At 41.9% G+C, this 115,343-nt stretch carries 85 protein-coding genes and 1 tRNA gene (2 of these 86 running past the window's edge); 43 read left to right on the forward strand and 43 right to left on the reverse strand.

Annotated features, from left to right (window positions below):
- The 3 genes from lpdA to QNI24_RS00855 form a co-directional block, all read left to right on the forward strand.
- Positions 1-114, forward strand: the final stretch of a protein-coding gene (lpdA, locus tag QNI24_RS00845) for a dihydrolipoyl dehydrogenase (protein WP_267176713.1). The gene continues 1,626 nt to the left of window position 1, outside the view; the window shows 114 of its 1,740 coding nt (coding positions 1,627-1,740); its start codon lies off the left edge, out of view; the stop codon is at positions 112-114.
- A 231-nt stretch (positions 115-345) separates the two neighbouring features.
- Positions 346-579 (forward strand): sulfurtransferase TusA family protein, encoded by a 234-nt coding sequence (locus QNI24_RS00850; RefSeq protein WP_267176712.1) that lies wholly within the window; start codon positions 346-348, stop codon positions 577-579.
- A gap of 106 nt (positions 580-685) precedes the next feature.
- Entirely contained in the window at positions 686-1,156 is a 471-nt protein-coding gene (locus QNI24_RS00855; RefSeq protein WP_267176711.1) for a hypothetical protein, read from the forward strand.
- A gap of 161 nt (positions 1,157-1,317) precedes the next feature.
- Here QNI24_RS00855 and QNI24_RS00860 read toward each other — a convergent pair whose 3' ends face one another.
- On the reverse strand, positions 1,318-1,881 hold the full coding sequence (locus tag QNI24_RS00860) for an adenylate kinase (RefSeq protein WP_267176710.1): 564 nt from the start codon (positions 1,879-1,881) through the stop codon (positions 1,318-1,320).
- Between the two features lie 232 nt (positions 1,882-2,113).
- On the opposite strand from QNI24_RS00860, the gene QNI24_RS00865 reads away from it, so the two are divergent.
- The 3 genes from QNI24_RS00865 to dinB are packed head-to-tail and all read left to right on the forward strand — an operon-like array spanning position 2,114 to position 5,715.
- Positions 2,114-3,373, forward strand: coding sequence for a 6-phosphofructokinase (locus QNI24_RS00865; RefSeq protein ID WP_267176709.1), 1,260 nt, complete (start codon positions 2,114-2,116; stop codon positions 3,371-3,373).
- Complete coding sequence (locus QNI24_RS00870; RefSeq protein WP_267176708.1) at positions 3,374-4,636, forward strand: nucleotide sugar dehydrogenase; 1,263 nt, start codon at positions 3,374-3,376, stop codon at positions 4,634-4,636.
- An 11-nt stretch (positions 4,637-4,647) separates the two neighbouring features.
- Positions 4,648-5,715 (forward strand): DNA polymerase IV, encoded by a 1,068-nt coding sequence (dinB, locus tag QNI24_RS00875; RefSeq protein WP_267176707.1) that lies wholly within the window; start codon positions 4,648-4,650, stop codon positions 5,713-5,715.
- Between the two features lie 550 nt (positions 5,716-6,265).
- Here dinB and rpoH read toward each other — a convergent pair.
- Entirely contained in the window at positions 6,266-7,120 is an 855-nt protein-coding gene (gene rpoH / locus QNI24_RS00880) for an RNA polymerase sigma factor RpoH (protein WP_267176706.1), read from the reverse strand.
- Between the two features lie 277 nt (positions 7,121-7,397).
- Positions 7,398-9,266, reverse strand: a complete 1,869-nt coding sequence (gene sppA / locus QNI24_RS00885) for a signal peptide peptidase SppA (RefSeq protein WP_267176705.1) — start codon at positions 9,264-9,266, stop codon at positions 7,398-7,400.
- A gap of 135 nt (positions 9,267-9,401) precedes the next feature.
- On the opposite strand from sppA, the gene QNI24_RS00890 reads away from it, so the two are divergent.
- The 3 genes from QNI24_RS00890 to QNI24_RS00900 are packed head-to-tail and all read left to right on the forward strand — an operon-like array spanning position 9,402 to position 13,900.
- Positions 9,402-12,299 (forward strand): WD40/YVTN/BNR-like repeat-containing protein, encoded by a 2,898-nt coding sequence (locus tag QNI24_RS00890; protein ID WP_267176704.1) that lies wholly within the window; start codon positions 9,402-9,404, stop codon positions 12,297-12,299.
- A gap of 4 nt (positions 12,300-12,303) precedes the next feature.
- On the forward strand, positions 12,304-13,212 hold the full coding sequence (gene lpxL / locus QNI24_RS00895) for an LpxL/LpxP family Kdo(2)-lipid IV(A) lauroyl/palmitoleoyl acyltransferase (RefSeq protein WP_267176703.1): 909 nt from the start codon (positions 12,304-12,306) through the stop codon (positions 13,210-13,212).
- Positions 13,213-13,261: 49 nt separating this feature from the next.
- Complete coding sequence (locus tag QNI24_RS00900; RefSeq protein WP_267176702.1) at positions 13,262-13,900, forward strand: rhomboid family intramembrane serine protease; 639 nt, start codon at positions 13,262-13,264, stop codon at positions 13,898-13,900.
- A gap of 32 nt (positions 13,901-13,932) precedes the next feature.
- Here the strand turns inward: QNI24_RS00900 and QNI24_RS00905 are convergent, their stop codons facing one another.
- Together QNI24_RS00905 and QNI24_RS00910 are read right to left on the reverse strand one after the other, a co-directional pair.
- Entirely contained in the window at positions 13,933-14,268 is a 336-nt protein-coding gene (locus QNI24_RS00905) for a TraR/DksA family transcriptional regulator (RefSeq protein ID WP_267176701.1), read from the reverse strand.
- Positions 14,269-14,473: 205 nt separating this feature from the next.
- Positions 14,474-15,451 carry a hypothetical protein gene (locus tag QNI24_RS00910; RefSeq protein ID WP_267176700.1) on the reverse strand — a complete coding sequence of 326 codons (978 nt, stop codon included), beginning with the start codon at positions 15,449-15,451 and terminating at the stop codon, positions 14,474-14,476.
- Between the two features lie 196 nt (positions 15,452-15,647).
- Between QNI24_RS00910 and QNI24_RS00915 the strand changes: the two genes are divergently transcribed.
- The gene (locus QNI24_RS00915) at positions 15,648-16,427 is read left to right on the forward strand and encodes a TatD family hydrolase (protein ID WP_267176699.1); all 780 of its coding nucleotides are present in this window, start codon (positions 15,648-15,650) and stop codon (positions 16,425-16,427) included.
- Positions 16,428-16,441: 14 nt separating this feature from the next.
- Complete coding sequence (gene pepQ, locus QNI24_RS00920) at positions 16,442-17,719, forward strand: Xaa-Pro dipeptidase (RefSeq protein ID WP_267176698.1); 1,278 nt, start codon at positions 16,442-16,444, stop codon at positions 17,717-17,719.
- A 102-nt stretch (positions 17,720-17,821) separates the two neighbouring features.
- Here the strand turns inward: pepQ and QNI24_RS00925 are convergent, their stop codons facing one another.
- Positions 17,822-20,002 (reverse strand): carboxy terminal-processing peptidase, encoded by a 2,181-nt coding sequence (locus QNI24_RS00925; RefSeq protein ID WP_267176697.1) that lies wholly within the window; start codon positions 20,000-20,002, stop codon positions 17,822-17,824.
- Between the two features lie 306 nt (positions 20,003-20,308).
- Here QNI24_RS00925 and bamJ point away from each other — a divergent pair, with 306 nt between their 5' ends.
- Positions 20,309-21,016 (forward strand): BamJ family beta-barrel-assembly machinery protein, encoded by a 708-nt coding sequence (gene bamJ, locus QNI24_RS00930; protein ID WP_267176696.1) that lies wholly within the window; start codon positions 20,309-20,311, stop codon positions 21,014-21,016.
- 58 nt (positions 21,017-21,074) lie between these two features.
- Here the strand turns inward: bamJ and QNI24_RS00935 are convergent, their stop codons facing one another.
- Positions 21,075-23,264 (reverse strand): primosomal protein N', encoded by a 2,190-nt coding sequence (locus QNI24_RS00935; RefSeq protein WP_267176695.1) that lies wholly within the window; start codon positions 23,262-23,264, stop codon positions 21,075-21,077.
- Between the two features lie 160 nt (positions 23,265-23,424).
- Between QNI24_RS00935 and QNI24_RS00940 the strand changes: the two genes are divergently transcribed.
- From QNI24_RS00940 to QNI24_RS00960, 5 genes are read left to right on the forward strand one after another with little or no spacing between them, the layout of a single operon-like run.
- Positions 23,425-24,288, forward strand: a complete 864-nt coding sequence (locus tag QNI24_RS00940) for a YifB family Mg chelatase-like AAA ATPase (protein WP_283708433.1) — start codon at positions 23,425-23,427, stop codon at positions 24,286-24,288.
- Between the two features lie 45 nt (positions 24,289-24,333).
- Positions 24,334-25,104, forward strand: a complete 771-nt coding sequence (locus QNI24_RS00945) for a TnsA endonuclease N-terminal domain-containing protein (protein WP_283708434.1) — start codon at positions 24,334-24,336, stop codon at positions 25,102-25,104.
- Positions 25,080-26,945, forward strand: a complete 1,866-nt coding sequence (locus tag QNI24_RS00950) for a Mu transposase C-terminal domain-containing protein (RefSeq protein ID WP_283708435.1) — start codon at positions 25,080-25,082, stop codon at positions 26,943-26,945. Before QNI24_RS00945 ends, QNI24_RS00950 begins: the two co-directional genes overlap by 25 nt.
- Complete coding sequence (locus tag QNI24_RS00955) at positions 26,945-27,829, forward strand: TniB family NTP-binding protein (RefSeq protein WP_283708436.1); 885 nt, start codon at positions 26,945-26,947, stop codon at positions 27,827-27,829. Before QNI24_RS00950 ends, QNI24_RS00955 begins: the two co-directional genes overlap by 1 nt.
- Positions 27,830-27,832: 3 nt before the next feature.
- A complete protein-coding gene (locus tag QNI24_RS00960) occupies positions 27,833-28,834 on the forward strand; it encodes a TniQ family protein (RefSeq protein WP_283708437.1) in 1,002 nt (333 codons plus the stop codon).
- Here QNI24_RS00960 and QNI24_RS00965 read toward each other — a convergent pair.
- Positions 28,825-30,762 carry a hypothetical protein gene (locus QNI24_RS00965; protein WP_283708438.1) on the reverse strand — a complete coding sequence of 646 codons (1,938 nt, stop codon included), beginning with the start codon at positions 30,760-30,762 and terminating at the stop codon, positions 28,825-28,827. The genes QNI24_RS00960 and QNI24_RS00965 overlap by 10 nt on opposite strands.
- A gap of 312 nt (positions 30,763-31,074) precedes the next feature.
- Between QNI24_RS00965 and QNI24_RS00970 the strand changes: the two genes are divergently transcribed.
- Positions 31,075-31,965, forward strand: a complete 891-nt coding sequence (locus tag QNI24_RS00970; protein ID WP_283708439.1) for a hypothetical protein — start codon at positions 31,075-31,077, stop codon at positions 31,963-31,965.
- 9 nt (positions 31,966-31,974) lie between these two features.
- On the opposite strand, the gene QNI24_RS00975 is transcribed toward QNI24_RS00970, so the two are convergent.
- From QNI24_RS00975 to QNI24_RS01035, 13 genes are all read right to left on the reverse strand, one after another.
- Entirely contained in the window at positions 31,975-32,892 is a 918-nt protein-coding gene (locus QNI24_RS00975) for a hypothetical protein (RefSeq protein ID WP_283708440.1), read from the reverse strand.
- Entirely contained in the window at positions 32,879-36,748 is a 3,870-nt protein-coding gene (locus tag QNI24_RS00980; protein WP_283708441.1) for a PKD domain-containing protein, read from the reverse strand. Before QNI24_RS00980 ends, QNI24_RS00975 begins: the two co-directional genes overlap by 14 nt.
- Positions 36,738-38,048 carry a vanadium-dependent haloperoxidase gene (locus tag QNI24_RS00985; RefSeq protein WP_283708442.1) on the reverse strand — a complete coding sequence of 437 codons (1,311 nt, stop codon included), beginning with the start codon at positions 38,046-38,048 and terminating at the stop codon, positions 36,738-36,740. Before QNI24_RS00985 ends, QNI24_RS00980 begins: the two co-directional genes overlap by 11 nt.
- Positions 38,045-38,632 (reverse strand): ankyrin repeat domain-containing protein, encoded by a 588-nt coding sequence (locus QNI24_RS00990; protein WP_283708443.1) that lies wholly within the window; start codon positions 38,630-38,632, stop codon positions 38,045-38,047. Before QNI24_RS00990 ends, QNI24_RS00985 begins: the two co-directional genes overlap by 4 nt.
- Positions 38,633-38,661: 29 nt before the next feature.
- Entirely contained in the window at positions 38,662-51,795 is a 13,134-nt protein-coding gene (locus tag QNI24_RS00995) for a carboxypeptidase regulatory-like domain-containing protein (RefSeq protein ID WP_283708444.1), read from the reverse strand.
- A gap of 505 nt (positions 51,796-52,300) precedes the next feature.
- Positions 52,301-53,488, reverse strand: a complete 1,188-nt coding sequence (locus QNI24_RS01000) for a GIY-YIG nuclease family protein (RefSeq protein WP_283708445.1) — start codon at positions 53,486-53,488, stop codon at positions 52,301-52,303.
- The gene (locus tag QNI24_RS01005; RefSeq protein WP_283708446.1) at positions 53,481-55,520 is read right to left on the reverse strand and encodes a DEAD/DEAH box helicase; all 2,040 of its coding nucleotides are present in this window, start codon (positions 55,518-55,520) and stop codon (positions 53,481-53,483) included. The genes QNI24_RS01000 and QNI24_RS01005 overlap by 8 nt, the downstream gene beginning before the upstream one ends.
- A gap of 1 nt (position 55,521) precedes the next feature.
- Positions 55,522-58,299: a class I SAM-dependent DNA methyltransferase gene (locus tag QNI24_RS01010; RefSeq protein WP_283708447.1), complete on the reverse strand. Its 2,778-nt coding sequence runs from the start codon at positions 58,297-58,299 to the stop codon at positions 55,522-55,524.
- A gap of 12 nt (positions 58,300-58,311) precedes the next feature.
- On the reverse strand, positions 58,312-58,971 hold the full coding sequence (locus tag QNI24_RS01015; RefSeq protein WP_283708448.1) for a recombinase family protein: 660 nt from the start codon (positions 58,969-58,971) through the stop codon (positions 58,312-58,314).
- Between the two features lie 145 nt (positions 58,972-59,116).
- Positions 59,117-61,822 (reverse strand): Tn3 family transposase, encoded by a 2,706-nt coding sequence (locus tag QNI24_RS01020; RefSeq protein ID WP_347177850.1) that lies wholly within the window; start codon positions 61,820-61,822, stop codon positions 59,117-59,119.
- A complete protein-coding gene (locus QNI24_RS01025; protein WP_283708449.1) occupies positions 61,765-62,034 on the reverse strand; it encodes a hypothetical protein in 270 nt (89 codons plus the stop codon). Before QNI24_RS01025 ends, QNI24_RS01020 begins: the two co-directional genes overlap by 58 nt.
- A 448-nt stretch (positions 62,035-62,482) precedes the next feature.
- Entirely contained in the window at positions 62,483-64,249 is a 1,767-nt protein-coding gene (locus QNI24_RS01030; RefSeq protein ID WP_283708450.1) for a UvrD-helicase domain-containing protein, read from the reverse strand.
- Positions 64,250-64,252: 3 nt separating this feature from the next.
- Entirely contained in the window at positions 64,253-66,457 is a 2,205-nt protein-coding gene (locus tag QNI24_RS01035) for an ATP-dependent nuclease (RefSeq protein WP_283708451.1), read from the reverse strand.
- 450 nt (positions 66,458-66,907) lie between these two features.
- Between QNI24_RS01035 and QNI24_RS01040 the strand changes: the two genes are divergently transcribed.
- From QNI24_RS01040 to QNI24_RS01070, 7 genes are all read left to right on the forward strand, one after another.
- Positions 66,908-67,126 carry a hypothetical protein gene (locus QNI24_RS01040; RefSeq protein WP_283708452.1) on the forward strand — a complete coding sequence of 73 codons (219 nt, stop codon included), beginning with the start codon at positions 66,908-66,910 and terminating at the stop codon, positions 67,124-67,126.
- A gap of 112 nt (positions 67,127-67,238) precedes the next feature.
- Positions 67,239-68,351, forward strand: coding sequence for an endonuclease/exonuclease/phosphatase family protein (locus QNI24_RS01045; RefSeq protein WP_283708453.1), 1,113 nt, complete (start codon positions 67,239-67,241; stop codon positions 68,349-68,351).
- Positions 68,352-68,401: 50 nt separating this feature from the next.
- The gene (locus tag QNI24_RS01050; RefSeq protein WP_283708454.1) at positions 68,402-71,581 is read left to right on the forward strand and encodes an HD domain-containing protein; all 3,180 of its coding nucleotides are present in this window, start codon (positions 68,402-68,404) and stop codon (positions 71,579-71,581) included.
- 17 nt (positions 71,582-71,598) lie between these two features.
- Positions 71,599-72,648 carry a hypothetical protein gene (locus QNI24_RS01055; RefSeq protein ID WP_283708455.1) on the forward strand — a complete coding sequence of 350 codons (1,050 nt, stop codon included), beginning with the start codon at positions 71,599-71,601 and terminating at the stop codon, positions 72,646-72,648.
- Complete coding sequence (locus QNI24_RS01060; protein WP_283708456.1) at positions 72,645-73,673, forward strand: hypothetical protein; 1,029 nt, start codon at positions 72,645-72,647, stop codon at positions 73,671-73,673. The genes QNI24_RS01055 and QNI24_RS01060 overlap by 4 nt, the downstream gene beginning before the upstream one ends.
- A complete protein-coding gene (locus QNI24_RS01065; RefSeq protein ID WP_283708457.1) occupies positions 73,666-74,142 on the forward strand; it encodes a hypothetical protein in 477 nt (158 codons plus the stop codon). The genes QNI24_RS01060 and QNI24_RS01065 overlap by 8 nt, the downstream gene beginning before the upstream one ends.
- Positions 74,143-74,350: 208 nt before the next feature.
- On the forward strand, positions 74,351-74,998 hold the full coding sequence (locus QNI24_RS01070; RefSeq protein ID WP_458367999.1) for an ATP-binding protein: 648 nt from the start codon (positions 74,351-74,353) through the stop codon (positions 74,996-74,998).
- A gap of 8 nt (positions 74,999-75,006) precedes the next feature.
- Here QNI24_RS01070 and QNI24_RS01075 read toward each other — a convergent pair whose 3' ends face one another.
- From QNI24_RS01075 to QNI24_RS01095, 5 genes are all read right to left on the reverse strand, one after another.
- Positions 75,007-75,702: an outer membrane protein gene (locus QNI24_RS01075; RefSeq protein ID WP_267175565.1), complete on the reverse strand. Its 696-nt coding sequence runs from the start codon at positions 75,700-75,702 to the stop codon at positions 75,007-75,009.
- Between the two features lie 108 nt (positions 75,703-75,810).
- Positions 75,811-75,936 (reverse strand): hypothetical protein, encoded by a 126-nt coding sequence (locus QNI24_RS01080; protein ID WP_267175566.1) that lies wholly within the window; start codon positions 75,934-75,936, stop codon positions 75,811-75,813.
- On the reverse strand, positions 75,936-76,940 hold the full coding sequence (gene cydB / locus QNI24_RS01085; protein ID WP_267175567.1) for a cytochrome d ubiquinol oxidase subunit II: 1,005 nt from the start codon (positions 76,938-76,940) through the stop codon (positions 75,936-75,938). The genes QNI24_RS01080 and cydB overlap by 1 nt, the downstream gene beginning before the upstream one ends.
- A gap of 1 nt (position 76,941) precedes the next feature.
- Positions 76,942-78,396: a cytochrome ubiquinol oxidase subunit I gene (locus tag QNI24_RS01090; protein WP_283708459.1), complete on the reverse strand. Its 1,455-nt coding sequence runs from the start codon at positions 78,394-78,396 to the stop codon at positions 76,942-76,944.
- Positions 78,397-78,519: 123 nt separating this feature from the next.
- The gene (locus QNI24_RS01095) at positions 78,520-80,118 is read right to left on the reverse strand and encodes a hypothetical protein (protein WP_267175568.1); all 1,599 of its coding nucleotides are present in this window, start codon (positions 80,116-80,118) and stop codon (positions 78,520-78,522) included.
- Positions 80,119-80,282: 164 nt separating this feature from the next.
- Between QNI24_RS01095 and ppa the strand changes: the two genes are divergently transcribed.
- Positions 80,283-80,831 carry an inorganic diphosphatase gene (ppa, locus tag QNI24_RS01100; RefSeq protein WP_267175569.1) on the forward strand — a complete coding sequence of 183 codons (549 nt, stop codon included), beginning with the start codon at positions 80,283-80,285 and terminating at the stop codon, positions 80,829-80,831.
- Positions 80,832-80,976: 145 nt separating this feature from the next.
- On the opposite strand, the gene QNI24_RS01105 is transcribed toward ppa, so the two are convergent.
- Positions 80,977-81,315, reverse strand: a complete 339-nt coding sequence (locus QNI24_RS01105) for a P-II family nitrogen regulator (protein WP_267175570.1) — start codon at positions 81,313-81,315, stop codon at positions 80,977-80,979.
- Positions 81,316-81,347: 32 nt separating this feature from the next.
- Positions 81,348-82,010: an SDR family oxidoreductase gene (locus QNI24_RS01110; protein ID WP_267175571.1), complete on the reverse strand. Its 663-nt coding sequence runs from the start codon at positions 82,008-82,010 to the stop codon at positions 81,348-81,350.
- A 70-nt stretch (positions 82,011-82,080) separates the two neighbouring features.
- Here QNI24_RS01110 and QNI24_RS01115 point away from each other — a divergent pair, with 70 nt between their 5' ends.
- Positions 82,081-82,257: a DUF1272 domain-containing protein gene (locus tag QNI24_RS01115; protein WP_267175572.1), complete on the forward strand. Its 177-nt coding sequence runs from the start codon at positions 82,081-82,083 to the stop codon at positions 82,255-82,257.
- Positions 82,258-82,285: 28 nt separating this feature from the next.
- Here the strand turns inward: QNI24_RS01115 and phoU are convergent, their stop codons facing one another.
- The 6 genes from phoU to phoR form a co-directional block, all read right to left on the reverse strand.
- Positions 82,286-82,996: a phosphate signaling complex protein PhoU gene (gene phoU, locus QNI24_RS01120; protein ID WP_267175573.1), complete on the reverse strand. Its 711-nt coding sequence runs from the start codon at positions 82,994-82,996 to the stop codon at positions 82,286-82,288.
- An 11-nt stretch (positions 82,997-83,007) separates the two neighbouring features.
- The gene (gene pstB, locus QNI24_RS01125; RefSeq protein WP_267175574.1) at positions 83,008-83,883 is read right to left on the reverse strand and encodes a phosphate ABC transporter ATP-binding protein PstB; all 876 of its coding nucleotides are present in this window, start codon (positions 83,881-83,883) and stop codon (positions 83,008-83,010) included.
- Positions 83,884-83,907: 24 nt separating this feature from the next.
- The gene (gene pstA, locus QNI24_RS01130) at positions 83,908-85,182 is read right to left on the reverse strand and encodes a phosphate ABC transporter permease PstA (protein ID WP_267175575.1); all 1,275 of its coding nucleotides are present in this window, start codon (positions 85,180-85,182) and stop codon (positions 83,908-83,910) included.
- Positions 85,175-86,557, reverse strand: a complete 1,383-nt coding sequence (gene pstC, locus QNI24_RS01135) for a phosphate ABC transporter permease subunit PstC (protein ID WP_267175576.1) — start codon at positions 86,555-86,557, stop codon at positions 85,175-85,177. Before pstC ends, pstA begins: the two co-directional genes overlap by 8 nt.
- A 119-nt stretch (positions 86,558-86,676) precedes the next feature.
- Positions 86,677-87,714, reverse strand: coding sequence for a PstS family phosphate ABC transporter substrate-binding protein (locus QNI24_RS01140; protein ID WP_267175577.1), 1,038 nt, complete (start codon positions 87,712-87,714; stop codon positions 86,677-86,679).
- Positions 87,715-87,829: 115 nt separating this feature from the next.
- Positions 87,830-89,203: a phosphate regulon sensor histidine kinase PhoR gene (gene phoR / locus QNI24_RS01145; protein WP_267175578.1), complete on the reverse strand. Its 1,374-nt coding sequence runs from the start codon at positions 89,201-89,203 to the stop codon at positions 87,830-87,832.
- Positions 89,204-89,324: 121 nt separating this feature from the next.
- On the opposite strand from phoR, the gene QNI24_RS01150 reads away from it, so the two are divergent.
- Together QNI24_RS01150 and QNI24_RS01155 are read left to right on the forward strand one after the other, a co-directional pair.
- Complete coding sequence (locus QNI24_RS01150; protein ID WP_267175579.1) at positions 89,325-90,578, forward strand: putative porin; 1,254 nt, start codon at positions 89,325-89,327, stop codon at positions 90,576-90,578.
- Between the two features lie 99 nt (positions 90,579-90,677).
- Positions 90,678-91,202, forward strand: coding sequence for a DUF1569 domain-containing protein (locus QNI24_RS01155; protein WP_267175580.1), 525 nt, complete (start codon positions 90,678-90,680; stop codon positions 91,200-91,202).
- A 1-nt stretch (position 91,203) separates the two neighbouring features.
- Here the strand turns inward: QNI24_RS01155 and QNI24_RS01160 are convergent, their stop codons facing one another.
- Positions 91,204-91,374, reverse strand: a complete 171-nt coding sequence (locus QNI24_RS01160; protein WP_267175581.1) for a hypothetical protein — start codon at positions 91,372-91,374, stop codon at positions 91,204-91,206.
- Between the two features lie 152 nt (positions 91,375-91,526).
- Here QNI24_RS01160 and kynU point away from each other — a divergent pair, with 152 nt between their 5' ends.
- The 3 genes from kynU (at position 91,527) to QNI24_RS01175 (ending at position 95,909) form a co-directional block, all read left to right on the forward strand.
- The gene (kynU, locus tag QNI24_RS01165; protein WP_267175582.1) at positions 91,527-92,801 is read left to right on the forward strand and encodes a kynureninase; all 1,275 of its coding nucleotides are present in this window, start codon (positions 91,527-91,529) and stop codon (positions 92,799-92,801) included.
- Positions 92,798-94,162 (forward strand): FAD-dependent oxidoreductase, encoded by a 1,365-nt coding sequence (locus tag QNI24_RS01170; protein ID WP_267175583.1) that lies wholly within the window; start codon positions 92,798-92,800, stop codon positions 94,160-94,162. The genes kynU and QNI24_RS01170 overlap by 4 nt, the downstream gene beginning before the upstream one ends.
- A 160-nt stretch (positions 94,163-94,322) precedes the next feature.
- Positions 94,323-95,909 carry a M64 family metallopeptidase gene (locus QNI24_RS01175; RefSeq protein WP_267175584.1) on the forward strand — a complete coding sequence of 529 codons (1,587 nt, stop codon included), beginning with the start codon at positions 94,323-94,325 and terminating at the stop codon, positions 95,907-95,909.
- A gap of 60 nt (positions 95,910-95,969) precedes the next feature.
- On the opposite strand, the gene QNI24_RS01180 is transcribed toward QNI24_RS01175, so the two are convergent.
- The 6 genes from QNI24_RS01180 to QNI24_RS01205 all read right to left on the reverse strand — a co-directional run bounded on the left by QNI24_RS01180 (position 95,970) and on the right by QNI24_RS01205 (position 99,301).
- Complete coding sequence (locus tag QNI24_RS01180; RefSeq protein WP_267175585.1) at positions 95,970-96,230, reverse strand: GlsB/YeaQ/YmgE family stress response membrane protein; 261 nt, start codon at positions 96,228-96,230, stop codon at positions 95,970-95,972.
- A 174-nt stretch (positions 96,231-96,404) separates the two neighbouring features.
- Positions 96,405-96,965, reverse strand: a complete 561-nt coding sequence (locus QNI24_RS01185; protein WP_283708460.1) for an NUDIX hydrolase — start codon at positions 96,963-96,965, stop codon at positions 96,405-96,407.
- 5 nt (positions 96,966-96,970) lie between these two features.
- The gene (locus QNI24_RS01190) at positions 96,971-97,786 is read right to left on the reverse strand and encodes a class I SAM-dependent methyltransferase (RefSeq protein WP_267175587.1); all 816 of its coding nucleotides are present in this window, start codon (positions 97,784-97,786) and stop codon (positions 96,971-96,973) included.
- 34 nt (positions 97,787-97,820) lie between these two features.
- The gene (locus QNI24_RS01195) at positions 97,821-98,252 is read right to left on the reverse strand and encodes a hypothetical protein (protein ID WP_267175588.1); all 432 of its coding nucleotides are present in this window, start codon (positions 98,250-98,252) and stop codon (positions 97,821-97,823) included.
- Between the two features lie 217 nt (positions 98,253-98,469).
- Positions 98,470-98,781: a hypothetical protein gene (locus QNI24_RS01200; RefSeq protein ID WP_267175589.1), complete on the reverse strand. Its 312-nt coding sequence runs from the start codon at positions 98,779-98,781 to the stop codon at positions 98,470-98,472.
- A gap of 115 nt (positions 98,782-98,896) precedes the next feature.
- On the reverse strand, positions 98,897-99,301 hold the full coding sequence (locus tag QNI24_RS01205) for an Imm41 family immunity protein (RefSeq protein ID WP_267175590.1): 405 nt from the start codon (positions 99,299-99,301) through the stop codon (positions 98,897-98,899).
- A 432-nt stretch (positions 99,302-99,733) separates the two neighbouring features.
- Between QNI24_RS01205 and QNI24_RS01210 the strand changes: the two genes are divergently transcribed.
- Genes QNI24_RS01210 through QNI24_RS01220 form a run of 3 tightly spaced genes read left to right on the forward strand, consistent with a single transcriptional unit; the run spans position 99,734 to position 102,102 of the window.
- On the forward strand, positions 99,734-100,495 hold the full coding sequence (locus QNI24_RS01210; RefSeq protein WP_267175591.1) for a dimethylarginine dimethylaminohydrolase family protein: 762 nt from the start codon (positions 99,734-99,736) through the stop codon (positions 100,493-100,495).
- Between the two features lie 54 nt (positions 100,496-100,549).
- Complete coding sequence (locus tag QNI24_RS01215; RefSeq protein ID WP_267175592.1) at positions 100,550-100,852, forward strand: hypothetical protein; 303 nt, start codon at positions 100,550-100,552, stop codon at positions 100,850-100,852.
- Positions 100,853-100,878: 26 nt separating this feature from the next.
- Complete coding sequence (locus tag QNI24_RS01220) at positions 100,879-102,102, forward strand: dipeptidase (protein WP_267175593.1); 1,224 nt, start codon at positions 100,879-100,881, stop codon at positions 102,100-102,102.
- Between the two features lie 10 nt (positions 102,103-102,112).
- On the opposite strand, the gene QNI24_RS01225 is transcribed toward QNI24_RS01220, so the two are convergent.
- Positions 102,113-105,007: a serine/threonine-protein kinase gene (locus QNI24_RS01225; RefSeq protein ID WP_267175594.1), complete on the reverse strand. Its 2,895-nt coding sequence runs from the start codon at positions 105,005-105,007 to the stop codon at positions 102,113-102,115.
- A 63-nt stretch (positions 105,008-105,070) separates the two neighbouring features.
- On the opposite strand from QNI24_RS01225, the gene QNI24_RS01230 reads away from it, so the two are divergent.
- A complete protein-coding gene (locus QNI24_RS01230) occupies positions 105,071-105,634 on the forward strand; it encodes an ECF-type sigma factor (RefSeq protein ID WP_267175595.1) in 564 nt (187 codons plus the stop codon).
- Between the two features lie 11 nt (positions 105,635-105,645).
- On the opposite strand, the gene QNI24_RS01235 is transcribed toward QNI24_RS01230, so the two are convergent.
- On the reverse strand, positions 105,646-107,844 hold the full coding sequence (locus tag QNI24_RS01235; protein ID WP_267175596.1) for an autotransporter outer membrane beta-barrel domain-containing protein: 2,199 nt from the start codon (positions 107,842-107,844) through the stop codon (positions 105,646-105,648).
- A 160-nt stretch (positions 107,845-108,004) separates the two neighbouring features.
- On the opposite strand from QNI24_RS01235, the gene QNI24_RS01240 reads away from it, so the two are divergent.
- The 7 genes from QNI24_RS01240 to QNI24_RS01270 all read left to right on the forward strand — a co-directional run.
- Entirely contained in the window at positions 108,005-108,841 is an 837-nt protein-coding gene (locus QNI24_RS01240) for an SDR family oxidoreductase (protein ID WP_267175597.1), read from the forward strand.
- A gap of 70 nt (positions 108,842-108,911) precedes the next feature.
- On the forward strand, positions 108,912-109,199 hold the full coding sequence (locus QNI24_RS01245; RefSeq protein WP_267175598.1) for a hypothetical protein: 288 nt from the start codon (positions 108,912-108,914) through the stop codon (positions 109,197-109,199).
- A 151-nt stretch (positions 109,200-109,350) separates the two neighbouring features.
- Positions 109,351-110,700 carry a bifunctional UDP-N-acetylglucosamine diphosphorylase/glucosamine-1-phosphate N-acetyltransferase GlmU gene (glmU, locus tag QNI24_RS01250; protein ID WP_267175599.1) on the forward strand — a complete coding sequence of 450 codons (1,350 nt, stop codon included), beginning with the start codon at positions 109,351-109,353 and terminating at the stop codon, positions 110,698-110,700.
- Between the two features lies 1 nt (position 110,701).
- Positions 110,702-112,534: a glutamine--fructose-6-phosphate transaminase (isomerizing) gene (glmS, locus tag QNI24_RS01255; protein WP_267175600.1), complete on the forward strand. Its 1,833-nt coding sequence runs from the start codon at positions 110,702-110,704 to the stop codon at positions 112,532-112,534.
- A gap of 464 nt (positions 112,535-112,998) precedes the next feature.
- Positions 112,999-113,075 (forward strand) — tRNA-Arg (locus QNI24_RS01260).
- A gap of 167 nt (positions 113,076-113,242) precedes the next feature.
- On the forward strand, positions 113,243-114,475 hold the full coding sequence (locus QNI24_RS01265) for a tyrosine-type recombinase/integrase (RefSeq protein ID WP_267175601.1): 1,233 nt from the start codon (positions 113,243-113,245) through the stop codon (positions 114,473-114,475).
- Positions 114,468-115,343 carry the 5' portion of a DUF6387 family protein gene (locus tag QNI24_RS01270; protein WP_267175602.1) on the forward strand. It continues 12 nt past the right edge of the window, so only the first 876 of its 888 coding nucleotides appear in the window; its start codon is at positions 114,468-114,470; the stop codon falls past the right edge of the window. Before QNI24_RS01265 ends, QNI24_RS01270 begins: the two co-directional genes overlap by 8 nt.

Consider the following 115,343-nt stretch of genomic DNA (forward strand, 5'->3'; position numbering starts at 1 on the left):
GCAGATATCGGTTTAACCATTCATCCACATCCAACCTTGGCTGAATCAGTGGCCATGAGTGCTGAAGCATTTGAGGGCACCATCACCGACTTATACTTACCAAAAAAGAAATAATTGGATAATTTTTTGCTGTATCAATGAAAGTGTGAGAGCGGTCACAAAACCCATGGATGAAAGGCGTAAACTAGATAGCAAGTCAGAGATCAGGTTCACACACACCCTTTTCCCCCTTTCTTGATCTCTTGCCCTAAAAAGACCGCTCACACCAAGCGGTCTTTTGCTTTTCTGCTTATTTAAAATCCTTTCCAACTTGTTTCTTTTCAGCTCAGCCCATATTATGCGCTCATGTCTGATGAAAACACCACACACATTGACGCCACTGGGCTTAACTGTCCCGTGCCTTTGATGTTGCTCAAAAAAGCGGTGAGTGAATTACCCGCTGATGCGGCAGTAATCATTGAGGTCACTGACGTGCATGCTGAATTGGATTTTGAAATCTGGTGTGAACGCTTTGGCCACCAACTAGAACTGTTGGAAACAGCGGCTGAAAAAATGCGATTCAAGGTAACCGTGCGCTGAACACCAAAGATACACCACCACCTTTTTCAATCTAAATATTGCCTGTGCATGTAGGTTTATATTATTTATAATTGATTTTCTATTTAAACTACCAAGGAAATGAATCATGGAAAGAGTCAGTAAAATCGCATGCATACTGTCTGCGGCATTCATCCTAGCCGCCTGTCAAACAACCCAAAACAAGAAAACAACTACTGCACAGTACAGCACTTGGGACATCATTGAAAAAACAGAAGCAATGGCACCCAAGGCATTATCAGGTCGCTTTCTGATGACCATCAAAAACAGTGGCAAACTCGCGAGCAGAAAAGGGACAATCATTTTCCTCAATACAGAAAAAGACTATCGTGACCGCAGAAACATCTCAATCAAGCTGTCCCCTGAGTTTCAAGCTGAGTTCAATGCTCAATATCCCAACACCGATATACGCAACTATTATCAAGGCAAAAACCTGTTGGTACAAGGTGAAGCACGCCGCGTAAAAATATGGTTCAATTCGCAAGGCAAAAGATCAGACAAATATTACTTTCAAACACATGTTTTTGTGAATGAACTGACACAGTTGAAGGTTCAGTAAAGGGTTAGCAACAAACAATTTTCACACCGCATAAATAGACTGCGTTGATGCACTGGGAGGATGTTGGTCTTGCCTCCCATGTATCAGGCCGATTTGTGTGCAAAAAAAAGACATTCATCAAAGCTGTTGATGAAAGCCTTTTCGTGCTGTTTCAAAATGTTTTAAAACCTTAAAATGGCTTGAATTCTGGCTTGTACGTCCTCGATACTGCCTTTGCCCAGTATTTCGGTCACAATGTCTTGTTTTTTGTAGTAATCAGCGACAGGAGCAGTCTGTTCGGCATAGACGTTCAATCGGTTACGAACCACTTCTTCCGTGTCATCGGTGCGGCCTTCAATTTCGGCTCTTTTTGCAATGCGTGCAACCACCTCATCAGGATCAACTTGAATCAACAAAGCATGATCCAAAGCCATATCCAATTCTTTAAAAAGTGTTTCAAGCATTTCAGCTTGTGCCAAGTTACGCGGAAATCCATCAAGAATGAATCCATTGCTGGCGTCAGCTTGGGTGATTCGTTCTTTGAGCATTCCTAAGGTAATTTCATCGGCGACGAGATCACCTCTATCCATCACTTCCTTAGCAGCCAGCCCAAGCGGGGTTTTATTGGCAATCGCTGCTCTGAAAAGGTCTCCCGTAGAAACATGAGGAATATTCAATTTTTCTTCTAACAATTTGGCTTGTGTGCCTTTGCCACTTCCTGGGGCGCCCAATAATACAATTCTCATAGCTTGCTCATGGTTATGCCGAGGTTTGCTCGAGGTTGGCTCTGAGCTGAAACATCTGGCTGTATTTGTTAATGAGACCTTATGCAATCGGACTGATTATCAGTTAAAATCTAACGCTTGAATCAAGTGTAAACTGTTGCTTGAGGTCTGTTTCTGTGAAAACGTGCTACAGTACACGCCCAAAGCATTTTAGTCAATACATAGCCCAAAATTACCAACAAGGATTAAACTTATGTCTAATAAAAACGCCCTATACTGTCAATCTGGAGGGGTTACCGCTGTCATCAATGCCACTGCATGTGGGGTGATTGAAGCCGCCAGGAAAAACCCCAATGTGGGCACTGTTTTTGGTGCGAAAAATGGCATCATTGGTGTATTGCGGGAAGAATTGGTTGATACCTCACAACATTCCGATGAAGACATCGCGGCGCTGCGTCATACCCCTGGCGGGGCTTTTGGCTCATGCCGCTATAAACTGAAAGACATGGAAGCCCAAAAAGCTGAATATGAGCGCTTGATTGATGTGTTTCAAGCCCATGACATTGGATACTTTCTCTACAATGGCGGCGGAGATTCTTCAGATACCGCTTTTAAGGTCTCACAAATGGCCAAATCACGGGGCTTGGATGTGACTTGTATCGGCGTTCCCAAGACCATAGACAATGATTTACCGGTCACAGACACCTGTCCTGGTTTTGGCACCACGGCGAAATACATTGCCACCTCAATCATGGAAGCCTCTTTGGATGTTGAATCTATGGCCGAGAGTTCAACCAAAGTCTTTATTATGGAAGTTATGGGGCGTCATGCTGGCTGGATTGCGGCAGCTGGTGGTCTGGCGGCACAATCACACGATGAACCGCCGCAAATCATTTTATTCCCCGAAATTCCCTTTGACCAACAAGCCTTCTTAGCACGGGTTAAATGGTCGGTAGAGAATCACGGCTATTGTTCGGTGGTGGTTTCTGAAGGCGTCAGGAATCCTGACGGTAAATTTTTGGCCGATGCTGGAACGGTTGATGCCTTCGGTCACGCGCAACTGGGTGGTGTGGCATCAGTGATTGCGCAAATGGTCAAAGATCAACTGGGCTATAAATACCATTATGCCATCAGCGATTACTTACAACGCTCGGCCCGCCACCTGGCCTCAAAAACCGATCTCGAACAAGCCTATGCAGTGGGTGAGAAGGCGATTGAATTGGCGGTGGCTGGTCAAAACTCCGTGATGCCAGTGATTAAACGCCTACAAGATGACCCATACCAATGGGAAATTGCCACGGCTGAACTCAAAGACTTGGCGAATGTAGAAAAAATGCTGCCCAGAGATTACATCACAGATGATGGATTTGGTATTACGGAAAAGTGTCGCACTTACATGCAGCCGCTGATTGTGGGAGAGGCGTACCCCCCTTACAATGACAATGGCCTGCCACATTATGTGCGCTTGAGTCAGGACTTAACCAGCAAGAAACTGCCCCATTTCGAGATATGAATGGATAATGAAGACATAAACATAGCCATCATTGGATTGGGATATGTCGGCTTGCCACTGGCTGTGGCCCTGGCCGAACATTACCCTGTGGTTGGTTATGACATCAACCAACAGCGCATTGATCAACTGAACCAACACCAAGATGTGACCCAAGAAGTCAACAGCGATGATTTGAAGGCCGCTAAACGACTTACGTTCAGTGCCGATTCGCAAGAAATAAAAACCGCCAACCACTACATCATCACGGTACCTACACCCGTCGATGACAACAATACCCCAGACTTATCACCTTTAATCAAAGCATCACAATTGGTGGGTTCGGTACTGACCAAAGGCGACACCGTTGTTTATGAATCCACGGTTTATCCTGGCGCCACTGAATCAGTCTGTGCCAAAATCCTCAGTCAACAAAGTGGCTTGAGACTGAATGAAGATTATTTCTTGGGCTACTCACCTGAGAGAATCAACCCCGGCGATAAGGTCAACACATTATCATCTATTGTTAAGGTGGTAGCAGGCTCAACCCCACAAACCGCCGAAAAGATCAATGCCATCTACCAAAAAATCATCACTGCTGGCACCCATCTTGCACCCACCATTAAAGTGGCCGAGGCTGCCAAAGCGATTGAAAACACCCAACGTGACATCAACATCGCATTCATGAACGAGTTGTCGATGATGTTTCATGAAATGGACATTGATGTGTTGGAAGTGATTGAAGCGGCGGCGACTAAATGGAATTTTCTTAAATTCACCCCAGGATTGGTGGGTGGTCACTGCATTGGTATTGACCCTTATTACTTGATTCATAAATCACAGGAAAAAGGCTATTTCCCACAACTGATCACCACCGCCCGTCGGATCAACGAAAACATGAGTGACTATGTCAGTGAACGGATATTGAAACTGATGGCTCTGCAGCAAAAGCACATTGTTGATGCCAAGGTTTTAATCATGGGCTTGACCTTCAAAGAAAATTGTCCAGATCTACGCAACACCAGGGTGGTAGAAATTGTCGCAAAGTTACAGAAATACCATGCAGACATTGATATTTATGACCCTTGGGTTGATGCGCAAGAGGCGGCTCAACTGAATCAGCCCATGGTTGATCAACCGCAACATGAAAGTTACGACTTGGTGGTGTTGGCTGTGGCCCACGATGAATTCTTAAAGTCCAACCCCAGGGTTTATCTTAAAACCGATGGCGTGCTGTTTGATCTCAAAGGCTTACTGCCAGATGAATGGGTTGATCAGCGGTTATAAAACCGCCTGTAATGACTGAGTCTCAACGCAAAATCATCCATGTTGATATGGATTGTTTCTATGCCGCCATAGAAGCCCGTGACTTTCCTGAATTACAAGGCAAACCCATTGCAGTAGGCGGACAGCCTGATAAACGTGGCGTGGTCGCGACCTGCTCCTATGAGGCCAGGGCTTTCGGCATACATTCAGCGATGGCCATGAGTCAAGCAGTGAAAAAGTGTCCCCAACTGATTATCCAACCAGTGCGTATGGCGGTTTATCAACAAGAATCCGTGGGCATCAAAGCCATATTCAAAAACTACACCGACACCATCCAACCACTTTCACTGGATGAAGCTTTCCTGGATGTCACTGGCTCTGATTTGTGTCATGGCAGTGCCACATTGATTGCCCAACAAATTCGACAAGACATTTGGCAGCAACACCAGTTAGCCGCCTCGGCTGGCATCGCACCAAATAAGTTTCTGGCCAAAATTGCCAGTGATTGGTACAAACCCAACGGTCAGTACGTGATCACCCCAGATCAAATTGATGATTTTGTCAAAGATTTACCGGTGAAGAAAATTTACGGCGTGGGCAAAGTCACCGCGAAAAAAATGCATGACATGAACATCCATACTTGTGCCGACCTGCAGTTGCTCGATCAAAAACAACTACAACAACGTTTTGGTGTGTTCGGGAAAACCCTGTATAACCTGTGTCGTGGCATTGATAACAGACCGGTACAAACCCACAGCGAACGCAAATCGGTCAGTGTAGAGGACACGTTCTTACATGATTTACCCAACCTCACTGCCTGTCAAGCCGAAATCAAACGCCTTTATGATGCGTTAAAAACACGGCATGAAAAAGCCCTCACCAAACAAAACATCGTCATCAAGGCACTGTATGTGAAAATAAAATTTCATGATTTCACCACCACCACAGCCCAAAAAATCCACCAACAACTAGACATCAAAGTCTTCCACGACCTGATAAAAACCGCTTGGCACAGAAAGTCCAAACCGGTGCGTTTGTTGGGTTTGGGTATCCAATACAAACAAGCCGCTGACATTGAACAGATTGGTTTGAATTTCTAGGGTTAATTAAGCAATGCCTCTCTGAAATACCTTGTTTTGTAATCGTGAAGTTTTAGAAAAGCCTCACTACCGTCATCCTCGGGCGGGCTAACAGTTTATGAAGTTCATACAGACCAGATATAAATAAGTAACTGTAAAAACTCATAAACTGAGCTTTAGACCCGGGGATCCATTTTTAATTGATTGTCTATAACTACAATCAAGGCCCAAATTCTTATTCTAAAAACTGATAAGGTGATTGCTATTAACACCTAAAAAACACTATGGCTCCCAGGGTCTCAATCAGTTTGTCTACACCCACAGCTGCCCATAAAACAATACAAATACTAACTCTAACTATCGTTAAGTCCGCCCGAGTACGACGTGGTTATTCAGAATTTTAAGATTAGAAAAGTGCTAACAAACAGTATAAAGCTGGTAGGTATAAAAATATGAATGCTACCAATTTATGGCAAAAAAATATGAATGCGTTTAAGAAAAGCACATGAATAATAAAATCAAAAAAAGGCCGCATTTAGCGGCCTTTTGAAGGGTTTATTAATTAGTGATTTTACGCCACCATTTGAGTTTTCAGTTTCTTCAGAGCAACCGCTTCTAACTGTCGAATGCGTTCGGCTGAAACTTCGTATTTCGCAGCCAGCTCTTGTAAGGTGGCTTTCTTATCGACCAACCAGCGGCTTTGGATGATATCCAGGGAACGCTCATCCAGTTTATCCAAACCTTTGAATAAGGCATGGTGGTTTTTGTTGGCTTCGGTTTCTTTGATGAACTCGGCCTCTGGTGTTGGGCTGGCATTGGTTAACCAAGCCTGTGGCGAGTAGTTGTTGTCCTCATCATCGTCCAATGGCAAATCAAAAGACACGTCTTGGCCATGTAAGCGGGATTCCATCTCAACCACCACTTCTGGGCTGACATCCAGATCCCTGGCCACTCGGTTGACTTCGTCTTGGGTGAACCAACCCAAGCGTTTTTTGTTTTTTCTCAAGTTGAAAAACAGTTTGCGATGGGCTTTGGTGGTGGCCACTTTCAAAATCCGCCAGTTTTTCAAAATGTATTCATGTATTTCTGCACGAATCCAATGTACAGCAAATGATACCAAGCGAACTTTGTGCTTAGAATCAAAACGCTTGATGGCTTTCATTAAGCCAATGTTGCCTTCTTGAATCAAATCGCCCACAGGCAAGCCATAGCCAGAATAGCCTTTGGCCACATAGACCACAAAGCGCAAGTGCGACATGACCAAAGCATGGGCCGCATCCAAATCGTTGTGATCGCGTACTTTATCAGCCAAAGAACGTTCCTCTTCAACTGTCAGCACTGGGATTTGATTGACGCTGCTGATGTATGACTCTAACGAGCCTGTCACCGCAGGTACAGGTAAATTTTTAATGGTTTGTGTTGTCATTTGTTACTCCAATCTGACCTGGCTCTCGAGCCCAGGTGATTAAGATATTTAGATGTTTTTTTAGACCGCAAAACATCCGCAAAGTTCCCGTCCTCCAATGAGCAACGGGGCGGTAATTATAGCATGGGTTTTGACCCTTTCAAAGTGCCGAAATCGGGCTTTGTTTGGCTACAACATTAAATTATAAGTTTATCTGGGTGAGCGTCACGATTTTGTGAAAAAATCCGGCTTTTCAAGAGCCACAGTGAGCGCTGTCAAAACCTCCTTTTTAGTGGCATCAAGGCAGGTAATTTAATTCGCACATGCAGTGCGCCATCTGCAACACTTCACCAGGTCTTGCATCCAGAATCAGGCTCAATTCTGCTGCAAAAGGCTGTAATAATTTTTGTAAGTTTTGGCTGTTTTGGTTGCCCGATAAATCAATGTGCTCACTGGCTGTTGCCATCATATCAACGAACAATTGTTCGGTCAGCGACAGTGATTCTTCGACCCAAGTTACCTCATAATCAGCACCCAAACCACCACGCTCTGCGGCATCGGCTATGGCTTGTTGCATGCCACCCAACTGATCAATTAAGCCCAAATCATAAGCTTGTTTAGCCGTCCAGACACGGCCTCTGGCCACTCGATCAACCATCTCAACATCGAGGTTTCTGGCCGCAGCCACTGAGCCAATGAACTGTTGGTAGCCATATTCAATGTTGCTTTGAATCAAATCTGCAAACTCTGGATCTAAGCCTTTGGTTGGGTTGAACGCACCCACCCATTTGGTGGTTCCCACGCCATCGGTGCTGATGCCCAATTTGTTGAACAGTTCAGGGTAGGTCATTAACAAGCCATAAATACCAATCGAACCGGTAATGGTCGCTTCATCCGCCCAAATACTGTCTGCTGTCATTGATACCCAGTAGCCACCTGAGGCTGCCACATTGCCCATCGAAACCACCACCGGTTTACCTGCTACTTTAAGTGCATCTACTTGTCGGCGAATTTGTTCAGAAGGATAAACACCACCACCAGGGCTGTTGACCCTCAACACCACTGCTTTGACTGAATTGTCCAAGCGGGCTTGCTCCAATAAAGCACTGGTCGATGCACCGCCAATGGTACCTGGTGACTGCTCACCACCCATGATCACGCCCTCAGCCACCACCACAGCGATTCGATTGCTGTTAGGTAGCACCTCTGGCAGATTCATCGCTAAATAATCTTCAAATGCCACCCCCCTAAAATGGTTGTTGGCATCGTCAAAAGAGCTGACCTCAGCAATCCGTTTGTGCATGAAACTTTGTTTCATGACGCGATCGACCAAACCGGCATCAACAGCCATGTCTGCGACCGAACCTTTGTTTTGCATCAAGCGTTGTGCTTGTTGATCAACGATCTCTTGTAGTTCTTCTGTACTTAATCCTCGTCTTTGTGCAATGCCGGTGAGGTAGGTTTCCCACAAATCATTCATGAAGTGTAAGCCAGCCTCTTTCGCTTCCTGCGACATGTCATTTCTTACGTAGGGTTCAGCGGCGGATTTGTATTCGCCCACTTTAAACAAGTGCACATCAACGCCCAGTTTTTCCAAACCGTCTTTGAAGTAGTTACGGTAAGAGCCAAAACCTTGTAAGAACAAGAAGCCCTGTGGGTCCATCAAAACCTCATCTGCCAGGCTGGCAAAGTAATATTGCGCTTGCGATAAGTTGGTTGCCATGGCAATCACTGGTTTGCCTGATTGGTTGCGAAAATCATCGATGGCGTATTCAATTTCGCGCAAATTCGCCAAACCTGCGCCCCACATGTAATCTGGGTTGAGTACCAAAGCAGAAATTTTTTCATCATTGGTGGCTATTTGTATGGCCCTTAAAATATCTCGAACGCGTGTTTCTGGGATGTCGGTGCCACGGATGTTGTCTATGGCTTGGGAGGTGGGGTCGCCACTGAACTGATCGACCACAAAACCTTTTGGCGCCAGAACCAAAGCCGTTTGTTCACTGATGGTCAGGGTTTTACCACCAAAAAAGAAGTACAAAATAGCTAAAAACAGCAGCAACAAAATCAAGTGTCGGGTGAAATTAGCCACCAAAATAAATGGCCTAGTAAAAAAAGCAAATAAGGTCTTCATGGTTGAAGGTGTGTTGTGGGAGGTTGTATTCATAATAGAGTCATTCTAACAAAGCAATTGTCTAAGGCATGTCACTAAAGTCACGTTTTCTATTGATTCAGTTTTGGTGCTTGCCTTGATCCTAGCAAAAGACCATAATTATAGTTTCACTACACTGGATTAAAAAGCATGAATCTGATTAAAACCCTTGGCGTGGGCTTGTTACTGGGCTTTGGCAGCCACCTAATGGCAGAAGTTCCCTCATCTTATAAAAACCAAATAAAAGCTTGGAACCAAAACCAAAACATGCGGGCTGAAACTCCATACAAGGGTATAACATGGCGTAATGTGGGACCGGTGGTTCAAGGTGGACGCGCCGTGGATGTCATCAGGCCAACTGATCAACCGCATGTAATTTATGTCGGCTACGCCTCAGGTGGGGTATGGAAAAGCACCAACAACGGTCTGACTTTTAAACCCCTGACTGATCAGTTACCATCGCAAATTGTTGGCTCATTGGTGGTTGACCCCAATGACTCAGAAACCCTTTGGCTGGGTACTGGTGAAAATAATTCCTCACGTTCTTCCTATGGTGGCATGGGTGTGTATAAATCCACTGATGGTGGCGAGAGCTGGCAATACAAAGGCTTAGGCGACACCGATCGAATTGGTCGAATCCTGGTTGATCCAGATGATTCAAATCGCATTTATGTTGCGGCTTTAGGCAAACTTTACACCCAAGGCGGTCAACGTGGTCTTTACCGCTCTGATGACGGTGGTGAAACTTGGGAAACACTGATAGCAGGTGATGGATGGACCGGCTTCATTGATGTAGCAAAAGCCAAAAATGGTGTGCTGTACGCCTCAGCCTGGGAGCGTTCGCGGCGTGCTTGGAACTTTGTTGAGGGCGGTAAGGGCAGTGCCATTTACCGCAGCACGGATGATGGTGACAACTGGGAACGTTTAAGCGCAGGCTTACCGCAAGGCAAACACACCGGTCGCATGGGTTTGACCGTATCGGTGAGTCAACCAGACACCCTGTATGTGTCATTGGATAATCAAACCCCATTGCCTGAGAGTGAGTGGGACATGGGCGATTCAGCAGTCAATGTCAAACGCCTGAAAAACATGGATAAAGCGACTTTCTTAAGTCAGGACGAAAAAGCCGTTGAAAGTTTTTTACGCAGCAATAATTTTCCGCCCGAAATGACTGCTGAAACAGTCATCGAGGAAATAGAAAAAGATGAATTGACTCCGCAAGCACTGGTTGAACAATTGGCCAGTGGTAACGACAACTTATTCAATGTCGACATCAAATCATTAGAAATTTATCGGTCAGATGATGGCGGGGATACTTTTTACCGCACCCATGATAAAGACATCCAAGGTGTGGTGTTCTCTTACGGCTACTATTTTGGACAGGTCAAAGTTGACCCCACTGATGTCGATACCGTCTACGCCACCGGAGTGCCTTTCATCAAATCAACCGATGGTGGTAAAACATGGGCTTCAGCATGGGATTCCTCGGTCCATGCAGACATCCAAGCCATTTGGATTGATCCGAACCATTCAAACCACATCATGGTGGGCAATGACGGTGGGGTTGATGAAAGTTTCGATGGCGGCCAAAGCTGGCGCAAAATTGATGCCCAACCCGTGGGTCAGTTTTATACCATCGCCGTTGACATGGAAGAGCCTTACAACATATACGGCGGCCTGCAAGACAACGGCACGCTCAAAGGCTCAAGCAGCAATTTGTGGCATAACAACCAATACCGCGGTAATGATTGGCAGCGCATTTTTGGTGGTGACGGCATGCACGTCAACATCGATGATGAGGACAAATTAACCTATGTCGGCTTTCAGTTTGGTAATTCATTCCGCTTGAGTTCAGCTGCACCAAAAAAAATCACGCCACCTAATTATGTGGGAGAAGAATCCTTACGTAAAAACTGGAACACGCCAGTGATGATGTCGACCCACAACAAGGACATCCTTTATTATGCCGGTCATAAAGTGTATCGCAGCATGAACAAAGGCGATGACTGGACCACAATCAGTGAAGATTTAACCGAGTCTGAAAGACGTGGCGATGTGCCATTTGCCACCATCACCAGCTTGTCAGAGTCACCGCTTAAATTTGGTTTGATTTGGGCCGGTACCGATGATGGCTTGGTTTGGGTAACTGCCGATGGTGGTAATAACTGGAAAAGGGTCAACCAACGCCTGACCAAAGGCAAATGGGTCAGTCGTGTGATAGCCTCGCCACACCAAGAAGAACGGGCTTGGTTGGCATTCAATAACTACCGCAACGATGACATCAAACCCTACCTCTATAAAACTGAAAACTTAGGCAAACGCTGGAAAAACATGGCCAAAGGACTGCCTAATGAAACCATCAATGTGGTGAAAGAGGACCCTAAAAACGAAGACATTGTGTATGTCGGCACCGACAAAGGCATTTATGTTTCCACCAATCAAGGTGAGGACTGGCACATGTTGGGTCAAGACTTACCGACCACACCCGTACACGACCTGATTGTTCACCCACGAGAAAATGAACTGATTCTGGGCACCCATGGTCGCAGTGTGTTTGTCGCCGACGTCAACCCTTTACAAAGCATGACAACAGAAATTACTGATGGCGCACTGCATGTTTTTGCGGTGGATGACTTCAAAGAACGCAACAATTGGGACAGCAAACCTTTCCGCTGGGCATACACTGATAACATGGCAGCTCAATTGCCAGTGCATATCTGGAGTGCACAAGGCGGTGCCACACAAGTGAGCATCACTGGTAAAGACGGCGCGGCGTATTACAGCGCCGAAGTGACACTTGATGAAGGACTGAACCAGTGGCACTGGGACTACAAAATAGACATTAATAAAGCCATTGAAATTGAAACCGCTGCCTTAAATGCTGATCAAGAAGAAGATCAAGAAAGCAACAGCATCACCAACAAAGCAGACACGCCATATGCCGAGTCCAAGCGATTGGGTCACCCTGACTTCATTGAGCCTGGCGATTACAAACTGGTGGTAAAACAAGGTGATGATGAGCACAGCGTCGAATTCAAGGTAAAATAAACTGATGGCTGATAATGCCGCCAAGCCAGCTTTTTTTCCCAACTTGCTGGCTTGGCTGACTTATGGGGTTTGTTGGTTGTTAGCGCACTTGCCCTACCGCTTGTTGTTGTTGATTGGTCGCGGCATGGGCTGGCTGTTTAGAGTGCTGTTCAAATCACGTCGTGTTGTGATTGAGAAAAACATCAATGCCTGCTTCCCCACCTTAAGCACTGATGAAAAAGCCAAGCTGATCAATCAGAATTACCGCGAAACGGGCATGATGGTCAGTCAAACATTGCGCACCTTCTTGAACCGCTCTGCAGCGCCTTTTGATCAGCTCAATATCAAGGGTACAAAACACCTCGATGCTGCTTTGGCCAAAAAACAAGGGGTACTGCTGGTTTCAGGTCATTTCACCGCTTTAGACATTGGTGGCCGCGCCATATGTGAGCGTTATCCCGTGGCTGGGGTTTACCGTCCACACAAAAACCCAGTCCAAGAGTACATCGTTAAACAAGCCAGAGAAAAATACGCCACAACCATGTTCAGCCGAGATGAGCTGAAAGGCATCATCAAATACCTCAAAAAAGGTGGGGTGGTTTGGTATGCACCCGACCAAGACTACCGCCGTGGACAGTCTGTGTTTGTGAATTTTTTTGGCACCCCTGCATCCACCATCACCGCTACCCATCAACTGGCCAGAATTTCCGGCTGTCAGGTTTTGTTTTATGCAGTTAAAAGAATTGATCAAGCACCCTTTTATCAACTGGAAATCTCTGCCCCAATGGCTGACTTTCCCAGCAATGACGCCGAGGCAGACACGCAGCGGGTGAACGATGCTATTGAACACATGGTGCGCCAAGCGCCCGAACAATACCTCTGGTTGCATAAACGATTCAAAACCCGACCCGAGGGCGATTTGCCGTTCTATTGAATTTTTGACTGACTAACCCCATCCATAAACTTTATCCATCCAGTCAAGCATGAAAATTCCACACCTAGATCCTTCCTACGCCAAACAGCGACGAGCGCAATGGCCTCGCGCGTTTCGTCTTGGCTTGATTTTTTTGGCGGTGATTTGGGGCTTTTTTTTGTTGGCACAGGTATTGCCTTTGACTCAGTTTGGAACCAAGCCAAGAACCATTGAAGGCTTGTTAGGCATTGTAACCATGCCATTTATTCACAGTGGTTGGCCACATTTGGTTGGTAACTCCTTACCGATGTTTGTGGCCGTGTTGGCATTATTCGGGAACTACCCCAAAGTGGCTAAAATGATAGTGCTATTGAGTATCGTATTAACCGGCACCTTGGTTTGGGTATTTGGACGCGAAGTGAACCACATCGGTTCCAGCGGTTTGTTTTATGCCTTGTTAAGTTATTTGTTTGTCAGTGGTTTTTTGAAAAAGGACATACAGTCCATTGGCATTTCAATTGCCATAGCCTTTATGTATGGCTCGATGATTTGGGGCATCTTCCCTGGTAAACCAGGTGTATCATGGGAATCACACATGTTTGGTTTTCTGGTTGGGGTGTTTTTAGCTTACAACACCAAAGACATTGACCGCCCAGTCCTGAAAGACTGGCAGTTGGATAAAGACCTAGATCAATACTATGAGGAATAGCTCATGGTGCCTTAGCAACCCCTCATTGAACATCACTTGGCACTGGCACAATCAATACAAAACGGTGTGTGCGGAATGGCCTGCAAGCGTTTCCTATTGATTGACTCACCACAAACCACACATTCACCATAACTGCCTTCTTCAATGCGTTGGAGGGCTTTGTTTACTTGTGAGAGCTCTATCTGCGCCCCTTGATCTAGTGCTTGCACCACTTCATCATTTTCAACATCAACAGCCTGCTCGGCGAAATCGGCACTGATTGGCTCATCCTTGTGGATGTGGAGCTTGGTTTTAGCCAATAAATCCAACAAGCGTTTTTGTTCTTTTATTAATTCTTCATGCAGTTCGTCTACATGCTCTGTTTGCATTAAACTTCTCATAACCATCATTCACCTAAACTGCCCTTTACGGTCTTATAAAACCGTTCCGCTCACCTCTTTAAGGGTACGAAACTTCCTAATTGACAGTCTAAGTGTTGTCTGGTCAAGATAAATTGACAAAAGTCAAAATATCCAAAAATGCAAAAGCCAGCGACTGTAAAAGTCGCTGGCTTTGTTATTCATGCTAGGTAGACTATTTCTTTTGCAGTTGTTGTTCCAACCTTTTGATGGTTGTCAGCACGCGATCTTGCGTGGTTTTATCCAATGACGAGGCTGGTGCTGATTTCAACAAAGCATGATTCAACATGCTGTTTAAACCCAGTATTGGTTGCTTTTGTTGCAGTGATTTTGAGGGCCCTACACCCGCATCAACAAATGTTTTACTGGCCGATCTGAACCCTCGCACTGAGAAACCCGACAATGCCAAATTGGGCGAACTTCCAACAGCATAAGAAAAGGCTTCACCATCAAATTGATCGGTTCCAGTTTTCAAATAATAAGCCAAGTAAAAATCGGCATCGTCTCTGACCACTGCAATCAACTCATCATTAACAGTGTCATAGGCGGCTGCCAAGTCGTTGTTATTCAGCGCAAAATTAGTACAGCGATTAAACAGGGTGCTTTCAGAACGACAGCCAGTGGCCAAGTAATCACCATCAAAAGTTTCAGTTTGTTCAAAAATCAGCACATCAGCAAAAAATGGGAAGCCATTGCTGTACTCAGAGACATCGTAAACCACTTGCCATTCACCACGCATCTTTTGTAGCTCGTCACCCAAGTAGAAATTAAAACGTTCGAGGAAAATGCTTTCTCCTTGAATCTCCAAGGTGGCCGTGGTCTCGGTCAAGAAATCAATTCTGGCTTGGCCCAAATTACTGGCAAAAGTATCCACAGGTGTCCATGTGCACAACAAACAAGGGCCATTTTCGCTGATATAAATATCACCTTGAAAAAAGGAGTTACCATCTAAAAAACCTGAGGTGGTATACCAATAGGGAATACCGCCGTCATCATAGACATAAAACACCCCAAATAAGAAGTTGTCTTGAATTTCAATGCTATAACCACTGCCCGGTTCGTCAGCATTCCACCACAAGCCAGATTCAGGGGTGAATGACCAACTGGGCAAGCTCAATAACATCAAAGTACATATTGTGAGTATTTTTTTCATATAATGCTCCGCATAATGGATAATGGTTGTTATATTACCAATCCTGACTGAATTTCAAATGAACATTTTATAAACCGAATATGAACGGGCTGAAAATGGCCGCTCTGATGCCACCACCGAATGCAGCAATAGCTTGCCATGTCGCTTATTTTTTTGGTTTATAACAAATGTAAAAAAGCCCAAAGAGGATGCTTACATGATAGACATAGGTGCAAACCTAACCCACGACAGCTTTGACAAAGACCGCGATGAAGTCATCAAAAATGCCCAAGATGCCGGTGTTGATGCCTTCATCATCACCGGCTCAGACGTTTCATGCTCTCATAAAGCACGGGATTTAGCTCACCAATACTCCGCTTGTTGCTTTGCCACTGCTGGCATCCACCCTCACCACGCCAGTGAGTTTGATGGCGAGGCTGAGGCGGCCATTCAAGCCCTGTTAAAGGATGAAAAAGTGGTTGCTGTTGGCGAAACCGGCTTGGATTATTTTCGTGATTTTTCACCGCGAGAGGCGCAGTTGTTCTCGTTTGAACAACACATCAAAATGGCCCAAGAAAATGACATGCCGATGTTTTTACACCAGCGCGATGCTCACGTTGATTTTCATCCAGTGCTGAAGGAACATCGCGATGATTTATCACGGGTGGTGGTGCATTGTTTCACTGATAATGAGCGGGCATTGTTTGATTATTTAGATTTGGATTGTTACATTGGTATCACTGGTTGGATTTGTGACGAAAGGCGTGGCGCACATTTATTGAACTTGGTACAAAACATACCGCTGAATCGCTTGATGATTGAAACTGATTCACCTTATTTGATGCCACGTAACCTCAAGCCAAAACCGAAAAGCAGACGCAACGAACCGAAATACCTGCCTCATATTGCTGAATTTGTGGCAAAACAGTTGAATTTACCCGTCAGTGAACTCATTAACTACACCAACGACAACAGCAAAACTTTTTTTAACCTCTAACTTTGAAGAAAATCATGGGCCTTTTTAAAAACCACATTGAACACATTTCAGCCATCACCACCGCTGCCTTGGCGCACGCTGGTTACGATGGACTTTTTATTTATTCTGGCCACCCAGTGAATAACTTCATGGATGATATGGCGCCTCCTCACAGCATTAATCCACATTTTAAATGGTGGGTACCCGTACCGGATGTGGTCAGCAGTGTGGTGCATTTCGTGCCCGGTGAAAAACCCACCGTATACCTGAATCAACCAGCCGACTTTTGGCACAAAGTGGTCGATAACAGCCAAGGCAAGTGGGCTGAACATTTTAATGTCAAAGTGGTCGGTCACTATTCTGAATTACCAGATTTTAAACAAGCCAAGAACCACGCATGGATTGGCTCAACTGAGCTACAGCCCTTAGCAGCCGAGCACACCAACCCTGAAAAGCTGATTAACTACCTACACTTCAATCGAATCCAAAAAACCGACTATGAAATTCATTGTATCGGTGAGGCCAATAAATTGGCACTGAAGGGGCACGCAGCTGCTGAGGCCGCTTTTAGAGAGGGCATGAGTGAATATGAAATCCACATGGCATACCTACAGGCCTGTGCCCATAACGAACACCAAATGCCCTATGGCAACATAGTGGCTTTGAATGAAAACCCCTCGGTGCTGCATTACCAGTACCAAAGTCGAGAGCGATACGCAGCGGTTGATCTAAAATCTTTTTTGATTGATGCAGGCGCCAACTACAAAGGCTATGCAGCTGACATCACCAGAACCTATGCCTATAACGATGGTCTTTTTGCTGAAATGATCCAGTCAATGGACGAAAAACAACAGCAACTGTGCCAAGCAGCTGTGGTCGGTCAAGATTACGTGGCCCTGCACCGCCAAGCCCATGTCAATATCTCAGAGGTATTACGCGAAGCAGGGGTGTTTACCTGCTCTGCTGAAGCTGCGGTTGAGTCCGGTTTAAGCCAAACCTTTTTCCCGCATGGCTTGGGCCATTATTTGGGGCTACAAGTACACGATGTTTCAGGCCATGTCATTGATGCCAATGGCACAGTGAAATCTCCACCTAAAGAATACCCGTTTTTGCGCCTGACCGATACCCTGCGTCAGAATGCAGTCATCACCATCGAACCCGGTTTGTACTTCATCCCAATGCTGATGCAAGAAATTGCTGGCCACAATGACGTCAATTGGGACAAAGTAGATGAGCTGATTCCTTATGGCGGCATCCGCATTGAGGACAATGTGGTGGTCAAGGCTGAAGACTCCATTAATTTGAGCCGCTGAAAACCAGTCAGCACTGCTCGTCAGTTCTGCTTTGAGTTAAATTAAAGCACAAAAAAGCCCGAGTTAAAATTCGGGCTTTTTAAGGTTTTGTTTTGGATGCAATTACTTTTTATCGGCTTTGGCAATCAAGTGATTCATTTGTAGGGTGATGAAATCAGCCAAAATCCGTGCGGTCTCATGCAAGCGGTAATCAACCCATTCCTCATCATCATCTTCATCATCGTTGGCTGCAGCCTCTTCACGTGCCGCCTGTTCAGCGGCCAAAGTGTCATCGGATTTCAATGCCTCGGTTGAATCAAACAACATTGAGACTTCTCCCAATATTGGGTTGGGTTCAACGGCTGCCAACATTTCCTCACGTTTGGCTTTTCGGGCTTTCTTTCGCGCCTTGCGTTCTTCAACGCGGCGCTGTCGTTCGGACAAGGATAAGGACACTGTTTTGTCGTTTTTGTCTTGTTCATAAAGCTCAATTTCTTTTTTCAAAAAATCAAACTCAAAATTTACCGCAATGCGGCTGTTGGCACGTTTTTTCAATTCTGAGATTTCATCAGACAAATCGTCAAACATGGTGTAATCACTGCTGGAAATGCTGTTCCATGGCAGCGCATTGTCATAAGCCGATTCACCGTAATTCTCAAAACCCGGTGTGGCTGGGAACATGATGTCCGGAATCACGCCACGGTTTTGGGTGCTGCCACCATTGATTCTAAAGAACTGACCCATGGTCATTTTTAACTGACCCAACTCCTCTTCAGGGTTGTTAACATATTCATTCAAAGGCATGACATTTTGCACCGTGCCCTTGCCATAAGTTTGTCCACCGACAATCACGGCGCGGCCATAGTCTTGCATTGCTGCGGCAAATATTTCTGAAGCAGAGGCCGATAATTTATTCACCATGACCACCATCGGACCTTCCCATGCCATGGTTGGGTTGACATCACGTTTGACGTCTATTTTTCCGTTACTGAATTTGGTTTGTACAATGGGGCCTTTATCCACAAAAAGACCTGATAATTGAATCGCTTCATACAATGAGCCACCGCCATTGTTGCGCAAATCAACGATGACGCCTTGCACCCCTTCGGCTTTGAATTTATCGATGATGTTTTTTACGTCTTTGGTGGTACTGCGGTAATCAGGGTCGTTGTTTTGCATGCCAGCAAAATCTAAATAAAAAGTCGGCAAATCAATCACGCCAATTTTTCGCACATGTTTGCCTTCTTTGACTTTCATGATTTTATGCTGCGCGGCTTGTTGTTCCAGTTTTACTTTGTCGCGGACAATATGCACAACTTTAGGTATCGTATCAGGTGAATCATCCTCACCAATCACCCTCAATCTGACCGTTGAGCCTTTTTCACCACGTATTTTTTTCACTACATCAGTAATGCTCCAACCCACGACGTCATCAAAACTGCCTGATTCGTCTTGGCCTACTGCCAGTACTTTATCACCACTTTTCAAACTGCCTTCTAAATCTGCTGGGCCGCCTTTCACAATGGTCTGGATAGAAGTGTATTCACCGTCATTGCCCAATACTGCGCCGATACCTTCCAGTGACAACTTCATGTTGATTTCAAAGTTTTCCGAGGTGATGGGTTCCATGTAGCCAGTGTGAGGTTCGACCAATGACAGGAAAGAATTGATAAAGAACTGGAACACATCATCACTGTCCATGTCGTTGATGCGCTTGGCCATGACGTTGTATCTTTTGCTTAAGGTCTCTTTGATTTTTTCAGGTTCTTTCTTCAGCAACTTTAAGTTTAAATAGTCGTTTTTAACTTTCTTGCGCCACAAATCGTTGAGTTCTTTTTGATCAATGGCGTAGGGCGCTTTTTCACGGTCCCATTGGTATTCTTCTTCCTTATCAAAGTCCAAATCAGCTTCTAACACACTCAGAGCATATTCTTTTTGTGCCAGCATGCGTTTTTTGAATAAGTTAAAAATTTCATACGCAGGTTCCATGTTGCCTACTTTCAAACCATCATCCAATCGCGTTTCCCAACGATCGAAAGAAATCACATCCTCGCCCAAAAAGTACATCTTGTTGGGGTCCAAAACTGATAAGTATTTGGTCAGGATTTGTTTTGATAAATCATCGTTTAAATCGGTGTCTTTGTAATGCAGCTTGTCTACCAATCGCACCACCATAACACTTTCACTTTGATGCTTTGGGCTGGGCTTGATGGGCTCTATACCCACTTTAGCCACCGTCAAACTGGGGGCTGTGATTGAGCTTATGATCAAGCCCATGCTGATTAATATGTTAGTTATTTTCATTTTTCTCGTTTGTTTTTTATTGGTTTGTGGGTTTTTATCTTCAGTTGTTGAACTTTTCTTTCTTTATACTGCCTGAGGCTTTGATTTAATGATATAGGTCAATCGTCATCAATACAAGCCTCAGCAGGGGGTATGCACCTAAAAAACAGTCGTTTGTGGCTGAGTTTTACGTAACTTCACCGCCCTGAGTAAAACTGAGACCCAGTTATTGAATAATGGTTGCATATTTTTGTTATAATTGCCCGCTTTGATCAACTCACTGGGTTGATTCGGGCACATAACTGCTATTAATTTGGAGAAATTTGAATGAAAAAATTAGCCATCGCCTTTGGTGTATCTGCACTCTTGGTAAGCGCCACATCATGGGCGGACATGGACACTGACAATGGTCAGATCAATTACAAAATCGGTTCTGACGTCGGTAAATACCTGAAAGACTCTGAGTTGGATTTTGATAAAGACTCTTTCATGACCGGTTTGGAAGATGCTTTGTCAGGTCGCGATTTGCGCTTAACGCCTGAAGAATTAACCAAGATTCGCGGCATCATCCAACAAAAACAACAAGAAGTCCAAAAAGCCAAAAGAGAAAAAATGATGGCTGAGTTGGAAGTTCAAAAAGGTGAAAATGCTGAAAAAGGTGCTGCTTTCTTGAAAGCCAAAGCCACAGAAGAAGGTGTCATGAGCACTGAGTCAGGCATGCTTTATGAAGTATTGGAAGCAGGCACAGGTCCTAAACCCGCATCAGCAACTGCTACCGTTGTTGTTCACTATACAGGTACTTTGATTGATGGCACCAAATTCGACAGTTCAGTAGACCGTGGCCAACCAGCTACCTTCGGCTTGAATCAAGTCATTAAAGGTTGGACTGAAGGATTACAGCTGATGAACCAAGGTGCTAAGTACCGTTTTTATATCCCACCTGAGCTGGCCTATGGTTCAGATGCGAGACCTGGTAGCCCCATCGGTCCAAACAGTACTTTGATTTTTGACGTTGAGTTAATTGAAGTGAAATAAATTCAATTCGCAAGATTCAGGAAAAAGCCCCTTTTTGGGGCTTTTTTTATGGCTTTTATTAATCAAAATTTACTGGATCAATATCAACAAACCAAGGAATTTGTTGTTCACCTTGGGCCAATGGTAATTGTTTTAATTGGTATATGGTTTGATGCAGGCTGCGGCGGTCATTGCTGTTAAGGATCAACTGCATGCGATAGAGTTTTTGCCGTTTTTGCATCGGTGCTGGTAAAGGTCCCATGACGCTGATGTCCTCACTTTGTTGCATACCATTGGCCAGTTTTTGTAAAAACTCATCCAGCACTCGCTCGCTGCGGTGCTGGCCACGAATGATGGCCATGTGGGTGTAGGGCGGGAAACGCATTGCATCTCGCTCCAAAAGTTGTTGTTGGGCGAACGTTTGGTAATTGGCTTTGAACAGCATCTGGAAAAACTCATGTTCAGGGAATTGGGTTTGGATGATCACTTCACCTTTGGTTTTGGCACGACCTGCTCTGCCTGAAACCTGAACCAATAACTGCGCCAAATATTCTGTTGCTCTGAAATCGGTAGAGAAAAAACTGTTATCGACATTAACCACCACAACCAAGGACAACAAAGGAAAGTCATGTCCCTTGGACAACATCTGGGTACCGACAATCACACAAGGTTGACCGGAGCGCACAACTTCTAAGTTTTTTTGCCATTGGGCAGGGGTTTTTACCGCATCTCGATCAAAGCGAACCACCGCAAAGTCATGAAAACGTTCAGCCAAACCATCTGCCAATTTTTCAGTACCGACACCCATGGTTTCAACTTCCTGCGAGCCGCACTGGGGACAAAACTCAGGCAAGGAATAACGCCGTTCACAGTGGTGGCATTTTAATAAGTCTAAATGTTTGTGGTAAGTCAGATAAGCATCGCAATCATCACACTCAGCCACCCAGCCACAATCATGGCAGATCAGTTTATGTGACCAGCCACGGCGATTCAAAAACACCAAAACCTGATTGCCAGCGGCTAAATGAACATCGATTGCATCAATGGTTTTAGCCGTCAAGCCTTTAATGAAATGCTTTGATTGGGTATTTTGTAAGGTCAAACTGGGCATGGGATTTTGATTGGTCCGTGTGCGCAGTTTCAACCATTGATATTTGCCACTGATGGCATGATTCAAGGTTTCAAAACTGGGTGTGGCTGATCCCAGAACGACTGGAATTTGTTGGATTTTACCACGCAAAATGGCTAAATCTCGAGCCGAATAACGCACCCCTTCTTGTTGCTTGTAGCTCAAGTCATGTTCTTCATCCACCAGGATGCTGCCCAGATTTTTGAACGGTGTAAAGATTCCTGAACGGGTGGAAACCACCACGTCTACCAAGCCTTTGGCTGCATGTTGCCAGACGCGGGCGCGGGCGCCATCAGATAATCCAGAGTGTAATATAGCCATTTGGCCGTTGATGCGTTGACTGATTTCTTGAAATAACTGGGGCGTCAAACCAATCTCTGGCACCAACACCAAAGCCTGTTTGTTTTGGGCCAATAAATCATTGATCAGACGGATATATATTTCTGTCTTACCAGAGCCAGTGACACCATCCAACAAATGCACTTGAAACTGGTCACTTTGGGCCTGAATCTGGCCCAAAGCAGTGGCTTGATCGGCGGTCAATTGAAAACCCGGGTCTTTGACAGAATCATTTTCTAAAAAACAAACCTCAGCACAATCAACCAGTCCTTTTTGTTGCAACTGCCGACAGATTTGAGCTGCTGATGCGCTGATGTGGCTCATGGTTTTGCTTTGTAATGGGCCGTGTTTATGCAGGTACTCAAATATTTCTTGTTGTTTTTTGGCGTTTTTTAACAGTGTTTTTGCTGGTTCTATTTCACCTTTCGCTCGCCACCAAAACTGATGTGGAATGGGGCGGTTTTCAATGCGACGGTACCAAGCTGGCAACGCGGTAAAAATCATTTCACCTAAATTCACCTGATAATATTTGGCTGCTTGTTGCAACACTTCCAATGTGTGTTTATCCAGCAGTGCCTGCTGATCCAAAACCTCAAGAATCGGTTTCAAGTTTTTATGCTCACTTTGGTCACTGTGACCAATCACCAAACCCACCAAACGTTTATTTTTACCCAAAGGTACCAATACCCGTACGCCAGCCTCAGGTGCTTGCAACCCCTCGGGCAAAAGGTAATCAAGGTAGGGAGCAAATGGCACTTTCAATGCCACTTGCAGCACAGTATTTTTGCTGGGTTTTTGCATCCGTTTATTCTAGCATTGATGTGGTTCAAAACAATCCAGTACTTAGCCATATCATTATCCATCAAATGACCATCTTTTCTTACAAACAGGTCAGAAAAACACCATCTCAATTTACCGCTAAAAAGACTAAACTTTGACCTCTTTTAATGGAGCCATAGGCATGACAAAACTGGCAGTGGTGCTATCACGAGCAGAATTTGGGGTACAGGCACCACAGGTGCGGGTTGAGGTGCACATATCTCGGGGTTTACCTCAACTGAACATAGTGGGGATGCCGGAAACTGCTGTGAAAGAATCAAAAGATCGGGTGCGGGCTGCCATCATGAATTCAGGCTATGAGTTTCCACAACACCGCATCACCATCAACTTATCGCCTGCCGACATACCCAAACAAGGTGGACGTTATGATTTACCCATTGCCATCGGCGTATTGGCGGCCTCAGACCAAATCCATCGCGATAAACTCACCGAAGTTGAATTAATTGGTGAGTTGGCTTTAGGCGGTGACCTCAGACCCATACGCGGCGTGCTGCCTGTGGTCAGCGCTGTAGCCACCACAGGTCGCAGTTTGATTTGTCCCCAGGACAATGGTATTGAAGCTGCGTTGGTGCAATCTTGCGACTGCATGCTGGCTGACAACTTATTACAGGTTTGTGCTTGGTTGGACAATGTAGATGAATTACCGCGGGCTGAAATCAAGCTAAAAACCACACCCAATCCAGTACCGGATTTGGCCGATGTCAAAGGCCAAGAACAAGCCAAAAGGGCTTTGACCATTGCCGCCAGCGGCCAGCATAATTTATTGTTTTATGGCCCTCCTGGCACTGGAAAAACCATGCTGGCGAGCCGTTTACCGGGTATCTTGCCTGATCTGACCGAGGCGCAAGCTTTGGAAACAGCCTCAGTGGCATCTATCAGCGCCCACGGCTTTGATCCAGATACTTGGAGTCAACCACCTTTTCGCAACCCCCACCACACTGCCTCAGCACCTGCATTAGTGGGTGGTGGCTCTGACATTTACTGAAGTTTGTGCGAATATACATATGTTAATGCAAATATAAAACATATAATGACACAAGAAAATGCGAGCGAAGTAAAGCAGAATTCAACACCTGATATGAAAATTAAAAATGTCATACTTAATCAGCAAGATGACAACACACTAAAAGCTGTTAGAAAGATCCCAAGAACATACAGAAGCATTAGAGCAAAAAGTATAAACCCACAAGGCAATCCTATACATTTTGAATCTAAGTTAGAACATGATGCTTACATACTAATATGTTTTGACTTTGAAGTAGCAAATGCTATCGAACAACCTGTGAGGTTTGAATATGAAAATGATGATGGTAAGAAGAGATCATATACACCTGATATATTAATTGAGATTGATCATAAATTAGATAAAAATCAAGATCAACGCCCGATTCTGGTTGAAGTTAAATATCATGAAGAACTCCTAAAAGATCCAAAGCGAATTGCTGAGGAGAAGGAAATCGCTGAAATTTACTGTGAACAAGAAGACTGGAGATTTAAATTAATTACTGATCAAGATGTCAGTCAAATAAAACTGAAAAACGTTAAGTTTTTAAAAAGATTCGATTTGATTGAAGATAAATTAGATTTTGATCATGAAATATCACCAAAACTCCTTAAAGAACTCTCAAAAGGTGAATCCACTCCAAAGACTCTAATTTCAAAAATTACTGATTCGCCTCAAGATTTTTCAAATCATCTTCCTTATCTATGGCACTTAATCAGGTGGAAACACATATTAATTAACGTAGATAAACCTTTAACAATGACATCAAAGATATGGCTAAAAAAGAACAAAAAATAGAAAACGGTCAGGTGATTTCTTACAACTCTATTAATTACAGGGTAACAAATGTAATTGACCAAAATACAATCATTGCCAGAAGATTTGACAATGGCTTGAAAGAAAAGCTGAAGTCTGAAGATGTAATTCTTCTTGACCAAACCCAAAATTTTGATAATGAATTAATTTCGGTATCCAACAGTAGCTGGGACAGAGCTAAAGAGAAGTATGAAATCATTAAACCTCTGATTTCAATGGATGACAGGAAAGAAAAAGATGTCGAGAAATGTGCAGAAAAAAATGGAGTCCATTCTGCAACTCTTTACAGGTGGATTAAGCTTTTTCTAAGCACTGGGAAAATAAGCGCCTTACTACCGTCTCCCAAAACAGGAGGCGTTGGAAAATCAAGATTATCTGATGAGGTTGAAGAAATTCTTAGCGAAACTATTCAAAAATATTACTTTGTTCCAGACCGGCTATCCATCAAAAAAACTTATTTCAAATTACAGACTATCTGTAAAGAAAAAGGCTATAAAACACCTGGCATAAACACAATGCGTGCCAGAATTAAAAAAGCCAGTGAAAAGCACCATGTAACAACAAGGCATGGAAAAAAATTGGCCGATGAAAAACTTGGAGCTCACCCAGGGATATATCAGGATGCCAATGTGCCATTATCTGTTATTCAAATTGACCACACTCAACTTGACATTCAAATTGTTGATGAAAAATATAGACTCACAATCGGTAGGCCTTGGATAACTTTAGCAATTGATGTATTTTCTAGGATGGTTACAGGATTTGTAATATCTCTAGAAAAACCAAGTGCATTATCAGTTGGACTTTGTGTTTCACAAAGCATACTTACAAAGGAAAATAGGATGACAGAACTTGGTCTAAAATGCACCTGGCCAGTTGCCGGCATTCCTGCACTTATTCATGTGGATAATGCAAAAGAATTTGATGGGCATATGTTGGAACGCGCTTGCGGTGAATATCGTATTGACATTCACTTTAGGCCACTTAGCAAACCAAACTATGGCGCTCATATTGAGCGATACTTAGGAACACTCAATACTGAGTTGCATGATTTACCAGGCTCTACTTTTTCAAATGTCGAAAAAAGATCAACATATGAGTCCGAAGAAAAAGCTGCATTTACTTTAAATGAACTGGAAAAATGGTTAACAACGCTGATTTGCGATGTTTATCACAAAGAGATCCATTCAGAAATAAAAACCACACCAGAAGCCAAGTTTCTTGAAGGACTATCGGGTGATGATGAAAACCCAGGGCCTGGCTCTGGCTTAATTCCAAGCAACTCAGATAAACTAAAACTCGATTTCATGCCTTTTGTTGAACGAACCGTTCAGCAAAATGGTGTCACAGTTGAACATATTACATATTATGCCGAAGTTCTAAAATCATGGATTAATTCAAAAGACCCACAAAAAAGCAGATATAAAAGAAAGTTTGTTTTTCGCTATGACCCAAGAGATATTTCCAAGCTTTACTTCTTTGACCCCGAGTTAAAGAGATATTATCAAGTGCCCTACAGCAATTTAAGTGCACCTAAAATGACACTTTGGGAGTTGCGTGAAACTAAAAGATATTTAGAGGAAAAAGGACTGAAGAACTATGATGAAGATGCTGTATTTCAAGCGCGACTTAGATTGGAAAAAATGGAAGAGGATTCCAAAAAAATCACAAAACAAACTCGAAGAAACACATCAAGAAAAACTCAAGCCACAAAAGGAGCAAGCCAATCAAATTTGAACACTGAGCCCATCAAACCTCAAGAAAATGTAGAAGAATTTTCAGAGGAAGAAATTTTACCCTTTGATGATATTGAGGTTTACTGATGAGTGAGGAAAGTTATAAACATGTTGCCGATTACGTTAAGCCAATCATTGATTTGTCTGAGCAAGAAAGAATTCAATGGCTTGATAACCAAAGATGGATTGGATACGGCATGGCTAAAACAATTATCGAAAAGCTAAATTGGAGATTGAACCTAAAACCATCAGATAGAATGCCCAATTTATTGATCTATGGTGATACAAACAACGGTAAAACTACTATTGTTAAACAGTTTGCATTAAGAAACCACTCGAAAGAAAACGAGAGGACAGGTATTTTGGAATATCCGGTTATGTACATGCAAATGCCCCCAAGCCCAGAGGAAAGTAGGTTTTATGATTCGATGCTTAACATTCTAAAAGCACCTTATCGACAACGTGATTCTATCTCTAGAAAACAAAATCAGGCAATCACCATGATGCATAATCTTGGTGTTAAATTACTCATCATTGATGAGTTTCATCACATGCTCATTGGTCACAAAACCAAACAAAGATTATTACTACAATCTATTAAGTACCTGTCTAATGAATTAAGGATACCAATTGTTACAGTAGGTACTGATGATGCACTCAGGGCAATAAGGGTTATTCCTCAAATATCAAACAGGTTTGAACAAATAGAGCTACCTAAATGGCAATCTAATGATGATTTTCGTCGTTTACTTGCAAGCTTTGAAAAGGTATTGCCAATTAAGTTACCATCACAATTGAGTGGGCAAGAAATATCAAGAAAAATATATTCAATGTGTGAGGGTAATATTGGAGAACTGTCAACTTTGCTTAACGAGGTAACGACAGAGGCAATAAAATCTGGTGATGAGAAGATTACTTTAAGTTTACTGGATAAGATAAAGTGGGTTCAGCCAGTAACCAAGATTGGTTAGTCTATGGAAAGTAATGACGATAAGTTTTTATTAACTTTCCCACCTCTACAGGATGAATTACTATCATCATGGATAGTCAGATTGTCAAATGGTCACGGGGCTTTACTACATACTTTTTGCAGACTTTTGTGGCCTGGTCAAAGTATTTGGACCAGAGATATTGACACTCATCCACCTTCAAATGTTATTGACATTCTGGCCTATAAGACGGGAACTTCAATAGACAAAATTATTGAGACAACTATGCTCTCATACGAATCTAAACTCTTTGAAAAGGTAATTAATAGCAATAATCACTGGATATTAGCACAAGGAACATACCACAGAGTCAGGCACAGAAAGGCGCTGCAATTCTGTCCAGAGTGTCTTGAAGAAGATGACTCACCGTACTTCCGCAAACACTGGCGCTTAGGCTGGAATACTATTTGTTTAAAACATTCGAGACCACTCAGATCTGATTGTAGTTTTTGTGGTGAAAAAATAATGGTTCACAAGCTATTATGGGAATCTGGAAAACCTTATTGTCCTAGTTGTAACCAGAGCCTTGCAAGATCTAAACATAGTACTCTCAACATATCGAATGAATTATTTGAACTTAATAAGATGTTTTTCTCCATCATCAAAAATGGATCTGTTCGATATTTTGATGAGGTTATTTCTGCCGTTGAATTTTGCTATGGTTTGAGAATATTCACTTCTGCATTGGTTAGAAATAACAATCTTGGTAGAAAATTACTAAAACTTGGGTTGAAGGAATTGAGTCTCGATCCACATTGGGCAAATGATGATTCTTATAAATTTGGAATATTTGAATTGGTTGATTTAAACGATCGGCATTTGATTATGAGTGTTTTGGCTTTTTTTATTTGTATGGACAAAAAAGATTTTACAAAGTTACTCAGATCCCACAGGATCGGCTCATCAGTTTTTCTTCGAACAGAATATCAAAGTTTTCCTAAATGGCTTAATGAACGCATGGAACTGATTAATTTGAATCATTCTTGATTTTCTGGTTCTTCGTTAATGTGTTTCATAATCGTCTTTGCCAGTGAATTAATTGATTTTTCCTCGGGAACTCTAACAGCTTTCTTTTTACCTTTAGAAGTTTTGAAGTGATTATGGTAATAATGCTTCAAATAATTTTTTTCTATATCCACAGTTTGATCGACATCGGCCCACTTAAACCAGTCTCCATCTTTATTATGACATTTGTATTGAGTAATATAGTTAATCAAAACCTCCCATTCAGTTTCAGCAATTAGACCATTTAAGTCTTTGTTAAATGCAAAGCACGGAAAAGACTCTATGAAACATGCTTTCTTGTCAAACTTTGCCTCAAGCTCTAAAAAATAGAATATTCTTGATTCAACAGTCAATTTCATGATGTATACCATTCTTCTGATTTCTGGATCCAAGCTCATAAATGACCAATTGTGAATGTATTGTCCTGATTTAACGATTGATGCATAAAAATTTCCGTCAGCTGATTGGGTGTTAATAATTTTATCTAGTTGAACATTTTTGAAACCATCCCCTTTAAAACTCTCAACTATCATTAACAGCGCTTTTCTCAAAATAGTAAATTTATCTGGCACTTGTTCTCTTTTCTCAGAGTAACTCATTTCATTACTAGCCAATAATTCCAATCTAGAAACATCGCTATTACCTTTCCCTTTAGAACCGGTTGAATACCTATTTCCTTTAGGATCAGGTGGCAGGAGTTTTTTTCTTTTTTTACCTTCGATTGGAATTCGCTTTACTTGTTGATCTACCTTTTCCATTACTGGTTTTGAAGCTGTAAAAACTTGATCCAGTAAAAGTTCATTTCTAACTGAGGGGTCAGACAAACTGGTTAACATAAGTAACTCATCTTCAAACTCATCACTGTATTTAGAATTTTTTCTTTTCTCATAGGGTCTGGGTGGTCTAGGATCAAACTCTGGGTTTTTATTGGGTGTGGTTTTGAATGTATTGTTGTGTATGTTTAGCCTCTTAAAAGGCAGTTCATAATTTAATTCTAATAGATTAGTCACAAAAAATTTTGGTGCATCAGCACCAGGAACATTTATCCATAGGCCATTAGCATTTATTGAATATGTTCCATCAACAGGAAGCATAACTCTGCTCATTCGATGCCGACTTGGTATCTCTTTGAACCCTCCTAATAAACTTTCGCTGTAAACCATTTCAGATCTGAGTCGATTGGCTCTATTTGTAGTAATTTTACTAAAGGCAAACTGTGCTAAAGTTTTAGCATCCCTAACAAAAACGTTTTTAGTCAAATACAAATCAGCAACACCGTTTTCATCAACAGAACTCATTTCTCGATCAAATAAAAACTTTTCATCATTTGCAAGGTAACCTTTTGCAAACAAAATAGCTGTTCTGGTCGAATCACAATAACAGTTTCTAAGAATTTCATAATGCGGGATTAGTACCTCAGTGCCATCATCCAGCTTAACAGCTAATAATCCAGATGGGCCACCTGCTTGATTAAGGTTTCCACATGAAAGTGACCATACATCATTCGGGATAACTTTTGAGGTGTACACTCTTCCCATGCTATGGTAATCAAAAGATTCATTCGCATGATAATTTTGAAGATTAGAGACACCGTAATTAAATGTAAATTTCTTTTGTACTAACGGAGTATACGATCTGATCAGCAGCCCATTTTTCCATATCGAGCCTAACGGCAAGTAAGGTAAAAGACCAAATAGAGATTCGATCACTACGTTTTGATGTTTAACGTAAAAATCAAACCTATTGTTTCCAGAAGATAGAGATGGCAGTTCATCTGAAGGTCGGTTCAGCTGGGAAAAAATCAACTTAATGCCAAAGTCATCTTCTTTTTTTGAGTGCCTATCAACTTTACCTGGCCATTTCAGGATATATTCTTTGTCATCCTGAGGTAAGAAAGACAGAAAGATCAAACTATAAACCTCTGAGCCAAAACGCTCTGGTCTGATAATTTGTTTTTAAAAAAGAAGTCCACCTTCTCAAATAAGTTCATTTGGATTTTTGTTACCATCTTTTTCATTATAGATAATGCAAGCGCATATTCAAATTTAATAAATAAGTGCAGACTCTTGAAGCATCTCTGAATTTAATGTAGAGTATTACTTGGGGTATGCTGCCCTGTCAGACGCTTAAATGGTGGCTAACCTAGCAATTTCAGTAAATTAATCTTTTTCAATAAATAGAGAAGTCTTGCGTCAACTTTATCTATTTTTATTGGAAAAAAAATGTTGAAATTTACAAGCGATTTATATTCCTTTCAAATCAAATCACGTCAAATACAAACTCTAATCGAGCAAGAGTTTTCATCGACAATTTACGAAAATATTGTTGAATTATTACAGCTTGGCGAACAACCTAATAGTTTCGATCTAATTGAAGAAAGAGCAAAATTGTTTTTTAAAAACATGGTTTCATTTGATGCCACTGCTCCAAGCCTGGGGCAGATTTATCATCATTTATCCATGAGCTTCAATGATTTGCCATATGAAAAATTTAAAGGCACGATTTTCAAAAAGTCTCTTAATGCAAGGGACTTTCTTTGTATACCAGTTAATCTTGGTCATTCAGTATTGCCAAAAGGGAAGAAAGTTATTCACCCATATCCAGAAGAACTCGAAGTTTTCAGTACTCTAAATGATTGGAAGTCAGTTTGGCTTTCAGGGAACATATCAACAAGAAAAAATGCATTTCTTGCTCCACCTTTACCTATGAAATGTTTTGGAGGTAAAAACCTTAAGCTAGAACAATACCAAGATTGGCCAGTTAATAGTTCGCACCCTTATTACAAAACTCACAAAAAATTATTCACAGGAAATGCAGGTGTGATTGTAAGAAATGAATTTAATGATATAGTTGGGTTTATGAAATGGCATTGGTGGAATGAACTTCATGTTAAAGGAAGTGATTTTCATTTTTGCATTCAAAACAGAAATGAATTTATAGACGTTGGTTTTGACCTCAGGCCTTTTGAAGAAAAGCCATCTCTTGGCCCAGATATCGAATACAAAGATAATATTCAGAGTTCAATAATAGATGAAAACTCTTTTACTGTTAGACAGATAAAAAGCTTCCGATTTAGGTATAAACTGGTAAATGGGATATGGGTGGATGAATGACTCTGATTTTCAATGATTTTTTTCTGAAAGATATGGATTTAATGCAGTAATTGACCTTTCACTAATTTGGAGCCTTTCATTTGTTAAAGAAATTACTGTAGCTTTTTCATCCTCAGAGAGGGATCCTAAGCTGGACTGATTATAGTGAAGGCTATTTTCACCCAAACTTGTTAATATTTCTTTTATTGCTTGGTTATTTCTATACAAACCCATTTTTTTAATTAACCAGTTTAAATGAGCCAATTCCATTTTTGAACCTTTATTAATCATTGGAAGCACATCATTAATACTCAAAGCCAGTTCATTCTTAATCTCATCAATAGATGAGTTGTTCAATAAATTAAGCGAGCTTATGAAATGAGCCTTTCTTTTTAGCAATCTCAAAAACAAATCTTTATTTTTAATCTTCGCAGAAACAGATTTCTCTGCTGGAATAACATCATGCCATCCAAACTCACCAATTAAAGCAAGGGTGACCTCGGCCATATCAGTGTCTTTCTGGCTATTTAAAACATTCTTCAAAATATCTTTATCATATACATTCCTCAGAGTAGCTAACCAAACTAATTCTCTTATTCGTTTATTATTATGGTTAGTATGATTTTTAATTGATGATATGTACAAAAGTATTTGATTTGCTTGTTTTTCGCTTGGATTATTTGTTTTAAGAACAACTGAAACAATATCAATAACACGTGTACATAATTTTGAAAAAGAAGTATTTTTTTCCTGGGCCAAGCATTGGGATAAATACTTAATCAAATTTTCATAATCATCCTCTTTCATAGCTAAGTTTTGAGCTCTATAGTTCAAAATATTAACATCTTTAGGTATATTTTCAGTATCTGGTGTATATGAATAAACCACTGAACTACACAGTACGCATACAAAAATTGTAAATGTTATCTTTAAATTAACTGTAATCATCTTCAAACTCCACAGCATCTGTTTCAATTAAATATCTGCATTTATCTACTCTTGTTGATGGGGCCCAAGGGTAAGGGCTTGTATGGTATATATTATCAGGTATTTGTCCACCTGGATTATTATCAATACTATCATCACCAGTAGTTGGAAATACACCGTCTTGAATGGGTGTTGAATCATTAGGTCCAGCATCTGTTCCATCAGCAACAATCTCTGGGCAACCATCATCATCTGAATCTTGTTTTGGAGATGAGCCAGTTGCACCGGCTGGCTCAGAATATAAAATTCTAAATTGCCATGTATGTCGAGACTCATGGAGTACTGTTTCTGTTAATGTCGAATTCGTATTCATTCGGTGTCCATTGTCTCCACTAGGAACACCTACTGTACAAGTTAGTCCAATATAAATTGACCTTGGATTGAATGGTACATAACCACATGCACCCGCTAAAATACCATCAGTTCTTCCAAGATAAACATTTTTAACACCAGCCATAACTTCACCTAAGATACCTCCACCCCCACGCGTACTACGAACTATATCCCATGATTGTTTTTCAAGCCAATCAGGAACTCGAGAGTCATTAGTATCTCCGATATTATCAGAAGTTTCCAAATCACTTTCTTCTACCCATTGATCAACATCTACTGTTTCCAGACTTGATTCATGAATATTATCAAAATCAGATAATTCAATTTTAATTGACGCATCTATAGGACCTTCTAAACTTAAGGTGTTTGATACTGAGTCAATAGAAATATCTCCTTTACCAGACTGAATACTTATCGTTTCAGGCAATGTACTAGCCCCATCATTTCCATCATAATAAGCGGTTCCTGCTTCCTCAGTAATCTCAGCATCACCTGAAAAATCATCTATAACATTTCCAGCTTCTGGATGTTCATCAGGGTATAGCACTTCAATCTCTAAGTTGGTTCTTTCAGCATAGTATTGATTGCTATTTACCCCAATCAATTCAAATGGATCTTCCTCTGCTTCTTTAATTTCAACTTTAGGCAAAAATATATTAACCTCTATGCTGTCACTGATTTTTCCTGGGTTACAACTTTCGCCAGCATTTACACATGTTGCAAATGCAGTTACAAGGTATGTTCCAGGTAATTCAAATTCATGATCAAATGGTGGTGGATCTGTTAGTACAGAAGAACCATCATTGATATACCATTCAAAAGTTCTCTCATCGCATCCATTACCTTCTAATTCAGCATCAAATTCAACAGTAGTTCCATCATTTTCTGCTATTTTCCATAAAACATCAGTTTCATTATCTGCAGATACAACAATAGTACAAATGCAATCGTCCCCAGATCTTCCTATAGAGCACTCATTCTCCCCCTCATTAGTAGGGGGTGGTGGCGGTGGGCCTCCGCCCCAACCAGCTTTGGTAATTCCAGATCCGGGTTCAGTTACAATTTGTGTTCCGTCAGCACTAACTGTTCCCAGGCCCATTGGAATAAATTGAGCTAAGTCATGATCCCATTGCACAATGGTTCTGGTTGTGCCAGGTTTCATACCACTGACATTAGGCATCTTGACTTCTATAGGCGGGTCAAACCGCGTACCTGAAGGTTGGATGGTCCAACCAAAGGGGCTGAAACGTCCAGAACCACCAGGAGGAACCATGGGCAGTCTATCTGCATGAACTGGATTAACAACCAACTCACCTGTTCTTGAACCATCTGGGAATGTCACACTGTTTGATTTGACGATCATTTCAAAACCATCAAAACCTGGGATAAATAAGCTCACATCTTCATCTCCACCAACGACTTGCGCACGATCAGTATGTACAGGAGGCAGGTAAATGATGTGGGGTAGGTGGTTGTCCTGACCTTGAATCACAGTGGCTTCAAAGTGTAAACCAGGGTATTCAACCGTTTCTCCGTTTTGTACCATCGTCACATTTCGACCATCTATAAATAAATCCACTCGACCCACGGGTACATTACCTTCAAACCTAAAAAAACCCTCCTTATCAGTGGTGGTGGTTAAACTGCTACGAGCAAAACTTAAAATCACACCTTCAAGTGGTATACCGCTCATATCCATCACGGTACCAGTAAAGCGAGTTGGGCCATTGTTTCTGGCTTTAACGATTATTTGAAAATCTGTTGAACCAACTAAATTACCTGAGCTATTTATACTTTGAGCCTCTACTAGAACCACTCCTGTGCTTGAACCCAAACTAGGTCTAGCAGCCGCTTGGCCTTTTTTGTCACTGGTTGTGATTACTGACAAGCCACCTGCTGAAACTTGAGCATTTATGGCAGATGAATCATCAAACTTAGCATCACCGCTGCGAATTGAAAACCTCACTTGTGCACCTGGTACTGGATTGCTCATGGCATCAAGCACAACAACTGTTGGAGAATGAAGTGGCGATGAATGAGTCTGCGCATACTGAGTACCTGCACCATCCTCAACAACCACCCGGGCTGGCTCACCTACCAATGATGAAGTTGTGAAATATATCGATTCACTAAGATCATCTGACCAAGCCTTAACCACATGACTGGCAAGACCTGACTCTTGCCCGTGGGTTAACCAAACATGCACCTCACCACTGGCATCGGTGTTAAGGCTTAAGTTCCTTGCTGGATTTACACCATCTATCAAATCAGTGTCGTTTGCTAATGAGCTGATTGTTCCTGAACCTTTGATTACATCAAAATGCACTGTCACATCACTTATAGGAAGCCCCGTTTTATCAAAAGCGGCAATTCGAAGTGGCATGCTAAGTTGGTCACCTACAAGACCACTTTGGTTTGACCCCCCCATATAACTTAATCGATTAGTACCAGCATCAACTCGGGTTATGTTCGTAGTGATTTGTCGAGTATTCCCAAACTGATCACTAGCTGTTATTAACATTGGGTTGTTACCCACAGCCAAGGCAATCTGTGGTGATAGGTAGTTGATACCTTCTACTTGAGCTTCATAGTTTTGGCCTGTTATCAGATTATTGACACTTATCATGGCCTCAGGTGCATTAAAATCACCTTCAACAGCATCATTAATTGTTCCGTTAAGCGTGGTGAAATTAGCCGAAGTGATACGCTCAAAAGTATTAGCAACACTAACGAATGGGGCAGTTTGATCTACATATACGGTAATTGTTGCCGTGGTTTGTCGACCAAATTCATCGGTGGCTGTGGCACTGATTAGGTTTGTTCCTTCATGCAAAAAGTAATCATCGAAACTAAAAGTGTTGTTAGTGAATGAGGCTTGTTGTTGATTGATTTTTAAATCAATTACAGGCGAGGATAGTGTGCCTGTTATGCTTACTGGTCGTTCAACTACACCTGACAAGTTTAAGGCACCACCAGCACCTAATCCAGTTGTATCAACAGGCCCTAAAGTTTGCCAATCTAATGGGCTGGTAAAAGTAATGATGGGTAAATCGTAATAACTGAAGTTAGCCTCAATCACTTCTTCTCTGTCCCCATTTTCATCGCTATAGTTAGCCACTGCCTCAATTAAATTATCTCCTTCATTTAAAGTGACATTCAAGCGATAAATCGCTGCATCTTCATCTTGGGTAACAAAATTAGCAGGTGTTCCATTAATCAACACATCAAATAATGCTCCATCCGCTAAAGTGGCTCGCACTTCCAATACTGCTTCTGCTTGATCAAAAATGGTTTCAGCTTCAGTGACATAACTGATCATTCCTAAATCTATAGCCTCAAATGAATTTTCAAAAATTAAATCATCATTACCTGCTATGGATGAAAATGTAATCAGTATTAGAATTAACATACCTAATATACACTTGCAATTTGTGCTTTTAGGTATTTTTAATGTTGGATCATACTCCATAATATTATTTTGCATATCTTATTTCCAATGAATATTTATCAATAACCAGTTGAGCAATATCTCTACCCAATTTTAATCCTTGGTCATTGTCGAACTTAAAATGAATACCACCTAGCAATCTAGAATGTGCAGCTTCATCACCCATGGCCTTTATCGCATCTGCCTCACTTTTAAAATGATGTGCTAAAACCGTTGAGGCTGCACCACTTATGGCAGCATGACCTGATACATAGGATGGAAATGGTGGAGTTAAAATATAGGGTTTAAAATCCAATCCTTTGATCTTCTTAGCAGCTGTTACTGGTCTGATATACCAATAATGATATTTAGAGTCCCATGCAGCTATAAAAGTATCTGCCATAGCTATATTTAGTTGCATAAATATTTGTGCTATTTGATGATCACTTAATTCAAGCTTAGAAACCAACTTAATGGCGATTTGATTCCAATGCCCAGCTGGAGTCACAGTTCCATGCCCATCAACCCAGAATTTGGCCACTTCTTTTTGTTCATTTGTGAGATTTTTATCAACGTCAACCACTTCATCCAAAGCAGCCATGAATTCTTTGGTTCCATAAACTGGTGGCGGCTCAGGTCTAAATTGATCGGCTGTTTTTAACACCCATGGTTTCCAGTCAGGCGCAAAAGGTTCATCAGGTGGATAATAGTAATAAGGTGGTGTGGGTTCCCATGCACCTGGTCCATAATATCGCCCCTCTCCATACCATTGAAGCCTTTTTCCATTCCAACCTTTTTGGGCGCCATCATTTTCAGCATATTCAATAACCCGGTTACCAATCATTTGACCTAGATTGAAAGCTGAATTCATTTCGTAACTGAAATTTTCAGATGATTTTTTCAGTTCAATTACTTTATGTACTATACGCATAAAAGTATGTTCTTCAGCTGGGAAAAGGTAGCTCAAAACTTTCGCTGCTGCCACAGATACCGTTAGATATGAGTCATATTTCTTGGATTCTGAATGGTTCAACGCATCATACATCGCCACATGTATTAAAGCTAAAGCTCTAGCACCACGGCTGGGCTGCATCTTATGCTTAACAAAATACTCTAAAGTAAGGTTGGTCCATGGGATAGTAACTGCATGTTCATCCCAACCTGAAACAATGTCTTGTGCTCTCACTGAAGCTTTTAGCCATTGATCCTCTCTGAAATCAGGCAATGACCATTTTTCTGTCTTAACACTTATGGCTGTGTAATCAAGGACCGTATTGCCAGAAAAACTGACAGATGGATTCATAACAGAAATTAATAAGCCGATAGTGAAGTATATTTGACCGATAAAACCCCTCACTTTTTATCACCTATGTTGTTTAGGACAGATAGTATTGATTGATCATTTCTCAATGTTGCAGCATCAATTGGAGTCACACCATCTGTACTTGTTACAGAAACGTCCGCTTCGTATTCAAGCAAAGCATTTACAGCTTTTATGTCACCGGATTGAGTCGCAGCAATTAATGCTGTTGGACCTTGTTGGGGTATATGGTTTGGGTTTGCTCCAGCTTTTAATAGAGATATCAAAGGACGAAACTTTCCATTATAAGCTGACCAAATCAATGCGGTTGCACCCTGATAATCTTGTTGCTCAATATTAGCTCCATGACTTATTAACCAATCTACAACATGTACATGTCCTTGAGATGAGGCATTATGCAATGCGGTTGCCAGAAAAACGCGATCTCTTGCATTGATATCGACACCTGATGCCAAGCTGTTCTGAACTGAATTTAAATCGCCCGATGCTGCATACTTTAAAAATTCATAAGTATTTAAATCTGAATCATTATCCGTATTTTGACTATGAACAGTACTACAAAGTAAGCAGAGAGCGATACTAACCATACTCATAATTTTGATCATTACGGATGTTTTCATCTTCCAATTGTATGTGTTAATAGGACTCATCATGGCACCTGAAAATTCACAACATCCATCTGATCACTGCCACTCATACCATCAAACATATCTGATTTTGTGCCATTAAGTAACTCAGTAATAATTCCGTTTACTGTGCTAATGTCATCGGGGTCACTGTAAACCACGTAACTGACAAATATTGCGGTATCCCCAGGCTGAATTGTTTGTATCCAGGACCATGAGAAACTGCCTCTTGCATTCATGAAATCAGTGTTCACTGGAATCATTGGCGAATTACCTGAAAAGACATAGCCTGTAACAGCTGGGTCGGAGTTATCATTGCCATCATATGCATGAATCGCATGTGTATTGCCATTAGTTTGTGGATTAACATTTAATAAAGTATTGGCAGAGGATGTTTCAATATCATTCCCGTCAAAAATAACCTCCAAATTGCCATATGCACCAGATAAATTAACATCAACTGTCACAGGCGTGTTTCCAATGTTAGTCACTTTATCCGCCAGACGAGTAAAGTCACCATTTATACCGGAATAAATTTGACGCTCAAAACTAATGAAATCTGTTGTTGTGGGCCCTACGATGACTTGCTGATTGTCAATTTCATTGAATGCAGCTCTTTGCTCTTTCAATAATCGACCATTCACGCTCAATTTGAGAGGGCGATACAATGGTCTATTATCATAATTCCCAGCAGATTCGTTGTTAACTGGTGTAATCTGCCCAATACCATCAATGCTAACTTGGTAGCCAGTCCCACCATTATTTAAAGCTGTGCTTAACCGCTTCGCATTACCTAGTTCGACATTTTCATCTACAACATCAGAGCTTATCACCTCAGCTTTTTTCAATGCGATTTCACCGTTATTAAAACAGCTTCCATCTATTCCTCTGATGAGCACTTCACCCGGTGCAACCGAAGGGAAAGAATGAATTCCAGGGCCACTGCCATTAAAATCTGGCAATTGGTAGAACACATCATCATAGGCCGCATATCCATGAGTATGCTTTAATTCAACGCAGGCAGATTCAATCGGCCCTTGTGAACTCATCAAGTTTATTGACATTGAACCGGTCTCATCAAACTGCATATCCACCATGATGTTTTCACCATCAAAAGACAGCTCTGCGTTGTTTGTTGTGACATTTTTGGTTGCTGTATCAGCAACAGATAATTCTATCTGACCCAGTGCAACATAAGGCAATTCATAGATACCATTGACATCCGTTCTGTCGCTGGTTTCAAAGTTTTCACTTGTATTTTCAGCATAAACCCTGGCATTGGGTAATGGAGCTCCTGCTGGGTCTGTGACCACTCCGCTGATTGAGCCAGATGCTTGTAACTGTATGTCAAGGACTTGCGGAATGGCAACATCATTCATCATATCAGAAGCTTGTCCTCTCAAACCAGATTGATTATCTGTTGCTGTCAATTCGAAACTACCTGCACGAACACCCAAAAGGCGGTATTGACCCATTTCATCAGCAGCAGCAGAGAATCCGTCATTTGAACTGACTGTTGCATTAGGCACGACGGTGTTATCAAAATAGGTCACTTCACCAGTAATCACGGATAAAACTACTGTTTCATCAATCAATTGATCAGTAATAATTTCCCAGTTACTGCTATAAATGGTATTGAATGTATTCGTTTCGTAAATGATCAATGTAATGTCTTGATTTTCTGCTATTGCCAACAGATAGAACGGGTCATCACAACTTTGATCATCTGAAAATTGTTCAGGAACCCCAGTAAATGCAATGGCGCACTGATCGCCCACGGATAATCCATCACTGGCGCTGAGTTGAATTCGTACAGAAGTTCCTGGAACAATAAAATTCAATTCTTGAGTGATTCCACCATTTGCTAATGTTGTTACATCTGATCCATCAAGATTATCCAACGCTAAAATTTTCTGGTAATAAACTGTAATTTCCTGGCCTACAGGTACACCGATAATTTCATATTCGCCATCGTTGTTGGTGTTTGAGCTGGCGTAAAGAGAACCTGTATTCCCATTAATTGGATCCGTGACATATTGAGCCCACACCTCAAAATCAACACCTGGAACACCTCCGATACCTTCAACCCTGCCAAAAACAGTTCCACGACCTGCCAAAAGTATATTCTGATTGATAGTTGAACCTTGTTCGGTCATCACGCTAACCAACGATTTCACAGAATTGACAGGGTCACGTGCAACGATATTTAATTCCACGCCAATGGGTAAGTTAGATAATGAATACTGTCCCTGATTATCTGTGGTTGTTTGGTTCACATACCGATTATCATGAGCATAGTAAACCTCCACTGTTGAATTAGATACTGGTGTTACGCCATCAAATTCATACACGATTCCTTGTGCTGATGTAACATCAAGGACTAAGTTCACGACTACATCACCACCACTTGCTTCAACTACCTGTGTGGCTATTACTTGAGAGTCAAATGGGCTGGTTACTCTGAAAACCACTGTTCCATCATTTTGATAATTGTAACTGTATTCACCAGATGAGTTAGTAAATGGTCTAAACACACCTTGATTTGGCGCCCTGATTTCAAGTCTGACTGATTGATTAATCGGACTTAAATCAGCATTCAGAACTTTCACATTAAAAAGTGTGGCTGTATTCACTTCCAAATCAATGGTTGTGACATCACCTATGTTGTTCAATGTGCTCATTGCGTTAACCGAAGGCCTTTCGACATAAGTCACTTCAACGTCACCCAAAGGCACACCAACTATTTCATAGAAGCCAGAGGCATCGGTAAGAACTTGATTATTTAAAACTGGCGCGGTACTGAGCGATCTGACATTAATCGTTTTATCAGCTAACGGGATCACACCACCCGTTTCGTAAACATGCCCGTTTACAACACCACCAGTGGTGAATGATTCAACGGGAACAGAATCTCCATCAATAGCAGCACTGATGAATTGATCTCCGGTGGTGCAGAACTGAGTATTCGGTGTGCTTTGAATGGTATAACGGCCAGTATCAATAATTGGAATCAATTTAATGTCACCAGATTGTGAAATTATTGCAGATGGCGTGGCCAAACCATCAGCCAATAGTATGTTATTAGAATCGAATACTCTGATGTCAATGGCACAAGCTGCTCCAGTGACACCAGCTTGCGTTCTGGAGTTGATTGATAAAGTCTGGCCTGAAGTCACTTCAACCTGGTGTAAAAGGCTTTGGCCATTGTACTCAAATGACTGTGTTTGATGATTCGAAGCATTTAAAGTGACATTCTTGGTAATGGTTTGTCCATCCATTGCAGCTGTAATTGGGAGTACAAAACTTGTCTCATCCTGGTCATTAAACTCAACTTCAACTTGATAATCAACTTGTTGTAAATTCGTAAACGTTACCAAACCATTTACATCACTGGTACCAAGCGAATTACCAGAAACACCATTTATTTCTGGATTATCTAAGCGCACAGTTGCGTTAACGATTGGTGAATTGCCTAAGTTTTCGTTTAGGATATAAAACTCAACATTTGCCGATGCAGGCAAAATGAACTCAATGCTTGAAACTTCTCCTTCACTATTGACAACACCTCCTACTGAAACATTTTGATTAGTCAAAGGATTACGAGCACTTAAAGTATAGTTACCCACTGGTATTTCAGCTATCAATATTCCGTTCACATCAGTAGTACCCAAGAAGGTGTTGTTGCTGATAACATCTGAAACAATATAAATATTAATGTTTGCGGCAATCTGTCCGCTTGCAAATACAGTGGTGATGGTGACTTCACCAACGCCAATGATAGTCAAATCCTGAATTGTGGTTTGATTTTCTGTGATGGTTACTTCAGCGCTGGTTTCTGCACCCGTCTCAGAACTAATAACTGTAATCGTGTAATCACCTATGGGTATCGCGCCAAGCGTATATTGCCCTAATCCGTCAGTTGTTGTTTCCCTAAAGAAGTTTGATGACTGTTGCGTTATGAGGATTTCTTGGTTAGGCAACTGTACCCCTGTGCTGGATGTCACTTCACCAGAAACAGCACCATTGGGTTCGAACGAAATATCAACATTACTTTCTGAACCCACAACAACCGATACGGCATTGACAGAACCCGTTAAACGACTATCAAAATTTCCTAGGCCAGCTTCTAAATCGTACATTCCAGCCTCTAAACCAATGATTTCATACTCAAAATCTGAGATCATTTCTGCATTTTTTACAAAACTCCCACCCTGAGTTACCGTGACTCCAGTAAATTCATCACCTGAATAATTAAATGCCCCTAATAAGTTGCCGGTAATACTACCTGTATTGAAAACTAATTGGACATCGATAAAGTCCTGATCTAATGGAAACTGAACATCAAGTGATGTCTGGACCCCGCCTGATCTTGAGGCTGTAATTGTGTATTGATTGCCAACTGGAATAGGTCTTGAAAACTGATCTGAAGATAAAAATCCTTGAATTGAAAAACGACCATCAACACCTGTCTCTAAAGTATCAACTTCAAAATCATCAAAGACATTTGGATATAATAAATTATCATGACGCACGCTAACTGAAACGAATTCGACCGGAGTAATGCCATCGCCCTCAAAAACCTGACCTGTAATCTGTGCATTTAATGCTGGCAAATCGGGCAAAGTACTTATCAAGTCAATTGGAATATCAAAATTTTGAACTTCATTAGCATCACTAAAAGTCAGTCCAGTTAATGCCTCTGGAGGTAATTGAATAAGTCGTTGAACAGAAGCTTCAACTGAATTTTGGCCATTCGTAACATTTTGGCCCTTTTGTCTAACGAAGAAATGCATCAATTGGATTCGACTGTTAGCCGGTATGGTGAGATCATTCCAGCTTAAACTGGATTCGGATGTAGAGATATTAATATAATTATGACTCAAGTCTGGGCTTTTCTCTGAAGCTACTCCATCACTGCCTAAGAAACCATAATGTCTAATCGTATTGTTATCTTGGCTGATGTACCAAAGATCTCTCTCATTTTCACTATTTTGGATAATTTCATCACCAGTGCTGGTCATTTTTACACTACCATCAGCCACTCGATTTAAAACATTAATATCTACAATGACATCAAAATTGTTGTTATTTTCGATGACTTCTTGATACCTAGCAAAGTAACCATTGTTTGGTATAAATGCTTTACGAGTGATGTCTAAACCACTGTAATTGTTTATTGAGTTAATAACAAATTGGCGTCCATCAAGTTGAGTAACTGCCAAATCTTCACCAGAATAAGATACACCGTCTATAAACAAAGATGGTGCATGAGCGCCATTGTTATCAGGGCTAATCAAGTATTGGTTGTTATTGGCATCTCTGATTTGTTGTGGCAACGCAATGACTGTACTTTCTAAATCTAAGTTTACTATTAACTGTTCATCATTATTTGCTTCTATGACTATTCCATTGGTTGATTCTTGCTTTTCTATACCATTAACTGTTGCTGTGACCAAAATGGTAAATTGACCTAACGGTACGTCGGTAATAATCAACTGCCCCAAAGCATCTGTCTGACCGGCATTTCTTGTACCACTGGCATCAGTAATAACCACATCGGCTAGACTCACGGGCATACCACTATTATCTGAATCAATAACTGTCAACAAAACTTCTGAACGAGTTCTTAGCTGAATGGCATGTTGGTTATTTTGCATTGGACTGGTAATTTCATCAGTTATGAACCTGTCAAAATAAGAATTAGCTGGTGTTCTTGGGTCCGTTATACGAAGCTCATAATTACCCAAAGGGATGTTGGGTACTGTAAATGTGCCATCAAATTCAGTTCTACCTGCAACAAATGAGCCACCTGGTGCGACTGTATCAACATATACAACTGAATCTATCAAAGGATTTCCGGATACATCTAAGACAGTAACTGTGGCAGAACCCACTGCTGTTAGCGTTACATTCTGGGTTGTAATTTGATCCTCTGTTACCGATACTGAGTATGTTGTTAAACCGTTTGAAACTGGGTCCGTTATAACCAGTTCATAATCACCTGTAGGAACCGTATTGAAATAATACCTTCCTAAGCTATCTGTAATCACACGACGAGATACAGGGCGCTTACCAGTATTTTGCGGTAATGTTTCCATCACACAACCAACATCACACTGATCATATGTTTGATCTTCACTCAAACCATTGAGAACCAGTTCAGCATCCTCTCTGGCTGCCCCATCAAAATCAACCACCGACCCACGAATTGAGCCAGTAGGCTGTATATTTATATCACTGAAGAGTACTTGACCAACCGTAATTTCAACTGCTTTTTTACTGCCTCTTAATTCATCGGCTTCTAAATATTCATCGGGATGATTAGCATCAAACAGCAAATCATAAGTTCCCGGCAAAACACCAGGGTAAATATACGAACCATCAGAATTTATGGTTGTGTATTGATTTATAGGAAACTCTGTATTATCTATTGATAAATATACCCTTCCTGAAGAAATCGAATAATCTATAGAACCAACAGCATTACCTGTGAATACGCCTGTATCAAAGATCACATCTTGTTGAATAGGTGCTTCAATGTTCAAAACTCTTGAAGGAACATTGGTAAATGGGTGTCCAGCGTACTGCTCATAGCAACCCTGAGCTATTTGCGCAGATAATTTAACATCAACACCTGCAGGGATAGCTATCGAGTCAGTTTCGGTTAACTGCCCTTGTAATTCAAAACTACCGTCAATAGTAGACGAATGTAACGAACTAACTAAGGTGCCACCTCCACCACAAATATCATTGGCTTTCATACCCCAGACACGTGAAAAAAGAGGGTGTTGAGACTGAATTGTAACCCTTGTCAACGGTACATCAGTTGTCAAATTGCCTTCATAAACTATTCCACTTACAGCACCAGTCAAAGGTGGCAGTGGCTCTAAAGGACTTAAACCATCAATCGGAATCTCAAAATTGATAATTGATTCAATATCAAACAGCGTTAAATCAGTCAACAATTCAGGAGGTAGCTGTGACAACCTTTGTGTAGCAGCTTGGATACCCGTATGGTTGATCTGTTGAATCATTACATGCATCAATGATCTACTTTGTCCCGCAGGAATGGTTATTTGCGACCAAGATTGGGACACATTTGGCTGCAGATTATCATAGAAAATCGAAACTGTGGTTGGTCTAAGTTGCGAACTTTCTGTTGCTACTAAATGAGCAACAGGTGGCATTTGCGCATAAATCATCGGATCTTCATCAAAGTCATCATCGATAATAAACCAATCATCCGCTTCAGAAAGGATAATATCTTCAGTTGAAGAGTCTTTTACCTCACCACTGGAAAATGTATGGCTCAATTCAATATCTACTATGATATCTTCGCTTGTCGGGTTATCGAAGACTTCAATGTATCGAGAAAAATATGCACCACGTGGCACGTAAATTTTGCGACTAACTACCAAATCATTGATTGTTGTGGGTTGTGTTATTACAAACTGTCTTTGTCCTGCCTGTAACCTAGCACTGGTGTCTCCAGTAAAAACCTCACCATTAATTGACAAAACTGAAGCCGCATTAGAGAATGAATTAGAACCCTGATTTAGTGAACCATCAAGCTGTACATCGTAAACAAACCGATTTGCATCATACAAGTCAGCAGGTAATGCAATTCGTTCGTCTAGTAATGTCAAATCCAAAACCAACTCTTGACCATCATTATCTATGGTGAAGATGGCATCAGCAAAACGGTCTTGTTCTTCATCATAAGCTGTCAATATATAGTCACCCAATGGTAAACCGTTGTATCGATAAGAACCTGTGTTAGTAGTATTACCTGTTATTCGAGGAATGGCTGTACCCCTGATTTGAGCTATTTCATATGGAAATCCACTGGCTAGAGTGGTTCCATCTGGTCGAACAATTGTGCCTAGAACATCTCCAGCTGGTTTAAGAGGTACTGTGATATCAAATACATCATCACTCTCATTAATCTCTATCGTTGTGATTGTGGTCAATGCATTACCACTTCTGTTAGTGTCGGGATGCTTTACAGACAATGTATAGCTTCCACTTTGAACTAAAAATTGAGCTAGACCATTGCTGTCAGTCCGTCCAGAACGGTTACTGCTACCATCGTTAAAGCTCACTAATGCCTCACTTGCAGAACCTCCACGTTCATACTCAACATTTACATTCAGAAGCACGGACTTAACCAATGTGATGTTCTGAGTTAGATCTTCATCTACATTTAAAGTTAAAAGTGCTTCTCCTGTTGAATTACTAATCGTGTCCACAACCTTAATTTGATAGTCACCCACAGGGGCATCAAAAAACCGATAAAATCCTGAAGTGTCAGTTACTGTGGTACGAGCTGGTCGATAAATGCCATTTTGTAGTAAAAGCAATTCTACTTCAGCATTACTTACTTCAACACCAAGGTCATTGCTTACGACACCGGATATCGTTCCTGTCTCCTCAATAACAATATCCATAATAGTTACATCAGTTGGTGTAACTGTCACACTACCTTGACCATATAACGGTCGCCCGCTTCCTAGTTGTGGTAGTTGCGGGTGAGAGACTATCGCAGCAAGAAAATAATCTCTGGGTGTATTTGCGAGTAATTCATAGCTTCCATCTGCTGAAGTTACAGTTCTGTTGTCAGCATTACTTGCTGAATAACATTGTTCTACCTGATTAACATTACAAAGGTGAACTGTGGCATCAGGCACAGTCGCGCCATAGTGCCTTAAAACCTGGCCCCTGACATCTCCAGCACCAATAAATATAAGATCTTGCGTAGTTTGGGTTTCACCATTATTAAATTCACCAGGAGTAATTGCAGTTGATGCACCACTGAGCACATAATTAGCTGATAGATTAAATCCAAAGGCAGGAATTACGTAATTATTGGCCGATCCATCTAAAGTCGATTCGAATACAAACCCACCTGATTCATCTGTTTTTGTATATCTAATACGTTTAAACAAAGGATGCAAGCTAACAAATTCTACATCAGCATTAGGAACAGTATTTGTTCCACTACCTGACAACACCAACCCAGTTATTCGCCCAGCATTTAAATTAGGTAATGGATCAACTGATGATATTTCAGGTATATCAAAATTGATAACTGCTGCTTTTTCATCTGAAGTCATTTCTACCATCATTTCAGGAGATAAATCTGTAATTCTTTCAGCTGCTGCGCGCGCGCCATCACGCTTAATTTGACCTAACGCAAAATGCATTAAAATTCTTGTTTCACCAGGAGGAATGAGGATGTCATCCCATTGATAGGTCAGCCTGCCTGTTTGTCCTAGTAATTCATAAGATGCAAAATCTGCTTTATCTTCAGCACCAATTCCATCAAATATATGACCACTTGCACCAATAGAAGACGCTACAAATGGATCCACATCTGTTTGATCGTCTATGACAACCCAATTATCTGGGTTAGATTGGTTTGCCAATGACAATACTTGGTCACCATCAGACGTATCAACCACACGAGGATTGGAGTCGTCTGATCGATGATGGGATTTTACTCGCACACCAACATTAATAGGATCATTTGTTGGGTTACTTAATACCTCCAAATAACGACTGAAATATCCAGAACGAGGTGTTCTTATTTTTCTTGTAACAACCAAGCCTGAAGGTGTTACGTCATCTACGATGACTTCTTGTCCATCTGTAGATAATTCTCCAATAGTTCCATCCCCATTGACAAATGGGACAGGTACACCATTGGTGATAATTTCAAGAAGCATGGCACCATTGTCCGGAGCAGCCGATCCATATACATTTCGAGTTCCATTAGCAATGCTACCATCACCATTGATGTCGTACAGGAAGCCATTAGCATCATAGAAACTAAAGGGCATAGTTATTGCATTGTCCACCAGAGTCAAATTAAGCTCAACTTCATCACCATCAAAATTTACCCGATCACTGGCTTCAGCTCGCATGGTTTCATCAGCGGATTCAGCCAATATAGTAAAATTACCAGGTGGTATATCAAGTAATGTATAGTCACCGTTTGCGTCAGTGACAGTATCATAAGTTGTCCTACTCAAGCAGGTTACATTAAGTCCAAAGAACGGGTCTGGATTGGTTAAGGTGATATCAACACCTGCAACAGGATTTTCATTTGTGTCGGTGATCGTTCCATAAACCTCTCCAGAGCCAATCAACTGAAGATCAACCAAAATTTCTTCATCTTGATCAACTAAAGTCACACCGGTGGCACCTGCGCGATTTCTATCTTGAGTTGGGCATTGGTCTATTTCACCAAAGAAACTCATTACGGAAATATTGTATGTACCAGCATTAACTTGAGGAAATTCATATGTTCCATCAGCACCAGTGGTGGTTACATATGCATCTTCAAAAGGTTCTGGTAACATCCTGACTACCCAGCCACTACCTGCTGGTGTGATTCCATCGCTGTCGTACAACACCCCTCGAATACTGCCTACATTGACCGCTTCCATCTCGATTTGTAAACTCAAGGTTTGATCTGGCAACAATGTTCCAACTGCTGAACCTCGTAAAGCACCAAAACCTTCGTCTTTAAACGCACTAATACTGAAGTCTCCAGCATTTACTGCATTGAAAACTGCCATGCCTTCTGAGTCACTGATTAAGCTTTGTGAAACCCTAAATGGCAAAGTATTACTGACTGTGACCTCTGCCCCTACAACTGGATCACCAAGCTCATCAATCAGTTCAATTTCCAATATTCCCTGACCAATCAAACGGATATCAACATTTTTTACCTGATCCTGAAAATCTATTCTAGTTGTAGCAACCCCTTTGTTTCCAGTTGAAATCTCTTCAGCAACTAGAACAACATCACCTACTGGAACACCTGTTATTGAGTATTCAGAACCATTGGCAAAATCGACGTCTACAAATGGAATTCTGTCCACTAATACTTTGACATTCACCCTAGATTGAATCACCCCACCATCAGCATCAACAACCCTGCCTTCTAAATTTCCAGAGGCTGAAAGAATGAAATTAACTTCTACGTTTTCGCCTTCAGCATCCAACCTTTCAGATCTAACTGCCGATTGATTATTTACTGGGTTTTTAGCATTCAGAATAAGATTACCCGCAAACACGCCATCAATAGAATAACTGCCATCAATATCAGTTTGAACGGTTCTTCTTGCTTCAAAAGATCCTTCAGAATAGATTTCTACATCGACACCTTCTTGTAGAACACCACTGGCATCTCTAACCTCTCCGAAAACTCTACCTTTGGCCAATAAAGTCACATCAACAACCAGTGGGTTTACTGGATCTAAATTCACAACAACTGCTTGAGAACGACCTCTGTCTAGACCTGTTTCCGCTTGTATATAAAAATCACCAGCTTCTGTAATTTCAAACCCAAACTGCCCGGATGAATCTGTAGTCGTTGTTACCACATCAGCTATATTTTCATAAGAGTAGTATTCACCATCAGATCTATCAGCCAAGTATACTGTGATACCTGCGCCAACTGGCGATGTACCATCTCTATTAAACACCGTACCTACCAAGGTATTAGATGCCAATGTAATGTCTAAATTAATGACATCATTATCAGCCAGAACTTCACCACTGACACGTCCTGTCTCACCATCGGGAGTAATCGCCGTTAACTCAAATTCACCAACAGGTACTGCTGGCAATACAAATTCACCAGCTTCATTAGTAATTACTGAAAAGTTGAGATTTTCACCCACTAGAGATTGAACCGTAACCTCTGCATTAGCGTAAGTATTGTTTTCTAAATCTAACACTCGCCCTCTAATAACCCCAACTGCGTTTAATGTAATGTTTTGTGTGATTACATCACTGCTGTCATTGAAGACTAAATTAGGTACCCTTCCACGCAATCGACCACCAATAAACGCATCCAAAATAAATGGACCATCTGATTGGGGCAATGTATTAAATGAAAATGAACCTGTCTGATCTGTTAGTTGTTGAGAAATGACCCCTTTTTCACGACTTGAAATACGTACCTGAACACCACCGACTAACGTCTGGCCATCAGTATCAAAAACCACACCAAAAATTTCACCAGTTTGTTGCAGCCTGATGGTCTTCTCTACAATATCATTGACTAAAACAGTATCGAGTGTAGAGCCGAACAAACCAGTGCTTGGGTCTCTTACTGAAACAGTAAAGTCAGCAACCGGTAACTGATTAAACGAAAATATACCGCTTAAATCAGTGATTCCAGTACTGACACTAAATTGATTGCCTAATGAAGTTAGTGTAACTTCAGCACCAGAAACCAATTGATCATCACTATCTAAGACAGTGACTTTGACACCACCTTGGCCTACAAGATTAAGATTAACATTAACAACTTGTCCTTCGCTCTCAATGTTGGCATAGGCAAATGCTTGATCGCCATTATTAGGATCAATTGCCAACACCCTAAACAGCCCAGCATTAACATCTGAAACTACAAACTGCCCATTAGCGTTAGTGATGACTGATGATTCTATTTCATTAGGTTGAAGTCTTTGAACACTCACAATAGCATCAGATATAGGTGATGTGCCATCTGGCCCAAACACTGTACCAGTTAGGCTACCCTTGGGACCTATTGTAAAGGACAATGTCGAAGATGCACTACCTTCTGTAATGGTGCTGGCAACTAATCGAGCTGAAGAAGAGACGTCAAAATCAGCTGTAATTGATACCAATCCATTCTCTGATACTTCACCAATAAGATCATTTGAGATACTATAAATTGTACCTTCAGAACGATTTGTTACGTCACGAGTGGATCCATCAGGACCAATAGCAAAAACTGACATCTGAACGCTTTCGTTAGTATCCAACTCTTGGGTTGGGGCACTTAATTCAGCAGCAATCGGAACTGGAAATAGAACTCCAAACTCTATAGGCCCTAATGGTATAACTTCATCTTGTATAAGCTCAGTAAATCCAATTTCACTTTGGCCAAATGAACCATCTGAACAAGTAGCGCGTGCTCTAACAGCACCTAAATCACCGGGGATATTTATGACTGAATACTCACCATTAGGATACAATGGTGCATTGCTGTTGCCAACTGAAACAACACAAGATACAGACTCTTGAGGTTGAGCGAATAATGCAAAAGAGTTAATTAGTGAAAGTAGTACAATCGCTACATAGAGTTTTTTAGTAAAAACTTCTTTTAATACATCCATATAAATATGTTAGAGCTGCCAACATCATATCTAAACATGAATCTATAAATCACATCCATGTTATTTTTTTAGGCTAAACTCATCTGTTGTTAAGATTAGCGCATCATATCACACCATTTATGTCAAATTATTTTATAATAATAAAATTCAATCATAATTATATGTTATGAATGAAAATCAGCTAGACTCCATCGGTTAGTTCACTGGTAAGGCCTGAGTTTACTAGACACTTTTTATGGTAAAAATAGTCACTTAACCATAGAAGGTAATACAAATGGGTTCAGGTATCCGTTATACAGATGAATTTAAACAAGAAGGCCCAGTGACCACATATCTGCATAAACGGACATTTGTTGTTTTTACAGTTACCTCATAGCTGCATAAAGGGCCAACTTTTTACAAAAATATCCTTTTTCCTTTTCTCGGGGTTTGAAGTCCATTATGCAAAAATACACGCTAAGTGAGCGTTTACCCGAGAACTTCTGATTAAATTCACACCTATATTTTATCTACGCCTCAATTTAGCGGACTTAGTGTCATAAATATAATCACCAATTGTCTTGTCTCGTATTTTTTTAACCACTTCATCTATTATAAACAAAGGAACTAGAAACCATTCTCGTGGCACAACAGGTTTACCAAACCGATCTTTGATTTCAATTTCAAGCTTTGCACTCTCGAAAAATCGATGAATTAGTGTTTCAAGTTTTTTACGATTGATATTATAAAGTTCGTATGTGGCAATTATTTCCACATCAGCCATTAAGTATGTTGGATCATTTTTTGCATTTGCAATTCGTTTTTTAACATCACCTCCTGTAACACCAATCTTGTGTACAACATCTCGACTTTTATTGATTACTGGATGGTCTCTCATGCTTCGCAAAACATAAATGGTTCCACTGGCCAAATCATCTTCTTTGTTTACGTTATCAAAAATCGGTCCGCCACTAATTTCACTGATACGCCTTCCTGCATCATCTTCCCATAATCTTTTTTGTAATGAATGCATCAATTGATTACTCTCAACTCCATTATCAAAAATTACACGCAATCGATACTCTTTACGCCCATCTTTTCCTATAAAATGATCTCCGACTGATGCAACATAAGCTTTTTGACCACCAATAATAAATAAATTGCCCTCTTCAATGCTGCCATCTTTGATAAATGGCATAGTTTTTCTAAATCCTAAATCAAGATCATTTTGAACTGATTCAAATAAGGGTTTAAATTTATCGAAATCTTTGCAAGCTTGCCTTGTGCCAATTTCATCAGACTTTTCTCTTTCTTTCTGTGCTTGAGATTTAACGTGCTTGAGGTTTGTAATATCGTTAGTTTTTCCAGTTTCAACTCCTAACTGAGACAACAGTTCGTTATCGTCTAACTCATCAAGACTATTTTCACCTTCCAAGTATACTCCTTCAAGTAAACCTTGAGTGTCTAGCGCTTCAACCAATTCCCGACATTCAGGTAGTTTTCTGATCCGGTCTAAGCGAGCAGCATATATCCGCTCGAATATATCCTTGTCTTCGCCATGTTTTGGAAGATGCCCATGTTCTTCTACAAAACGCTGTATTTCCTCAAAACCAGCAATGATACGTTCCTGCTGTTTTGTCAGTTTTGCTTTCTTTTTAGCTTTGACCTCAACACCCAAAGCACCAAGGATCTCTAAATCAGATTGTTCAGCCATCAGCTTCCTCCGATGCTTTTCTTTGAAGAAATGCAATGCCTTCGGCCATTCTTTTTTCCCAAGGATCAGCAGCAGTTAATTCAGGCAAACGTCCTCTTTCCTTCTTAAACTTCAAAGCCCTTTTGGCGAGATCTCGTGCTTCTTCATGAGTAAGGCTGATCTTCTTGGCTGCAATCACTGCAGCCACTTGTTTCAAACTGTCTTCGCTCATTGATTTTGCCAATATAGAATACGCTTCACTGAATGGGTTGATACTATCAATCAAGTCTATATCCAGTTCACGTACGTCCATAGCAAACTTTTTAATTCCATCTATCAGTGCAGTATTACCAGTTTTACCTTCTTCATTAGAGTTGATAATTTCTTTGGCTTTTTGTGTAAGGTTTAGCGCAGCAATCGCGTGTTGACGGATCGCTTCCTGGTCCTCTTCATCTAACTCAGGATACTTCTCTTTAACGATTTTGCCCATGCGCATTTGAGTTAACTCTTCAGGCACTGTTTCTTCATCAAATAGACCTCGTTCCAAAGCTGTTTTATCTTGAACAAAAGAAGTAATTACTTCATTTAAATCTTCCTTACAAATTCTCTGAGCTTTCTCACTTTTGGGTTCTGATAAACCAGTAATTTCAATTTGATACTCTCCTGTAGTCTCATTGACGCCAACATTGTTCTCAGCAGATTTGTAACCATCCTCACCATAATCAAAACCTTCTTGCGGTCCATTTTGTGGTGATTTTGGCACAAAGTCGAATTTAGGCGCCAGCACTTGCTCCATCAACAAACTGGCTGCTATCGCTTTTAGAGTATCATTAATCGCATCAACGATAACGTCTTCTTCAGCACTGGGTTCCGCAATTAAATTGGTAAAGCGTGAGAGTGTTTTTCCTTTCGCATCACGAGTCGCTCTACCAATAATTTGAATGATTTCAGTCAGGCTTGAACGATAACCAACTGTAAGCGCGTGTTCGCACCAAATCCAATCAAAACCTTCCTTTGCCATACCCAGGGCAATGATGATGTCGACATGGTCTCGGTTGTTTTTCTGTTCTGGTATTTTTAAACCGGCAGATACTTGTGCTTGTTTACTTGGGTCAACTAAATCAGCTACTCTAAGTGTTTTACCTTTGGATGTTTTTATTAAATCGAAACCCGTCTCAGGATCTATGCCCATCCATTCACCGAGCTCATCCATAATGTGCTCAACTTCTTTTAATTTTTCCTTTGTACTCTCACGAGAATTTACATTAGGGATGTGAATTATGGTTTTTTCATTCGGATTCAGCACACTTAATATTTCATCTGAATATGTGCCTGAATAAAAATAGTATCCAATATCCAATTTTTTTAAGTACTCATATCCGTTGAGTTGTTCATAATAGGTATAAGTCACTGTTTCAAAGTTTGCTTCATCAGCTGGTGTTAAAACGGCTTCAGCATCACCACGAAAATAGGATCCTGTCATTGCAACAACATGAACTTTGTCTCTTGCAATAAATTGAGCCAATTGATTTCCCAAGATATTATTAGGGTTAGCACTAACATGATGAAACTCATCGACTGCAATTAAACAGTTGTCAAAGGCCTCAATACCAAACCGGTCAACTGCGAAACGAAATGTCGCATGGGTACATACTAAAATATTATCATCACTTTCTAAAAATGATCTGACTGAATTTACCTTGCCACCATCCTCACCTGGAGCATTGCACAGATTCCATTTGGGTTCTACTTCCCAATCCCAGTAAAAACCAAAGTCAGTCAAAGGTTCATCATTAAAACTGGCACCAATAGATTTTTCTGGTACGATGATTAAAGCTTTTATAATATTTTGATTGTTCAGTTTATCTAAAGCAATAAACATCAAAGCCCGACTTTTACCTGAAGCTGGAGGCGATTTAATCAATAAATATTGTTCTCCGCGTTTTTCATAAGCACGTTCTTGCATCACCCGCATACCCAACTCATTGGATTTTTTTGAACTTCCGTTGGTTGAGTAGTTGACTGAGACTGAAGGAATGGATTTATGTACCATGTTAATTCACCTTTTTTATAGTTTTAGATGAATCACCAGATGTCATCTTTGTATATAAATCAAATAGTTTTTCTAATCTTTCTGTGTCATTTTTAAATCGTCTACCAATATAAATGCGTTCTAGAACTTCATCATTTCGCTCATGCGCTCGACGTAAGTTTTCAGGCATCACATCAGGTTTATAAAGGTCAGCAATCGTGGCCGGAAAATGAGCTTCACGCGCTAAAAGAATGTTTTTTGCGCAACGAATTAGATCAGCTTTATTTTTTTCTGTTAACTTAGGTACAGGAAACGTATTCCAGCCTAAAGTATTAGAATATCTGTAATCAGACTTCATCTTGCCACAAACTGTAGCAATCCATACCAAGTGCAATTTCGAAGCTATAAGGGCCATATTCCAAAGAGGGGCATCGTACAATCCAAATGCATAATTCACTATTGAGTTTTGAGGTAAATAACCAACAGGAAAATAATCTCTATTCTCTGAACTTACAATTGGAAGCACCATTGCCTCAGTATAATCAGGCGATCTGATCTCAACAAAGCGATAAGGCATTTTTGACCATTCTTGGGTCGCTTTTTTAGTACTAGAAAGCCGATTCTCTTTAACTCTTTCAAATCGATTGCACAGTTCTTGACTTTGCTTAGCAGTTTCGAAGCTATTTTCATCTATCCAGAAACAAAATCTAGCATTACCTTTGATAAATTCTTGACCTCCATACATAGGTCTAACAAACTTTTTCGCAATATCATCTAATCCATCAAGTTCATAGTGCTCCAATAATAAATGACCACCATCTTTTGCAAAATTACCTAAAAGCATTTCAGAAATATTGGAAATTGGAGATTGGCGTGGTTGAACGAAGGTAGATTTGCCAGGAGCAAGGTATGGGCTTATATTCTGAGTCTTAATTACAATTCCATTACCCTTAGTATCCTGAGAGAAAAGGCTTTTCATTGTGCCAGAAGTTTTTGAAATTCCCACAATTACAACAATTACGCCAGCATTATGACTTGCAAGGTTACTCCATTTAAACGAAGTGTGAGCGAAAGAAATTGAATGACCAGTTTCAAATAGTAGAGGCCACAAAACAGGCACTTGTTGGCCTTGTGAGATTGAGTTGGTTGACACTAAAGCAGAAGAGGCATTTGTATGCTGCCCATAGTCAGCAGCCTTTATGAACCAGCCACACACATAATCTAAAGACTTCCATTTTTTTGTTCTATTACCAATTAAACTTTCAAGATCCAATTTCTGATCCTTAGATTGTTTCTTATCTCCAATGTAAGGAGGGTTTCCACATATATAAGTTTCACCACCTTCATTTTCAAAATCTATTTCAGCTTGTTCTAATGGGGTTGCAAAGATATCATCACTGATGGCTTTAACACCTTTACCGGTGGGTGGGCAAATCGACAGCCAGTCGATTCTTAAAGCATTGCCACAGGTGATCCAGTTTTCAGTATCCAGTGGTAAGAAGTCAGCCAAAGCCAATTTCTGTCCCCTATACTGAAGGTCGCATTGATATTCGGCAATGATCAGTGCCAACCGTGCTATTTCTGCTGGAAAATCTCTAAGCTCAATACCTCTATAGTTCGTTAGTGGTATTTCTGTATGCCTATCTGATTCTTTCCGTCTGAAGTTGATTTCTGCTTCAATAGCGCGCATTTGCTTATAAGCAATCACTAAAAAATTGCCCGAACCACAAGCTGGGTCAAATACCCGAATATTTGAAATTCGCTTCCTTAAGTTAAGCAATTTTCTGCCATTATCGCCAGCTTGATCTAACTGCTCACGTAGATCATCTAAAAACAGTGGGTTCAATACTTTTAGGATGTTAGGTACGCTGGTGTAATGCATGCCCAAACTGCCACGCTCTTCATCATCAGCCACAGCCTGAATCATCGAACCAAATATATCAGGATTGATTTGAGTCCAGTCTAAACTCCCAACATGTAATAAATATGAACGGGCTATTTTTGAAAACACCGGTACTTCTGTACTGCCAGAAAACAAACCGCCATTAACATATGGGAACATGTCGGCCCAACTCTTAATATTTTCCTTTTTTCTTTTGTCTCTTTTAGTATTCATTGCCCGAAAGATTTCACCCATCACTTCATGGGTGTTTGATGCATTGCTTTCACTGATATGGGCTATGGTGTCAGTAAATATATTATTTTCGCTAAATATATCGGTATCTTCAGCAAAAAAACAAAAAATCAGACGAGCCATAAAGTGATTCATGTCATGACGGCGTTCAGCAGTGTCCCAATCAGGGTTTTGACTCAGTAGCTCCACATAAAGCTTGTTGAGACGACTTGTGGCTCTGATATCGAAAGCGCTGTCGCGAATCTGTTTAACCGTACTGATACCAGCTAATGACAAAAAGAAACTGAAATGATTAGGGAAATCTTGGTAATCACATGCCAATGATTCGCCTTCACTTAAATTTTCTGCCTCTAAATATTGGCCATCAGTAACAAGAATGAATTTAGCCTTAGCTTTTGATGTAGAAGGGGAATCTCTTAAAAGTGTCAGAGTGTCTGCTGTATTGCCTTCTGGACAGACAAGAATGTGAATATTATTCCTTTGTAATACACCACCCATATCTTTCAGGTCAGATGCATTAGTAGAACCTTTCTTTTCGCTTCTCAGGCGCTTAATTGTGGTCGCTTTATCGCCATAAGCTTCCAGAAAAGCAAAAGGAAAAGCATCTGCATCAAAAGGTTGTTCTATCAGTGCTGTAACAGCTTCTTCAATTTCAACTGCGTTCAATGGATTCTGCCCTTAACTTTTATCTGCGCTTTTAGCATTGTTATTTACTGTATTGTTATGTTTTTTTATATTATTCTTTTTTAGCCAGTTATGTAAATTGGCTTCAGTCGTATCATATCTGTTCGCTATAAATTTTTGAGTGGAGCCATTTGCCAATAGTGCTTTAATTTCAGGCTTAAATTTATCTAGCTTACTTTTACCTGGTCCCTTGGGTCTGCCCAGTTTAACTCCTTGTGCTTTTTTAGCACGTAACGCCTCTTTCGTCCTTTGTGATATTAAGTCCCTTTCAATTTCTGAAGCCATAGAAAATGCCATAGCAACGACTTTGCTTTGAATACTGCTGTCTAATTTCCAGTCTCCTTTTATAGCATATACATTAATTCCTTTTTGCATTGAGACTGACAATATTTCCATAATCTCCAACATACTCCTGCCTAATCGAGACAACTCACTAACAATTAGTATGTCACCTTTATTAAGGTCTTCCATAACATCAAATAATTTCCTTTTCTTCCAAGAAACATTTCCTGTGATCGTTTCATCAATAAAACTCACTTCACCTAATTTTCGATTATGCGCAAATAATAAAATATCAGACTTGTTTTTTTCATTGTCTTGCTCAAGAGTAGATACTCTCAAATAGCCAATAGTTTTAGGTTTGATTTGTGGCATGCAATGTCAAATAAGATAAAAAGGTGATTTAGATAGATATATTGTAATTAAAATTATATTAATTACATAGATATATCTTTGTTGAATTAACAAATTAAAAACGAACGTTTATGCAATAACAAAAATAATAAACGGCTGCTGCGTCTCAATGAGATAAGCCAAGTGAAATACGTGTTTCCATATCCAGGTCAAAATGACCATATGGATTAACGTGTGCATAAAACAATGGGCACAAGGCCCGATAGTCATCATCAGTGAAGGCATCTTTCCAGTGATCTTGTGACACAACGCTTTGGATCATGAGTGTGTTGATGTATACCAAACATTGCTGCACCAGGTGCAAAGCCAAGACTGAAAGTTCCTGATCATCGGTTTGGGTTGATGCCACTTCACCACTCTTGCCAAAGAAAATAAAGTCATTGGCTCCATTCCAATTTTCAACAACATTCAGTCCTGAATTGATTTCCCTGCGAATTTCCACATGCTCAATGTAGCCACACAGAAAAATGGTCTTGATCACTTTGCCCAGTTCAGACAGCGCCTTGTATGTAGGGTGTTGGATGTTGTTTCTGGTGAACCGCCTAAGAATCGATTCAGGTTCTGCGATTCCTTGTTTCAAGGCGGTTGTGTATTTGATGATTTGATCGTACTGTTCTACGATGATTTTCCAGTTAATTGACCGGGTCAAAATCAGATCTAGGTTTTCAAACTCATCAGCCATGCCTGCCACCGGAACATTCAGTTTTTGAGAGGCGATGTTTTTGAGTCTTGGCATCAAGTTAAACCCAAGCATGTGACTGAAAGCAAATCCAACCTCTGATTGACCATGGGTATCTACATAAGCTTTATCAACTGACATTTCTGTGCAATGCCTGAGCACACCCTCTATCATCGATGCGACTTCCGATGATGAACATTTTTTCAGTTGGGAATAAATGCATGTGCTTCTTTTTTCAACATGCCAATAGATCATCACACCGCTGCTGCGGTACCGGGCGTGCCATTGGGCCATCAGGTTTTGATCCCACGATCCGATCTGTGTTGAATCTGATGCACAAGCCGTGGTGCCTTCTCCCCACAATGCAGTGTCCCTGGCTGCAAATGTGGCATTGACCACCATGGCAATGGCTTGTCTCAGGGAATACTTATTTAAGTAATTTTGCTTTGTGCTGCGTAATTCCTTGTATGTTACACCATGTTTGCCTGCGCTCACCCGCTTTAACCCTGCGTTGGTGCCAATCCCATAGAGGCCAAGTATTAACCGTCTTTGAAGTTCATCCCGATCTACACGCTCACTTGATCTGATGGTCTGAAAACATTCCGTAAAACCAATTTGCATATCGGCTTCTTTCAACATATCCAACAAACTGGTGGTTGGCCACTGAACTTGCACCTCACCCTTCATGCGATTGATGTTTGGCGGGTCAGGCTGCTTTTCCAATGGGGTGATGCAGATTCGATTCTTGTCTGTGTTCCTTAACCGAACAAATTGGTTGTTGGGTATTGATTCATTTAAACTGGTAAGGGCATCATGCATTTTGGCTTTTAAGTTATCAACAAACTCGTTTGCATTTTGGGAGTGGCCCAAGTCTTGGTAATAAAACTCACGATTCTCAGAAAAGTCCTGGGGTAAATCTTCATCAGGGTTACGAAAGCGATCAGCGCCTTCCACCCAGATTTCTTTGCATCGCAGTTTCTCACGCAATGATTGAAGTACGCATATTTCATAATTGATGCGGTTTACACGCTTATTTCCAGCTTTGTCTTCCTCAATCACAACTTCATGCCACTTAGGTTGGATCACCCCATCAATGGGCACATCATCATTGATGTTGAAATATGATTTTCTCGAAGGCTGTTTGGCTTTGATGAATTCCCAGGCATCGAGCACGGGCTTGTGTGATTCATTGTTTGATTTGAGGGGCAGAGCCTTTAAGATTTTAGGAATCATCCTTTGATAATGACTTGAATAGTTGGCCCTGATCACCTTGTGAACTTCCAATTTATACCCTGGACCATTCGATTTGTATTCCTTAATCAAATTGGACAAAGTGTTCTCACCAACAAGGGGAAAGATCACTTCACTGATTCTGCCTTGGGGGTGTTCAAGGGCAGCATCGGCTATTTGATGCAGGATGTGGTTTTTGCCATACACTTTTTTGAAGTCCTTCAGGAGCGTTTTTTTGACCTTGTTGTCAGCACGTACCGACAACCGGTGGATGACTTGAATCAAAAGCTCAACCAAGCCATCAATAATCTCAGCTTTGCGCATGTAGAGAAAGATTGATGTGAGGGCAAAACGGATGTTGTCAGGATGTCGTTGTGTTTCCCAGGCACTTTGGCTGGCCACTCGCATTCTATATTCTGACAAAGCTTTCTGGTTCATTTGCTTGAAAGTTTTCTCAGGCAGTGTGATAGAGTTGATAAATGCGAGCTTGTCTGATTCTTTGACCACACTTTCAAAACCGATTTTTCCGGGATCCGCTTTGATTGTTGAAAATTTTATTTTAGCGCTTTCAGACGTTAAAAATTTATCCAACTTGATCTTGTCACTTGAAGATATTTGGCTAGTAATATTGGTAAATATTTTGTCCTCATATTGAGACGTCGCTGATCTGATTAGCCTTTCCAGAACGGCTTCCGTTGGGCGCATTAACCTTTGTTTAAACAACCAATCGTCGACTCTAGACAGAAGTTTATCGAAGTTAATCGTTTTGGGGATAGCTGTATCAATTAACCAGGCTGTTAAATTCTCTCGATCATTAACACTCGTTTTTTTGATCCCAAGAAACTCTAAAACTTCAGCTTTGTGTCGTCTTGAAATCCTGCCATTCCATTTATATTCAGGAATGCTTTAACATCTAATTGGCTCATCAAATACTCTAAAGCCTTGTGGGGAATATCAGCATAAGAAGACGGAAATATACCTTGATTCATATATAGTTTGAGGTGAATACAAAAGGGAAGTAAACTGTTTTCAGATTTTCCCTTTAAAAGTTCAAGCTCTTCATATTGCAGGGACCACTTTTGCGATACATCTTCAAATGGGGTAATTAAATTCATAGCAAGCTCCGTTGGATGAAACTTGTATGTTAATGCATAAAAACAACAAATGTCCGTTTATGCAGCTATGTGGTCACTGGGCCAAGAAGCAGTGAATCAAGTAACCCAACATGGTTTGTAATCCCCCCATTTTGAAATTGACAGCCTCACTGCTGTAAGCCATCAAACTCTTTTGTTAGCCATAAATGGCAACGAGTATGATGGCAACAGTAACTTTCTATTTTGAAGTCACTGCAAAATGGGGGATTACAGGGTTCCAGGTTTTATCTCACCTTTATTCTTAACTAACTCAGAGTGTTGAATGCCAATTTGATCTGAAACTATCACTTTTATCATCATATTTCTTCTAATTATTTATTATAGTTATAAGTTTATGGGCCAAACTGAAGAAACCAAAAAAATAAAAAGATAATTGTTTGAAAATAAAACCAATATATGGAATTTTTTGTTAGTCATATTCATAATGTAGACTTGCTAACTCTAGTGTTGGGGTTTTATTTCTGCCATGTTCTGCGATTAAGTGTAAATTCTTACGTGCTCTAGAACCTATCACATAGAGTAGTCTTTTTGCACTTTTAGATTTGTCGAGTTCATTAAAATGTGGCACTACATCATTCAAGATGCCAAATGCAATTACTGTATCGAATTCAGCCCCTTTTACTCCGTGAATTGTCGAGACTGTAATTCCTGATTTTTGGCGAAATACCCTTCGAAAAGTCTCAACATTACCAGCATAAGTATAACCTTCCCTAATAAGCCTCTGAATTCTTTCATGTGAGCTGTCAAAAAAAGCATTTCTGTGTTCTACCAGAACATTATAATTTTCAATTTTTAAATTATATTTTTGAAAAATCCTTACAAAAAATTCTTTCAAATACAATAAGCCATCTTTTTCATTAATATCAATTGAATTGACGAACCTAATAAATTGGCGAACTTTCCATGATTGAACGACTACCCCAGCATCTTGAAAAAAAAGAATAATTTCCGTTGCCCACCTCATCCTTCTTACATACATCCTAGGTGATGAATTAGTAAGTATTAAGCGTGCGACTTTATACCAAATATTTTCTGGGTCTCTTACAAACGGCGTTAATCCTGGTCCATTAAAATCGTGGTTAGGGACAATTGCTACCAATCGTCGAGTCAAACTTGCAAGGTGAATCCACCATGGGCCAACGATACAAATTTCATTAGGAGATATTCCATAGTGATCAACATTCAAATCAATCAGCTGTTTTATTTCTTGTGCTAGGTTATCTTTATGAGTGTTTGTGTCAAAAGTTACTAAGCTATTATATGCTTTATGTTCTGCATAAGAAAAAATCTGGGATCCGTAAACTTTGAAGTTGCTAAAAAAATTCACAATCCGTTCTGAGTTTCGATAATTGCGAGTTAATTCTAATTGTTGAAAATCCAACTGAGCAAGTTTAGAAAGTTCATCTACACGGATCGGATACCCTCCTAATGATGTAAAAATTGCTTGATTTGGGTCACCAACTACAAATGCATTCACTTGATTGTTGCCAGCGCTCCATATTGAAGCAAGAATATGATACATAATATTTTTTGTGTCTTGATATTCGTCTATAAGGATATAAGAGAAAATATTGCTCAATAACTTACTAATGGCAGGGTGCTGACTAATCAACTGGTACGAATACCATAGAATTAGCTCGAAGTCTACTTGGCGATTATCACTTAATTGTTCGTGATAAGCATTTAAGGTTGCTATAACTTTATCTCTCTTATAATTGGTGCATTTGATATTTTTTCCATTTGAATCGAAATAGTGTTCACAATCATAGTGAGTAATGGCTTTCTTACCAACCGTAATACAAAGCTCACTAAGCATTTTTTCAGTGTCATGTGAGTTAATAAGACGAAATCCAAATTTTAATTCTGAGTGATAAACCCCATATGGTTTAATAATCCACTCTAAACAAAATGAATGTATAGTTCCAATCCATAGTTGAGTGGTATCAATGCCCATTGATTCAATGCGTTCATGAATTTCGTTTGCGGCTGCATTGGTATAGGTGATTGCAAGGATTCGTTTTTTTAGTGAAGTGATTTTTGATAGTTCGTATGCAATTTTATATGTTAATGTTCTGGTTTTACCACTGCCAGGGCATGCAACTAAAAATACATTATTGTCATTCTCAACGGCATCAATCTGGTCGTCATTAAGATCTTTATCAGTCCATAAATCCATGATCTATAGCGCGACCAAAACGTATGTAAAAAGATCATCTGGGAAGTGTTTGCAAAAACTGTTTTTCAGGTCATTAATTTGACAGCTATCAGATTCGTAGTTCACAATTACTTCATACAAAGATTCAATGGCCTTTTTTCTCGCCTCAAGGTATGTTTTCCATTTTTCATACCAGACGTCATCTTCACCAGTAGTTTCATCAACATGTTTTTTATCTGATTTATAGTCATTAAGAAAAAAGTTAAACCGAAACTTGATGATCCGAAAAACTATTCTTTCGTCATTCATAGATGAGGCTGAAAAAACTGCATCTAAGATATATCGAGGTATTTTAAAGTTTGAATCGAGTGAATTGGCCAGTAATATAGCGAACCAACCTTTGCCACAACTTTTGGCCATAGTCAGCGCACGTCTGCCTGAATTTTCTATATTTTGACTAGCAAGCTGTTTTTTTGCTTTTTTTATTGTGGCCGAATCAGAGTATACCTCATTCAAAATATCTTCAAAATAATTCGCATTTCCTTCAAGAATTAAGTCCACCTCCAAAGTATGTTTGGCGTAATGAGCAAAAAGCCAGTCACTTGAGTTACAAAGTTTATCTAATGCAACTTTTCGTCTCTGGCCTGATTTTGCAGAGCCACGAGCTTTCCTTTTTCTTTTATTAACGAAGTCTGAGTCAGCATCTAATTTTGTTGTATCAAAAAAAGCCGAATCATGGTCTGTGATTATGCTACAACGTTTTCTTATTCGTTGTTGATGAAAAAGCTGTGCAACATTTTCAAAGCCCGTGCTGCCAATATTAATTAAACTGATTCCTAGCTCATCTAAGCTAATACCAAGTACTTTTTTAAACATAGATGGAATAAGAATTTCCTCGGAATCGCCTTCAACCAACACTACACTCTTTGCGAATAATAAGTTACTCCTTACTGCATCCAAGTAACGCTGGACTTTATTTATTTGACTTGGGCTGAGTCCAGTTGTTGGTTGAAAGGCTTCAAATGCATTGTCAACTTTACCAATTATATTAATTTGTTCAACATTACTGGATTCAGAAATGTGGGGTGAATGAGTGGAATAAATAATTTGGGTATTTTCAAACTGAACTTTATCAAATAATGTTTTTTGAATATGAGTATGGATATGAGCTTCTGGTTCTTCAATCAAAAGGAAATTAGCTATAGTTTCGCGGTTATGTTGATATTTAAACTCAAGTAGTTTAAGTGTAAGGTAGATCATATTTGCACCTCCCAAACTCATCTCGCTAATATTCCCCTCATAACCGTCGTCTGATTCAGACACAAAAAGCTTCAAGGATTGAAAAAGCTGTTCCGCTTTGGTTGATAAGTCTGATTTTATTGATAAAGAATTAGGCGCATAAGTATCACCTAAGGTATCACTCAAAGTAAGTTCAATATCATCGCGAACATTAACCACATCTTCGTATTCTTCAATTGATGTATTTAGCTGTGCAACCTGGTCAATAATAGATTTAAAGTTTTGGTCATCAATTTCCCCGCTTTTATTTTTAAGCAGAGTATATAGGGGATTGTTTCTGTTTCCTCGAAAATCAGATACAACATCTCTCAATGCCTGAATGAATGTAAATGAGAGTTCTCTTGGCATATACAATGCTTGAGGTACGCGACCACCAATTTCACTTAAGTCCAACTCATCAGGGAATATAACATTTTCAAAATCACCCACTATTGACTTATATGATTCTGGGTCGTTGAAATCGATACTACTTTTGCCTGTTAAGATGGTCTCGTAGTCATCTATTGAAATTTTTTCTAGTATGTTATTTAGACCAAAATTGTCATCAGGGAGTAATAATGAAAGTTCATTTCGAATTATAGAATTAGGTCGAAAAATTAAATTATAGCTAGCTTTACCAACAGATTGGATGTCACCAGTGCCGTGCAAAAATAGCGCTTGAATTGCTTCATCCTGCGAAACTTCTTGGAATTCTATGCTTATTATTATCCAGTGGCCTTGCCATTTGCCGATTCCTCGAAAAAAGTCGTTTTCATTTAGGCGTATTGCGGAACGCCGCATCGTCTCATCTAGTAAAAGCCTAATCCCTCTAAAAAGATTAGTTTTACCCGAACCATTTTCACCAATAATAGTATTAACGCCTTTGTCGAATAAAAACTTAGCATTCGAAAAATTACGATAATTAATTAAACTAACTTTGGATATATGCATTTATTTTCCCTTAATTTAAAACAATTTTTAACCTTGCACACATAAATTACTATTTCAAAGCCTACATCTTTTGTCAATAAAAATAGATTTTCTCCGTACATTTTTTGACATGCTAAACAGTTAGAAGTACTCTAAAAGCAAGTTATATGCTTTTTAAAAAAACAATTATTCGCAAAGAAAGACCATACGTGGTTTTCTGCTAACTGAATTTTTTAACTAACAATATGACCTTTCCTCCAAAAACAGAACCATGACAAGGATGTACGTTGTAATACTTTATTGACAATCATTTCAGAATTCTACTCTATTGATATCACTCAAGTTTCATCATAATTGACCCCATCAATCAGTGGACACGACAAGAACCGTCAGGCAATCGAACTCTTACCATTTCAACCGCCGATAAGAACCGTCAGGGTCCACTGCTTGACTACATTGAGGGTGAATATCATGAAAGTGAATGCAGTTAATGAAATACGGAAAAACAGGTTAGCAAGAAAAGCACAAGTTGATTCTGGCTTACATCAAGAAATCAAATTATTGAGGGAGAAAATTGTCAGAGAATCATTCTCTCCAAATTTTGACTCTAAACGTCATCAGTCGTTAATGGATAAACTTGCTAAACTAAAAAAGGAGCATAGAAAATTAGCTTTGCAACAAAATGTATAAAAAAACTTGTTTTATTGCTCTGAATTGTCTATTTTAATTAGTGTGTGTGTAAAGGTAGCATTGATGTTTGAGTATATCAATGCCTGTTTTTTGCGGAAGTAGGAAGGGGAAAATGGCCTTTTATCATACATTAAAGTCATACGATGACAACAATGAACAGGGTGTTGATTATCCAAATAAACAGTCTTGGATTTCTAGTCGGCTTCTTACTCTTAGACACGATTTATATCACCAAATAGAAAAACACCGTGAACCCAATTCTTTAATTATTGGTTCTTGGAATATTCGTGCTTTTGATGATGGCATGCCACGTTTGGATGAAAGTTATCACTATATTGCTGAAATTATTGATCACTTTGATATTTGTGCTTTACAGGAGATCAAGTCTGATCTGGCACCATTAAGAAAGCTAATTAGGTTCCTAGGACCTAATTGGGACTACTTTGTTAATGATGTTTCAACGCATAAAGGAGGCAATAAGGAACGCTCGGCTTTTGTCTTCAATAAAAATAAGGTCTTCTTCCGAAACCTCATTGGAGAGGTCGTTCTGTCATCAGATGAACTCATTGCAGGTGAGCAAGTTGCACGAACTCCATTTTTTGCGTCCTTCCAAGCCCATTGGTTTAAATTCTCTCTTTGTTCTGCCCATATCATATTTGGAGATGATTTAAATTTACGCGCGCATGAGATAAAAGCTATAGCTAAGTCACTTATTAAACGAGCTAAGAAAGAGGATCAAGTACATATTTTTCTTGGGGATATGAACATTGAGAAAAAAGACGACTACATCATGGAGGCTTTGAAGTCTACCAAGATGGTGGTGCCAGACTTTGGACCTACAAACATGTCTGGTAATCGTTGGTATGACCAAATGGCATTTACTCAAAAGGGTAAAGCTGGCAATAAAACCAGATTACTGAGACATGGCAAATTTGATTGGCGTCATGCTGTTTTTGGCCCACACCCAGATCCCAGTAATTTTCCATCATTGCCTCTGTCAGTTTTAGATTCTGCAAACGGTAAAAGCAGGCTAACTAAACAACAACTACTTGATCATTATGAACCTGTAGTCAATAAACTGAGGGTTAATTATGGCAAGAATGCATATGCTGATTTTAGCAAATCATATAAAACATGGACAACTTATGAGATGTCAGATCACTTACCTATCTGGATGGAATTAGAAATCGACTATTCTGATGATTACCTAAGTAAATATTTATAGTGGACTAATAATTTTGCAGGTTATTAAAAAAAATCAATAGGGGAAATATTATGGCTACAAGTTATATGGAATCGTTCCATCCAAAACATATTGAGGAAAATTGTGACGCAAATGTCGTGTTTATTCATGGTCTTGATGGGCATCATGTAAATACATGGAAGAATAATCCGTCTGATCAAAGTATGTGGTTTGATTGGCTTATCGATGATTTTAAAAACCTCGGGGTTTGGTCAGTTTCATATAATTCAAAGTCATCTAGATGGTTTGGTAATGAACCAATGCCATTGAATGAAAGAGCAATAAATATATCGGAGTGGATGAATAATAATAACATCTATGACAAACCCTTTATTCTCATTTGTCATAGCTTAGGTGGATTAATTGCAAAAGAACTTTTAAGAATGGCAAACGATGGAAGATTAAGTAACCCTAAAATAATTTCAAGTTTAAAAGGCATAATCTTTCTCGCAACCCCTCATTTAGGATCTGGAGTTGCAGATTTAGTTGCTAACTATAAGATACTCAGGTCTACTAACTTAACACAGCAGTTACAACAGGATTCAGCCCTTTTGACAAGCTTAAACGAGTGGTTTAGAGTCAAAATTATTAAGAACGAATTTTCTTGTTTAAGTTTTTATGAAACCATGAAAACAAAAGGTGTCAGACTAGTTGTAGATCGGATATCCTCAGATTTAAAAATTCCTGACAAGCCATCAATTCCAGTTGATGAAGATCACATTTCTATTTGTAAACCGCCAAATAAAACAGCATTGGTATACCAATCTTGTAGCAATTTTATAAGAAATAAACTAGATATTAATGAATCAAAAAACAAAAGAAATTCTAATGACATAGAAAGATATAGTAAAGGGATGCACATTAATACAAAGCTATACAACCAGCTTGAAAATAATGGAATGCCACAATTTTCAAAAATGATCAAATTTTGCTCTCAAATTAGAGATAGTAATTTTGCCACTTCGTTTGAAGAAATTGCCCCTAAAATTATAAACTCAGAAGAAAACCTTTTAATAATAGTTGAAGGTAAAAGCGGAACCGGCAAAACAGCTTTATGCCACGGACTCTTTTATCACTTAGAAGAAATATCTAAAGGTTCAAACTTTTCTATTTTTTATTTTAACTTATCACGCTTTTTTCAAAAATGTATATCACCGCTTGCATCAGAAAGTAACTACTCAATTGATCAGTTTAAAGATGATTTCAACAGTTTTATTAAATCAATTACAAATGATGATGTATTTATTTTGGATGAAATTGATGATAACACTATTTATGGCCCAAATGATTTAGAGCCGTATAAAAAACTAATAATAGATGGCTTTAAGGCTGCAGCTTGTAAAACAAAAATAGTTTCTTCTCAGAATATAAAAAAACACAATTTAGCGCACGAGGGTCCTAAAATATATTTATCTACTAAATCTATTGCTAATGACGATAATCTTATTTCAGAGTTTTTAAAGGAATATGTTAGTTTCAATTACTCAAATACAAAAAACTATGAGATTCTTTCCAAAGCATTAAAAAACTTTAAATTCAGAGAAGTTGATTTCTTTACGTTATCCATCCTTGAGAAAAGTATTGATAAGATTGAAGATTCAATTAAAACAAATGAACTAATAAATGAATCATTAGAATATCTCGTGTTGCGAAAATATGGCAGAGACAAAGACCCTATTAAAATCATTCAAGAGGCTTCCAAATCAACATTTCATCATTTTTACCCGAATCAACTAAATTCAAATAATAAAATTCCAGAGGTGCCAACTGTTTTTAAAGGAAATAGCTTAATCGAAGATTACTTAATTGCCCATTATGTTGTTAGTTGCATACTTAGTTTCAAAGTGAAACAAGACATCGAATGTTTTAGCGTTGTTCATTCAGATGGGGTAAATAGATTTATCAAAGAACTAATAAACGTTAATAAAAGTACCCAAGAAAAAACTTTAAACCATCTAAAACAGATTTATCAAAATTTTCAAGAGGTAATTAAAACTGAAGAAAATAATATTGAGATTTATAAAACCTCAATTCGTGGAATGACACATGCATGCTATCTACTCGGAAGATTTTCAGATGATTCGATACGTGAAAATGCCAAAGAATTTTTATTGATAGAAAAGGAATACTATCAAGATTCATATAAAAATGGATATTTAAAGAATGCAATAGCACCAGATGATGTGGGATTATTAATCAGAACAATTTTCATTAGCTTAGCTTATCTTGGAGATGATACTGCAGCCAACGAATATGTAGAAAGATTGCTTGCCGATCAGTATGAGGATGACTTAAACAGAGGTTTTCATTTAGAGTATTACGGTGATATAGATAACCATGGTTCTTCAATAGTTAATCACAAAGATAATCTGTGTGATTGTGAGAAAACATTTAATCACATTGCAAAGAAAATAAAGAACCATGAATCAAGAAATTCCAAAACTTTAATTGAAATTGAAGTTTTGACTCTTCTTAGCCTAGTTCAAAAAAGATATGTCTCTAAAGGTATAACAGCATATAACGATAGAACTATTGAATTGCTTGATTTAATTTCAAAAAAAGATGTTTTACTAACATCTAATCGAAAGTTACAAGCTTACTGCGAACTCATTAAAGAATGCATACTCGATACAAATTTTTCACTATGTAATTATTTAAGCCAGCTTTTTGAACTTAAAAAACTAGATAGAGCTGGTTGGATAAGGATGGGTGTGAATGAAAAAATAGATAGAGTTGAATCGGTAGCTGAACATACTTTTTCAACTTTTTTAATTACTTCTCTATTCTTAAACGAAAACCATGATCAATCAGATGAAAAATTTGATAGAAGTAAGGTCATAAATCTTCTTCTTCATCATGATCTCGCAGAATCAATTGTGGGTGACATCATAAATAAAAATGAAGCTGACCTTAAGAGTGAAGAAAATGCCATTGCTAAAATTTCGCTATATGGAACATTTCCAGGAATATCTAATTTATCTTTTTTTTATGACTTGTGGAAAGAGTTTGAGGATAAGACTTCAGTTGAAGGGAAAATTGCTAAAGACATAGACTACATTGATTCTATTTACCAATTAATTGACTACAAAAGCAGGGGTTTTATAAAAGAAAAAGATTTCTTAGATTTTAAAAGCAATGTAGCGCAAAAGATCGAAACGAATACTGGAAAAAAGATGCTTGAAATGGTTCTAAACACATTTGAGCAAAATTAAATTTAAACGGAAGAGTTATGGCAAGAAAAATATTAATAATTATTCATGGCATGGGCAATCATACAGAAGAGTCTTTTTTGAATGAGTTTTTAACAGCATCAAATAAAGCTTTAAACCGTTATCGAAAATATGAGAATACTAAGTTTGAAGATAAGGTAAAGGTTATTCCGATTGCATATGACTTCATATTTGAAAAGATTAGAGAGGAATTTCGAGAATCTGCAGAACCGATAAATAAGTTTCTTGAAATCCACCCACAAATATTTGCTTCAGATTCATTGATTAAGAAATCAATTAACCTTCAGAATTATTTTGGAAAAAACAACTTTATTAATACCCATGTGTTAGATGTATTGCTTTATTTAACAAATGTTGGTGAATGGGTTCGTTCTGAAGTTGCCAATAAAATTGCAAAAGCTATCGAGGATAACCATAAAAACTCAAGTATAAACATTCTTTGCCATTCCTTAGGTTCTGCTGTACTTCACGATACCTTATCAAAGTTAATGGTAAATGATGCACCTGATGATGTTGCCTCTTTGGATCCCAACGTTATTAAATTCAACAGCATTTGGACATTTTCAAATGTCAGCAAGTTAATGAGCTCTTATTCAAATCAACCACATCCTTATATGAGCATAGTTAAACCTGGTGATTATGGTTGTACTAGGTTTTTCTTTAACATTAGACATGAACTAGACCCATTTACTCGCCCTAAAATGTTTGACCCGATGATTTCAGATAATTGGGTAGTACCATATGTATTTAATAATAGATTTATAAGTTTGATTACTTCCAAAATTAGTCAAAAAAACACTCATAGCTTAGGAGGTTACATTGAGGATCCAGAAGTTTCAATTCCATTTTTCCAATTTATGTTTAACTTCAAAGAAACAAAGAAAAATATTAAATCAGGTAATGATAAATTTAAAACTTATGATGATGAATATTTAAAAATACAAGAAAAATACAAACAGATTGATGAGTTTTCTGACCTCAAAGACTTTCTAAAACTTATAAAAGAATTTGGCGAAACGTTATTTGAATCAGAGAAGGAGGAATCATGAAAAAATATTATATACTCTTGCTTTTAATCTACTCAGGTATTGCTTCATCACAAAATGACTGTTTTTTTGAAAATGATCAGCCAAGCCTTTTTTTTCATAAAACTGAAACTGTTGCAATCAATATAGCAAAATATATTTGTCAAAACAATATTGAAACTCGAGGGCAAAATAGTCAATTAAATACAAACTTAATTGATTATCTTAATCTATTAAAAATTACCGCAAATGTTGAAACCCAAGAACTAAAAAATACTGGGATAGATGTTTCAAGTTTATTGGATAGCTTTATTAATAATTTCAATTCTTCCAATCGCACAAAGTGGCCAAGTTTTTCTATTAACAATTTTCTTGGCAAATATATTTTGTCTATAGATTACAACACTGAGGAAAGTGTAAGTTTCATTGAGAGTGATGATGATAAGTGCCTGACCACTGACGCTTATGGGGTTTCTTGCAGTGATGTATTGGAAGATTTTGTATATGCCTTTAATTTATATAAAACACTTATCTTAAAAAAAGAAGCTAGCAAAGCAGTTGAAAACTCTAAATTTAACACCGAACAATGGAGGGAATATTTTACTTCAACAAGATCTCAAACCCCATTTGAGTTGACAATAAATAGTAAGTTATACAGAGATACAATAACAAGCAAACATTTCGTTCCACCCCCGCCACTTCAAGTTATTTTTCTACATCCAAATTTGATGATGGAGTATGTAAATAAAGCAGATGATGGAAATCAATTTAAACAATCATTGGCTATTGAATGGGTTGGTGTAAACATGTGGAATTCAAAAATACCATTTGGAGCATCAATAATGACTTCATATTCAGATAGATCTGGGGTAAGGGATGTGGGTCATGGGCTTTTATTTCACTTTAATAATAAATATTCCATCGGTGTAACTGACCATGATGGTGAAACTGGGTTCTCAATCTCTGTAGACATATTGAAAATTTTTCAATCTGCCCAATCCAAAAAATCATGGTTTGAAAAATTTAATAAGGAGAATCAGAATGACTGACACCACTAGTAAAAAATTAACTATTGAAATAAATAAACAAATTTCTTTCCATAGATTCTGGAAGAGAATTACTTCTGTTTCATACTACTTCTTAGTCGCAGGTGGTGTGACTCTTGCAGCGGTTGCGACAATTCTCTCTGGAAAATCAAATATTACATATACACCATGGATTGCTGCAGCATCTGGATTATTTGCAACGGTTGAAAGGCTATTCTTATTGAGAGAGAAATGGACTCATCACAGGCTAATGGAGTCTAAGCTTAAATCTACACTTATAAAATTAGAAACAAAAATTGTCACAGATAAAGAAGCAGCAATATTACTTGCCGACACGGTTGAATCTCATGCAATGTATTTACCAGTAGTCGAGGACAATAAAGCGACTGTCCCCTCTGAATTAGACAAAGTTAAAGATGATAGCACTAAAGTAAATGGTTCTAATAATAGCAACAATAACAGTGAGGAATGAATAATTGACTATGGTGTTAAAGTGAAATTTGGCAGTGACAGAGCTATCATTACTTAATCCACTAATATGTATTTAATTCATACAAGATTTCAGAATAAAGTACTGTTAAGGCCTGAGTTTACTAGACATATCTTTAATATATATACTGCCATTCGCAATCACTTGTGGATATTCGCATCTACTAATGGAAGTGACAGGCTCAAACCCCATGCCTGGAGAAATCAGTTTGGCCCAAAATGGTATTTTATTTTTGGACGAACTGCCTGAGTTTTCTCGTCATGTTTTAGAAGTGTTACGCGAACCGTTAGAATCAGGAAAAATCATTATTTCTCGGGCAGCGCGCACTGCCGAGTTCCCAGCACGTTTTCAGTTATTGGCCAGCTTGAACCCTTGTCCTTGTGGTTATTTTGGCGACCCCGATCGTACCTGCCAATGTTCAGTGGGCCAAATTCAACGTTACCGCAACCGCATTTCAGGCCCACTATTGGATCGCATTGACTTACAAGTTGAGGTGCCTAGAATTCCACACAAAATGTTGCGCCAACCGAGCCAAAACCACAGCAACAGTGAACACATCAAACAACAAGTTATCAGGAGTCGCCGCACCCAACTTAGAAGGAACAATGGCAAAAGTAACAGCCAGCTGCAAGGTAAGGAAATTGAACACTTCATTCCGCTGTCTGAGTCGTTGTTGGATTTTTTAGAGACCGTGGTGGAACAACTGCGTTTATCTGCCAGGGCCTATCATCGCATCATCAAAGTCAGTCGCACCATTGCCGATTTAGAGGGGGCCGAAAAGGTGGCTCAAAACCACTTGGCTGAAGCCATCAGCTTCCGTGGTTTTGATCGCGCCTAATAATCTAACTAAAACCTATAGTTAACACCAATACTGAACTGTGCGATGTCTTGTTCAACATCTGCTAAATAGTTAGTGGGTGGCGCAATGAGGTCATCCAGGGAAACCCGGTTTTCACCCAAGTCTGTGTAGTTGTATTCAGCAAACAGTGAAAAGTTATTTTTCAGCATGTGTTCATAACCAACCCCAACCAACACGCCAGTTTGCGTGTCTCTTTTACTGAAAGCAAACTCAACCGGTATTGTCGAGTTGTCTCGATAAACGTGTTTACTGGTAGTGTAGCCCAAATTACCGTAAATCAGGCCATTATCACTGGCTTTAAAACCCAGTCTGATGATGGCTGAGACCATGTCTTCGCTTTCATAAGATATAAAATTATCGGGTCCTATACCGCCTTGGTACAGATGCGATGCATTGACGGTGTTGTCGTTGGCGGTTAACTTGGCGCCAACCACCCAATGATCAGATTGGTAAAAGTCACAACCAAACTGTATTCCCGCTGCCGTATCATCAGCCCGATCAGAACCGGCGTTTTCATTGCGCACCGTGTCTCTGAATACGGCCGTGGTCCATTGGTTATCGGTCTCGACAATGCTGGCTGAGACACCCGCATAACAACCTTTCCAGTCAGTAGTTTGCGCCATCACTTGGCCTGACATAACAAGCGCAGAGAAACCCAGCGCTGATAAAATTCGTTTTCCCATTAAAATCTTCCTGATGTTAAGAGTCAATAATTATAAACAAGAGCATGTTAAGCAAATGCTAACATTTAAGAAAACTTGACCACCCAATCAGTGTCCTACCAATTTAATTCACATCAACGCCAATCGAATCGAATAACTGATGGCCAATAAACACAGCACACTACCCAACCACAAACCAAGGAACCACAGTTTTTGTTGGGTTTGTTTTGATCTTTTTTGCCACCAATTACGCATCAGTGATACTGCTCCTCTGAGTTCACTTTACCGCGAAAGACCCAGTAAGAATAAGCTGTATAGGCAATGATCATGGGTATCAGTACCGCCGAACCCACCAGCAAGAACTTCAGACTGGACTCCGGTGAGGCCGCTGCCCAAATGGTGATGTTGGGCGGCACAATGTTGGGATAAAAACTGATACAAAGACCAAAATAGCTCAAAGCAAAAAGCCCAATCGTGGACAGAAATGGCGCCAGTTCCTTGCCTTTTTTCAAACTCCACAGCAGGTAAAAGCCCAAGATACCAACCAAAATCGGTACCGGTGATAAATACAAATAGTTAGGATAATCAAACCAACGTTTCATGTACGGGTCCTGTTTAAATAACATCCACACACTGATGATGGCAATCATCAATCCCAGGGCAAACGTCAAAACCAACGCCGCACGGCGACAGAACGCCTGTAATTCATGCTCGGTTTTATAAACCAGCCAACAAGCGCCCAATAAGGCATATCCTATGACCACAGCGAAACCAGTGACTACACTGAATGGTGTCAACCAGTCCCACCAACCACCAGCATAAGCGCGGTCAGCCACATCGATGCCTTGCACCAAAGCCCCCAATGCAATGCCTTGAGCAAAAGCGGCAAAAAAAGAACCTAAGGTGAAGCCCAAGTCCCAACGTTTCATGCCGGCTTCAGTCTCAGCTCGCCAGCGGAACTCAAAAGCCACACCGCGAAAAATCAAGGCCAACAGCATGATGATAAGAGGCACATACAAGGCCGGCATGATGATGGCAAATGCCAACGGGAAAGTCGCATATAAACCACCGCCGCCCAGTACTAACCAGGTCTCATTACCGTCCCAAAAAGGCGCAATGGAATTCATCGAGTTGGCTTTGTCTTGAGGGTCTTTGATGAACGGAAACAACAAGCCAATACCCAAATCAAAACCGTCTAAGATGACATAAGCAAATACCGCAAATGCCATCAATCCAGCCCAAATTAATACATAGTCCATATCAACGACCCTCCGGTTTGTTGCTGTCATCAGGAGTGACATCATCCACCAAATCTGCACTGACCTCTTCACCCAATCCCTGAATCGGGGTGATACCAGCAGCACGCCTGGGTTGACCGGTTTTGATATCGCGCTCATTCAAACTTGGGGTGCGTTTGAATAATTTAAATAAATAGTAAATGCCGGCGCCAAAGACGATGAAATAGACCACAATAAAGGCCAACAATGAGGCATTCACTGCCGGTGCATCCAACGGTGATGCCGAATCAATGGTACGCAATAAACCATAAACGGTGTAAGGCTGTCGTCCGACTTCGGTGGTGATCCAGCCGGCTAAGATGGCGATGGTACCACTGGGCGCCATCACCAAGGCAACACGTTTGATCCAAGTAGAATCATACAACTGCTTGCGGTAGCGTAACCACGCAGACCAAAGCCCGACCATCAGCATGGCAAAACCAATGGCCACCATGATGCGAAATGACCAAAACACCAAAGGCACATTGGGCCAATCTTCTTTCGGGAAAGCATCTAAGCCTGGTAAATATCCATCCATGTCGTGGGTCAAAATCAAACTGCCCAGCTTCGGAATGGCCACTTTGCCATGGACTGTTTCGTTGTCCACATCGGGCCAACCAAATAAAATCAATGGTGCACCGTTTTGGCTTTCAAAATGACCTTCCATCGCAGCCACTTTCATGGGTTGGTGTTCCAAGGTGTTCAGGCCATGAAAGTCACCAGCAACTATCTGTATCGGAGACACCACCAACGCCATCCACATTGACATGGAGAACATCAGTTTTGCTGCTGAGTTGGTTTTGTCTTTCAACAAATGCCATGCAGCCACACCACCCACTAGAAATGCTGTGGTCAAGAAGGCTGCCAACATCATATGCACAAAACGATAAGGGAAAGATGGGTTGAAAACCACCTGCCACCAATCGGCAGCAATGAATTGACCGGCCTCGTTGATGCTGAATCCAGCCGGGGTTTGCATCCACGAATTGACCGATAATATCCAAAAACCTGAAATCATGGTGCCCACGGCTACCATGCAAGTTGAGAAAAAGTGTAGTTTACGTCCAACTCGCTCGGAACCGAACAACATCACACCCAAAAAGCCTGCTTCCAAGAAGAAGGCAGAAAGCACCTCATAGCCCATCAGCGGCCCCAAGATGGGTCCTGTCTTGTCAGAGAACACACTCCAGTTGGTACCTATTTGGTAACTCATCACGATACCAGATACCACGCCCATGCCAAAGACCACGGCAAAAACCTTCACCCAGTAACGCCAAATGCGCTTATAGATGTCTCGATCGGTCTTCAGCCACAAGGCCTGTAAGACCATGAGATACCAAGCCAAACCGATTGAAATGGCCGGAAATATGATGTGAAAAGATATGGTGAATGCAAATTGCAATCGAGCGGCAAGAACCGCATCAAACAGTTCAAACATGGGTGGCTCCTAGTTGTTGGTCAAATTTTATTATTGCTGATTATCTTAACATTTTAAGGGTCAATAAAACATCAATCCAACTGCGACAAATTGACTCACACTGATGATTATTTTGGCCTATATTCAGAACACATATACACCCAATGCAGTGATTTCAGAAACGGTGGTTGGGGCGGTTAAATCTTTTAAATCTAACTGTTTGAGTTGGTTATTTTCCTGATAAAAAACCACCGCAGATTCAGTATCAACTCCGACAAGCCTGATCGAATTGAGTTCAAGGAGTTCTTCGGCTTTTTGGGCATCGAAAATATTGATTTGCATTTGATTCATAGTCAACACAATATCTGGCAGCGCAGGAAACTGCAACATCAATAGGGCGTCATTTCCGGTACTGATTGCATCCATTTTTTTATAATTTTCAGCATCAATAAAAGTGATGTCATTGCTGATTCCATTGATCACCAATGCACGACTTTCATCATGATTAAACTGCAGTTTTTTTTCAGAGTAATGACTGATAATATGGCTAGCGGCACCACCTAAAACCAGGCCACCAATGAGATAACCTGGGCTGATTTTACCAATTTTCACCAAGGTACGTCCGGCTCCAATTTGTTTTTTCACATCACCTTCGACCAGGTCAACAAAGCCTATTTCTGAGCCACTGCCTTCTTGTACGATACCTAAAGTGCCCGCCTCATTGACAACACCATAAAATGAGTCAAAAGGCAGCCTAAAGCGGGACCGAAGACTCATGTCAGTAGTTCCAACCACGGCTAATTTATCCTCACCGATAACCATCAAAGTTTGACCATCACCACTTATACTTAAAGCCCTTGGCGCCACTTTTTTGCCTTGATATACCGGCTCAGACACGGCTGATTTGTTAATTTCAGCAATGAATAAGTCTCTTTTTCCTTTGACATTTTTTCCAGCGACATAACTGCTGCCATTGGCCGCCCGCACAAACACAAAATGATATTCACTGGCTGGAACATCGGTTTTGATTTTCTTGCCGTTTTTAAAATCTATTTGATGCAAACCAAATGTTGGTCTTCTGTTACTTTGCTGTTCCATTGAAACCCACATAAACCCATCATGCATGTGGGTGTTTACATCAAGCTTGCCCAAGTTAACTACACCTGTTGTTTTAGCTGCATTTAAGTCGATGATTGTTAAGTTTCTGCCATTCCCGTGTACGTTTTTGGCATAAAAGTAAACGTTGTCATCAGTAACCTTTAACAATGATTGTTTGTTATTAAGTTGTCTTGAAAGTAAGGTTTTACCATCAACTATATTGAAGATGTGTAGCGATAGATCACTTTGGTTACTGAGTAGAACCACATTGTTTTGATCCGCTGATAAAAACAGCGGCGTTGTTGCCATCATGTGGTTGGAGTCAGTCAGTATCTGCGGTACATCTATTCGCCTGATTTCTTTTAAAGTGGAAAACTCAAAAAATACCAGTTGCGAAGATCGATTATTATTGGCTGGTAGATAAGTTATTATCTGCTGCTGAGATGTTGAATACAGCACATATGAAAGGTCTTTCTTTGCTTCTCCAATGATGGTTTTGTGTGTCAACTTTTGTGTGACTGGATGCCATTGAGACAACATGTGAACATACCCACTTTCATTATGGCTGGCATGGTGCACAATATAATGTTTAGACTCGGCCATTCCAGCTACAACCACACAACATAAAACCAACCATTTTTTCATTTCGCTCTTCCATTGATAAAGAACCTGATTATCGCTCAAGTGATGAGTTTGTTAAAGCAACAGCGAAGATTCCAAATAAAATCCTGTGGTTTTTCTACTAAATGATTCACTTTCTCGCTGAGACCGTTATAATACGCGGCTTTCGAACACCACTAAGGATTAACATGTCTTTAAAACAAATTCCCGTTGGCGATGATGCGCCTCATGACATCAATGTATTAATCGAAATCCCACGCAATGGCGAGGCCATAAAATATGAAGTGGATAAAGACTCAGGCATGATTTTTGTTGATCGTGTGTTGAACACAGCGATGCGTTATCCTTGTAACTACGGTTTCGTCCCTCACACTTTGTGTGGCGATGGCGATCCTGTAGATGTGTTGGTGGTGATGCCTATTCCGCTGTTACCTGGTTCAATCATCAAGTGTCGTCCAGTTGGCGTCTTAAAAATGACTGATGAGAGTGGTGAAGATGCGAAAATCATTGCTGTGCCGGTGAATGACGTCAGTGGTTTATATCGCCACGTCAGCGATGTCAGAGACATCAACCCCGTCACTCTAGACACCATTGCTCACTTCTTTGAACATTACAAAGACTTGGAAAAAGGCAAATGGGTTAAAATTGAAGGCTGGGGCGATGTGGCTGAAGCCAAACAAGAAATCCTTGATTCAATCAGCAACTTCGAAAAAGCCGAAGAAAAGCCTAACTTCTGATTAGCACTAATATTGAAACTGAAAAAACCCAGACGCTTTGCTGGGTTTTTTTTCGCCTTTGACCCGGTCCAATCAAGATGAAGATAAACCGGCCGTATTAATTAATTGAAGCTTTGTCCAAATCATACCCAATTGGGGCATAGGGCTAGAGCGCATCCTGGTCAGTTTCGCCGGTTCTGATGCGGACTACTTTTTCTAAATCATGGATAAATATTTTACCGTCGCCAACTTTGTTGTTGCTGGCCGTTTCAATCAAGGTGTCTACGATGGCATCCACTTGGTCTGAGGTGGTGGCGATTTCGATTTTAAGTTTGGGCAGGAAGTCCACCACGTATTCAGCACCTCGATAGAGCTCCGTGTGTCCTTTCTGTCGGCCAAAACCCTTCACTTCGGTCACTGTGATACCACGCACACCCACATCTTCCAAGGCGTCTCTGACATCATCTAATTTAAAAGGCTTAATTATGGCTGTGATCATTTTCATGCTGCTGTCCTACTGCTTTGTTGTTGTGGCTATCACCACGGTAATTGCTCACCTTCAGCATGCCAGAATGTGCCTGAATTTTCCAGATTTAATTGCTCGATTCTGGCCAGCAAACCTTGCGCTGAGTGTTGGGTATCAACAAAACCTTGGCCTCCGGTCATATCAGTTTTGACGTAACCTGGATGCAACAACCCAACAGCAATACCTTTGGGTTGTAGGTCAACCGCCAAAGAGGTGCCTGCCATGTTGACCGCCGCTTTGCTCATCCGATAGCCATAATGCCCGCCTGAATCATTGTCTGTCATTGAGCCCATGCGACTGGTGACAATGGCCACCTTAGAACCGTCATGCAGATTCTCCAACAAAGCCTCTGTCACCATCAATGGCGCCATGGCATTGACTTGGTACTGCTGCATCACGGTGTCATAATCAATTTCACCCAATGCATTGCGCGACAGCACCCCAGCATTGTTTATCAGCACATCAAAATTTTGGCCTTTGAGTTGTTGTGCCAAATTTTCAACGGATGCCTTATCAGCCACATCTGTCTGGTCGATCACATGGACCCCCAAGCCATCCAATTCTTCACTGCTGTTGCGACAAACGGCCGTGACATCCTTGCCTTGTGCTTTGAGTTGTCGGCATAATTCTAAACCAATACCCCTATTGGCACCTGTAACTAATACTTTTTGCATCTTGACTCCAGCTGTTTTAAAACCATAACATGGGCACTGCTTAAAACATATTCAACCGCAGATGTTAGAAATGAGAAAACAATGTGAGCGCTGTGAAGCCCAGCTCAATGATCAGCAAAGAGGGGTGTTTATCTGTAGTTATGAATGCACATACTGTACTGACTGTGCCACTGGAACACTCCAATACAAGTGCCCAAATTGTGGTGGTGAGTTGGTCCAAAGACCCACCAGATTATCAATTGAGTGAGTCTGTGAAACCATAGATTTTATTGAACTCAGAGCAAGTCTGTGCTGACTTCGTCTATGTTGCTGTGACGAACATCTTTACCAATGACCAAGTAAATGATGTTTTCACAAATGTTTTTTGCATGGTCACCAATGCGCTCTAATGACTGCGCACACTGGCTCATTTTCAAATAAGGTTTGACCTTTTTAGGGTGTTCAACCATTTGCTTAATCAAGTGACCATTGAGCTCATCAAAATGGGCGTCAATCACCTGGTCCTTCTGCGCAATCTTGATGGCTTCTTCAGCATCTAAGCGCGCCAAGGCATTCAAAGAAGCTGATAAATTAGCCAGCACCTCTTGGCCCAAGTGGTCAATTTCTTGGTAATAGTCAGATTGAAAGTCACGTTTGAACAGTTTTTTCATCAAACGAGCCATTTTTTCCGTTTCATCACCAATTCGCTCGATATCAGTGATACTTTTCAGCACTGCCACAATCAAACGCAAATCACTGGCAGCTGGCTGGCGTCTGGCGATGATACGGGTACACTCTTGGTCTAAATCAAGTTCCATTTGGTCAATTTCATCGCCCTGGCTTAGCAGCTCATTGGCCAAGTCCTTGGAGTTTTCATTCAAGGCTTTTAGCACCATGCGAAGTTGGCTTTCTGCTTTACCACCCATTTTCAATAAGTGATTTCTGATGTCTTCTAATTCAGCGTTGTACTCGCTGGATGTGTGTGTTTCAAATTCAACATGTTCCATAATATTGTCCTTCAACCGAAACGTCCGGTGATGTATTTTTCTGTTAATTCATGGGTTGGGTTGGTAAATATTTGGTCGGTTTCACCCACTTCAATCAATCGCCCCATATGAAAATAAGCCGTCCTTTGGGAAACCCTGGCAGCTTGCTGCATGGAATGAGTCACAATCACAATGGTGAAGTTCTGTTTTAACTCATTAATCAGCTCCTCAATTTTAGCAGTGGCAATTGGGTCAAGTGCTGATGCTGGCTCATCCATTAAAATCACCTCTGGCTGAACTGCAATGGTACGTGCGATGCATAACCTTTGCTGCTGACCACCTGATAAGCCAGTTCCAGGCGCGTCTAAACGATCTTTGACCTCTTGGAATAAACCGGCTTTGGTCAGTGATTCCTCCACCAAGTCATCTAATTCAGACTTGTTGCGGGTCAAACCATGAATTCGTGGTCCATAGGCCACATTGTCATAGATAGACTTCGGAAACGGGTTGGGTTTTTGAAACACCATACCCACCCTTGCGCGCAGCAATACCGGGTCTTGTTTCTTGGTGTAAATGTCCTCACCGTCAAGCAATATTTGGCCCTGAACACGACAAATATCAATGGTGTCGTTCATGCGATTCAGGGTGCGCAAGTAGGTTGATTTACCACAACCAGAGGGACCAATCAAAGCAATCACCTCATGGGCGCCAATATCCAAGTTCACATTATGAATGGCTTGGTTTTCAGCGTAGAAAACATTGACGTCTCTGGTTTGTATTTTCGCCTCATCACACAGTGGCTGACCAACCGTATTAGTGTACTCTATGTTCAAAGACGCTTCGGTCTCCGGTCCAGCTTGGCTGGTGTTTTTTGGCTCTGCCAAATCATTCAATACAGCTTCATTCATAATTATTTCTCATATTTTCTAAGCTTACCATTTTTTCTCAAACTTTTTACGCAAGTAAATGGCGATGGCATTCATTGCAATTAAAAAGAACAACAACACCATAATAGCGGCAGAAGTTTTGGCTAGAAAGCCACGTTCAGGTGAGTCTGCCCACAGATAGACTTGGATGGGTAAGACGGTGGATGGGTCAGTGATACCTTGTGGAATATCCACAATAAAGGCCACCATTCCAATCATTAACAGCGGTGCCGTTTCACCCAAAGCTTGGGCCATACCAATGATGGTACCGGTTAAAATGCCGGGCAGTGCAGCGGGCAGGACATGATGAAAGACTGTTTGCATTTTTGATGCACCCAGGCCCAACGCCGCTTCTCGTAAGGATGGCGGTACTGCTTTGATTGCTGAACGTGAGGCAATGATGATGGTAGGTAGAGTCATCAATGACAACACAATACCACCGACCAACGGTGCCGAACGCGGCAGTGAAAAGAAATTAATAAACACCGCCAGACCCAACAAACCAAAAACGATGGATGGCACCGCTGCCAAGTTGTTGATGTTGATTTCAATGAAATCAATGAAGCGATTCTTCGGCGCAAACTCTTCTAAGTAGATGGCTGCTGCCACAGCAACTGGAAAAGACAAGGCCAAAGTCACCAACAAGGTAAACAGGGAGCCTTTGATGGCGCCTTTGATACCAGCCATTTCTGGTTCACGCGAATCACCGCTGGTGAAAAACCACCAATTGAATTGTTCGCTGATTTGGCCGCTTTCTTCGAGTGTCTCAATCCACCCCAGTTTTTGGTCTTTCACACGACGATCAGATTCGGGTAAGTTCCTGTCAATGGCACCTTTTATTACTGCATCAACATCATCATCCGCCATGAATTCAACCTGTATGGTTTGACCCAACAAAGCGGGGTCTGCTATCACCATATCGCGCAATTGAAACTCCGCACCCATGCTGGTTAATGAATACAGCTCTCGTTTTTCTTTGCGTTTGGTCACTCCTGGAAATTGATCTGCCAAAGAATTTCTGATGACTCGACGAAAATCAGCCGCCATCAAATCCTGCTCACTGGGGTTTTCACCCACCCCAATTACATCAGGATCCAGTGTCACTTCCAACGAAATGTTGGTCTGTGAGAATGCCGGCATGGCTTTGGTGAAAATATCCGTCAATAAAATCAATAAAAAAAGAATCGCTGAAACAATCGATAACAAGCCAACTGTTTTGAATATGCGCTCCTTCAGATAGCGTTTTTTCAGACTTTTTCTTACTAAATCAGTGTTATTCATACTGCTCTCGGTATTTTCTAACTACGTGTAATGCAATCACATTCAAAATCAAAGTGGTCACAAACAGCATCAGACCCAGGGCAAATGCCGCCAAGGTTTTGGCACTGTTAAATTCCTGATCACCCGTTAATAAGGTCACAATTTGTACCGTCACGGTGGTTACTGCCTCCAGTGGATTGACTGTCAAGTTAGCCGCCAAGCCAGCTGCCATAACCACAATCATGGTTTCTCCAATGGCCCGCGATGCAGCCAACAGCACACCGCCAACAATACCCGGAAGCGCTGCTGGAATTAATACTTTAACAATGGTTTCAGAGCGCGTTGCACCCAAACCCAATGAACCTTCGCGCAAGTTTTGTGGCACCGCAGAAAGCACATCATCAGACAACGATGAAACAAACGGAATGATCATGATGCCCATCACTAAACCGGCTGCCAAAGCACTTTCAGAGGCCACTGAAAGACCGATTGACTCACCCAAATCACGGATAAAAGGCGCCACAGTCAAGGCCGCAAAAAACCCGTATACGACCGTTGGAATACCCGCCAAAATCTCTAATACAGGTTTTGCAACAGCTCGAATTTTACTGCCGGCATATTCGGACAGATAAATCGCTGACATCAAGCCCAAAGGCACCGAAACCAATAAGGCGATGAATGAGATCAACATGGTACCAACGAACAGAGGTACCGCACCAAAGGCAGCAGAGGAGCCAACTTGATCAGCGCGTATGGCAGTTTGGGGCGACCACTCAGTACCAAACATAAAGCTCATGATGGGCACTTCACCAAAAAAGCGGGTCGATTCAAACAAAACTGAGAAAACGATACCAACGGTGGTCATGATGGCAATGGAGGCAGCCAACAATAAAATACCTTCAATGATCTTTTCAAACACCCGTCGGGCTGGGGTTTCTGTGTTGATTTTTCGCATGCCCAAAATCACCAACAAGATCGACAATGACAACACAATCACCGATATGGTGCGGTTGGTGGTGGTCTCGATTTCGTGGTAGCGTTGATAAACCACTTGTTTCTCAGGTGACAGTGCTGCCACTTTTTCTGGGGTGTCTGCACTTTTGATTTCATTCAAGTACAAATCCAGGTCCTGATTTGCTTCAATTTCTGAATCGTTGATGTAGCTGGTTATCTCACTGTTGATATAGGGCTCTTCTGCCATTTGTAGGAAGAACAACATCACCAAAGCCGGTAACAAAGCTGTCAAAGCAGCTACGTAACCAAAATACTTGGGTAAAGTGAGGATTTTCGACTTTTGCTGTGTTTGCCGATAAGCCGTGCTGATTTTTTGTCGCGCCATAAAAAAACTGAATGCGGCAAAAATCAACAACAAAAAAATTAGTGCGCTGACTGTCATGTTTTACTCATCTGCTGGTTTCTTTAAAGTTGTGTGTCATGTTGAAAGCTAAAAAAAAAGTTCAGCCAAGCGTTATCACTTGGCTGAAAATCACTGTTTGATTATTGAAACGTAATCAATCACAACTCCAAGTTGTTCAGTTCAAGCACATCGGTTTTCACTTTCATGTACTTGTCTTCACCCAGTGGGATCAGGCCTTTATCCGTCAAGTAACCTTCATCACCCATGGCTTTTTCGCTGGTGAACTCAGCCAAAAATTCTTGCATGCCCGGAATTTCTGAAACGTGAGACTTTTTCACATAGAAATACAATGGTCTTGAAACCGGGTAATCACCACTGGCGATGGTTTCAAACTCTGGCGCGGCGCCATTGATCACTGAGCCTTTAACCAAGTCAGCGTTTTGATCCAAGAAGGAAAAACCGAAGATACCCAAAGCATCTGGGTTCTTTTGTAGCTTCTGAATGATCAAGTTATCATTCTCGCCCGCTTCTACGTAAGCGCCATCTTCACGGATGCTGTGACAAATGGTTTTGTATTTAGATTTGTCGGTACTTTTGGTGTCTTTGATCCAAGGGAAGTTTTTACAACCGCCTTCCATTGCTAACTCAACAAATGCATCGCGGGTACCTGAAGTAGGGGGAGGGCCCAGCACTTCAATTTTAACCGCAGGCAATTCTGCATTCACTTCATTCCACATGGTGTAAGGGTTGGCTACCAATTCACCGTCTTTTTCAGTCGGTACTTCTTTGGCCAAAGCCAAGAATAAGTCTTTGGTGGTCAAGTTGAATTCATGTGAACTGATTTCATTGGCTACCACGATACCGTCGAAGCCAATCAAAACTTCAACCACACCATCAACGCCATTGTCGTGACACATTTTCAGCTCTGACTCTTTGATGCGTCTGGATGCATTGGTGATGTCTGGCGTATCGATGCCATTGGCTTTACAAAACAACTTCATGCCGCCACCGGTTCCGGTTGATTCAATCTTTGGGGTTTTGAAAGAGGTTGATTTTCCAAACCTTTCAGCAACCACTGTTGAGAATGGATATACGGTTGAAGAACCAACAACGCTGATATAGTCTCTGCCTGCTGCTTGAATTTGAGATGCTGCAATCAGACCCGCGATTAAGGTTATTTTTTTCAATGTTTTCATAAATAAATCAGTTAATTTTACAATTGGCGCCATTGTAATCAGCCAATGTGACAGTTTTATGACATTTTTGTAACAAAAGAAAAAACCCTTATCAGGCAACACTCAAGAGGTAAAATCAGGCATCAATGTGGGTCCTGTGTTTGGGAAATATGACTTTGAATGTTGCACCTTTACCCAAAGTGCTGTCTATTTCAAAGTGGGCACTGTGTTTAAGACAGATGTGTTTAACTATGGCCAAACCCAGACCAGTACTTTGGTGGTTTGTTGCCTTTGAATTATCCACCCGATAAAAACGCTCCGTCAGGTGTGGCAGGTGTTTGGCATCGATTCCGGGGCCATCATCAACCACCCAATAATTGGCTTCACCATTGTGTTCAAACCAGCGCACTTTGATGCTCGTGCCCTTGGGCGTATGAATCAGGGCGTTGTGCATCAGATTCAGACAAATGCTGGTAATCTCTGAGGCATCGCCCCTGACATACAAGGCAGAGTCAATTTCAGCCGCCATCACATGGTTTTGAGAATTGGCGCCATTTTTGATGTCATTGAACAAGCCATTCAACAATTCCGGCATTGGCACCTCTGTGTCTTGCGAAGGTATCACCTTATCATGTTCAATGCGCGACAATTTCAGCATATCGTTGATGATGATTGACATGCGACCGGCTTGTTCTTTGGCCTGATCAATCGCTCCTGACCATTCTTCCGTCATGTTTTCAGCCGTTTGTAACATTTCCAAATAGCCTGAGATGACAGTTAAAGGGGTGCGTAATTCATGCGATGCATTGGCCACAAAGGCTTTCCTTGACTTCTGCAACGCCTCTTGCGCTGAAATATCACGCGCCACCATTAAATAACGGTCTTTATGAATTTTGATCAAGCGCACCTGGATGCTTTTCTCACGGTCTTTAAAATGAGGTAATTTTGTTTCTTCGTCTTTCTTAATGGTATTCAACAACTCCACAAATTCAGGCTCACGGATGATGTTATCAATTTTGGTATTGGCGTCTTTGTCAGTGATGCCCAGTATTTCTTGCGCAATGTGATTGCACCACTGTATTTCGAAACGCTGATTTAATAATAAGGTTGCAAATGGCAAGGCCTGCGCAGTGGTGACGAACTGCTTTAACAAGTATTTGTTGCGTTTTTGGGTTTCTTTGGTTTGGTTTTTGTTGTTGATGACTTGACAAGTCAAGGCTTCAAAAACACCGTGATTTTCTGGCGTTTTGTACCTTGAGGCACCCCCCATATACCAATCATAAAAGTTACGGAATTCAAAAAATTTCCACACCATATAAATCAGTAACCAAAGCAAAAAGCCGGCTGCCCAATAACCACTCAGCGCGCCAGTGATGACTGCCAATATGACAAATACCAACACCGCGACTTGTTCTTGTTTCCACCCCGTGACTTGCATCAATTTAGCTTTATTATGTGAATTAATCCAGATGTCGCAATCATAGCCTACAGCAGCACCTAAAATTAACATTTAATGGTTCTTTTTAGCGAATGTAACAATGATGTGACCAAAATGTCATATTTGTCATATAACTGTCACATTTCTCGCCTAACATGCGCCCTTTTAATACATCATTATAGTGGGTAATGTTATGAACAAGAAGATTTTGGTGGCGTCATTGCTACTGTCCATGGGCGGATCAGCTTTTGCTGACCATAAAAAAGATGAAATTGCTTTACTAAAAGAGCAATTAAAACTGTTATCAGCGAAGATTGAAAAATTGGAGCAGGATGCTGAAAAAAACCAAGTCGCAACCGAAGCATTGGTGGCAAAAAAACAAGCAGAAACAGCAGCTATGGTTGAGACCAAAGTGGCTGAAGTAAAAGCAGATGAACAACCAGAGTCTTGGGCCGACCGCATCAAATTCTCAGGTGATTTCAGATACCGTGAAGAATACATTGACGAGCGCGGAAAAGAAGCTCGTAACAGACATCGTATCCGTCTAAGATTAGCAGCTAAAACACAAGTCAATGACCGTTTGGATGTTAACTTTCGTTTGGCCACTGGTGTTGATGATCCAGCCTCTGGTAACCAAACATTAGACGGTGGCTTTAATACCAAAGACTTCGGTTTAGATCGTGCCTACTTCAATTACATGTTAACCGATGCATTGACGTTAACTGCAGGTAAAATGTCTAACCCAGCTTATAAAGCCGGTAAAAACCAAATGATTTGGGACAACGATGTGAACCCAGAAGGCATCGCATTACAACTTGATTCAAATGGCTGGAAAGGGAACTTGGTTGGTTACGCAGTTGAAGAGTTCAGTGGTGATGATGACATCTTGATGTTCGGTGGTCAGTTGAATAAAACATTTGATTTAGATGCAGGCAGTTTGATTGCTGGCGTCAGTTACTATGATTACGATAACTTACAAGGTAACTTCCCTGCATACGATGGTAAACCTCGTTCTAACTCAGTGGATGCAACCGGTCGTTTGGTTAATGACTACAACTTATTTGAAGGTTCACTGGAATACAAAACCAAATTAAATGATAAACCTTTCTCAGTTTTTGGTAGCTATGTTGAAAACTTAGAAGCCGATACAGCTGAAAGCGGATATGCTTTTGGTGCAGGCTACGGCAAAGTCAGCGGACCAGGCACTTGGAACATGAGCTACACCTTTATGGACATCGATGCTGATGCTGTTGTTGGTGTATTCAATGATTCAAACTTCGGTGGCGGCGGCCCAGACTCTAAAGGTCACTTGTTGCGTGCTGGTTATGGTTTATATAAAAACACTTCATTGGCCATGGCTTACTTCAGCAATGAGCGCAAAAAAGATTCAGATAATCCAGTCGATTACGACCGTTTACAATTGGACTTTATCTTAAAGTTTAAATAACAAGGACTGAATTTACACCTTCAAAAACCCCGGCTCATCCGGGGTTTTTTGTGCCTACAAAAAACATGCTAAGATATTTGATTGCCATAAAATCAATCCATGAAACGCAGAAAATTACTCAAAAACACCCTGTTACTGACCACTGCTGGTGTCCTTGGCAGTGGCGTGTGGCTGCTGAATGGCTATGACCCTGAAAAGCTGACCATTGAACATGCCATCAAAGACCTGCAGCGTATCAACATCCAACAGGCTGGTTTCGCAGGCGGATGGAACCTCAGCCAAGTCTTAAATCACTTGGCCCAAAGCATTGAATACTCAATCAGCGGCTATCCCGTGCACAAGTCTGAGCGCTTCAAACAAAACATCGGCCAACTGGCTTTTTCGGTGTTTACCTACCGTGGCAAAATGAGTCATGACTTGCTTGAACCGATTCCTGGCGCGCCACGGTTAGAAGCCAACGATGCAGCCTTAGCCATGAGCCGTCTGATCACAGCATTGAATGACTTCCGGGCTCACAAAGGTGCATTAAAAGCCCACTTCGCCTTCGGCCAATTGACCCACGCAGAATACACCTATGCCCACGTGATGCACATCAACAATCACTTGGAATCACTGCTGGTTTAGCTCACAAACCTTGGGCCGCCAACTCCAATATCCTTGATAACACCGAACGCACTTTGGTGCCACCACCATCATCAGTGATACCACCTGTCGCATCATTGGTCATACCCACCACAACAATTGGCCATTGGTAATCATTACCAAACAAACCAGTTTCATAAAAATCCAGAAACACAACAAAATACCAAGCTTCATGTTTTCCAAGGCTAACTCATCATTTAAACACCTTAAAAGACAAAAATCAAAAGGCCAATAGTTTCGCTCGTGGCTGACATTTTTATCACTGACTTGATTTATAATAATGTCTTTCTTAAATCTTGAACTCACATGGCTTTTGAAGACAGTCTGGCATTCGCTCAATCTCTAGACAAGGAAGATCCGCTGGCCCATATGCGCCAAGCTTTCCACATTCCCAGGATTAAATACAGCACAGAGGAAGAAGTTTACTTTTGTGGAAATTCCTTGGGGCTGCAACCCAAGCTGACCAGTGAATACCTCAATGCCGAATTAAGCAAATGGCAAAAACTCGGTGTCAAAGGCCATTTTGACTGCGAATTTCCGTGGATGCCTTACCATGAGTTTTTGGCCGATGAGTCGGCCAAATTGGTGGGCGCCCACCCCAGCGAAGTGGTTTGTATGAATTCATTGACAGCGAACCTGCACTTCATGATGGTGAGCTTTTACCGCCCTTCATCCAAGCGCTATAAAATTCTGCTTGAGGACCATGCTTTTCCTTCAGATCACTACGCGGTTGAGTCGCAAGTCAGGTTTCATGGTTACGACCCAAGTGAAGCAATGGTGCTGCTTAAACCGCGCGATGGTGAGGAATGCCTGCACTTGGAAGACATTTTGTCGACCATAGATCAACATGCCGATGAGTTGGCCTTGATCATGTTGCCTGGCGTGCAGTATTACACTGGCCAAGTATTCGACATGCAGGCCATCACCGATGCCGCCCAACACCATGACATCACTGTTGGTTTTGATTTGGCCCATGCGGCCGGTAACATTGAAATGCAGTTGCACGACTGGGGGGTGGATTTTGCTGCTTGGTGCACTTATAAATACCTGAACTCAGGACCTGGTTCGGTGGCGGGGTGTTTTGTGCATGAAAAACACCATGACAACCCGGAATTACCGCGTTTTGCTGGTTGGTGGGGCCATGACAAAAACAGCCGTTTTGAAATGGAGAATGAATTCATCCCGATTCAATCAGCCGAAGGTTGGCAGTTATCAAACCCTCCCATTTTGTCCCTTGCGGCCATACGCGCGTCTTTGGACACCATAAAAGAAGCCGGCGGTATCGCCGCACTTCGCAACAAATCGAAACAATTAACCGCTTATTTAAGGTTTTTGCTGCATAATCGCTTGGCAGCACACATCGACATCATCACCCCTGACGATGGCTTGAGCGGCTGTCAGTTATCAATTTGTGTCAACAGCGACAACAAAACCGGTAAGCAGGTTTTTGCTGCGATCGAAGCCGCTGGCGTGACTTGTGACTGGCGCGCGCCCAACGTGATTCGCGTGGCTCCTGTGCCACTGTACAACAGCTACGAGGATTGTATTCGCTTTGTAGATATATTGGAGGCCTCATTATGAGCGTAAAACCCAAACACATTGTTATCATTGGCGCTGGCTTGGTTGGCTCCATGCACGCCATATTTCTGGCTCGCCGTGGCTACCAAGTTTCGGTTTATGAACAGTTGCCGGACATCCGCAAAGAAGCGATATCAGCGGGTCGCTCAATCAACTTGGCCTTGGCCAATCGCGGCATCGACGCCCTGGACCGTTTGGGCTTGATGGACCACGTCAATAAACTGCTGATACCGATGCAAGGCCGCATGTTACATGACGAGGCCGGCGCGTTAAAATTCCAAAGCTATGGGCAAAAACCCGAAGAAGTGATTTATTCTGTCTCGCGGGCTGGTTTGGTCAGCATCTTGCGCGATGCTGCTGAAGCCACTGGAGCGGTTGAATTCTTTTTTAAACACGAATGTTTGAACATCAATTTCGATGCCGATGAAATCACCGTAAAAGATCAAATAACCGACCAGACCCAGACAGTCAAGTATGATTATTTGATTGGTGCCGATGGTGGCGGCAGTCAAGTGCGGGCCTCAATGAAAGACGCCGGTGAAACCACATTCAGTGCTGAACTGTTGGACCACTCCTACAAAGAGCTGACCATTCCAGCCAGTGATGACGGCGGCTTTCAAATTGAAAAAGAAGCCCTGCACATTTGGCCGCGTGATGACTACATGGTCATCGGCTTACCCAACCCTGATGGCACCTTTACACTGACTCTATTCATGCCGAATGAAGGGCCTGTGAGTTTTGCCAGCATCAACGACAAGGCCAGCTTGAATCGTTTGTTCGATGAACAGTTCGCTGATGTCAAAGCGCTGATTCCTGAATTAGAGACAGACTATTTCAACAACCCAACCGGTTACTTGGGCACCATCCGTTGTGCTGATTGGCAGTATAAAAACGTGGTGTTGTCCGGCGATTCAGCTCACGCCATCGTACCGTTTCATGGCCAAGGCATGAATGCTGGTTTTGAAGATTGTGTGGCGATGGAAAATGCTTTGGAACGACATGCCGATAACTGGCAATTGGCCATGCCTGAGTTTGTTGAAAACCGCATTGATAACAGCAATGCCATTGCGGACATGGCATTGGAAAACTACATTGAGATGCGCGCTGACGTCAACGATCCGAAATTCCACCTGAAAAAAGCCATAGCTTTTGAATTAGAAAATCGCCTGCCTGATTACTTCATTCCCAGGTACTCGATGGTGATGTTTCACCTGATTCCATATGCCACTGCATTCGCTCGCGGCAAGATACAGTATAAAATTTTAGACACCCTGACCGAAGGCATCGAAGAGGTTTCTGAAGTTGACTTCCAGCGGGCTGAACGTCTGGTTAAACAGAAGTTGCCCAGACTCAGCAGCCTTTGATGGATTGATCAGCCACTTCACTGGCTTAAAAAAATACTGTATTGCTTCATTTAAGTCGCTCTGAGTTTTATAATCTTTAAGACATAATGGCTGGTTGAGGTGTGATCGCTTGAGCCAATAATGGCGCAGACCAGCCCAACAACACAGTAAGAGGTGGGGCATGAAAACATGGGTTTTATTTATCATCGCGGTCGGTCTGTCATTCAGCAGCACAGCCATCAGCAAAGAGGCTGATTATTTGGTACTGACTTGGTCAGAACAAAATGGCTTACAAGCCGAATACCATCAAGTGTTTGAATGGGCGGAACAAAGCCACAGCAACAACCAACACACCTCATCTTTATTGGCTTTCGATGCCGATGACAAGCTGTTGGAACATGTTTCCATCAGAGACAGCCAAATCACCCGTTCCGAGCACCATGGCCATGACCACATTGACGGTCAATGGCTGCTTAATGATAAAATCACTTTCGTGGTTCGTGCACCCAAGGGGCAGATTAAATACCTACAATTACCCGCATCCATCGATGCCCGCCAAGCAACAACCTCATTCAATTCATTGGTAACAAACGCCAAAGTCAAAGGGCCACAACGCAGCAGCGCAATGGGCCAGGCCGATAACCGGGTCAATTTATTGATCATGAGTGAAGGCTACACCAATGCCCAACAGACTGACTTCAATGCCGATGTCGATGGCGTGATTGCTTACATGCAGACCTTTGAACCCTATCAAAGTTACACCAATTTCGTCAGTTATGATCGGCTGTTCACCGCCAGCGCGCAATCTGGAGCGGATAAACCAGCGGACTGTTTTGGTGGTGATGCAGTGACTGTGAATACCGCTTTTGATGGCTCTTATTGCGTCGCCAGCATCCGCCGACTGTTGACGGTTAATTCGACAAAAATATACACCGCAGCAGCAGCCGTGCCCAATTGGGACGAAATCATTGTGATAGTTAACGACAATGAATACGGCGGATCTGGCGGCGCCTTTTCAACCTTTTCTACCAATGTTGCTGCCAATGACATTTTCATCCATGAATACGGACACTCCTTCACTGGTTTGGCCGATGAATACGACAGTCCCTTTCCAGGCTTCCCAGCCTGTAGTGACATCAGCAGCCCAAGCTGTGAAGCCAATGTCACCGATGTGGTCAGCCGCAACAGCATCAAATGGAACTACTTAATCAACCAAAGCACACCAGTGCCGACCCCAGAAACCGCCCAGTACGGAAATGACATTGGCCTGTTCGAAGGCGCGCGTTATTTGGAAACAGGTATGTACCGACCCAAAGACTTTTGTAACATGCGGGTGCTTTCGGCAGGCTTTTGTGCGGTGTGTCAGGAAGCTTATGTGTTGAAAATTTATGATGTGCTGTACGCCGATGCTGGGCGCTTGTCCTTACTTGAACCGGACACCGCATCACCCGCTGGGGCCACGGTCAGTGCCATGGTTTCGGTGCCGGTTAATTTCAGCATTGATACCTTACAGCCCACCCATGATTTGAGCATCACTTGGTCTGTTAATGGCTCACCCCAAAACACCGCCAACAGCAGCCTCACCTCCCAAGGCTTTTCCTACACCCCTGATCAAGTGGGTGCCAACACCGTCAGTGTTACTGTCAGGGATAATTCACCCTTGGTGCACAGCTCCCGCCAGGACGAACTGCCGGAGTTTGAGTATGTGTGGCAATTGGATGTGGCTGCTTTTGATGATTTGATTTTCGCTGATGGCTTTGAGCCTTAAGCGCCAAGCATAAAAAAACCCCAAATGAATTGGGGTTTTTACCTAGTACTTGTGGCTTTTTTATTTGGTGGCTTTTTTAATCACCCCAATCACAAACAACAAGATCACCGCGCCTATGGTCGCATTGATGATTGCGGCTATGATACCACCACCCAAGGACACACCCAACATACCCAATACGTAACCACCAACAAACGCACCAACAATACCAATAACGATGTTGGCAACCAGCCCAAAACCTGAGCCTTTCATCAACAGCCCGGCCAACCAACCTGCAACGGCACCGATGATTAAGGTGATCAATAAACCCTCTAAATCCATAATTAACTCCACAATGTTAAAAAATAAGCCAAACAGTTAAGTTTGGACCCACATTAAAATACCACAACCCAGCATTGAATTGGTATTGAAATTCGCTCTATGAAAGATTGATACAATCTGTACTTTTGGGCCAAACAAGCGCAAGACCACTGAGCACACAACCAGAGGCAGGCCTCAATTGACCGGCGTCAGAGCGGCCATTTTAGTTAAAAACCTGTGCAATTCAGGGTCGCTCTGATCAAACGGCACCTCACTGCGATGAAACCAGCGCACTGCTTCGAACTCACTGTCATCGCATTCAAGGTCAGCTTGGCGATCACCTTTCAAGGCATACCAAATGGAAACATCCGTATGACCCGCCGTCTTACCGACTGTTTCTGTACTGGTAATTAAAACTGGCCCATCAAACAAGAACTTCGCATCGATACCCAACTCTTCTTTGGCCTCGCGCAAGGCACAGTCTCGTGGGTGTTCATCTGGGTTGACATGACCGCCTGTTGGCAGCCACAGCTGGGCATTGATGTGATCCACCAGCAAAACAAAATCTCCATCAATCAAGACAAAGTAGGAGACCAAGTGTTTAGGCGGTGTCGCTGGTTTTTTTATTCGACAAAGTACTGCACCAGAATCAATCCAGTTCAACACCTGTTTTTGTGTTTGAGCCTCTTTATCATCCAGCGGTTTTATTACCGCAACTTCTGCCCTTATTTGTTTGCGCATGGGGTTTTGATTCACACCATTCAGTCCATTTTAAATTCATTGGTCAAGCCGCGTGCCGCCCGGTTGTCGATCACCTGTTGAATCATCTGCAGGTAATCACGGTCATCTGGAATCAGCAGTGGTAATTTAATCACTTCAGTAACGGCTTGTTGCAAGTCGCACATGGTCCGTTCATTACTAACCCCAGCATGCCACTTCATCGCTGCAGCCAAGGCAATTTCCTGCCCCCAAAAATAGACTTGTTTTGCGCGCACATGGGACTGCATCTGTCTGGCTTGTGACAAAGTGCCTGGCTCTGCCAAACCCAACCAAATATCCGCATACAAAAAATCAACCGGCTGCTCAGGATCAGGACGCCATTCAACGGCATCGGCTTTGATCACATTGATTTTCTTCCTGGCTGCTGCCGGGATTGAGTCGTACGCACCAGATTCGTCAAACAGCGCAATCACATCAGCATCGCGCTCAATCACGGTCACCGCCGTGACTATAGGGTTCAAAGCTGCATTGGCAGCAATCCAACCCATGCCCAGTCCCATGATGACCACGTGGCCAAAGGCACATTGGTACCCCAGTTCTTGGCTTTCGATTTCATGCGGCGTCAGCGACATCCAAGTGTCCCACACGGTACCTTGATCGGACCGGGCTTGGCGCAACAATGACGGTAACATCTCCAACAAACAAGTCCCTGAATAATAGCCCCAGTCATTGGCCAATTGTCCACCCGGGTTGATCTGCCACGGGCCCATTTGACCCGTGTTGTACTCAGGAATAAATGAATCTGTTTGCCACAGCGTCTTACCCAGTGCTTTGGCTATTTCTTGGTTGATGTTCATTGGTGGTTAAAGCCTGTCATTGAGTTTGTTTTTATCATGTCGTACTTGGTGCGCTGATGGCCAATAACACGCCATAAAAAATAACCAAAAAACCACCGATTTCTGCTGCGATTAATGACCACATAAACCATTGTGTTGAGGTCTTGATGGGCTTAAGTTGGTTAGCGGTTTTCCCCAGAAACCCCTGAACCATATAACTGGCTATGGCAAAGAAAAAATAACTGATCAAAAGCAGCGTGGCGATGAGCTCTAAATTGTCAGACAGCTGACTGATTTCTAAAAAAACAGCAATCAGTATCGCCGCAAAGCTGTAGAGTAAAGAAGACCGATGGGCCACATCGACATAAGGGTGCGCTTGGCCATGTTCACTCGCTGCGATTTGTCGGTATTTCCATACCCCTGTCAACAACCCATTGAGGAAGAACAGGCCAGCAGCAATGATGGCGATTTGGTAAGCTGTGTTCATTTTTATATCCTAACATCAAAAAAAACCATAGCTCAGTGCTTTTCTGAGATTTCCGCCTTCATTTTTTTGTTATATGTAGCCTCGTAGCCTCAAAGATGTGCTATGCCCAACAAAAATAGATGACCAGCTTTCAAGCTAATTGATGGGCAGAGTCCTCCCTACCTGGCCTGGAGCGTTGTCCGCTTAATCGACTGCTTGGAAGAGGAAGTTGAAATCATCAGAGAGTCACTCCATGGTCAAAAGTAATGACCTTCTTGTCAATGGATATGTAGAGCCCAATCGTTGCATCAGGAATACTTGATGGCTCCGGAGCACCAATCACCACCTTTGCCTGATAGTGATCACCCCATGTATAGCCGGCACAGTCTTCACGAATGGCCGCACGCGTGGCCACCCACATGTGAGCACGAGGATCTATATTAATAATCTCACTATTAATCTCTAATCTCCAGTGACAATCATCGAGAATACCACGTGCTAGGCTGAGCACATGATCCTTAGAAATATCATTTGGACTGAAGGAGCTCATAGCATCTCAACGCCCACTTCAGCTGCGCCAAAGCCGGAGTGTTTTTGTGTTAATGTCTGAGCTGAGCGAGTAACGCAAAAACGCGGAGGTTTTGGCGTCAGACTGGAAGTGCTTGTTATCCATTTTTTATTAAAGGGTTGATTAAATCAAAAGATGTTTCTGGAATCACTTCCCCAGAAATAGCACCTAATATTGCTAATTCAAATCGTTCTTTAAAACCGTATATTTCCTCTCCAGCTATAGACGTAAATTGCCAATCAATTGCAGGATCAAAATGAGAGGCTATGTGGGTCAAAACGCTATCTTGAATATATAAAAGCGCATAAGACAACTCCCTATCAACAGAACCCTTTTTATCTACTTTTTTGCCAATATCAATTAGTGCTTTATGGAATACCCAGAACTTTTCAACATGCCAATCCCCAAACTCTGACAAAAATCCAAAAAATGTTTTTTCCCACTCATCACTACCATCACCAGGCATGTTTCTAAATATTTCAGTCAATGCTTCATCTATCATTTAATTACCCAACAGCCGAGTTGAAGTGCAAATTTCACATTAATCATCATAGCTTGCTCCTATGTTGATGGATAACAATTTATTATGGGTGCATTAATGCTTACTATCATCTGAATTCCTTGTTAAAAGTGCATTAAAAAAACCATGATATTACCATAAGTGGTTGATTTTTCACTGTGTAGGGTTAAATTCCATGCACTGATAGCCGGTTATTGACGGATAAAAATGCACGGATGCACTCATATCCGTAAAATTCTTAATAAAAGTGCATTATCAATGCATGGATTTTTAATTGGCATTGTCCGTTTATCAAGCCTCGTAGGATGGGCTCCGCCCATCAAAAATGGGTGACATAATTTATGGTTAATGATTTGATTGTAATTCAATTCATTTACCGCAACAATAATCACTCACTTCACAAATGCATCAACCATGTTCAAACACGCCATCGTCAAAACTCCCGGTAAAAGCATGCTTAACGGCCTCAGCACCGCAGGCTTGGGTCCGCCTGATTACCACTTGGCTTTGGAACAGCACCAAAACTATATCAAGGCCTTGCAAAAATGTGGCCTCGCAGTGACCATTTTGCCACCTGATGAGGCTTATCCTGATGCTTGTTTTGTTGAGGATGCGGCGGTGCTGACAGCCAACTGCGCCATCATCACACGCCCCGGTGCCGCCAGCCGACGCGGCGAAGTGGCCGCCATTGAACAGGCGGTGGCCGAGTTTTACCCCCAACTTGAATACATCCAAGCACCAGGCACTTTGGACGGCGGTGATGTGATGATGGTGGGTAAGCATTTTTATATTGGCCTGTCTGAGCGGACCAACGCAGCGGGTGCAACACAATTGTTTAGCATCTTACAGGCCCATGGCATGGACGGTTCGACAGTGGCACTCGATCACTTACTGCATCTAAAAACAGGGGTCAGTTACATAGAAAACAATCATTTGGTGGTTGGTGATGAAATGAATGATAAACCTGAATTTGCTGCGTTCAAGCGCATTACTGTGACTGCTGATGAGGCTTATGCCGCCAACTGCATTTGGGTCAATGACCGGGTCATCATCCCAGCGGGGTTCCCGCGTAGCCAAGCGGCGCTGGTGGCGGCAGGTTATGAAGTCATAGCGGTTGATGTCAGCGAATTCGAGAAGCTCGATGGGGGTTTAAGTTGTTTGTCTTTACGTTTTTAGTGTCCTCCAGCTTGAGCTGTTGTAGAATGAGTAAACACATTTTGAGAATGACACATGGGTGAATTTCAAACAATTGTAACCGTTATATTGGCGTTGATCATCGGCTTTATTTTTGGCCGTAGCTCGAAAAAATCCGATCCGTTTGTCGAACAACAGCTCAGTCGTGAAGAGTGGAACAGTTTACAACCCGACAAAGACAACAGCAATCCCTACGATGATGTTCACCAAGACGTGTTACAAGCAATTGAATCAGGCAATTTGATTGAGGCGATTAAACGCTTCAGACAGCACCATTCGGCCAGCCTCAAAGAAGCCAAAGGCGCCGTTGATGCCATCAGAAAAAACATCAACAGTTAAACCCAAAAAAACGGAAAACAGCATTTATGAAAACAACAAAAAGCTTAAGTCTCATTGCCGCAGCGACTCTATTGATGGGTTGCCAACCCACCGCTCAAAAACCACAGTTCGATGACGAGGTGTTCAAACAAGCCCAACAAATCAGCCAGAAATACATCATTGCCGATTTGCATGTCGATGTGCCTTATCGACTAGAGAATAAATACGATGACGTGTCTGCGGCCACCGAAGGTGGTGATTTTGACTACCCAAGGGCGAAACAAGGCGGACTGGATGCACCATTCATGTCAATCTACATCCCAGCTGAAATCGAAGCCAAAGGCGGCGACAGCAAGGCTTTGGCCGACAAACTGATTGACTCAGTGAAACAAATTGTGCGCCAATCACCGCGAAAGTTTGCCTTGGCTAATTCACCGGCGCAAGTGGAAAGGAATTTTGCCCGTGGTTTGATTTCTTTGCCAATGGGCATGGAAAACGGTTCTCCGATTGCCGGTGACATCACCAACTTACAACACTTTTATGATCGCGGCATCCGCTACATCACACTGTCTCATTCATTGAGCAACCACATTTCAGACTCATCCTATGACAGCGTACGTCCTGCAGGCGGCTTAACTAAGTTTGGTAAGACATTGGTTGGCGCGATGAACGACATCGGCATGATGGTTGATGTCTCGCATATTTCTGATTTGGCTTTTTATGATGTCATGTCGGTCAGCACCGCACCGGTGATTGCTTCGCATTCATCAGCCAGATCGTTCACGCCTGGTTTTGAGCGCAACATGGACGATAACATGATTAAATTACTGGCGGCCAATGGCGGTGTGATTTTCATCAATTTTGGCTCGACTTTTGTCTCCGAGGCTTCATTGAAAAGCTGGCAGGATTACAAAGCAGCCTTTGATGCCTACCTTGCTGAGAACAAGCTCGATGAGGACAGCGATGAAGCCAAAGCATTTACCGCCGATTACCAAAGTAAGAACCCTTTTGAGTTTGCTGATTTAGACACGGTGTTAGATCATTTTGATCATGTGGTTAAACTGGCTGGCATCGACCACGTGGGTATTGGCTCAGATTATGACGGTGTGGGTGATTCATTACCCACTGGTCTGAAGGACGTCGCCACTTATCCGAACTTGATTGCGGGCCTGCTTAAACGCGGTTATTCAGAGGCCGACATCGCCAAAATCCTATCGGGTAATTTAATGCGTGTTTGGCGCCAGGTGCAATCACACAGAGCCAGTAGCTGAAAACAGCAACTCAGTTTAGACAAGGTTGATTATCCACCGCTTTGTGACGCTGTTGCAGTGCGGTCACACTGGGGTGTTGCACTCCAAACTGTTGTTCTACGGTCTTGGCATCGAGGCACATCTGACTGATTAAATCGTCATTCTGTGGTTGTAATGACAGCCACAGGTGGCGGCTCTCAGCAACCCGCCAATCATTTTTTTCGAGGCGACTTTCACGTATTTTAAGTGCTTTTTCGGCGCTTTTTGCCGCCTTTTCGCGCTTTTTGGCTGCCAAAGCCCATTCGGCCTCAACCACCAATGATGCCGCGTACAGCAAATGCTCTGTGCCCAAATGCTTCGCCCTGAGACGCAATGCTTGGTTGATCCATGACTGGGCCTGTTCCAGCTCGCCGATTTCGCTGTGCATGCGCGCTAGGTTGGTCATGGCAAAGGCGATGTTGACATGCTCAGTACCATGGGTATCAAACTGCACTTGATAAGATTTTTTGAACCAGTCTATGGCTTGTGCATGATCATTTTGGTCATGTGCCACCAGGCCTAAATTGTTATACATCGCAGCCAAATCCGCATGGTCTGCTCCCAACTGCTTGCTTTGTATTTGTAGTGCTTGTTGAAACAGTTGTTGCGCTTGTGGGTAGGCTTTTTGTTGGCGTTTGATCAAACCCAAGTTATTTAATACTCGGGTGAATTTAATCGAATCACCCAAGCCACTGACGTTAAAGGCTTGTAAGGCTTTTTCATAATGTGCCTCAGCCGCTGCTAATTGGCCCAGTTCATATTCGGTGGCACCCAAACGGTTGTGTGCATCTGCCGTGAGGTAGTGGTTTTCCCCGAGCTGTTCCACGCGAGTATCAAGCACTTGTTCAAAGCGGCTTCTGGCCAGCTCAAAATCACCTTGAGAATATGCCAAGACACCTAAGGCAGACAGGCTTTTTAATGTCGCATGGTGTGCTTGACCTAAGCGATCTAAATTGCTTTGATAACTCTTTTCATAATGTGTTTTGACTTGGTTTAAGTCACCTTTTTTCCAATACACATTGCCCAACAGTTGTTCGATGTCGGCCTGCAGCTGTGCAGCTTTGGCCTGTTCGATGGACCAAGAACCCGCATTGGATATCGCCATCAATTCACCGGCCCCTGTCAAAGTCATAACCGCTGCATCTAATTGGCCCAGCTGATACTGCAATTGACCTTTACTTAATGCTTTGGTTAAGGTCAGACCCAATGACAATTCTGACTCTTGTTGGCTCGCTGCAAGCTTTTGCTCAAAGCCATCAAGCAAATCCAAAGCTTGTATCGGCTGGCCTTTTTTTTGTAACAAGGCAACCTCAAGTAACAGCAACGACAACTGGCTCTCTGTATTGCTGTTGGCTGTTTTGGCTTGCTTTAACAATGCCTCAGCTGAATCGATTTCACTCATATTGAGGTAAACCTCTGCCAGGGTTTGGTGTAAACGCGCCTTGGTTTCAGGTTGTTGTATGAATTGTTGTTGCAGTTGATCTGCGGCATGGTCAATGAGGCTTTTCACATCAACCACCTCCGATTGGTTTTGTAGCGGGTCTGACAGTTTGAACACATCAACCAAAAATTCAGTGACCTGGCTGACCCGTTGTTGCTCCGCCTGGGTTGCCAGTAAGGCGCTTTTTAATTGTTCGGTGCGCTGCAACAGCAGCAACGACAGCGCCAATAAGGACAGCATCACAGCGGCGGTGGTGAAGACACCAGCCGTGTGGCGTTGGATGAATTTTTTGACCCGGTACATGGCCGCATCCGGCTTGGCCTTCACTGGTTCATTTTTAAGGTAACGAATCAAATCATCAGCCAGTTGATTGGCACTTTCATAGCGCCGACTTGGGTCTTTGTTGATGGCCTTGTTGAGGATTGCATCCAGCTCTCCTTTGAGTCGCTTGGCCAGGGCGTTTTGGCTTGCGTTGATGACCGCTTCCGGTTTGATGTTGTTACTGGCTGGTGGTGGTTGGGTTGCATTAATCTGTTGCGTGGTGCCTACCAAATCATTCGGATCAATGGTGTAGGGCAGTTGGCCCGCCAACAGGTAATACAACAGCATACCCAAAGAATAAACATCACTGCTGGTGGTGATGCCTTTACCTCTGATTTGTTCTGGACTGGCATAAGCCAAGGTCATCATTAAACTTGAATAGGTCTGCTGTGAAGGTTCCACTTGACCGGGCTGTTCAGTGAGTTTAGCCAAACCAAAATCCAGCAATTTACAGACACCATCTGCATTAACCATGATGTTACTGGCTTTGATGTCGCGGTGGATGATCAGAGATTGGTGCATGGCTGAAACCGCATCACAAACCTGCAAAAACAACTTAATTCGCGCCCGCAAATCCAAGCTGTTGGCATCACAGTAGGTATCGATGTGCTGTCCATCAATGTATTCAACCACCAAATAAGGAATGCCTTGTGCCGTTACACCACCCTCAAACAAGCGCTCAATGTTAGGGTGGTTCAGACCCATCAGCATATTCAACTCATTATTGAATGAGTCCAGAACCAATGGCGAATATTGGCCGGTGGTGGCAAATTTAATGGCCACCGCATGAACATGGCCTGCCTCCTTTTTTTGTGCTTTGTAAACATCACCCAAGCCACCTCGACCCAAAGGCTCTAGAATTTCATAACCTTTGATAGATGCTGGCGGCTCAAAGGCCGAAGCCAGTTCCATATTGATTGGGTCTTTGTCCAATATGCTGGTTTTTTCTCCATGTGAAGCAATCAGGTTTTCCAGCTCTGGAAAAAGCTCGGGGTGTTGTTCTTTGAGCTTGAGCATCAAGCTGTCTTGCTGAGCAGGCTGGGCATCAATGATTCGAGAAAAACACGACCACAACAACTGCCAGCGCTTGGCTGCTTGATCGGCGTTGTGTTTTGTTTCACTCATTAATTAAATTATCGCATAAATTGTTTGTTAACAAGACATCATCAGCTGAGTTACAATTATTCTATGGATGCTCATCAACAAACCCGCTCAGAAGTCACTGCTTTGTTGATGCATGCCAACCTTGATGATGAAGCACAACAGAACCAACTGTTGAACTTGATTTATGTTGAGCTGAGGCGCATGGCGCAAGCCAAAATGCATCATGAACGCAACAACCACACCTTGACACCCACCGCTCTGGTACATGAGGCTTACCTGCGACTGATCAACCAAGACGAGCTTAGCTGGCAGTCCAAACGGCATTTTTTCGGCGCTGTGGCAGAATCTATGCGGCGCATATTAATTGAGTCAGCGCGCGCAAAAGCCACCCTCAAACGCGGTGCCAATGCCCGCCACACCAGTGATTTGGACTTGGCGATTGAGAGCGATGAAAATGAACTCATTGCCCTCGACTTGGCATTGACCGAATTGGAACAAAAAGATGCCATCATGTCGGAAGTGGTTAAGTTGCGGTTTTTCTCTGGTTTAAGTGTTGCACAAACCGCCCAAGCCATGAACCTATCACCCCGCAGCATCAACCGGCAATGGACCCAAGCCAGGGCTTGGTTGATCGCCCACATGCGATAGACAGCCATAGATTAATCAAAACCATTGCTGAATATGGGGTCCAAATCCAAGCTTGCAAAATTATGTGACAAGGCATTGCCCGCTTGTTCAAAGTAACCCGCGATATAGAGGGTGTTGCCTTGCAGCCACAATGCATTCCCCGTACCTTCATCTTCTCCATCAACCAAACCTTGATCAAAGGCAGACCAGTTGGCACCGTTCCACATGGCCAAAGAGTTGGCAGGTATGCCACCGGCCTGATCAAATCGACCGGTCACCACCACACCGGCACCATAGCCTTGGATGTCATTGATTCCAATGAATGAAGTGGTGTTGGTCACTCCTGTTCCCAAAGCATCACAACCCATACCATCCCAGACAAAGATGTTGTTGGCGCTGATGAAATTAACACCATTACAAGCACCGGTAAAAACACCGCCCACATACAAACGGTTACCAACCACTTCCAGCGTGTTATACACGCCTTGTGCGGTACCCGCGAAACTTTGCCAAGCGTTACCGTCAAAAGCATACAACCGCGATGTACCTGAAGCCACGTTACTGGCTACCAGATCACCTTGGTAAACCGTAAAATCAGTGAACACGCCATTTTGAATAAAATTGCCCACTTCTGAAATGCTGTTTCCATCCCATGCCAAAACTGGTCCGAGATTGCCATTGTAGGTGCCATTGATGATTAACTTATTGTCCCAAACGGTCATCAAGCCATTAAACGCGCTCAAACCAGTAATCACGGGAACCCAGTTCGTGCCATCGTATTTGGCGATGCCAGATACACTGACTCCATCGGCGCCATCAAAGATACCCGAGGCATACAAATCACCGGCATAAGTTTGCACCTGACTGACGTGGCCTTGACCCCCGCCTGACCAAGTCAATTGGCTGATGCCTAGCCAGTTTTGTTGGTCATCCAAAGCGGCTATGTAAGGGCTTTTCTGATCACCTGCCACCAGAAAATCACCGCCATGAATCACCTCGCCTTGGTACTCACCCATGGTTTGAACCACATTTGAAATCGGCGCTTGATTATCGCCTTGCCAGGTGACTCCGTCATAACATACCGATGACTGCCAAGACAACTCAGCATCAGGCGGCGAACCTTGGGTTAACAAACAAAACTCGTTACCGGCTTGTTGCATGTCCAACACCCGAAAGTTGTTCAAATCACCCAGCTGTTGGTGCATCGGCGCTGCCACCCAAGTGTTCACTTGGTACCAAGCCAACCCCCTGGCGTTGGCATCAAAACTGGTGAAATCACCGGTTGAATAAAGTGGCCCCAAACCATAAGCCAACTGCGCAAACTGCGTGTCTATGCCTGCACTCATGCCGAATTCAGACCAGGCATCATCACCAAAACTAAAGTCTGAAACACTGCCGCCTGAATCACCAGCCACCGAAGTGGCGTTCTTGGTGCCGACAGTCAGCACCGAACCATTAATCACCACATCAGGGTCACCCACAGCACTGCCGTTATGCCCACCCCTGTTAACCCACTCAGGCACGGCTGAATTCCAAGTCAGGGTGCTGTTGCCTGATAATGCCACCAAGAAACTGGTGGTCGAAAGGACCTTTTGTACCGGAGAACCGACACCGTTATCGGTTTGGCTGGCATCGGTATACAGTGGTTCCCATGACAATCCGTCGGTTTTTACCACGCGTTTGGCACTCATTGCACCGCCATTGACTGTGGTGAAAACCCCTCCGAGGAACATGGTTGGCCCATCTACATCAATAGAGTAAACGCTGTTATTGGGGCCATTACCAATACCATTGGGCTGATACCAGCCAAGGAACTCAGAATAACAAGCAAAGTAACTCAAGCCAGAGATGCCACCCAAATTGGTGAAGTCTCCACCGATACAGATGTCAGTTCCAAAAGCTTCCACCGTGCGAATCGGTGTGGCACCATTCAACAACGGACAAAAACCACCACTGGTTCCTATGTCCCCCAAAGACTCCCACTGACCATCAACCACTCTGAATAAAATATGACACTCCAGCTCACCCGCATCATTTAAATATTCAACTGGCAGACCGCTTTTACTGGCAACCAAACCTTGTAAGTTGCCGCTGATCTTACTGACTTGTTGGTTGGGACCACCAAAAAACTTGTTCGAGAATTGATAATCAGCCGATGAGGTCACTGACAAGATGAGGCACAGCATCAAAGCCATGATTTTAAGGTTTGTTCTGTTGTTGGGTGCAGCCATTGGTTTTCTCGCGTTGGTTTTAAAAAAGTCTTTCGGTCTTCATCTTCTTATGCGCTAAACACCAGACAATCGCGCCAACTTTTTTGTAAAAAGTTTTTTCATGCTGGTTGGGTTAAGATAATAAGTATCCAAACAACCTTTGAAAGCAAAGCTTAAAACCATGAATGATTTGCACAACAAAACCATCTTTATCACCGGTGCCAGCCGTGGCATTGGCCGTGAAATTGCTTTGACTTGCGCCAAACAAGGTGCGAATGTGGTGATCGCCGCCAAGTCAGCAGAACCGCACCCAAAATTACCTGGTACCATTCACACCGTGGCCGAAGAAGTGGAGCAGGCCGGCGGTCAAGCCTTGGCCATCCAACTGGATGTCCGTGATGAGGGTGCGGTGAATGCCGCTGTCGAACAAGCCGCAAAGCATTTTGGTGGTATCGATGCCTTGATAAATAACGCCAGCGCCATAGCTTTAACACGATTACAAGACACAGACGTGAAGCGCTTTGATCTGATTCACCAAATCAACACCCGCGGCACCTTGGTTTGTAGCAAAGCCGCTATTCCCTACCTAAAACAAAGCGACAATGGTCACATCATCACCCTCTCACCACCGATGAACATGGCCAAGCACTGGCTCGGTCCTTTTATTCCTTACACCTTATCCAAGTATGGCATGAGCTTATTGACCTTGGGGCTGGCTGAAGAATTGCGGGGGGATGGGGTTTCTGCTTGTGCCTTGTGGCCCCAAACCGCGATTGCCACCGCTGCGGTGCAATATGCTTTGGATGAGCGCATCATGAAAAAGTCCCGAACCCCAGCCATCATGGCAGATGCGGCTTTAGCCATATTACAGACTGATGATTTGTCTTTTTCTGGACAAACTTGCATTGATGAGGGCGTTTTGCGCGACCAAGGCATCACTGATTTTGAGCCATACAAGTACGATGCCAGCGCCGAATCACTGGAACGCGACCTCTATTTAGACACAGACTACAAATAATATTGGCTTTAGGTTTTTTACTCTAATCCATTGTCTCAGTATAGAAGCTGCGTACATTAAGGAGGTTTCTATGAGAGTTTTAATATGTTTAACCGTTGCTTTAACAGTTGGGTTCTCGGCTCAAGCACAAGAGGTGTATGAAAATAATTTATTCAACACCCAGCCCAACCGACTGAGCTTCAATTCTGAAGAACAAATGGTCAGTTACTTGGAAGAAAACAAACCCAGTACTTTTCGTTATTTCCAACGATTGAGTTTCGTGCAACAAAAGCAGGTATTTAAACAGCATCAAGCCAACCCACAATCAGACATCACTGACATTGTAGTTAAAGTTTACCGCACCAACAGTCGCGGCTAAAAACACTGCGGCTCAAGTCATAACAATGATGGCTTGAGCTTTCATTTTGGCTTCTGGCTAGATTGAATTATAATGTTGGGTTTATCGATGTGAGCGCCAACGTGCAGCAACAAAAATCAAACCCATCCATTACCCATCGCAGGAAGCCATTGTGAGTCAGGCATTGCATGTGGTTATACTGGCTGCCGGTGCTGGAACACGCATGCGTTCCAGCAAGCTCAAGGTGTTACACCCTGTGGCCGGTCAAGCCATGGTTGATCATGTCTATCAACTGGCACTCACATTGAAGCCCAGACAAATCACCCTGGTATATGGTCATCAAGGTGATCAACTCAAAGCCCATTTTGATCATGAAAAGGTTAATTGGGCTGAACAAAAACAACAACTGGGCACCGGTCACGCGGTACAACAAGCCATGACGTTCATGCAAGATGACGAGGATGTGCTGGTGTTGTATGGTGATGCACCGTTGATCCAATCTGGTGATTTGGCCCATTTGGCAAGTAAACAGTTTGTATTAACCGCCATTCTGGATGACGCAACTGGCTACGGTCGCATCGTGCGCTCAGGCGAGGACATCAAGGCCATCGTTGAGCACAAAGACGCCTCTCCGGCTGAACTCAAAATCAAAGAAATCAACTCAGGCATCATCCAAGCACCAGCCACAAGACTTAAGGGCTGGTTACAACAACTGTCCAACAACAACCAACAACAAGAATACTACCTGACCGACGTGATTGCTTTGGCTGCGGCCGATAAGCAGCCCTTTCAAGCCATCCAGTTAGCCGATGCCCATGCCGTCAAAGGCGCCAACGACATGCAACAGCTGGCCGAACTGGAAGACATTTTCCAACAACGCATCCGCCGCCAAATGATGCAGTCCGGTGTCCACCTGATTCGACCCGGCACCGTGGATGTACGTGGCAGCCTGAACTGTGGCCAAGATGTGGTGGTTGATAAAGGCGTGTTGTTTGAGGGCGATAATGATTTGGGCGATGGGGTTAAAATCGGCGCCTTTGCTGTGATTAAAAACTGCCAACTGGCAGCAGGCACACAGGTTGAGGCCCATTCCATGTTGGATGGTGTGATCACCACCGGCGCTTGTGCCATAGGTCCTTTTGCGCGACTCAGGCCGGGCACTGAACTGGCAGCAGGTAGTAAAGTAGGAAATTTTGTTGAAACCAAGAAGACCCAATTGGGTCAAAACAGCAAAGCCAGTCATTTAACCTATTTAGGCGATGCAGTAATTGGCGATGGGGTTAACATTGGTGCTGGTACCATCACCTGTAATTACGATGGTGTGAACAAATTCACCACCACCATCAAAGACGGCGCGTTCATTGGCTCAGACAGTCAGTTGGTGGCACCGGTTACGGTGGGCAAAAACGCCACCATTGGCGCCGGTTCAACCATCACCAAAGACACGCCGGATGAACAATTAACCTTATCCAGAAGCAGACAAAAATCTGTTACCAATTGGCAAAAACCGAGAAAAAAATAATATGTGTGGAATCGTAGCAGTCAGTGCCACTCGCAATGTGGTTGATATCATTATTCATGGCTTACAAACTTTGGAATACCGCGGCTATGATTCGGCCGGCATCGCCATCATCTGTGGCGATGAAATTGCCATCCGCAAACAAGCCGGAAAACTCAGTAAACTGAAGCAAGAATTGCTAGCTAATCCGGTTACTGGAAACGTTGGTATTGGGCACACCCGTTGGGCCACCCACGGCGAACCGACTTCAGCCAATGCCCACCCACACGATTCAAACAACGCGATTGCGGTGGTGCATAACGGCATCATCGAAAATTACCGCCCCTTGCGCGAGAAACTCATCGCCGCAGGGTATGAGTTCAAGTCCGAAACTGACACCGAAACCTTGGTTCACCTGGTGCATCACTACCAAGCCCAAGGCAACAGTTTTTCTGCGGCCAGTCACCGAGCCATCGGTGAATTAGAAGGCGCTTATGCCGTTGCCATCACTTGTATGTCCGATCCGGATCGCATCATTGCAGCGCGCAAAGGGTCGCCCCTGGTGGTGGGACTGGGCGAGGGTGAGAACTATGTGGCATCAGATGTGCAGGCTTTGATTAATGAAACCAACCAGTTTTATTATCTAGAGGAGGGTGATGTGGTTGAAATCACCCAAACCAGCTGTGACATATATGACCAAGATGGTAATGCCGTTGAGCGCGAACTAAAAACCGTCAACCTGTCCTCAGATGCGCTGACCAAAGACGGGTATGCGCACTACATGCTGAAAGAAATTCACGAACAACCCACCGCCGTGGCCAACACCATCGCCGATCGGCTCTACAACGATAAAATCTCTAAATATTTCATCGATAAAGACACCGCGGCCATTCTCGAACAGGTCGAAAACATCCACATCATTGCCTGTGGCACTTCATACCATGCTGGTCTGGTGGCGCGATATTGGCTGGAGGCCATCACTGAGATTCCAACCCAGGTTGAAATTGCCAGTGAGTACCGTTACCGCAAACCTGTGGTGCCAAAAAACACGCTGTTTCTCACCATCTCACAGTCCGGTGAAACCGCTGACTCCTTAGCCGCTTTACGCTACGCCAAAGGCGCTGGTTACTTATCCACTTTTGCGGTGTGTAACGTCGCTAATTCAAGCTTAGATCGCGAAACTGATGTGTGCTTTTTGACCCACGCTGGCCCCGAAATTGGTGTGGCCTCAACCAAAGCACTGACCACCCAATTGTCGGTGCTGGCATTAATCACACTGAAACTGGCTGAGTTAAAAAATGTCGATGAAAAAATCCGCAAAAACCTGGCCAAGCAGCTGCGCACCTTGCCGGGTATCATCAACCAGTCGTTGTTATTGAACGACCAAATTAAAGTCATCGCCAAACGCATCGTCAAACGTGACAACGCCCTGTTCCTTGGCCGCGGGGTGCATTACCCCATCGCGCTGGAAGGCGCTTTGAAACTGAAAGAAATATCCTACATCCACGCCGAAGGCTACCCCGCCGGTGAACTCAAACACGGCCCCTTGGCCTTGGTCGATGAAAAAATGCCGGTGATTGCGGTGTGTCCCAACGATGCGCTGCTGGAAAAGCTCGAATCCAACATCGAGGAAGTTCGCGCCCGCGGCGGTGAACTGTATGCCTTTGTTGATCACAAAAGCCAACATGGTCTGAAAGACCGCGTCGATCACCTGATTGAGATGGAAGCCAGCGGCACCTTCACCTCACCGATCGTCTTCAACGTACCACTACAACTGCTGTCATACCATGTCGCGGTACTGCGCGGCACCGACGTCGACCAACCCCGCAACCTGGCCAAGTCGGTTACGGTTGAGTGATGTGAATAAATAAGTATTCAACTTGTGGTATCTGAAAATAAAGTTAAAATAGCACAAACACGCCCATAGCTCAGCTGGATAGAGTGAGTTTGGTAGTTTGCTTCCCTTCTTTGCTTCGCAAAACCGGCTGCTCAAACATATGAATGAAAAACGTCTGAGTTGCTTCGCAACCCAACCCGTTTTATAAGACATTGCTTGAAGCTTTTTAAGCTTCGAGTACAATAGCAAATACGCCCCCATAGCTCAGCTGGATAGAGTCACTTGCTTTGGAACCACTTGGTCGGGAATTCGATTGAAATGTCGGGAACATTTCAACCCGTTGGCTTGCCAACGACCCGCAGGGCGAAGTGCATGGATGCACGAAGTAATCTCTCTGGGCACCGTTCGAAGAACAGATTGAAATATTTTTTGTAATAAACCACTGTCTAAAGCCTAGAAACAAGTTAAAATCCAACACTTAATCAGCGCCCATAGCTCAGCTGGATAGAGTAACTGGCTTCGAACCAGTTGGTCGGGAGTTCGAATCTCTCTGGGCGCGCCATCTCCATTTCCAACCAGTTCCATACAAGTCCAAAGACCCGTTGCTATGTAACGCTACTGTGTCAATTCAGTCCATTCGAGTCCTGTTCAGTCCATTGTAATCCAGCTTCGATGAGGGTATTATCAGGGGTATAAATGTTCAACGCCCAAATGAGGAACCACACTTAAGTGCTGACTGACGCCAAAATCAAAACCCAACTGAAACCCAAAGAAAAGCAATACAAAGTGGCTGATTCTGGTGGCTTGTATGTGTTGGTTCATCCCAACGGTTCGAAGTATTTCAGGATGAATTTCAGATTTGATGGTAAGTCGAACATTTACTCAATAGGTAAATACCCCATTATTTCACTTGCTGAAGCAAGATTAAAACGTGATGAAGCCAAACGTTTGTTGGCAAACAACGTTAACCCGAACGCTTTCAAAAAACAGCAAAAGTTGAACCAGCAGCTTGAATTAAAAAACAACTTTGAAACCATCGCGCGGGAATGGCATCAGAAACGCCTTAACAAATGGAAAACCAAACATGCAGATGACATCATGCGTTCACTTGAACGTGACGTGTTTCCATTCATTGGCCACCAATCCATCAAAGAAATCAATTCACAGGATGTGATGGGGCTACTGCGCCGTATTGAGGCCAGAGGTTCGATTCATGTGGTTAAGAAAATTAAGCAGCGCTGTCATGCCGTATTTGCTTATGCAGTCATGAGTTATGGTGTTGAACAAAATCCAGTAACCACCATCACCATGGATGCTTTTGAAACACCTGTTAAAAAACATTTCCCATGGATGCCAGTCAATCAAATTCCTGAACTGGTTGAAGCCTTTGATACTTATCAGGGTGGACTTGTGGTAAAAAACGCACTGAAATTGATACTGTTGCTGTTTCCCCGTGCTGGTGAATTATTGGGTACGCGATGGGATGAAATAGACTTCAATAAGCGTGAACTGTTAATACCCCCCAATAGAATGAAAGGCAACCAACCAGTTGAACACTTGATACCACTGCCTCGACAAGCCATTGATTTGCTTAAACAGCTTCAGGAAATAAATGGTCACAGGGAACACGTCTTTGCCAGCCCCAACAAGCCACGCAAACCTATTTCAGGAAACGCATTGATTCGTGCCATGTGGGGTATGGGGTTCAAAGACAGATGTACACCTCACGGCTTGCGTCGAACCGCGTCAACGGCGCTTAATGAAGCCGGATTTAATCCCGATCACATTGAAAGAAGTCTCGCACACCTAAGTGACTCAGTAAGGGCAATTTATAACAAAGCACAATGGATTGATGGCCGCAGGATTATGCACCAAATTTGGGCAGACTGGCTCGATGACACCACCACAACCCTCTCATCTGATAACAGAGTAACCATGCTTCAAACGGTTAAGAATGAATAAGAAACTTGAAAGACCAAACTGGCTCCAAGACCCAACTCAGTATGATGTTTGTTTGGGGTTCACTGCAACAGAGTGGTTTGAGCAAATTGCATTCAGAAAAATGATTGATAACAGCATTGGTTATGGTGATGACTTTACTTTTTCTGAAGTTTTTCAAGATGGAGTAATTGTTTCGAATGAGGCAAGTAAACTTCAATCCATCATCGACATGATCCAAAAAGGGATAAAGCCCAATTACACTGCTAATCTTTCGGAGTTTTCCGAACTTGGTTTGGTCTATCCAAGTGTTTGGTCACAATCCATCAGCGACGTCAAATTAAGGCATGAGCAAGCTGAATGGGTTAAAAAGAAAGTTGATGTGATAAATGATAGTTTTCCTATTCAAATAACGGATAGGTTAAGCCCTTTGTATCATTCCACATTTGGTGGTATTGCTTCAGTAAATGTCGACATGTTTGCTGATAAGGAACAAGCTATCAAAGAGTTCAGTGAATGGTTTGATCATAACTCGGTGTTTTTTAATTATGATCAGCGACCAAAATTGTCTAAAGCAAAATTCAAGAAATGGTCAAACTACCGAACTTTGGGTTTGATGGATTTAAAGCTTTGGTTAAAAAAACACCAGCTTAATACAGGTAAACACGGCGACATTTCAAAATACCGAATGAAAGAATGGCTATTCCCCGACTATGATCCTGATGAACGTTCAAGGCTATGGATTAATGCCGAAAACTCCATTAAGGATATTGAGCAACCAAGGACATTTTGGGCGCTTGAAAGAGAAATGCTGAATACCAAAAACAGCACTCCAAAAAGGAAAACCACCGTCAAAGAATTCATGGCTTCAAAAGGTTATGTTCAAGACAAT

The organism is Marinicella marina, assembly GCF_030065545.1.
GTDB classification, from domain to species: domain Bacteria; phylum Pseudomonadota; class Gammaproteobacteria; order Xanthomonadales; family Marinicellaceae; genus Marinicella; species Marinicella marina.

Bases quoted from the DNA above. Each gene is read 5' to 3' on its own strand.
- cydB (WP_267175567.1), bottom strand. From the start codon at position 76,940: ATGGACTATGTATTAATTTGGGCTGGATTGATGGCATTTGCGGTATTT.
- QNI24_RS01060 (WP_283708456.1), top strand. From the start codon at position 72,645: ATGAAAAAATATTATATACTCTTGCTTTTAATCTACTCAGGTATTGCT.
- rpoH (WP_267176706.1), bottom strand. From the start codon at position 7,120: ATGACAACACAAACCATTAAAAATTTACCTGTACCTGCGGTGACAGGC.
- QNI24_RS01245 (WP_267175598.1), top strand. From the start codon at position 108,912: ATGAGAGTTTTAATATGTTTAACCGTTGCTTTAACAGTTGGGTTCTCG.
- kynU (WP_267175582.1), top strand. From the start codon at position 91,527: ATGGCTTTTGAAGACAGTCTGGCATTCGCTCAATCTCTAGACAAGGAA.
- QNI24_RS01080 (WP_267175566.1), bottom strand. From the start codon at position 75,936: ATGCGTAATTGGTGGCAAAAAAGATCAAAACAAACCCAACAAAAACTG.
- QNI24_RS00935 (WP_267176695.1), bottom strand. From the start codon at position 23,264: ATGCAAAAACCCAGCAAAAATACTGTGCTGCAAGTGGCATTGAAAGTG.
- QNI24_RS01215 (WP_267175592.1), top strand. From the start codon at position 100,550: ATGGGTGAATTTCAAACAATTGTAACCGTTATATTGGCGTTGATCATC.
- QNI24_RS00970 (WP_283708439.1), top strand. From the start codon at position 31,075: ATGTTGAAATTTACAAGCGATTTATATTCCTTTCAAATCAAATCACGT.
- QNI24_RS01005 (WP_283708446.1), bottom strand. From the start codon at position 55,520: ATGGTACATAAATCCATTCCTTCAGTCTCAGTCAACTACTCAACCAAC.
- QNI24_RS01050 (WP_283708454.1), top strand. From the start codon at position 68,402: ATGGCTACAAGTTATATGGAATCGTTCCATCCAAAACATATTGAGGAA.
- QNI24_RS01105 (WP_267175570.1), bottom strand. From the start codon at position 81,315: ATGAAAATGATCACAGCCATAATTAAGCCTTTTAAATTAGATGATGTC.
- QNI24_RS01180 (WP_267175585.1), bottom strand. From the start codon at position 96,230: ATGGATTTAGAGGGTTTATTGATCACCTTAATCATCGGTGCCGTTGCA.
- QNI24_RS01220 (WP_267175593.1), top strand. From the start codon at position 100,879: ATGAAAACAACAAAAAGCTTAAGTCTCATTGCCGCAGCGACTCTATTG.
- QNI24_RS01150 (WP_267175579.1), top strand. From the start codon at position 89,325: ATGAACAAGAAGATTTTGGTGGCGTCATTGCTACTGTCCATGGGCGGA.
- QNI24_RS00925 (WP_267176697.1), bottom strand. From the start codon at position 20,002: ATGAAAATAACTAACATATTAATCAGCATGGGCTTGATCATAAGCTCA.
- QNI24_RS01000 (WP_283708445.1), bottom strand. From the start codon at position 53,488: ATGGCTGAACAATCTGATTTAGAGATCCTTGGTGCTTTGGGTGTTGAG.
- QNI24_RS01055 (WP_283708455.1), top strand. From the start codon at position 71,599: ATGGCAAGAAAAATATTAATAATTATTCATGGCATGGGCAATCATACA.
- QNI24_RS01235 (WP_267175596.1), bottom strand. From the start codon at position 107,844: ATGGCTGCACCCAACAACAGAACAAACCTTAAAATCATGGCTTTGATG.
- QNI24_RS00855 (WP_267176711.1), top strand. From the start codon at position 686: ATGGAAAGAGTCAGTAAAATCGCATGCATACTGTCTGCGGCATTCATC.
- QNI24_RS00860 (WP_267176710.1), bottom strand. From the start codon at position 1,881: ATGAGAATTGTATTATTGGGCGCCCCAGGAAGTGGCAAAGGCACACAA.
- ppa (WP_267175569.1), top strand. From the start codon at position 80,283: ATGTCTTTAAAACAAATTCCCGTTGGCGATGATGCGCCTCATGACATC.
- sppA (WP_267176705.1), bottom strand. From the start codon at position 9,266: ATGAATACAACCTCCCACAACACACCTTCAACCATGAAGACCTTATTT.
- QNI24_RS01070 (WP_458367999.1), top strand. From the start codon at position 74,351: ATGCCTGGAGAAATCAGTTTGGCCCAAAATGGTATTTTATTTTTGGAC.
- QNI24_RS01110 (WP_267175571.1), bottom strand. From the start codon at position 82,010: ATGCAAAAAGTATTAGTTACAGGTGCCAATAGGGGTATTGGTTTAGAA.
- QNI24_RS01065 (WP_283708457.1), top strand. From the start codon at position 73,666: ATGACTGACACCACTAGTAAAAAATTAACTATTGAAATAAATAAACAA.
- phoU (WP_267175573.1), bottom strand. From the start codon at position 82,996: ATGGAACATGTTGAATTTGAAACACACACATCCAGCGAGTACAACGCT.
- QNI24_RS00915 (WP_267176699.1), top strand. From the start codon at position 15,648: ATGATAGACATAGGTGCAAACCTAACCCACGACAGCTTTGACAAAGAC.
- QNI24_RS01175 (WP_267175584.1), top strand. From the start codon at position 94,323: ATGAAAACATGGGTTTTATTTATCATCGCGGTCGGTCTGTCATTCAGC.
- QNI24_RS00950 (WP_283708435.1), top strand. From the start codon at position 25,080: ATGGCTAAAAAAGAACAAAAAATAGAAAACGGTCAGGTGATTTCTTAC.
- QNI24_RS01030 (WP_283708450.1), bottom strand. From the start codon at position 64,249: ATGGATTTATGGACTGATAAAGATCTTAATGACGACCAGATTGATGCC.
- dinB (WP_267176707.1), top strand. From the start codon at position 4,648: ATGACTGAGTCTCAACGCAAAATCATCCATGTTGATATGGATTGTTTC.
- QNI24_RS01155 (WP_267175580.1), top strand. From the start codon at position 90,678: ATGAAACGCAGAAAATTACTCAAAAACACCCTGTTACTGACCACTGCT.
- pstA (WP_267175575.1), bottom strand. From the start codon at position 85,182: ATGAATAACACTGATTTAGTAAGAAAAAGTCTGAAAAAACGCTATCTG.
- QNI24_RS00990 (WP_283708443.1), bottom strand. From the start codon at position 38,632: ATGAAAACATCCGTAATGATCAAAATTATGAGTATGGTTAGTATCGCT.
- QNI24_RS00890 (WP_267176704.1), top strand. From the start codon at position 9,402: ATGAATCTGATTAAAACCCTTGGCGTGGGCTTGTTACTGGGCTTTGGC.
- QNI24_RS00900 (WP_267176702.1), top strand. From the start codon at position 13,262: ATGAAAATTCCACACCTAGATCCTTCCTACGCCAAACAGCGACGAGCG.
- QNI24_RS01170 (WP_267175583.1), top strand. From the start codon at position 92,798: ATGAGCGTAAAACCCAAACACATTGTTATCATTGGCGCTGGCTTGGTT.
- pstC (WP_267175576.1), bottom strand. From the start codon at position 86,557: ATGACAGTCAGCGCACTAATTTTTTTGTTGTTGATTTTTGCCGCATTC.
- phoR (WP_267175578.1), bottom strand. From the start codon at position 89,203: ATGTTAATTTTAGGTGCTGCTGTAGGCTATGATTGCGACATCTGGATT.
- QNI24_RS00955 (WP_283708436.1), top strand. From the start codon at position 26,945: ATGAGTGAGGAAAGTTATAAACATGTTGCCGATTACGTTAAGCCAATC.
- QNI24_RS01115 (WP_267175572.1), top strand. From the start codon at position 82,081: ATGAGAAAACAATGTGAGCGCTGTGAAGCCCAGCTCAATGATCAGCAA.
- QNI24_RS01195 (WP_267175588.1), bottom strand. From the start codon at position 98,252: ATGAACACAGCTTACCAAATCGCCATCATTGCTGCTGGCCTGTTCTTC.
- QNI24_RS00995 (WP_283708444.1), bottom strand. From the start codon at position 51,795: ATGGATGTATTAAAAGAAGTTTTTACTAAAAAACTCTATGTAGCGATT.
- QNI24_RS01210 (WP_267175591.1), top strand. From the start codon at position 99,734: ATGTTCAAACACGCCATCGTCAAAACTCCCGGTAAAAGCATGCTTAAC.
- QNI24_RS01040 (WP_283708452.1), top strand. From the start codon at position 66,908: ATGAAAGTGAATGCAGTTAATGAAATACGGAAAAACAGGTTAGCAAGA.
- glmS (WP_267175600.1), top strand. From the start codon at position 110,702: ATGTGTGGAATCGTAGCAGTCAGTGCCACTCGCAATGTGGTTGATATC.
- QNI24_RS01230 (WP_267175595.1), top strand. From the start codon at position 105,071: ATGGATGCTCATCAACAAACCCGCTCAGAAGTCACTGCTTTGTTGATG.
- QNI24_RS01090 (WP_283708459.1), bottom strand. From the start codon at position 78,396: ATGTTTGAACTGTTTGATGCGGTTCTTGCCGCTCGATTGCAATTTGCA.
- QNI24_RS01045 (WP_283708453.1), top strand. From the start codon at position 67,239: ATGGCCTTTTATCATACATTAAAGTCATACGATGACAACAATGAACAG.
- QNI24_RS01025 (WP_283708449.1), bottom strand. From the start codon at position 62,034: ATGAATTTAATTACCCCATTTGAAGATGTATCGCAAAAGTGGTCCCTG.
- pepQ (WP_267176698.1), top strand. From the start codon at position 16,442: ATGGGCCTTTTTAAAAACCACATTGAACACATTTCAGCCATCACCACC.
- QNI24_RS00910 (WP_267176700.1), bottom strand. From the start codon at position 15,451: ATGAAAAAAATACTCACAATATGTACTTTGATGTTATTGAGCTTGCCC.
- QNI24_RS00870 (WP_267176708.1), top strand. From the start codon at position 3,374: ATGGATAATGAAGACATAAACATAGCCATCATTGGATTGGGATATGTC.
- bamJ (WP_267176696.1), top strand. From the start codon at position 20,309: ATGAAAAAATTAGCCATCGCCTTTGGTGTATCTGCACTCTTGGTAAGC.
- QNI24_RS00945 (WP_283708434.1), top strand. From the start codon at position 24,334: ATGACACAAGAAAATGCGAGCGAAGTAAAGCAGAATTCAACACCTGAT.
- QNI24_RS01140 (WP_267175577.1), bottom strand. From the start codon at position 87,714: ATGAAAACATTGAAAAAAATAACCTTAATCGCGGGTCTGATTGCAGCA.
- QNI24_RS01205 (WP_267175590.1), bottom strand. From the start codon at position 99,301: ATGATAGATGAAGCATTGACTGAAATATTTAGAAACATGCCTGGTGAT.
- QNI24_RS01200 (WP_267175589.1), bottom strand. From the start codon at position 98,781: ATGAGCTCCTTCAGTCCAAATGATATTTCTAAGGATCATGTGCTCAGC.
- QNI24_RS00865 (WP_267176709.1), top strand. From the start codon at position 2,114: ATGTCTAATAAAAACGCCCTATACTGTCAATCTGGAGGGGTTACCGCT.
- pstB (WP_267175574.1), bottom strand. From the start codon at position 83,883: ATGAATGAAGCTGTATTGAATGATTTGGCAGAGCCAAAAAACACCAGC.
- QNI24_RS01075 (WP_267175565.1), bottom strand. From the start codon at position 75,702: ATGGGAAAACGAATTTTATCAGCGCTGGGTTTCTCTGCGCTTGTTATG.
- QNI24_RS00905 (WP_267176701.1), bottom strand. From the start codon at position 14,268: ATGCAAACAGAGCATGTAGACGAACTGCATGAAGAATTAATAAAAGAA.
- QNI24_RS00960 (WP_283708437.1), top strand. From the start codon at position 27,833: ATGGAAAGTAATGACGATAAGTTTTTATTAACTTTCCCACCTCTACAG.
- QNI24_RS00850 (WP_267176712.1), top strand. From the start codon at position 346: ATGTCTGATGAAAACACCACACACATTGACGCCACTGGGCTTAACTGT.
- QNI24_RS00940 (WP_283708433.1), top strand. From the start codon at position 23,425: ATGACAAAACTGGCAGTGGTGCTATCACGAGCAGAATTTGGGGTACAG.
- QNI24_RS01015 (WP_283708448.1), bottom strand. From the start codon at position 58,971: ATGCCACAAATCAAACCTAAAACTATTGGCTATTTGAGAGTATCTACT.
- lpxL (WP_267176703.1), top strand. From the start codon at position 12,304: ATGGCTGATAATGCCGCCAAGCCAGCTTTTTTTCCCAACTTGCTGGCT.
- QNI24_RS00980 (WP_283708441.1), bottom strand. From the start codon at position 36,748: ATGCAAAATAATATTATGGAGTATGATCCAACATTAAAAATACCTAAA.
- QNI24_RS01035 (WP_283708451.1), bottom strand. From the start codon at position 66,457: ATGCATATATCCAAAGTTAGTTTAATTAATTATCGTAATTTTTCGAAT.
- QNI24_RS01240 (WP_267175597.1), top strand. From the start codon at position 108,005: ATGAATGATTTGCACAACAAAACCATCTTTATCACCGGTGCCAGCCGT.
- QNI24_RS01190 (WP_267175587.1), bottom strand. From the start codon at position 97,786: ATGAACATCAACCAAGAAATAGCCAAAGCACTGGGTAAGACGCTGTGG.
- QNI24_RS01095 (WP_267175568.1), bottom strand. From the start codon at position 80,118: ATGAAAAAATGGTTGGTTTTATGTTGTGTGGTTGTAGCTGGAATGGCC.
- QNI24_RS01225 (WP_267175594.1), bottom strand. From the start codon at position 105,007: ATGAGTGAAACAAAACACAACGCCGATCAAGCAGCCAAGCGCTGGCAG.
- QNI24_RS00975 (WP_283708440.1), bottom strand. From the start codon at position 32,892: ATGATTACAGTTAATTTAAAGATAACATTTACAATTTTTGTATGCGTA.